Below are 115,343 nucleotides of genomic sequence, written 5' to 3'. Positions count from 1 at the left end.
TGGCTGTATCGAGATGAACCACTGGATTATCAGCAAAGAGATAACGATCGGCATTGAATTCAAAGTCATCGCTGGTTTCATTGAACAACATCAGCTTGGTGTTTTCCAGATGCTGCCACATGGCCAGCTTAGCTGCATGCGGGTCTTTGCGAATCAAAGCCTTGAGAATTTGATCGTGATCGTCGCACCAGTTATCAACGGTCCGCGAGTCGATATGATCGTGCAATTTTTTCCAGTAGGGATTATGCACGCGCTGGGTCCACATTTTTTCTACGATGGCGGCCAGAGCGGTATTTTGCGTCGCCAGAGCCACCTGAACATGGAACTGGAGATCCCATTCCGAATCGCGAAAGCATTTCTCTTTGCGCGCTTTTTCCTGGATTTCCATCAGCTTCATGATGTCCTGCTTGGTCACCTGAGTGGCGGCAAACTCGGCAATATTGCTTTCTATCAGCTGACGGGCCTGCAAGAGCTCAAAAGGGCCATAATTGGCGAACTCCAGCGAATCGTCGGTAATTTGCTGGTGTTTAGGATGGTTAGAGATAACGTGAATGCCGGAACCTTTACGCACTTCAACGTAGCCTTCTACTTCCAGCATAATGATGGCTTCGCGAACCACGGTGCGACTCACGCTTTTTTCGTCAGCGATAAACCGCTCTGCGGGTAGCTTATCGCCTACAAGGTAGACACCTTGTTCAATGCGCGTCTTAAGCTCAGCGGCAAGCTGCTGGTACAAGCGACGCGATTCAATGATTTCCATATTCGCTCCCGGGAGATGGCGACAATATTGGATTTGTTATACCACTTTTAGGCGTTTGTCACCACAAGAAGAGACGAAAAAGCCGCCTTATCAAGGCGGCCTGGGGGGATAAATCAACCCGCGTCTATCTAGCTTTGGGTGGCTGGATTGGCTGTTTCCAGCGGCGGACTGTCGTCATTCGCTGATTTATTTTTCAGCACGGTCCAGATAACCACCGCGCCGAGGACATCGAAGATTGCCAGTACGGCGAACAGCGGGCTAAAGCCGATCGTGTCCGCCAGAGCGCCAACCACGAGGGCAAACATAGTGCTCGCCAGCCATGCGGCCATACCGGTCATACCGTTGGCCGTTGCGACTTCGTTACGACCAAATACGTCGGAAGAGAGGGTGATTAACGCACCGGACAGCGCCTGGTGAGCGAAACCGCCGACGCACAGCAGGGCGATAGCGACGAACGGGCTGGTAAACAGACCGATCATCCCCGGGCCAATCATCAGCACCGCGCCCATGGTTACCACCATTTTACGCGAAACGATCAGGTTCACGCCAAACCAGCGCTGGAACAGCGGCGGCAGATAACCACCAATGATGCAGCCGAGGTCGGCGAACAGCATCGGCATCCAGGCAAACATGGCGATCTCTTTCAGGTTAAAGCCGTAGACTTTAAACATGAATAGCGGGATCCACGCGTTGAAGGTACCCCATGCCGGCTCGGCAAGGAAACGCGGCAGGGCGATACCCCAGAACTGACGGTTACGCAGAATCTGCCACGGCGACATTTTCTTGCCGTTATTGGTCTGATGCTGAGATTCCTGGCCACCAATAATGTAATCGCGTTCTTCTTCGGTTAATTTTTTCTGATCGCGCGGGTGTTTGTAGAAAACCAGCCATGCCATTGCCCAGACAAAGCTCAGAACGCCGGAGATGATAAACGCCATCTGCCAGCTGTGCATGACGATAGCCCACACCACCAGCGGCGGAGCAATCATCGCGCCGATGGAAGAGCCGACGTTAAAGTAGCCCACGGCGATAGAACGCTCTTTTGCCGGAAACCATTCCGAGCTGGCTTTCAGACCCGCAGGGATCATTGCTGCTTCAGCGGCGCCGACCGCACCGCGCGCCAGCGCCAGGCCGCCCCAGCTTCCTGCGAGCGCCGTCGAGCCGCAGAAGACAGCCCAGGCGATAGCGAAAAACGCATAGCCGATCTTGGTGCCCAGAACGTCCAGTACGTAGCCGGCTACCGGCTGCATAACGGTATAGGCAGCGGAATAGGCAGCGATGATATAGGAGTACTGTTGAGTGGAGATGTGTAACTCTTCCATCAAAGTCGGCGCAGCGGCAGCGACAGTGTTACGCGTCAGGTACCCCAGCACGGTGCCCAGAGTCACCAGTGCGATCATATACCAACGTAACCCTTTAATTTTACGCATGTAAACCTCATCGTTTATTTTATATCCGCAGCGGGTGCGGTTATTTTCCAGCCCTGTTACTGAGGCGGAGACGGTGAAACGGGGGGGCACAAGAGAGGAAACCTCATATGTCCCGAACCTTGCCATCAATTGTTGTATCTGATTCGGTGTCCATACCGGTAAATCCGACCTGATAATGCGTCGGTAAAACATTCCGTCGGTTTATATGTTTTGACGGCAGCAAGATAACTTGTCATACAACTTCAAAAGTTGAGTGACGTCACAAAAGTAGGAAAGTTTATGTGGGCATTTGTTCTTGCTGGAAACGCCAGAGCTGGCGCGCTCTGGCGGGCTGTTTAATCCTTTCAGAGTACTTTTTTTGTCGACGTTTATTGATCTAACTCACGAAAAATACTTCGGTCAGTGGAAATTGGTGTGATAACTTTGTCAGCATTATAGTCAATCATCTGATGGGCTCCCCAGGGGGCGAAGAGGACACGAAAATGACACCGTTTATGACCGAAGATTTTCTGCTTGATACCGAGTTTTCCCGCCGCCTGTACCACGATTACGCGAAAGACCAACCGATTTTCGACTACCATTGCCACCTTCCGCCGCAGCAAATCGCGGAAAACTACCGCTTTAAGAATTTGTATGACATCTGGCTGAAAGGCGATCACTATAAGTGGCGTGCGATGCGTACTAACGGGGTGGCCGAGCGTTTATGCACAGGAGATGCCTCCGATCGCGAGAAATTCGACGCCTGGGCGGCTACCGTGCCGCATACCATCGGAAATCCGTTATACCACTGGACGCATCTTGAACTGCGTCGTCCTTTTGGTATTACAGGTAAGGTCCTCTCTCCGGCCACGGCGGACGAGATCTGGAATCAATGTAACGATTTGCTGGCGCAGGACAGCTTCTCGGCTCGCGGCATCATGCAGCAGATGAACGTGAAAATGGCCGGTACTACCGACGATCCTGTCGATTCGCTGGAACATCACGCTTCCGTCGCTAAAGACAGCTCTTTCACCGTCAAAGTGCTGCCAAGCTGGCGCCCGGACAAAGCCTTCAATATCGAACAGGCGACCTTCAACGACTACATGGCGAAGCTGGGTGAAGTGTCTGACACCGATATCCACCGCTTTGCCGACCTGCAGTCCGCGCTGATCAAACGTCTGGATCACTTCGCCGCTCACGGCTGTAAAGTTTCCGATCACGCGCTGGACGTGGTGCTGTTTGCGGAAGCCAACGACAGCGAACTGGATAGCATCCTGGCGCGTCGTCTGGCCGGTGAAGCGCTCAGCGAACATGAAGTTGCGCAGTTCAAAACCGCTGTGCTGGTGTTCCTCGGCGCGGAATATGCCCGCCGCGGCTGGGTACAGCAGTATCACATTGGCGCGCTGCGTAACAACAACCTGCGTCAGTTCAAACTGTTAGGGCCGGATGTTGGTTTTGACTCCATCAACGACCGTCCGATGGCGGAAGAGCTGTCCAGGCTGCTCAGCAAGCAGAACGAAGAGAATCTGCTGCCGAAAACCATCCTCTACTGCCTGAATCCGCGCGATAACGAAGTGCTGGGTACCATGATCGGTAACTTCCAGGGCGAAGGTATGCCGGGCAAGATGCAGTTCGGTTCCGGCTGGTGGTTTAACGATCAGAAAGACGGTATGGAGCGTCAGATGACCCAACTGGCGCAGCTTGGTCTGCTGAGCCGCTTTGTCGGTATGCTGACCGACAGCCGCAGCTTCCTCTCCTACACCCGCCATGAATACTTCCGTCGCATTCTGTGCCAGATGATTGGCCGTTGGGTCGAAGCGGGAGAGGCCCCGGCGGATATTCAGCTGCTGGGCGAGATGGTGAAAAACATTTGCTTTAACAATGCGCGTGACTACTTCGCCATTGAACTGAACTAAGACCAGAGGTCGGTTGATATGCAATACATTAAAATCCATTCGCAGGATAACGTCGCGGTAGCGTTGGCGGATATGGCGGCAGGCACGGTAGTCACCATTGATGGCGATACGGTCACGTTGGCTCAGGATATCGCGCGCGGACATAAGTTTGCGCTGCGCGCCATTGCGAAGGGAGACAACGTCATTAAGTATGGTCTGCCGATAGGACATGCGCTGGCGGATATTGCGCCGGGGGAACATATTCACTCCCACAATACGCGCACTAACTTAAGCGACCTCGACGCGTATAGCTATCAACCCGATCTTATCGAACCCGCCGCCCAGCCGGCGGATCGCGATATCGAGATTTACCGTCGGGCTAACGGCGAAGTCGGGGTGCGCAACGAGCTGTGGATCCTGCCGACCGTCGGCTGCGTCAACGCCATGGCCCGCCAGATGCAGAACCGTTTTCTGAAAGAGACTAACGATGCGGAGGGTATCGACGGCGTTCATCTCTTCAGCCATACCTACGGCTGTTCGCAGCTTGGGGACGATCATATTAACACCCGCACCATGCTGCAAAATATGGTGCGTCACCCGAACGCGGGGGCGGTGCTGGTTGTGGGGCTGGGCTGCGAAAACAATCAGGTTGATGCCTTCCGCGAAACGCTGGGCGAGTATGATCCCGACCGCGTTCACTTTATGATCTGCCAGCACCAGGACGACGAAGTGGAGGCGGGGCTGGAGCATCTGCGTCAGCTGTACGAGGTTATGCGTCACGACAAGCGCGAGCCGGGTAAACTGAGCGAGCTGAAGTTTGGCCTTGAGTGCGGCGGCTCTGACGGTCTGTCCGGCATCACCGCTAACCCGATGCTGGGCCGCTTCTCGGATTATCTGATTGCCAACGGCGGCACCACCGTGCTGACCGAAGTGCCGGAAATGTTCGGTGCCGAGCAGCTACTGATGAGCCACTGCCGCGACGAAGAGACCTTTGGCAAGCTGGTTACAATGGTCAATGATTTCAAACAGTACTTTATCGCTCATGACCAGCCGATTTATGAGAACCCATCGCCGGGCAACAAAGCGGGCGGCATCACTACGCTTGAGGATAAGTCGCTGGGCTGCACGCAAAAAGCGGGCTCAAGCCAGGTGGTCGATGTTTTGCGCTACGGCGAGCGGTTGAAAGTGCACGGCCTTAACCTGCTGAGCGCGCCGGGCAACGATGCGGTAGCCACCAGCGCCCTGGCCGGTGCCGGTTGCCATATGGTGCTCTTCAGCACCGGCCGCGGCACGCCTTACGGCGGTTTCGTGCCGACGGTAAAAATTGCCACCAACAGCGAGCTGGCGGCGAAGAAAAAACACTGGATCGACTTCGATGCCGGTCAGCTGATTCATGGCAAAGCGATGCCGCAGCTGCTGGAAGAGTTTGTCGATACCATTGTCGCGTTTGCTAATGGTAAGCAGACCTGCAACGAGCGTAATGATTTCCGCGAACTGGCGATATTCAAAAGCGGCGTCACTCTCTAATGACTCGTTATCTTTCACGCCGTGATTGCGGTGTGAAATCTTTTGAGTAATAAAAGGGCGGTATTCCGGAAGCGGCGTTTCAGAGTATGATGCGCCGTTTTGTTTTATAAGGACTTTTCATGACCGCGTATTGGCTTGCCCAGGGCGTTGGCGTCATCGCCTTTCTGATCGGTATTACGACCTTTTTCAATCGCGATGAGCGACGCTTTAAACTGCAGCTGGCGGTCTATAGCGCCACCATTGGCGTACATTTCTTTTTGATGGGGGCCTGGCCGGCGGGAATGAGCGCCGAGCTCAATACCGTCAGAACCCTTGTTTCAATGCGCACCCGCAGGCTGTGGGTGATGACGGTGTTTATTCTGCTCACGCTGGTGCTGGGGCTGGCGAAACTGCAGCACGCTATGGAACTGTTGCCGATTATTGGCACCCTGGCCAGCACCTGGGCGCTCTTTCGCTGCTCGGGATTAACCGTCCGCTACGTCATGTGGTGCGCGACCGCCTGCTGGGTGATCCACAACTTCTGGCTGGGCTCGATTGGCGGCACCCTGATTGAAGGCAGCTTTTTGCTGATGAACGGCCTGAACATCATCCGCTTCCGGCGGATGCAAAAGCGCGGTATAGATCCGTTCAGAGTGGAAAAGGCGGTACAGGAAGAGAGCCCCTCCGCGCGTTAGCGGAGGGGAAGGGCGAGCTTAGTTACGCACGGCGTTCCTGGCAATCTGTTCGTCTTCCGCGATACAGGCCGCGGCAGTAAACAGAACATCGGTAGAGGAGTTCAGCGCGGTTTCGCAGGAATCCTGCAATACCCCGATAATAAAGCCGACGGCAACAACCTGCATGGCAACATCGTTTGGAATACCAAACATATTACAGGCCAGCGGGATCAGCAGCAGCGAACCGCCCGCCACGCCGGAAGCGCCGCAGGCGCACAGCGAAGCCACGACGCTCAGCAGCAGCGCGGTCGGCAGGTCCACCGGGACATTCAGAGTATGTACTGCCGCCAGAGTGAGCACCGTAATAGTAATCGCTGCCCCGGCCATATTGATGGTGGCGCCCAGCGGTATGGAAACGGAATAAGTATCGCGATCCAGGTTTAGCTTTTCACTCAGCGCCATATTCACCGGAATGTTGGCGGCGGAGCTGCGGGTGAAAAAGGCGTAAACTCCGCTTTCGCGCAGGCAGAGCAGCACCAGCGGATACGGATTACGGCGGATTTTCCAGAACACCAGCAGCGGGTTAATGACCAGCGCCACCAGCAGCATGCAGCCAACCAGCACCAGCAGCAGCTGGGCGTAGCCCCACAGGGTCTCAAAGCCGGTGGTCGCCAGCGTTGAGGCAACCAGGCCGAAGATACCCAGCGGCGCAAAGCGAATCACTACCTTAACGATAAAGGTCACCGCGTGGGACATATCGTTAATCAGATTTTTAGTGGTTTCATTCCCGTGGCGCAGCGCGAATCCTAAACCGACGGCCCATACCAGAATCCCGATATAGTTGGCGTTCAGCAGCGCGTCGATCGGGTTAGAGACCATGCTCATCAACAGCCCGCGCAGGACTTCGACGATCCCTGACGGCGGGGTGATGCTATCTGCCGCGGCGTTCAGATGCAGCGTTGACGGAAAGATAAAGCTAAACAGTACCGCGGTTAACGCGGCGGCAAACGTTCCCAGCAGATAAAGGAACAGAATTGGACGAATGCTGGTTTTTTGTCCCTTCTGATGGTTGGCGATGGAGGCCATAACCAGCATCAGTACCAGCACCGGCGCTACCGCTTTCAGCGCGCCGACGAACAGGGTACCCAGCAGCCCAACCGCTACGGCGGCCGGCTTTGAGACCGTCGCCAGCAGTACGCCGAGTACCAGACCGACTAAAATTTGTTTGACCAGGCTGCCCTGTGCCAGCCGCCTTAGCAGGGTCGATCGGGGTGATTGTGTTGCCATGCTTCATTCCTTCCTGTGATGTTGCAGTTCGTCCCGGCGACGTATTCTTTGTAACGTTTATGTCCGGATGTAAATAGATGTTTGCCTGGTTGAGTATACGGAAAGAACGCTATTGGGGAAGGGTAAAATGCTGTTTGTCGCTCTGATGACTTATTTTTTAACTAGATTTTAACTATTTTGTGACATGAGTAAGAATAAGACGCGGAAAACGTTGCTGGCCGGGTGAAATTGGCTTCCACCCGACCATGCAGGCTTATTGCAGCTGTTTTTTCCTGTCGTGCTGCTTGTTAACCCAGGCGTTGATAAGCAGCGTGAGAACCAGAATACCGCCGACTACGCCCAGCGACACGCCGATTGGAATATGGTAGAAGTCGACAATCAGCATCTTGATGCCGATAAACACCAGTATCACCGACAGACCATACTTCAGCATGGAGAAGCGCTCTGCGACGCCCGCAAGCAGGAAATACATCGCGCGCAGGCCGAGAATCGCGAACAGGTTTGAGGTCAGCACGATAAACGGATCGGTGGTGACGGCGAAGATGGCCGGAATGCTATCAACGGCAAAGATAACATCGCTCAGCTCGACCAGGATCAGCACCATCAGAAGCGGCGTGGCGTACAGCACGCCGTTTTTACGCAGAAAGAAATGTTCGCCGTCAATCTTATCGGTCATGCGCAGATGACTACGGATCCAGCGTACCAGCGGCTTATCGCCGATCCCGGAATCGTCCTCTTTCGCCAGCGCCATTTTCACCCCGGTAAACAGCAGGAAGGCGCCGAAGACGTAGAGCAGCCACTCGAACTGAGAAATCAACCAGCTGCCGGCGAAGATCATTATCGTACGCAGCACGATTGCGCCCAGTACGCCATAGACCAGAACTCTGCGCTGTAGCGCAGGCGGTACGGCAAAGTAGCTGAACAGCATTAGCCAGACGAAGACGTTATCCACGGCCAGCGCTTTTTCAATCAGATAGCCGGTGAGGAACGCCAGCGCTTGCGGGTCGGCCACGGCGCGACCTTCGGTCTGCACCAGATACCACCAGAAAGCGGCGTTAAACAGAAGTGAGAGGGTAACCCAGAGAATTGACCAGCCAGCGGCTTGCTTCATGGTCATGCTATGTGCACCACGCCGTCCTTGCAGCAGCAGATCGATAGTCAGCATGATGACCACGACCACTGCGAATCCGCCCCATAACAACGGTGTGCCGACAGTATTCATTACGATATTCCTTACATAAAAACAAAACGGCTGACGTCGGAAGACGGCAGCCGCTGCGCTTTTATGCATAGACCTCGCCTTCCGGCAAGGTCTCACTTACAACAAGAATCTGTTGCCCGGCGACCGGATGCGGTTTTTCACACATCGTAATGACGATCGGCCGGCAAGGAAGTTACTCCCCTTTGCGCGTAACAAAGTATTACAGGTTATAAATGGCGTCAATGGAGTTTGACGTACCATTTACACAGCTTTACGCCACCGGCTGACTATCCGCCGGGAAGACCACGCCGGTCTGGCGACGAATTTCGCTTAGCAGCTTCGCCGTGATGCGGCTCACTTCCAGACCCGGATGAGCCACCTCGTTGCCTTCCACCAGACGAGCGAACTCTTCCGCTTCATAGAGCATGGTATTGATATGCTGCGGCTGGGTAAGATCCTGCGACTTGCCGCCGCGCGGGACCAGGCAGACCTTCTGGCACTCAGAGATTTTCTCAATCACCAGCGCGCCGGCTTCACCCTGGATTTCGCTCGGGATTGCCGAATCGCTTACCTTCGAGTGGTGCAGGGTGACATCAAAATCACCGTAGCTCAGGACGACCGTGCCCTGGCCATCGACACCGCTCTCCAGCAGGCTGGCGCTGGCGTGTACCGCGCGAGGCTCGCCCCACAGCGCAACTGCGGAGGCCAGGCAGTAAAAGCCGATATCCATGATCGAACCGTTAGAGAAGGCCGGGTTGAAGGTATTTGGATTCTCACCGTCGAGATAGCGTTGATAGCGGGAAGAGTACTGGCAGTAATTAATAAAAGCCTTACGTAGTCTGCCGATTTTATCGAGCGATTCTTTTATCAGTAAAAAGTTGGGCAGGCTGGCGGTTTTGAACGCTTCGAAGAGCACCACGTTATTGTCCCGCGCGACCTTGATAGCGGCTTCCACTTCCTGCAGGTTTGAGGCCAGCGGCTTTTCGCAAATGACATGCTTTTTGTGGCTCAGAAACAGGCGGGTTTGTGGGAAGTGCAGTGAGTTAGGGCTGGCGATATAAACCGCGTCAACATCCGGGCTTTGCGCTAAATCGTCCAGCGAGGTGAACAGATGTTCGACGGGATAATCGCTGGCGAAGGACTGGGCTTGCTCAAGGCTGCGGGAGTAAATGGCGGTAAGTTTATATTTACCGGTTTCATGGGCGGCATCGACAAACTGTTTGGTTATCCAGTTTGTGCCAACAACTGCGAAACGTATCATAAACGTTGACGAACTCCATAAAAGGGACCTTTCGTCACTGTAACACGCCATCATGACAAAACCAGTGCGCTATGGCGCAGAACGCTCTAACGAAAGCTGGGTCAGCCACAGGCGGGTATCAAACTCCAGCTGATGGTACTGCGGCTCCATATGGCAGCACAGCTGGTAGAACGCCTTGTTGTGATCTTTTTCCTTCAGGTGCGCCAGCTCGTGCACCACGATCATCCGCAAAAAATCCTCCGGCGCATCGCGAAAGACGGTGGCGACGCGAATTTCGGCTTTGGCCTTCAGCTTACCTCCCTGCACTCTGGAGATAGCGGTATGCAGGCCGAGCGCGTTGTTCAGCACGTGGATCTTACTGTCGTACATCACTTTATTTATAGGCGCTGCTCCGCGCAGATAGCGGGTTTTCAGATCCTGGGTGTACTGGTACAGCGCTTTATCGTTGTTGATATCATGGCCTTGCGGATAGCGTTTTTTCAGCACTTCACCGAGGCGGTTCTGTTCGATCAACGCGGTGACCTGCGCCAGCAGGGATTCAGGGTAGCCCTGGAGATAGGTTAATGTGCTCATGTGGCCTGTTTGCGTAATTAAGCGACAACAGCCGCGAATTCTAGCATCCCGCGCGGGCGGGATGCCAGAAAGGCTGCGTTACTCGATGATCGCATCTTCAAGCGCGCGATAGCTGAAGAAATCAAACAGCGCCTCTTTCCGATGCAGCATGCTATCCACGCAGGCCATGCCGACAAACGCGCCGGTAAACTCGCCGTAGCGGCTGTATTCATCGGAAAAACGTGATGTCTCGTAGACCGCGCCGATGTTTTGGTATTTTTCGCCATCGACGGACCATGAGCACTGTACCTCCCGGCCGTTAATGGCCATCGCGAGGTAGATTTCTCCTTCCGCGAGGCGGATTTTATGCGGGTCGTCGTGGCGCTCGCCGTTATCCATATAAATAATTGCCAGCTGCGCAGCGCCAGAGGCGTCATCCCATGTTTTGTGTAAAAACAGATAGTTCATGTTGTCGTAATAGAGCGCCAGACCGGCGCTGTGCTGATAAATCTCCGGGCTAAAATCCATCTTCGTAGTCATGGTGGCGTATACCGAGGTGAGCTTTTTCGCCAGCAGACTAACTTTATTGAGCGAGCTCAGCGACTCCTGGCCGCGTAGGGCAAGGTAGCCCGCTTTACGCTGCAGGCTGGCAAAGCGCTGAAAACGGATCCTTGGAGCATAAAAGGCGTTATCCAGCGTTTGCCCGTTAAAATCATCTGTATCCGCTTTCGCCGGAAAAGGATGCGCAGGCAGGTTCGATTCTTCAACCTGATGCTGAGCGAGGTTGCCTCCCGCGGCCAGGCGCAGCCAGCCATCGTCGCTCCAGATCATCTTTTGAATCGCCGTTTCACGGCCCAGCGGGCAGCGTAGCTCTTGGCGAAACGGCCTGCTGCAAAGATGGGTTAGCCAGACTTCGCCGGTTGGAGTTTCGACATAGCTACCGTGCCCGGCTTTTTGCAGGTAGGTTTGCGGATTGAAATAGTGCGGCTTGAGATGGCCTGCATCTTTGCGCTCGTTAAAGTTTTCCGGCCAGGAGGTGACGATCGGGTTCAGCGGATCGCCTTGATAAGGTCCGGTGACCTCCGTTGCGCGCGCCATAGTGACCGCATGGCCGTAGCCGGTGCCGCCTTCGGCGACCATCAGATAGTAATAGTCGCCGCGTCGCGTCAGATGCGGCGCTTCGATACAGCCGCGATCGGTACCGCCGTGCCAGATCCGCTGCGGATAACCGATAACGCTTTGCGCTTGCGGCGAATATTCCACCAGGCAAATGGCGCCAGGCTTTTCGTAACCTTCGCGAGTTTCCCACTCCAGAGAGACGATCCATTTTTTGCCATCATCGTCGTGTAAAATTGACGCGTCGAATCCGGCGGAATGGAGATAAATAGGCTCGCTCCAGGGACCGGTTATTTCCCCGGCGGTAATAAGATAATTATCAACGTCAAAATAACGCGAATTCATAGAGTTCATCACGCCATAAATAACGTAAAATAGTTTTTCTTCTTCGCACCAGGTCAGGCTTGGTGCCCAAATACCTTTGGCGGAGGGCAGCTTTTTTAAATCCGGGTTATTATCATCGGTAAGCACGTGGGTAAGTAATTGCCAATGCTTAAGATCCCTGGAGTGATAAATCGGCAGGCCGGGGAACCATTCAAAGGATGATACAGCCACATAATAATCATCGCCGCGGCGACATATACTGGGATCAGGATTAAAACCTTTAAACACAGGATTCTGAATCATCGTATTTACCCTTAATGCGCAAAATATAGCGATAATTGTAAATAGACGACAGCCCGGGAGATATATAGATTGTTTCTGTTTATATAATAAACGTCTACTTATCCGGTGATGTTGCTCACAAAAAAGAGTTATTTGTCCGCCCGACTGCCCACGGCTGCGGTGCTTCTGACTTTGTGCCGGAAGGACTGCGGGGTATCGTTCATCATCTCTTTAAACTTTAGGCAGAAGTAGGCGCTGTCGGTGAAGCCGGCGCTTTGCGAGATATCGCTGATCTTCAGGTCGGTATTGGTCAGCAGATTGATAGCGATATTGAGTTTGCGCAGCAGCATAAATTTCTTGAAGCTGATTCCAAAGGCGGATTTAAAGGTGCGGGAAAACCAGGATTTTGACCACCGGCAGCGGCGGGCGGCTTCTTCGGTCGTCATTTCAAAATTTTCATTTTCATCAATAGATTGAAGCAGTTCAATCAGTTCGCTGAGGTAGCGATGGTTGGTTCGTTCGGTAATGGGGACAGAATCTTTCAGACTATTAAAAGCATGCAGCAGCACGCTTTGCATCAGGGAACGGAATAGCGAATCGGAGAAGTCGCTGAACTCGCCGCACCAGCTCAGCAGCAGCTCCAGACGCTCGGCTTCCTCGCCGGAGAGGTACGCGACTGCGCCGCAGTGGGCCGCGGGTAGCGACAGGTCGTATCCCTCAAGCCACTCTTTTTCGAATTGCATAAGATAACGCTTGTGGCTGGCGGCGGCTGGTAGCGTCATTTCATGAATCAGTAAGGCAGGAACAAATACCAGCGTATTGTTTTTTATTGTAAATTTTTCATCACCAATCGAATAGCTGCCCCCTGATTCCCTGAACCACATCAGTTCGTCCATCATATGAAAATGGGGAATTACGTTTATTCCATTGAAATCATTTATGTTATCTACCCGTAGCGTAAACTGCTCACCGGCGCCTACGGGGATTTTTTCGAAAACGGGAGATTGGTCACTCATCGGGTACACTCTTCTTATATTTAACAGGATGATTTATACATAACCTGATCCGCCTTCGCAATAACTTACAGAGGACAAATATTAACGATTTTTCTGGCGGAGGCGCGATGAATACAGCCCGTATAAGTACAAAAGAAAAATTCAGCTATGGGTTAGGTGATACCGGCTGTAATTTAGTCTGGCAAACGGTGATGCTGTTTATGGCCTGGTTTTATACCGACGTATTTGGTTTAAGCCCGGCGCACATGGGAACGATGTTCCTTGCGGTAAGGGTATTAGATGCGGTGACCGATGTATTAATGGGAGCGGTCGCGGACCGCACGCGGACTAAATACGGACAATTCCGTCCCTATATTTTATGGTTCGCTATTCCTTTCGGCGTTCTTTGCTGCTTAACGTTTTACACGCCGGATTTTGGTTATACCGGTAAGCTTATTTATGCCTATGTTTCTTATACATTGTTATCTCTGGTGTATACGGCGATTAACGTTCCGTATTGCGCGATGATCAACAACATTTCTAACGACTCCCGCGAGCGCGTTTCGCTCCAGTCGTGGCGCTTTGCGCTCAGTACGCTCGGCGGTTTGATTGTCTCGCTCACCGCGCTGCCGCTGGTGGCGTGGCTGGGTCAGGGCAATGTGCAAAACGGCTATTTTTACACCATGATTGTGATGGGATGCCTGAGCATTATCCTCTTCTTTATCTGCTTCGGCCTGACGAAAGAGCGTTACACCACGGATATTGCGGTTAATACCCAAAGCAGCATTCTTGATGACCTGAAAACCCTGCTCTCCAATAAGGACTGGCGCATTCTGTTTGTGCTCAACGTTGTTAACCTGATTGCGGTGTTGTTTAAAGGCGGCACGACTCTCTATTACGTCAACAATATTATGGGGCGGGCGGATCTGGGCAGCCTGCTGCTGACCACCACTCTGGCCTCCGGCGTGCTGGGGGCGATGCTATCTCCGTTTATCTTTAAAAATATCGATAAGGTGAAAGGCTTTAAAATATCGATGGCTCTGGAAGCGGTGCTGCTGATCGGCATGTACTTTGTTCCGGCGGGCAACGTGGGCGCTATCTTTGCGCTGGTGATTATCATCAATATTATTCAGCTAGCCGCCACGCCGCTGCAGTGGAGCATGCTGTCCGATATTATCGATGCGGAAGAAAAACGCAGCGGTAAAAAACTCAGCGGGATCGTGTTTTCAACTAACCTTTTTGCTATCAAGTTGGGGATTGCTATCGGCGGCGCGCTGGTGGGCTATATGCTGGCATGGGGCGACTACGTTGGCGGCGCAGCGCAACAAACCGAATCTGCGCTGGAGATGATCAAGCTGCTTTTCACCGTCTTCCCCGGCATTCTGGTGGCGCTGCTGGTGGTTATCATGAGCAAGTACAGCCTGGATGATAAGCGCCTGTCCCGCCTGGCGCAGAACGATCTTCCTGCATAATGGGCTATCGTCCGGCAGATAGAGATAATCGGCGCATCTCTATTCTACTGGGCGAGGTTTGCGTATAAACTCGCGGGTTTTAGAGTTCCGGAGGCACAGAGGCGATGAGCCAGGTAGAGTTAAACGGTGAGTTATTCACATTAGAGCGATTCCCACCCAATGCTGAAGAGGAAGCGCTTCAGGCGTGGGAAGCGGCGGATGAATATCTGCTGCAACAGGTGAATGACGTCGACGGCCTGACGCTCATTTTCAATGACAGCTTCGGCGCGCTGGGCTGTGCGCTGGCGGAACGCAATCCGCTCAGCATCAACGATTCCTACGTGTCTAAGCTGGCGACCCGCTACAACCTGCGAATGAACGGCATCGATGAAGAGAGCGTACGTTTTCAGGATTCCCTGAGCGAGTTGCCTGCGGCTCCGGCGCTGGTATTGATTAAAATACCCAAACAGCTGGCGCTGCTGGAGCAGCAGCTGCGCGCTTTGCGCGAGGTTGTCACCCCGGAAACCCGCATTATCGCAGCCGCGAAAGCGCGCGATGTGCATAATTCCACGTTGGCGCTATTTGAAAAGATCCTCGGTACCACCACCACATCGCTGGCATGGAAAAAGGCGCGGCTGATTTTCTGTACCTTTACCGCGCCTGAAGTGGCCGATGCGCCGCAAACTTACAGCTGGCAGCTGGACGGTACGCCGTGGGCGATCCACAACCACGCCAACGTCTTCGCCCGCAGCGGCCTGGATATTGGCGCGCGTTTCTTCCTGGAACATCTGCCGAAAAATATTGAAGGCGAGATCGCCGATCTCGGCTGCGGCAACGGCGTGATTGGCCTGCAAGCGCTGGCTTTAAACCCCGACGCCCGGGTGATGTTTACCGATGAGTCCTATATGGCGGTCGCTTCCAGCCGGCTGAACGTTGAAATTAATATGCCGGATGACCTCGAGCGCTGCGAGTTTGTGGTGAATAACGCGCTGTCCGATATTGAGCCGGACCGCTTCGCCGCTATCCTCTGCAACCCGCCGTTCCATCAGCAGCACGCTATCACCGATCATATTGCCTGGCAGATGTTCAACGATGCCCGCCGCAGCCTGAAGTACGGCGGCGAGCTGTATGTTGTCGGCAACCGCCACCTCGATTATTTCCGCAAGCTGAAGCGCGCGTTCGGTAACTGCACGACGATCGCCACCAATAATAAATTTGTGGTGTTGAAAGCGACGAAGGTGCGTAAACAGCGCTGAGCGTTATCGGCTTCCCCGGTTTCCCCGGCTCGCGGCTGACGCCTTAGCCGGGCTACCGGCTGATGCCTTAGTCGGGCTACCTGCTGACGCCTTAGCCGGGCTACTGGCTGACGCCTTAGCCGTGCTACCGGCTGATGCCTTAGTCGGGCTACCTGCCGGGTTTCCTTTCCCTAAATCGACAGCGCCAGCCTGGTGCCCTGAGCGATTGCCCGCCGGGCGTCCAGCTCCATCGCCATGTCGCAGCCGCCAATCAAATGCACCGTTTTACCCGCCTCCTGCAGCGGATCGGCCAGCTCACGGCGGGGATCCTGACCGGCGCAAATAATCACATGATCGACGTTAAGCACCTGAGATTCGCCGCCGATCGTCACATGTAAACCTTCATCATCGATCCGCTCATAGCTGACGCCGGGGATCATTTTGACGCCGCGGGCCAGCAGGGTAGCGCGATGGATCCAGCCGGTAGTTTTCCCCAGGCCATCGCCGGGTTTGCTGGTTTTACGCTGCAGCATCACTATCTGGCGCTGGCTTTTAGCCAGCTGTATCCCTTCCGGGCGTAGCCCGCCAGCGGTCTGCAGGCTGGTATCAATCCCCCATTCGGCGCAAAACTCGCCAATATTCTGGCTGGTGGCGACGCCGGACTGGCTGAGGTACATGGCGGTATCAAAGCCGATCCCGCCGCAGCCGATAATCGCCACCTTCTCGCCGACCAGCGCTTTATCGCGCAGGACATCGAGATAGCTCAGCACTTTGGGATGATCGATCCCCGCGATATCGGGCATTCGCGGGGCTATCCCGGTGGCGAGGACGATCTCATCAAATGCCCGCAGATCCTCGGCCGTGACGTGGGTATTCAGACGCAGATCGACAGCGTGAAGATCGAGCATTTTGCGATAGTAGCGCAGGGTTTCGTAGAACTCCTCTTTGCCGGGGATCCGTTTGGCGATATTAAACTGGCCGCCAATCTCGCGATGACCATCAAACAGGGTCACTTGATGTCCGCGCGAGGCGGCGTTAACGGCAAAGGCCAGCCCGGCAGGACCGGCGCCGACTACCGCCAGCCGCTTCGGCGTGGTCGCGGGCGTTATCGGCATCAGGGTTTCATGGCAGGCGCGCGGGTTGACCAGGCACGAGGTGATCTTGCCAACGAAGATCCGATCGAGGCAGGCCTGGTTGCAGCCGATGCAGGTATTGATCTCATCCGCCCGTCCGCTCTGCGCTTTGGAGAGAAATTCGCTGTCGGCGAGAAAAGGGCGAGCCATCGATACCATATCGGCGTCTCCGCGGGCCAGGATCGCTTCCGCGACTTCTGGATCGTTAATCCGGTTGGTGGTGACCAGCGGGATCGACACCGCGCCCTTCAGCTTGCGGGTGACCCAGCTAAACGCGCCGCGCGGCACCGGTGTGGCGATGGTGGGGATGCGCGCTTCGTGCCAGCCGATGCCGGTATTGATAATCGTTGCCCCTGCGGCCTCAATGGCTTTTGCCAGCGCGGTGACTTCCGCGAGCGTGCTGCCGCCGCTGACCAGGTCGAGCATCGACAGGCGGTAGATGATAATAAAGTCGCTGCCCGCGCGTTCCCGCACGGCTCTGACCACTTCAATGGCAAAACGCATACGCCGGGCGTAGTCGCCGCCCCACTGGTCATCGCGCAGGTTGGTGCGCGCGGCAAGAAATTCGTTAATCAGATAGCCTTCGGAGCCCATCACTTCGACGCCGTCGTACCCCGCCTCCCGCGCCAGCTGGGCACAGTGGGCAAAATCATCAACCAACTGCAGAATCTCTTCGTGGCTCAGTTCGTGAGGCGTAAAGGGGTTGATTGGCGCCTGCAGCGCGGAAGGGGCCACCAGCTTCGGCTGGTAGCTGTAGCGCCCGGTATGCAGGATCTGCAGGGCGATTTTGCCGCCTTCTTCGTGCACCGCGTCGGTAATATGGCGATGGTGGGAGAGGTGGCTGGCATCGTTCAGCACTGCGCCGCCCGCCATGGTGACGCCGGAGGGCGCGGGGGCAATCCCGCCGGTAACGATTAGCGCTACCCCGTGGCGGGCACGCTCGGCGTAAAAGGCCGCCAGCCGCTGCGCGCCGTCCGGGAGCTCCTCCAGGCCAGTGTGCATTGAGCCCATCAACACGCGGTTTTTGAGCGTTGTGAACCCCAGCTCAAGCGGGGCGAAAAGCGACGGGTAGCGGCTCATAATGGCTTCCAGTGTAAAATTATTGTTATGTGGTCGGATGAGTTACTAATTTAGCCGTCGCGGGCAAAAAGGGAAAAGGGGAGTGCGGCGATTGTGATGGGATTCAAAGAATGGCGCAGGAAGACTCCCCTCACCCCGACCCTCTCCCGAGGGGAGAGGGAGAAAGGCGAACTTTGCCTGGTGTTCTGGTCTAAAAAGCGGTGCCGAACGGTCCCCTCTCCCCTGCGGGGAGAGGGTTAGGGTGAGGGGGTAACAGGTGCACGCCGCACCAGCCCCGGCGCCTGCCACATCGACGTCGTCAACCCGCTATCTACCAGACCGAGCTGTTCGGCGTACACCGACTGCCATTTGGCCATCATCTCCTGATACAGCTCGCGATGCGCTGGATTGGGCGTAAATTCCCGATGCCAGCTCACCAGCTTCTCGCCCGTCGCCGCCATATCATTGTACAGTCCGGCGCCGGTTCCGGCGGCAATTGCGCAGCCGAGCGCCGTCGCCTCGCGGACCTCCGGCACCCGCACCGGCAGGCCGGTGACATCGCTGAGGATCTGGCTCCACAGCGCCCCTTTCGAGCCGCCGCCGGCGAAGACCAGGCCGTCAAACTGCACGCCGGAAAACTGTGAAATCTGCGCCAGGTTGCAGGCGGAGACAATCGCTGCGTTCTCTTCCAGCGCGCGGAAAAGCGTGGCCTTATTGCATTTTTCCGGGTCAATGGAGAGGTTAATAAACGATGGCGCGGCGTGGTACCACTGCTTAAAGTGCATGGCATCGGAGAAGATCGGCATCACCCCATGGGAACCTGCCGGTACGCGGCTGGCCATCTCTTCGAGCAGGCTGTAGGCGTCGACGCCGAGGCGCTCGGCAATCAGCTTCTCTTCCGCACAGAAAGCATCGCGGAACCAGCGCATGGTCAGGCCGGTGAAGAAACTGATGGACTCAGCCTGCGCCATACCGGGAATGACGTGCGGGTTAACGCGAATATTCATCTCCGGATCAGTACGGACTTCCGGCAGGTTAACTACCTGCTGCCAGAAGGTGCCGCCGAGTACAGCCGTCTGTCCGGCGCGCACTACGCCGAGGCCCAGGCAGCCGAGCTGAACGTCGCCGCCGCCCATCACCACCGGGGTGCCAGCGCGCAGCCCGCTCTGCTGCGCCGCTGCGTTGGTTACCGCGCCCAGCAGGGTACCGGTCTCTTTCACCGGCGAGAGAATATCGGCCCGCAGCCCGGCCATATCCAGTAGCGCCGGGCGCCAGTCGCGGCTGAACAGGTCGAGCATGCCGGTGGTTCCGGCGTTAGAAGGGTCAACCGCCAGCTCGCCGGAGAGCTTCGCCGCCAGCCAGTCGCTGATCATGGTGATGGTCGCCGCTTTGCGATAGATGTCCGGGCGATGGTGGGCCAGCCACAGCAGACGCGGCATGGCGCTCAGCGCCAGGGTTTGCCCGGACACGCCGTACACTTCGGATTCAAAACGGTCGTCGTGGATCTCTTTGAGCTCCGCCACCTCGCGGCTGGCGCGAGCGTCAACGTTGGCGCAGGCCCAGATGGCCTCGCCGTTGCGGTCGTAAAGCACGATGCCTTCGCGCATTGAACAGCAGGCGACGGACTGAACATCCGCCGCAGAGAGATGGGCGGCAGCCAGCGCCTGGCGGATGCACTGGCAGGCCAGCTGCCAGTTGACGCTGAGATCGAATTCCATCGAGCCGGGGACATTGTCCACGCTCAGGTGTTTCCATTCGGCCTGGCCGACCGCAATCTGGCGACCGTTGAGATCGAAAATCACCGCCCGGATGCTGCCGGTACCGGCATCTAACGCTAACAGGTAACTCATGACATGCGCCTCGCTTGTGTTGCGCGGCGCAGGGCCGTTATGAGGCCAGCGTCAGCACCGCGCGTGCTGTTGTCTCTTCCGTTACCAGGCCATTAATCCGCTTGCCGATAAGGGCCGCGTAAATCGCCTGCGCTTTTTCTTCTCCCCCGGCGACGCCAACGATGGTTGGCAGCTGCGCCAGTTCATCAAGGGTGACGCCGAGCAGTTCCCGATGGATCTCCAGCCCTTCGACCGGTTTGCCGTCGGCCTGCAGGAAATACCCTAAAATGTCGCCCACCGCGCCTTTGCGGGCGAACATCAGCTGTTCGCCTTCGCTGATATAGCCGGATCGCAGGATGGTAGCGTCGCGACGCTGGTCAATGGCGCCGATACCTACCACCGCCGCATCTGCCGCCGTGGCGGCGAGGATCACGTCGCGTACGCTCGATTCCCGGCGCAGGATCTCCGCCACATCCGCCGATGACACCCTCAGCGGCGCGGGGATCATGCTGACGCTACAGGCGGCATCCAGCTGGCCAATGCCGGTCATATACGGGCCTACGCCGCCGGAAAGCGTCACCAGCCGCACCTGCTGCGAGCCAATAAAGCCGCTCAGATGCTGCAGGCAGCTCATGGTGGCTTCGCCAAAGCCCACCGCCAGCAGCTGTCCCGGCTCCAGCACGCCCATTAACGATTGCGCCGCGCCAATCCCCAGGCGGGTGTTCATCGGCGGGGTATTCAGCGCCGGCAGCACGCGGGCGATTTTCAGGCCGAAGCGCTGCTGGAGCTCGGTTTCCAGCGCCAGACAGCCCTCATAGCGCGAATTAATCTGGACGCGGATCACCCCCGACTGGCGGCCCTTCTCCAGCAGGCGGGAAATTTTCAGCCGCGGTAGCCCTAAACGCTCGCCAATGTCGTTCTGGGTTAAGCCATCGTGGTAGTAACACCACGCCACCCGCGCCACCAGCTCCTCCTCGGCTAACGCCAGCCCGGCGTAGCGGCTCTCTTCCGTAATGCGTTTCTCGCTCATAAAGTGAACTCTTATAAAAATTTAGATCATATGTTCGTTATTGCGCGGCCGGAAAATGTGAGCCGACTGGCAAAACCGATCTTTCATCGCTCGCTGGTTTTATTCAAACGATCTAAAGCATAAAACTGTGATCGTTGCACGGTTGTAAATATAGTTCACCGTCTACGCTTTTGAACATTATTAATTTAAAAAATCATTTGTTCAAATCGAGGCGCGATGATGAAGCCACTGCTTGAAGCTCGCCAAATCTGCAAACAGTTCTCCGGCGTGACCGTACTGAAGCAAATTGATTTCACGCTGCTTTCCGGCCAGGTGCACGCGCTGATGGGCGGCAACGGCGCCGGAAAATCGACGCTGATGAAGATTATCGCCGGAGTAGAAACGCCCGACAGCGGTGAGCTTATCCTCGGCGGACGCGCGTTTGCGCGCCTCACTCCCGCTCAGGCCCACCAGCAGGGGGTGTATCTGGTACCGCAGGAGCCGATGTTATTCCCCAACCTGACGGTGCGGGAAAACATTTTATTCCGTCTGCCGAAACGGACGGATAACGAGGCTCGCCTGCAGGAAAAGCTTCAGCAGCTTAGCTGCCAGCTTAACCTCGAGGCGGCGGCCAGCACCCTGGAAGTGGCCGATCAGCAAATGGTGGAGATCCTGCGCGGGCTGATGCGCGACGCGCAGATCCTGATCCTTGATGAACCCACCGCCTCATTGACGCCGGGTGAAACCGAGCGCCTGTTTCGCCAGATCCGCTCTTTACAGGCCCTCGGCGTCGGCATCGTGTTTATCTCGCACAAACTGCCGGAGATCCGCCAGCTCGCCAGCCACGTCTCGGTGATGCGCGATGGCGCGGTGGTGCTGAGCGGGGAAACCGCGCATTACGGCGACAACCAGCTGATTGGCGCAATGACGCCCGTCAGTCGCGATCGAGCCCTGAGCGACACGCAAAAGCTGTGGCTGGCGCTGCCGGGCAATCGGCGCACTCAGGCGCAGGATTTTCCGGTGCTGCGGGTCGAAGATCTGACCGGGGAGGGCTTTATCGATCTCAACCTCGAGATCCGCGCCGGGGAGATCGTCGGCCTCGCCGGGCTGGTCGGATCCGGGCGTACCGAATTTGCCGAAACGCTCTACGGTCTGCGGCCGGCTCGCGCAGGGCGGGTGTGGCTGGAAAACCGCGATATCAGCCGCGACAGCACGCGCGCCAGGCTGGCCAGTGGGCTGGTCTATCTGCCGGAGGACAGACAGGTTTCCGGTCTGTTTCTTGATGCACCGGTGCGCTGGAACACGGTGATGTTTAACCAGCCGTCGCTGTGGCAGCAGAACCGGCGCGAAGCGGCGGTGGTGGAGCGCTATCACCGGGCGCTGGGGATCAAAATGGCCGATGGCGATCGCCCGGTGCGCACGCTCTCCGGCGGTAACCAGCAGAAGGTACTGCTGGCGCGCTGCCTGGAGGCTAACCCGCTGCTGCTGATCGTCGATGAACCCACGCGTGGGGTGGACGTTTCCGCCCGCGCCGACATCTATCAGCTGCTGAAAAGCGTCGCCGCGCAGAACGTGGCGGTATTGATGATCTCCAGCGATCTCGACGAGTTCGTTGGTCTTGCCGATCGGGTGCTGGTAATGCATCAGGGCAGGCAGAGCGGCGAGCTGGCGCAGCAGGCGGTCAGCGTTGACCGGATGATGACCCTGGCCTTCGGAGGGCAGGCATGAAAACGTTATTAAAGAATCGCGAACTGAGCGCCTTTCTCGCCATCGTGGTGCTGTTTGCCGGGCTGGTGGCGCTCAACCCGGCTTATTTCAGCTTACAAACCCTGGGCATGATTTTCGCCAGCTCGCAAATCCTTTGCCTGCTGGCGCTGGGGGCAACCCTGGTGATGTTGACCCGCAATATTGACGTTTCGGTGGGCTCCACCGTTGGCCTGAGCGCTATCGCGACAGGCGTGGCGCTCAATAGCGGCTATAGCCTGATGACCGCCATCGCCTTCGCGCTGGCGATCGGCGCGCTGGCCGGCGCCTTTAACGGCCTGCTGGTGGTGGGGCTGCGCATCCCGGCGATTGTCGCCACCCTTGGCACCCTCGGGCTTTATCGCGGGGTGATGCTGCTGTGGACCGGCGGTAAATGGATTGAAGGACTGCCGAACAGCCTGAAAGCGCTGTCGGAACCGGCATTCATCGGCATTTCTTCGCTGGGCTGGCTGGTGCTGGCGCTACTGCTGGCGGGCGGCTGGATACTGTCGCGCACCGCCTCTGGACGTGATTTTTACGCCGTTGGCGATAACCTCGCCGCTGCCCGCCAGCTCGGGGTGGCGGTGAACCGCACGCGGATGCTGGCATTCACCCTTAACGGCATGCTGGCGGCCTGCGCCGGGATTGTGTTCGCCGCGCAGATTGGCTTTGTGCCCAATCAGACCGGCAGCGGCCTGGAGATGAAAGCCATCGCCGCCTGCGTGCTCGGCGGGATCTCGCTGCTCGGTGGTACCGGTACGCTAATTGGCGCTTTCCTCGGCGCGTTCTTTCTGACCCAAATCGACACCGTACTGGTGCTGTTCCGTCTCCCGGCCTGGTGGAACGACTTTATTGCCGGCCTGGTGCTGCTCGGCGTACTGGTGCTCGACGGGCGGCTGCGTCAGGCGCTGGCCCGCCATCAGCGGGCGCTGAAGTACAGCCGCTTTCAGCCCGGTAATAAAGGGGGCAAGCGCGTGGCCCCATTTCCCGAACGAAAAAACAAAGAGGTGGCGTAAATGAAGCTCAACTGGGAAAGCGCGCTGCTGGCGTTGCTGGTGCTGGAGATCCTGCTGTTCGGCGCGCTGAATCCGCGCATGCTGGATCTCAATATGCTGCTGTTCAGCACCAGTGACTTTATCTGTATTGGCATCGTGGCACTGCCGCTGACGCTGGTGATCATCAGCGGCGGGATTGATATTTCGCTCGGTTCGACCATCGGCCTGTGCGCCATTGCGCTGGGGGTGATGATGCAGGCGGGCTGGCCGATGAGCCTTGCAATCCCGCTGACGCTGCTGCTCGGCCTGCTGTGCGGGCTGCTGAACGCGGCGCTGATCCACTACACCGGCATAAGCCCGCTGGTGATTACGCTTGGCACCCTGTACCTCTACGGCGGCGGCGCGCTGCTGCTTTCGGGCATGGCCGGGGCGACCGGCTACGAAGGCATCGGCGGATTCCCGGATAGCTTTACCGCCTTCGCCAACCTGACCCTGTTCGGCCTGCCGATCCCGCTGGTGCTGTTCGCGGTTATCACCTTTTTCTTCTGGCTGCTGGCCCACCGCGGGCGCTTTGGGCGGCATCTTTTTCTGCTCGGGCAGAACCCGCGCGCCGCGCGCTATGCCGCGCTTTCCGTGAACGGTATGCCGTATGTGCTGTATGGCCTGGTGGGCGTGGCGTCGGCGGTGGCGGCGCTGGTGATGGTCTCCTATTTCGGCTCGGCGCGCTCGGATTTAGGCCGCGACCTGCTGATGCCGGCGCTGACTGCAGCGGTGCTCGGCGGGGCCAATATCTACGGCGGTTCCGGCTCGATCGTCGGCACGGCGCTGGCCGCGCTGCTGGTGGGCTATTTACAACAAGGTTTGCAAATGGTCGGCATCCCCAACCAGGTGTCGAGCGCGCTGTCAGGGGCGCTGTTGGTTGTGGTGGTGATGGGGCGTTCGCTGAGTCTGCACCGTGAATGGGTGCGGATGACCTGGCGACGTCTTTTCTCGCGTAAAACAATCGGAGCATAAAATGAAAACAAAACTGATCGTGCTGGCGATGGCGCTGGGTGTGGCATCGGCCCAGGCGGCGGACCGCATCGCCTTTATTCCTAAGCTGGTTGGCGTCGGCTTCTTTACCAGCGGCGGCAACGGCGCGAAAGAGGCGGGCAAAGCGCTCGGCGTGGACGTTACCTACGACGGCCCGACCGAACCGAGCGTCTCCGGCCAGGTGCAGCTGATCAACAACTTCGTCAACCAGGGCTACAACGCGATTATCGTCTCCGCCGTGTCGCCGGACGGCCTGTGCCCGGCGCTGAAGCGGGCGATGCAGCGCGGTGTCAAGGTTCTGACCTGGGACTCCGACACCAAACCAGAGTGCCGCAGCATCTATATCAACCAGGGGACGCCGCAGCAGCTCGGCGGCCTGCTGGTGGAGATGGCGGAAAAGCAGGTGACGAAGCCCACCGCCAAAGTGGCATTTTTCTACTCCAGCCCGACGGTCACCGATCAGAACCAGTGGGTGAAAGAGGCGAAAGCCAAAATCGAAAAAGAGCATCCGCAGTGGGAGGTGGTGACCACCCAGTTTGGCTATAACGACGCCACTAAATCACTGCAAACTGCCGAGGGGATCTTAAAAGCCTATCCGGATCTCGACGCCATTATCGCCCCGGACGCCAACGCGCTTCCGGCCGCCGCCCAGGCGGCAGAGAACCTCAAACGCCAGGGGGTGGCGATTGTCGGCTTCAGTACCCCGAACGTGATGCGCCCCTACGTGGAGCGCGATACGGTCAAAGCCTTCGGCCTGTGGGATGTGGTACAGCAGGGCAAGATCGCGGTTAACGTCGCCGATCGTCTGCTGAAAAAGGGCGATCTTAACGTCGGCGACAGCGTTGAGGTGAAAGATCTCGGCACTCTGAAAGTCGAGCCCAACAGCGTGCAGGGTTATCAGTATGAAGCGAAAGGCAACGGCATCGTGCTGCTGCCGGAGCGGGTGGTATTCACCAAAGAGAATATTAATAACTACGATTTCTGATGGAGGATGAGATGGCTGATTTAGACGATATCAAAGAGGGGAAAGACTTCGGCTTAGACCGTCCGCAGCAGAACACGCTCTATACGCTGAAGGGCTGCGGTTCGCTGGACTGGGGCATGCAGTCGCGGCTGGCGCGCATCTTTAACCCACAGAGCAACCGTACGGTGATGCTGGCGTTCGACCACGGCTATTTTCAGGGGCCGACTACCGGCCTGGAGCGTATCGATCTCTCTATCGCGCCGCTGTTTGCAGAAACTGATGTGCTGATGTGCACCCGCGGCGTACTGCGCAGTCAGGTGCCGGCGGCGACCAACAAACCGGTGGTGCTGCGCGCTTCCGGCGGTAACTCGATCCTCAGCGAGCTTTCTAACGAGTGCGTGGCGGTGGCGATGGAAGACGCGCTGCGCCTGAACGTCTGCGCGGTGGCGGCGCAGGTCTATATCGGCAGCGAACATGAGCATCAGTCGATCAACAACATTATCAAACTAGTGGATGCCGGAAACCGCTACGGGATGCCGGTGCTGGCGGTAACCGGCGTCGGCAAAGAGATGACCCGCGACGCGCGTTATTTCTCGCTGGCCAGCCGCATCGCCGCCGAAATGGGGGCGCAGTTTGTGAAAACCTATTTTGTTGAGGAGGGCTTTGAGAAAGTCACCGCCAGCTGCCCGGTGCCGATCGTCATCGCCGGGGGCAAAAAGCTGCCGGAGCATGAGGCGCTGGAGATGTGCTGGCGGGCGATCGACCAGGGCGCATCCGGCGTCGATATGGGACGCAATATCTTCCAGTCCAGCGCGCCGCGCGCGATGCTCAAGGCGGTGAAAAAAGTGGTGCACGAGAATCTGAGCGCCCGCGAGGCGTATCAGTTCTGGCAGGAGGAAAAACAGGGAGAGCTGAAATGAACGTGACGCTGGTGGAAATCAATATCAAACCGGAACGGGTCGACGAGTTTCTTGAAGTGTTCCGCGCCAACCACGAAGGGGCGCTGCAGGAGCCGGGCAACCTGCGCTTTGACGTATTGCAGGACCCGGAGGTGAAGACGCGTTTTTTTATCTACGAAGCCTATAAAGATGATGAGGCGGTACTGGCGCATAAGAAAACCCCGCACTATCTGGCCTGCGTGGCGAAGCTCGAGGAGCTAATGTCGCAGCCGCGGCAGAAGCGCAGCTTTATCGGCCTGCTGCCGGAGGTGTGAGGCTGCCCCCTCACGCTAACCTTTTGTCTGGGATAGCGTGAGGGGACAGATATGGCGGATATAAGGGAGAGTCACTACGCCTCTTCCACCGAAACCCGCAGCGCCGCCAGCGCCAGGCGGGCCGCTTTTAGTACCTGTTCACACTGCTCAGGTGTCAGCGTCAGCGGCGGTTCAATGCGGATCGTCCTTGCGTTGTTCAGCGTTCCGGCCACCAGCACCCGCTGGCGGAACATCTCGCTGGCAAAGTCATAGCCGATTTCGTTATCGACAAACTCAATCGCCATCAGCATGCCTTTGCCGCGCACGTCATTTACCAGATCCGGATATTCGCGGGCCAGCTGACGGAAGCCGTCCAGCAGCATGTCGCCTTTCTGCTCCGCCTGTGCGGGTAAGTTCTGCGTTAACAGCACGTTGATGGTCGCCAGCGCCGCCGCGCAGGCCAGCGGATTACCGCCAAACGTGGTGGTGTGCAGGAATGGGTTGTCGAACAGTACTGAAAATACCTCTTCGGTGGCGACCGTTGCGCCAATTGGCATCACCCCGCCCCCCAGCGCTTTGGCCAGGCACAAAATATCCGGCTGAACGTTTTCGTGCTCGCAGGCGAACATCTTGCCGGTGCGCCCCATGCCGGTTTGTACTTCATCGAGGATCAGCAGGGCGCCAAACTCGTCGCACAGCTTGCGTACCGCAGGCAGATAGCCCGGAGGCGGCAGAATTACCCCACCTTCGCCCTGGATGGGCTCAAGGATCACCGCCGCGACGTCATCGCCGGTTTTTTTGCACTCGCTCAGCAGCGTGCGCATGGCGTTAATATCGCCAAACGGCACATGGCGAAACCCTGGCAACAGCGGCATAAACGGCTTGCGGAAGGTGGATTTCGCGGTGGCCGACAGTGCGCCCAGGGATTTACCGTGAAACGCGCCGCTGGTGGCGACAAAGGTAAACTTGCCGCGCGGCGACTGGTAGGCCTTCGCCAGCTTTAACGCCGCCTCTACCGACTCGGTACCGCTGTTGCTAAAGAAGCTGTATTTCAGTTTGCCCGGCGTTAAGGCCGCCAGGGTTTTAGCCAGCATGGCCCGCAGCGGGTCCAGCAGTTCCTGACTATGAAGGGGTTGTTTAGCGAGCTGATTTTCGACGGCGGAAACGACAACTGGATTACGGTGCCCTACATTAAAAATCCCAAACCCACCCAGGCAGTCGATAAACTCCTGTCCCTGAGTGTCGACAAGCGTATTTAATCCCCCCGCTTGCCACTCTACGGCTCCGTAATCCCCGCCAGCAGTGACCGATTTTCGATACGCTAAAAAACCCGGATTCACATGCTCTTTAAAGTATTCTCTAACCTCCTGATTAAGTGATTTCATCTCCTCATGATCGAGCGTTCGCTTCTCAATGAGATTCAGTGCGTGCGCGCTGCAGGCCAGAGCCGATGCGCTGGAAGGTAACCTGTTCAAAATGTGCTCCTGGGCGGGGCGTATCACATGATACTGAATTAAGTATTGCAGGGATTACGCCACTTCGGCGCGGGCCAGGAAAATCAGGATAAACGCAACGTGAATGCGTGATTGAACAAAATTTAATCTCACGGCGCTTTTATTGGCATGTTTTACTCCTGAGAAGATAAAACGGTACGGGAAGAGGCTTCCGCCGCGCGCTTCGCGGCGGTGCAGGCTGCCCTGCGATGGGGCAGAGAATCAGTCGAGCTGGGAGATCTCCATCGCCGCACGGTCAATTATGCCGACGATCTGCTTTAGCTGAGCTTCGGTAATTTCCTGCTGATTAACCTTTAAATCCAGTACCGCTTTGAAGTTTTCCAGCGCGCGCTTCATCTGCGGGTTTTTACGCAGTTCACAGCCCACCATACGCGCCTGCAGTCTGGCCTGAATATGTTCCAGCTGTTCCTGGTTTTCCGCGTGCAGCTGGCTGCCCTCGGCGGTAATAGCGATTTTTTTGCGGCCGTTTTCGTCAGCGACGCTGATTAAACCCTGATCCTGGAGCAGATCGAGCGTCGGATAAATGACGCCGGGGCTTGGGCTGTAGTTACCCTGGGTCATGGTTTCTATCTCTTTGATAAGCTCATAACCGTGGCTGGCATTGCGGGTGAGGATATCCAGAATGACCAGTCGCAGCTCGCCGTGGCCAAAGAAGCGCTGTCGACGCCCGCCGCCTCTGCGGCCATGTTCGTCGTGGCGCCCGCGCGACCCATCGCCTTCTTCGTGATGATGTCTCATAGTGAGTTCCTTTTTTATTTTGATATATCTAATTTATATCTAAATTAATGGCTTTGGGCAATGTTGATTTTTTATGTTATTGATAATAAATAATTTATTTTATCATTTTGACTTATCTGGCGTTTAATTTTGGCTATATCAAAAAATACTTGCATTCTTATTTAATAGCAATCATTATCATTTGAAATGGTTTTAGATATATCTATTTAGTGTTTCAAGGCGATGAAAAATGACGACGACAAATCCTCTTAAATATCCCCAGCGCGTTCGTAACGAGCTGCGTTTCCGTGAGTTAACCGTATTGCGCGTTGAGCGTGTCGGTAGCGCTTTCCAGCGTATTGTACTGGGCGGTGAGGCGCTGGACGGCTTTGTTTCCCGGGGTTTTGATGACCACACCAAGCTCTTTTTCCCCACGGCGGGCACGACGTTCACTCCACCGGAAGTGACGGAAGAGGGCATTAACTGGGGCGAAGGCGTGCGTCCGGCGACCCGCGACTATACGCCGCTGTACGACGCCGACCGTCATGAGCTGGCGTACGACTTTTTTATTCACGACGGCGGTGTTGCCAGCAGCTGGGCGCTGGCGGCGAAAGCAGGCGATAAACTGGTGATTGGCGGTCCGCGCGGCTCGCTGGTAGTGCCGGAAGATTACGCCTGGCAGCTGTACGTGGGTGATGAATCAGGAATGCCCGCGCTGCGCCGCCGCTTGCTCGGATTACAACAGCTTCCGACGCGTCCGCAGGTGACGGCAATTGTGACTATTGGCGATGCGTCTTATAAAGATTATCTGGCGGATATTAACGGCTTTAATATCGAGTGGATCGTAGGGCATAACTCATCCGCCGTGGCCGAGCGCCTGGCGCGGATTGAGGTTCCGGGGGAAGATTATTTTATCTGGGTGACCGGAGAAGGCGCGGTAGTAAAATCGCTGCTGGCGCGTTTTGAAGGTGAAGAGATTGACCCGCAGCTGGTGCGTTCGCAGGCCTACTGGCACAGTAAGTAAAGGCTGAGAAACCCCGGGTTGCGGCTGACGCCTGACCCGGGCTACCAGACCTGCAGACAGCGGTGAACCTGTAGCCCGGGCAAGGCGCGTCAAGCGCCGCCCCCGGGAGCAGGGCACAGAGCGGGCGAATTTCCCGGAGGCGATACTGGCGCATCTGTCCGGGCTACCAGACCTGCAGACGGCGGTGAACCTGTAGCCCGGGCAAGGCGCGTTAAGCGCCGCCCCCGGGAGCAGAGCGCAGAGGGGGCGAATTTCCCGGAGGCGATGCTGGCGCATCTGTCCGGGCTACCAGACTTGCAGACGGCGATGAACCTGTAGCCCGGGCAAGGCGCGTCAAGCGCCGCCCCCGGGAGCAGAGCGCAGAGCGGGCGAATTTCCCGGAGGCGATGCTGCGCATCTGTCCGGTCTACCAGACCTGCAGACGGTGGTGAACCTGTAGCCCGGGCAAGGCGCGTTAAGCGCCGCCCCCGGGAGCAGGGGCGGTGTCAGAGAGACTATTTCTGCGCCAGCGCTTTAAACACCATGGCCACCGCGTGGGCGCCGGGGTCCATATTGCCGCGCAGGCTATCGCTGTTCAGGTACGATGCGCGCCCGGCACCTGCTTTGCTGGCGTGAAGCGTCCGATCCGCACCCGCCTGTGCCGCCGCGAAAGCGGCCTGCAGATTTTCCGGTTCGGCCAGCATTGCCGCCAGGGCCGGCTGCAGGGCGTCAATCATGGTTCGGTCGCCTTCGTCGGCACCGCCGTAAAACTTCATCTGCGCCAGACCGGCGTTTAGCGCTTCGGCGACGCTTGCTCCCTGTTCCAGCTTCTGCCCGGCGGCGGTAAAGAAAATCGACATCAGCACGCCGCTGGAACCGCCCATCACGACGGTCAGACGCTCGCCAATCAGCGCAAATAGCGTAGCGAGGTTAGCCAGCGGCAGCTGGCGACGCTGTAATAAATCGGCGATGTCGCGCGCGCCGGCGGCAAAGGTGGAGCCGGTATCGCCGTCGCCGACTTTGGCATCCAGCGCGTTAAGGTTCGCTTCCAGATCGGATAGCGTACCGGTCACCCGCTCAACGTAGTCCGCCACCACGCTATTTTCCGAAGGTTCAAACTCCACGCGGCTGCTGCGCAGCGATGACGGCATCACGCTGACTGCGCGCGGCTGCACCGGTGTCTGCCAGCCGGCGGTTTCTACCGTGGAGAGCAGCGCTTTCTCAATACTCTCTTCCAGTACGATGGCGGTGAGGGAGAAGCCTTTCATATCCAGCGCGGTGACCAGCGACGCCGGGCCAATCAGCCAGTCAATACGTTGATGCAGCGGAGTATGCGCCAGCTCGCGGGTCAGAATCGCCATTTCGGCAACCGACACGCCGCCGAGATTATTGATCATTACCGCCAGGCGGCCGGTTTCCGGCAGGGCGGCGCTGAGCTTCTCTACCATCAGCTTAACGATTTCCGCACTGTTCTGGGTGTTGATGACCGAAGCGCCCGGTTCACCGTGGATCCCCATGCCCAGCTCGGCCTGGTCCGGATGCTGGCGCGGGGCCGCTTCCGCATCCTGCGGCAGATGACAGCTGGCAAGGGCCAGCCCGAGGCTGAAAGTATGTCCGGCGGCATACTGCGCTTCGCGCAGCACGGTCGCCAGATTGTGTCCGCGTTCGGCAAAGTAGCCGGCCACCTTATGCACCAGACTCGTCCCGGCAATGCCGCGAGGGTGTTTGTTATCCGGCAGAGAAATATCATCGCCAACGATCAGCATTTCGACGTTATAGCCCATGCGGCGCGCCTTCTCCGCTGCCAGGCCGAAGTTCAGGCGATCGCCGGTATAGTTCTTGACGATCAGCAGACAGCCCGCGTCGCCGGTCACCGCCTGGATGGCGGTCAGCACCGCATCGACGCTCGGCGAGGCAAACAGATCGCCGCAGACGGCGGCGGTCAGCATGCCTTTACCGACGAAGCCCGCGTGGGCCGGTTCGTGGCCGGAGCCGCCGCCGGAGATCACCGCCACGTTATTTTTGTCGAGATCGCGGCGCACCACCACGCGAATGGCGGGATCGCTCTCGAGCCGCGCCAGGTTATTCCACGGGCTGGCGATAATGGTTCCTTCAATCACTTCATTCACAAGGTTGGCGCGCTGATTAAAAAAGAATTGAGACATAACGGATCCTGAAAGTTAAGCGAGTTCCCGGAGGAGACAGCCTCCGGGAAGTGAAGGTTAGAACAGGCTAGCCGCGAGTCACGCGTTTGCCGGGGATATCAAGAGCGACGCTCTCGCCGTTTTGCAGGCTGGTCAGGACATCGCGCTGCTGACAAAGCAGCGCAATGCCTGCCTGACGGGCGATAATGGCGCTGTGAGAAAGCTCGCTGCCGTCCTGCAGGCAGATCCCTTTCACCTGACCTGCGTCGAGCTGCAGAACGGTAGAAGGAAAGATATCGTCGGCCACGAGGATCGAAGGGCCGTCAAACTGCGGTAGCACTTCGTTGCTCCCGTTAAGGTGACGCAGCGTGCGGTGCAAAATATCGTCAATATCAATATAGCGCGCCTGCAGGTAAGCATCGTCGAGATGGCGATATTGCTGGCTTAAATCGGTCAGCACCTGATGCCATGCCCACGCCGCATTACACTGCTCGTCGTGTACGATATCGCACGCCACTGCATATAAATCAGGGTCATCAAGCAGGGTATGATGTCCGGAGAAGATGGCCGCGATATCGGCGGAATACTTCTCTTCCGCAAGACTGGCCAGCGCGTTAAGGTCTTCCAGCGTCTGGTCGATGGCCCGTTTCAGACGCAGCTGCTGCTGACCGATATTGGCGTTTTTTTCCCGCGTAACCTTGTCCTGAGGTTGCGGGTAGAGCACGACCTTACCCTGAACCCGATCGCCGCTGGTGGGCTGAAGCGCGGGCGCCGCCTGCGCTTGCTCGCCGAAGTTCTGCGCCGCCAGAGCCTGGAAGGCCGCCAGCGCGGCGTCGGCGTCAGGGCCGCGGGCCAGCAGTCTTAAAGTATCGTTTTGGCGTACCTGCAGCAGGGCGATTTGGTTGATGCTGTCCGGCGTCACGCATTTCCCCTCTTTCTCCAGCACCAGGTCGGCATTGAATCCGGCCAGCGCGGCGACCAGCTTTGACGCCGGGCGTACGTGCAGGCCGTTGTGGTTTTGAATTACCACGGAAACCGAGCGCGCGTCGCCGTCGTCGGCCAGCGCGGCGGTATCCGGAGCGCGTTGCGGTTGCGATGGTAACCCCAGCTGTACACGCTTTGCCTCCAGCGCATTCATGGCGTCGTCGATCACCTTGTCGATGCCGGCTCCAGCGGCGGCGCTCACTGTTGCTGCCAGAGTGCCTTCAACCAGCGGCGCCGCGCAAAGCCTGACCTTTGCCGCAATCGCCGGATCGAGCAGATCCAGCGCGGTTTCGGCGCTCAGCAGGGCGCTGCCGATATCCATCATCACCAGCACATGATCGGCGTCAGCGACGGATTCGATGGCTTCCATAACCTTAAGTGGATCGGTGCCGATCGGGCTGGTGGGATCGTCAATCCCGGCGGCGATCGCCAGCTTGCAGCCATCGTTCATTAACATCTGCCGGGCCAGTTCTCCGACACCTTCGCCCAGACGGGCGCTATGAGAAACAATAACCAGGTTTACCATCGCATTTTCCTTACTCTTTAGCCGCTGCGGCCAGCATCTGAACCATAAACATCACTGAGGTTGCCCCCGGATCCTGGTGCCCGATGCTGCGTTCACCCAGGTAGCTAGCCCGCCCTTTGCGAGCCTGCATGGCGATAGTGGCGTGGACGGCGGCTTGCGCCCGTTCGCAGGCAGCGTCAAGGGCGGCCGGTAATGACAGGTGCTGTTCGCTGGACTGACGCAGCGACTCCACTACCGGCAGCCAGACGTCGCACATGGTTTTATCACCCGGCTCGGCTTTGCCGCGATTTACCACGCCATCCGCGCCTTCGCGAATAGTTTCATAAAGCTCTTCCAGGGTCAGGCTCTGATGGGCCTGAGTCACCTGGGCGGCGCGAATAAAGAAAGTGCCAAACAGCGGGCCGCTGGCTCCGCCGACGTTGGAGAGCAGCGTCATACCGGTATTCTTAAGAATGAAGCCAATGTCTTTATCGGCAATCGACGGCAGCTTTTCTACTACTTTGCTAAAACCACGATGCATATTCAGGCCGTGGTCGGCATCGCCGATTTCCCGATCCAGACCGGTCAAAAAATCGCTCTCTTTCGTGAAGATATCGCCGCAGCGATAGAGCCAGTCTACGATTTGCGTTCTGCTTAATGACATGTCGTGCTCCTTATTTTCCCCAGTTCAGCGCCGGGGTGTGAACCGGGGCGTCCCATAATGCCAGGGTCTCGTCATCGGCTTTTAACAGGGTGATGGAAAAACCGACCATATCCAGAGAGGTACAGTAGCTGCCAATAAGATTGCGCTCGATGACGATGCCGGTTTCCTCGCAGCGCTGCGTCAGACGGTTATAGACGCCGTAGAGTTCGGACAGCGGCGTGGCGCCGAGGTTGTTGACCAGCGCGATAACCCGATCGCCTTTTTGCAGCGCCTGTTTGCTCTGTGTGACCTCCTGCCACGCGCCTTTCACGTTGTCCCAGTGGCGCAGCGTGCGGCTATAGGCGCCGTTTTCCAGCAGGGTATCGAACATTTCGTCAACGGTGCGATCGAGGGAGGTGAAGCGGCGGCGGTCGATGCCCGGTTCGCCGTGAATGCCGACGCCGAACTCCATCTCATCGTCCCGCAGTTCGAACGAAGGCTGGCCGGCGGCCGGGACGGTACAGGCCCCAAGCGCGATGCCGATAGAGTGGCCGAGGTTGTTAAGCTTGCGCCCCAGTTCAGCGCAGGCTGCCAGCGAGTCGCCGCGTTCGGCGGCCGCGCCCACCAGTTTTTCAATCAGTACGGTATTGGCTACCCCGCGCCGTCCGGCGGTGTAGAGACTGTCTTTCACCGCCACGTCGTCATCGACTACCACAGTAGTGACCTTGACGCCGCTTTCGTGCAGCAGTTCGGCGGCGGTTTCGAAGTTAAGAATATCGCCGGTATAGTTTTTGATAATCAGCAGTACGCCTTCGCCGCCGTCGATCGTCATGGCGCACTCAAACATTTTATCCGGCGTCGGGGAGGTGAAAATTTCCCCCGGACAGGCCCCGGAAAGCATGCCGTGGCCAATATAGCCGCAGTGCATTGGTTCATGACCGCTACCGCCGCCGGAAAGCAGCGCCACTTTCCCGGCCACCGGCGCATCGGCGCGGGTGACGTAGACCGGGTCATGATGCAGCGTCAGTTCAGGGTGCGCTTTTGCCAGGCCCGCCAGTTGTTCACTCAGGACATCTTCGACACGGTTAATCAGTTTTTTCATTGTTTATTCTCCGTCGGAGTTTCGATGCGGCCTCTCTGCTGACGGAGGCGGTCATCGTGTAGGGGTACCGCCTGACGATATGCGATGTCCGGCGATGTAGTGATTCTGGCTGAGTTAACGGAAAAAAAAATCGTCATAAAACGAGTTTCATTACGAAACGTGATTGTTGAATTTTGTTTCGTAATGGAACGTTTTTGGCGAAGGAAATGGAAAAATGCGAGCTAAGGCAATTTTTTAAACCCGCTTCAGATGTCTGCAAGGGATGGCCAGAGAGAAATTTTGTCCTGTCTTGCTGGTTGTAGTGGTGAAAAACGCGGTCAATCCCCCGTCCGGAATGCTTTTTTTACGCTGAACGAGCGGATCGAGATCGCAATCCCGCCATTTCATATAAATTTATGTTCCAATATGAAACGATAAAATACGCGCCTTGTTTCATATCGGGACAAAAAGGGGAAAGATTTTTTTGCCCGCAGCTCGCCCTACAGTGATGGCATCGCTCAGGTAACACTTCCATTCCCGCTCTTAATACGAGGCCGGAAGAGGAGATACCGGAGCTCATCGTGTCAATACATGCACTTATTTGAGGGTGAACGGAATGCTAAAAGTTATTCAATCTCCAGCCAAATATCTCCAGGGACCAGATGCATCCACTCTGTTTGGGCAATACGCTAAAAACCTGGCGGAGAGCTTTTTTGTGATTGCTGATGACTTCGTAATGAAGCTGGCGGGAGAGAAAGTGCTGGAAGGTTTGCACAGCCATAACATCAGCTGCCATGCGGAGCGCTTCAACGGCGAGTGCAGCCACGCTGAGATCAATCGCCTGATCGCCATTCTGAAGCAGCACGGCTGCCGCGGCGTGGTGGGCATCGGCGGCGGCAAGACGCTTGATACTGCGAAAGCGATCGGCTATTACCAGAAGCTGCCGGTGGTGGTGATCCCCACGATAGCCTCCACCGATGCGCCAACCAGCGCGCTGTCGGTTATCTATACCGAGGCCGGTGAATTTGAAGAGTATCTGATCTATCCGAAAAATCCGGACATGGTGGTGATGGATACGGCGATTATCGCCAAAGCGCCGGTGCGCCTGCTGGTCGCCGGGATGGGCGATGCGCTTTCAACCTGGTTTGAGGCTAAGGCCTGCTATGACGCCAGAGCGACCAGCATGGCCGGTTGGGCAGTCGACGGCGGCGGCGCTGAGCCTGGCTCGTCTGTGCTATGATACGCTGCTGGCGGAAGGCGAAAAGGCCCGCCTTGCCGCTCAGGCCGGAGTGGTGACCGATGCGCTCGAACGCATTGTCGAAGCGAATACCTACCTTAGCGGAATCGGCTTTGAAAGCAGCGGCCTGGCCGCCGCGCACGCCATTCACAACGGTTTCACCATCCTCGAAGAGTGCCACCACCTGTACCACGGGGAGAAAGTGGCGTTTGGTACCCTGGCGCAGCTGGTGCTGCAAAATAGCCCGATGGAAGAGATCGAAACGGTGCTGAACTTCTGCCATACCGTGGGACTGCCGGTTACGCTGGCGCAAATGGGCGTCAAAGAGGGCATCGACGAGAAAATTCAGGCAGTCGCAAAAGCGACCTGTGCCGAAGGCGAAACCATCCATAACATGCCGTTCCCGGTAAGCGCGCAGAGCGTGCATGCGGCGATTCTGACTGCCGACCTGCTTGGACAGCAGTGGCTGGCGCGCTAATTTAGCGTCGGTCTGCCTCGACTCGTAAACGAGAAGCGGCATTTTATCCCCCTCTGGCGGTTGCCGCCGGAGGGGGTGTCGTTTTATGCAACAGCGGAAATGGATATGACTGCGCAGACTCAGAGCTTTCCCCTGGTGATAACCCAGTCGTGGCATCGTTGCAGCAAGTTTATGCAGCGAGAAACCTGGCAGACGCCGCATCAGGCGCAAGGGCTGACCTTTGAATCGATTTGTCGCCGTAAGACGGCGCTGCTGACGATTGGCCAGGCGGCGCTGGAAGATGCCTGGGAGTATATGGATAATCGTCCCTGCGCGTTGTTTATCCTTGATGAGTCCGCCTGTATTCTCAGCCGCTGCGGCGATCCGCAGACCCTTGACCAGCTGGCGGCGCTGGGGTTTCGTGACGGCAGCTACTGCGCGGAAAGCATTATCGGCAGCTGCGCGCTCTCGCTGGCCTCCATGCTCGGACAGCCGGTCAAAACGACGGGCGAGGAGCATTTTAAACATGCGCTGCACGGATGGTCGTTTAGCTCCACGCCGGTGTTTGATAACCATGGGCGTCTGTTCGGTTCCATTTCGCTGTGCTGCCTGACGGAAGAACAGGCCTCGCCTGACCTCTCCCTGACCCTGGCTATCGCGCGGGAAGTGGGCAATTCGCTGCTTACCGATAGCCTGCTGGCCGAGTCGAATCGCCATCTTAACCAGATGTACGGCCTGCTGGAGAGCATGGATGATGGGGTGATGGCATGGAACGAGCAGGGCGTTTTGCAGTTTCTTAACGTGCAGGCCGCGACGCTGTTGCATCTTGATGCCCAGGCCAGCCAGGGTAAAAATATTAATGAACTGGTCACGCTCCCGACCCTGCTGCGCCGGGCGATAAAACACGCGCGTGGGCTGAACCATGTGGAAGTCACCTTCGAGAGCCAGCATCAGTTTGTCGACGCCGTTATCACCCTCAAGCCGATCGTTGAAGAGCAGGGCAACAGTTTTATTCTGCTGCTGCATCCGGTCGAGCAGATGCGTCAGCTGATGACCAGCCAGCTTGGTAAAGTGAGCCATACCTTTGAGCAAATGTCGGTGGACGACCCGGAAACCCGGCGGCTGATTCACTTTGGCCGACAGGCGGCGCGCGGCGCTTTTCCGGTGCTGCTGTGCGGTGAGGAAGGTGTGGGCAAAGAGCTGCTCAGCCAGGCGATTCATAATGAGAGCGAGAGGGGCGGTGGGCCTTATATCGCGGTTAACTGCCAGCTATATGCCGACAGCGCCCTGGGCCTGGATTTTATGGGCAGCGCGCCGACGGACGATGAAAATGGTCGTCTTAGCCGTCTTGAGCTGGCTAACGGCGGAACGTTGTTTCTGGAGAAAATTGAATATCTGGCGCCGGAGCTACAATCCGCGCTGCTGCAGGTGATCAAGCAGGGGGTATTAACCCGCCTTGACGCGCGTCGACTGATCCCGGTGGACGTTAAGGTGATCGCTACCACTACCGTCGATCTTGCCAACCTGGTGGAACAAAACCGTTTTAGCCGCCAGCTGTACTACGCGCTGCACTCTTTTGAAATCGTTATTCCGCCGCTGCGGGCGCGGCGTAATAGTATTCCTGCGCTGGTCAACAATCGTCTTAAGAGTCTGGAGAAGCGTTTTTCCTCGCGGTTGAAGATGGATGACGATGCGCTGGCGCAGCTGGTGGCCTACTCCTGGCCGGGTAATGATTTTGAGCTGAACAGCGTTATCGAGAATATCGCCATTAGCAGCGAGAACGGCCATATCCGCCTGAGTAATTTGCCGGAATATCTGTTTGTCGAGCGGCCCGGCGCCGATGCCGGATCGTCGCTGCTACCCGCCAGCCTGACTTTCAGCGCCATTGAGAAAGAGGCGATTATCCATGCCGCCCGCGTTACCAGCGGTCGGGTGCAGGAGATGGCGCAGCTGCTGAATATTGGTCGCACCACGCTGTGGCGCAAAATGAAGCAATACGATATCGACGCCGGTCAGTTTAAGCGCGGACGTATAGAGTAGTTTTCTGGGTTACCGGTTCGTAATAATTGAGCAGAAAATCACCACGCAAGCGTTTAGCTACGCTCTGAATCAAATAAAGGCAATGTTCTCTTTGATATCCCGGCGATGATGGGTCCATAGTGTAAACATGTTCATTACGTGGTTAATTTTAAGGATAAGAGCATGCCAACAGCAATCGATAAAGCCCTGGATTTTATTGGTGGTATGAACACCTCGTTACCGGTGCCGAATACTATGGATGAAAGTACCGCGAAGGGAATCTTGAAGTATTTGCATGAATTAGGCGTACCGGCCAGCGCTGCGGACGTTACGGCTCGCGGTGAAAAGGAGGGCTGGAATGCCGGGTTCACGCAAAAAGTCGCCGGATGGGCAGACAAAATTGCCTCAGGCAACCGTATCATTATCAAAAATCCAGAATACTTCTCTTCTTATATGCGGGAACAGCTGCAGGCGCTGGTCTGAGCCGAACGTTCCACAAAATCATCCTGAACTGCGATATCTTGCGGATAGCGTATAAAACAAAAGGAGCTGCGATTTCTCGCAACTCCTTGTTTTGTCTGGTGGCCCCTGCTGGACTTGAACCAGCGACCAAGCGATTATGAGTCGCCTGCTCTAACCACTGAGCTAAGGGGCCGTGGCGAGGGATTATAAAGTAACTGTTGCCCGCAATCCAGCCTAAAACGCACGCTTGCTGTTTTTATAAACAATGTATTTTCAATCCTTTATAATTACATTTTAGGTATTGAGCTGGGGAAAGCATGATCAACGATATTCTGGCACCGAACCTGCGGGTGGTTTTTTGTGGTATCAATCCGGGGAAGTCTTCCGCCCATACCGGTTTTCACTTTGCCCATCCGGGTAATCGCTTCTGGAAGGTGATTCACCAGGCCGGGTTTACCGACCGTCTTCTGAAGCCTGAAGAGGAACTTCAACTTCTGGATACCCGCTGCGGAATAACCATGTTAGTTGAGCGTCCGACTGTGCAGGCGAGCGAGGTAGAACTGCTTGAGCTTCGTGACGGAGGCAGGGAGCTGATACGGAAAATGGAAGAGTATCAGCCGCGTGCGCTGGCTATCCTTGGTAAGCAGGCTTTTGAGAAAGCGTTTCAGGTGCGCGGGGCGCGATGGGGTAAGCAGCAGGTAACTATTGGCGCAACCGAGGTATGGGTATTGCCAAATCCCAGCGGACTCAACCGGGCGACGCTGGATAAACTGGTAGAGGCCTACCGGGAGCTTGATGAAGCGCTGGCATCGCGAGGGCTTTGATTAATCGCAGGTGATTTCATGCGGTTAAACATTCTGATAGTGCGACATATTTTCGCCGTCATCGTCATCGTCAACGTCACCGGCGTGGGATGATTACTTGTGACGGCTGGCTTAAGCCTGAGGTTTTTGCCAGCCGTGCTCGTAAGCGCCTGCCATTTTGTGCTGAAGATAAAATTTCGCTATCCTCAACAACTTATATGGTGCTACCCGTAAAGTATCTGTTATCGGCAGCTACTTTTTGCTCGCCTGCCATTATTTGTGAAGATAATCCCGGTAGACTTTCGCCCGGGACCTTGTCTTTTACTCATTATCTATTGCTCTCTTTCTCTATTATCGACAATAAAGCTTCAAAAGCGAAATTGAGAAAGAGAGTTCGATCTTTATCAAGGTGCTGTAAAAAACAGGTTTCTTTAGGTGAGGATTTTTCCACCAGTCCGCTCAGACATAGCCAGAACAACATCATAATATCCGCGACAGGAGCGTTGAGTTCGATCTCCTTTTTTTCAACGGCGGCAGTGAAGCGGGTTGCGATAAGATGATTTATCTTTTCGGCAGTGATGCGGATGTTTACCGCGATTTTGCTATCTTCAGTTTTTTTCTCAGAGCCTGTGATGTTTCCCGTTATCCCCGGGAAATAGGCTGATTCTGTGTCGTGCAGAGTAAGCAGCGCGTGACAGAGCTGCAGAAAAAACTCGCGAAATGAACTTTGTTGACTGGCTATTTGTATTATTTTTTGATGGAAATGCGTTATTGCCTCGAAAATAAGATGGTCGAGAATATGCTGCTTATTTTCAAAGTAGGTATAAAGCGTTGTTTTACTGAAACCTACGGAATACGCAATATCTTCCATAGTCGTTCCTTCTATGCCACGGCTTAGAAATAACGCATTAGATGAGGTCAGAATTGCCATTCTATTAAAATCTGCCAGCTGAATTTTATGCTTGCCTCTCATATTATTTCCCTATGGTTTACGTTCCATTTTGTGTAGTGAATTTTATCTGTAAACCATTAGTACAAATGTAAAACTGTGAGTCCAGATGTTTATCTTTTGCTTAATAAATAATAAGGTTCTGACGCTGAATATATATTAAAAATATCTCGATATAGTGTTGGATATTTATTAGGTGAATAGTTTTATGCAGATATAAAAAAAGCCAGTCAGATGACTGGCTTCTTGAGGGAAGTGACGATAATTAATCGTCGAGGAAGCTACGCAGTACTTCAGAGCGGCTCGGGTGGCGCAGTTTACGCAGCGCCTTCGCTTCGATCTGACGGATACGTTCGCGGGTTACGTCGAACTGTTTACCTACTTCTTCCAGCGTATGGTCGGTGTTCATGTCGATACCGAAACGCATACGCAGAACTTTCGCTTCACGGGCGGTCAGGCCAGCCAGAACGTCGTGAGTGGCGGCGCGCAGGCTCTCGGTGGTGGCAGAGTCCAGCGGCAGCTCGAGGGTGTTATCCTCGATGAAATCACCCAGATGCGAATCTTCATCGTCGCCAATTGGCGTTTCCATGGAGATCGGCTCTTTGGCGATTTTCAGCACCTTACGAATTTTATCTTCCGGCATCAGCATACGTTCGGCCAGCTCTTCCGGCGTCGGCTCGCGCCCCATCTCCTGCAGCATCTGGCGGGAAATACGGTTGAGCTTGTTGATGGTCTCAATCATATGCACCGGAATACGGATGGTGCGCGCCTGGTCTGCGATAGAGCGGGTGATTGCCTGACGGATCCACCAGGTTGCATAGGTGGAGAACTTGTAGCCGCGGCGGTATTCAAACTTATCAACTGCTTTCATCAGACCGATGTTGCCTTCCTGGATCAGGTCAAGGAACTGCAGACCGCGGTTGGTGTATTTCTTGGCGATTGAGATAACCAGACGCAGGTTCGCTTCAACCATCTCTTTCTTCGCACGGCGGGCTTTCGCTTCACCGATGGACATACGACGGTTGATATCTTTTACCTGCTCGATGGTCAGGCCGGTTTCTTGTTCAATCTGCTGCAGTTTCATCAGACTGCGCTGAACGTCTTCTTTCACGTCAAGCAGCTTCTCTGACCACGGCTTGTTCATGGCGATGGCCGCGTTGAACCAGGTTTCGCTGGTTTCGTTGCCGGTGAACAGAGTGATGAAGTTTTTCTTCGGCATTTTGCACTGTTCAACGCACAGCTTCATGATGATACGTTCTTGAGTACGAACGCGATCCATCATGACACGCATGCTGTTAACCAGGTAATCGAACTGCTTCGGCACCAGACGGAACTGTTTGAACACTTCAGACAGCTTGAGGATCTCTTCCTGCGCTGCGGCGTGGCTACGACCTTTCGCTTTGATGGTATCGCGGGTCAGTTCGTACTGCGTACGCAGCTCGGCGAATTTCTCGCGCGCCAGCTCAGGGTCGATGCTGTTGTCGTCATCGCTGCTGTCGTCGTCTTCTTCTTCATCTTCGTCTTCGTCGTCATCCATCTCTTCCTGAGAGAGTTCAGAACCGACGTGAGTCGCCGTTGGCGCCAGGTCTTCTTCGGCGTTCGGGTCAACAAAGCCGGTGATCAGATCGGACAGACGCGCTTCTTCCGCTTCAACGCGATCGTACTGCTCCAGCAGATAGGTGATCGCTTCCGGGTACTCAGCAACCGAGCACTGTACCTGGTTAATACCGTCTTCGATACGTTTAGCGATGTCGATTTCGCCTTCGCGCGTCAGCAGTTCAACGGTACCCATTTCACGCATGTACATGCGTACCGGGTCGGTTGTGCGGCCAATTTCAGACTCAACGCTGGAGAGAACCTGCGCGGCGGCTTCTTCCGCATCTTCGTCGGTATTGTTGTTTGTTTCAGCAAGCAAGAGATCATCGGCATCCGGTGCTTCTTCCATCACCTGAATGCCCATGTCGTTGATCATTTGGATGATGTCTTCGATCTGGTCGGAGTCGACGATATCTTCCGGCAGATGGTCATTGACCTCGGCATAGGTCAGATAGCCTTGCTCCTTACCACGTTGGACAAGAAGCTTCAGCTGTGACTGCGGGTTTTGCTCCATAAGACGGTATCCACACTTAATTCGTTTGATTGGTGTAGGCAGACGAACTGCCAACATTTAAAGCGAGGGCGTACTTATATTATTGCCGCTGCGCCTCGGGCGGCTGTCGGGGGCTTCCCGAACGATATTCGGCACTTAAGCCGTTAAATACTTCATCCTTCAAGTTATCTCTGCGTTAACTTCGTTCTGTTATCGCCTGGTACAACTTGAAGGATTTTGTCTTTCAGTTTATTTCTTCGCCAGTTCCTGGCTGATAGTCCAGAGTTCCCGGCGTTCCTCACTGCTTAAACCGTGTGTGCGGTCGCGAGCTATCAACTCTTCTTGCCGCAGTTCCAGCAGTGAATCAAACATATGGTTGAGCGAGTCGGTGAAGGTTTTTTCAGCAATATCCTTATCTGCTATATCGTCCCACATCGACAGTTTTTCAAGGGTTGCGGCTTCATTTGTGCCGCGATACTGCTCTAAAAGCTGCCCGGTGGTCAGTCCAGGCTGCGACAAACAGGTTTTAACCAGTTCGTTGAATAAACCAAGCCCCGGAATTTTTCGCGGGTCCAGACCTTCTAAGGGCGGCACCAGCGGGGCCAGGTCCGGATTTTGTACCAGTAGCCCTATAAGTATACGCATGGTAGTGCGTTTTAGCTGCGGAGCAGGGCGCTGGATGCCATTTTCAGACTGTTTTGGCATTAAACGTTCAAGCTGCGCATCGTCTAAAATCCCCAGTTTGTTACCCAGCTCCTGACGCAGATAAATGCGCAGCGTTTCTCCCGGCACCTGGGTGATCAGCGGCAGAGCCAGCGTGCTCAGCTGCGCGCGTCCGTCCGGCGTGCTCAAATCAACCTGCGGTAGCAGGCTATTGAACAAAAACGTCGAGAGCGGCTGAGCCTGCTCCATCCTCGCTTCAAACGCGGCTTTCCCTTCTTTACGTACCAGCGTATCCGGGTCTTCGCCATCCGGCAGAAACATAAAGCGCAGCTGACGCCCGTCGGTCATATACGGCAGCGCCGTTTCCAGCGCGCGCCAGGCGGCATCGCGGCCTGCCCGGTCGCCGTCGTAACAGCAAACCACCTGATTGGTGACCCGAAACAACAGCTGAATATGGTCCGCGGTTGTCGATGTCCCCAGCGATGCAACGGCATAGTTAATGCCGAACTGCGCCAGTGCCACCACGTCCATATAACCTTCGACCACCAGCAGGCGAGACGGTTCAGCGTTGTCCTGCTGCGCTTCATAAAGACCGTACAGCTGGCGGCCTTTATGGAAAATATCGGTTTCCGGTGAGTTAAGGTACTTCGGCAGGGCATCGCCCAGCACGCGGCCACCAAAACCAATCACCCGGCCTCGCTTATCGCGGATGGGGAACATCACCCGTTCGCGGAAGCGGTCGTAGCTGCGTCCCTGATCGTTAGTGACCAGCATGCCTGCATCAATAAGCGATTGACGATTTTCCTGATTACCGCCAAAACGTTTTAAGACGTTGTCCCAACCGGGAGGGGCATAACCAATCGCAAAGCGCGTAATTACCTCGCTGCTTAAACCGCGTTTTGCCAGGTACTGGCGCGCGGAATCGGCGGCGGGTTGCATCAGAGACTGTTGATAAAACGCGTTCAGACCATCCATCAGCTGATAAAGATTTTGCCGCTGATGGCGCTCAATCTGGCTGGGTCCGCTACCTGCTTCGTACGGCACTTCAAGATTATGCATGGCAGCCAGCTCTTCGACGGTTTCCACGAACTCGAGCTTGTCGTAGTTCATCAGGAAGTCGATAGCGTTGCCGTGCGCTCCGCAGCCAAAGCAGTGGTAAAACTGTTTTTCACCGTTGACGGTGAAAGAGGGGGTTTTTTCGTTATGGAACGGACAACACGCGTGAAAATTTTTGCCCTGCTTTTTCAGCTTTACCCGCGCGTCGATCAGATCGACGATATCGGTACGCGCCAGCAGGTCATTGATAAATACTCGTGGAATTCGTCCAGCCATATGCCCCTGTTTTTTGATGACTCATATACACAAAATCATTCAGGATGCATCAAGGCGGCAAGGGAGCGAATCCTCAGGAGCGTACATCAGTACGTGACTGGGGTGAGCGACTGCAGCCAACACAGAGGCAGCTTGAATGATGACGTGTATAAACGAAAATAAGCCGCGCATTCCTTTCGGAAGCACGGCCTTACAACTACAACTCGGTCTGAATTGAGAGCCTGGCTCCCAACAGATTAGTACAGACGAGTGCGGCGTGCGTTTTCGCGAGCCAGTTTCTTCGCGTGACGTTTCACTGCGGAAGCTTTAGCGCGTTTACGTTCGGTAGTCGGTTTTTCATAGAACTCACGACGACGAACTTCCGCCAGAACACCTGCTTTTTCGCATGAACGTTTGAAGCGACGCAGCGCTACGTCGAACGGCTCGTTTTCACGTACTTTAATTACCGGCATGTAACTCTCACCTTTGATAAATTCGGTTTGCCGCTGGCATCAGCGCCAGCTTATTTCAAAATGGTGCGGAATTTTACTGCAATTGCTGCTGCTTTGTAAAGCACCGACGCGATTTTTGAAAGGGACTTTTATAAGGACAGGGAGTATACACGAAGTGAACGCCAGGGGTGAGGAAAGTTTTATACCCGTCGTCTTTCAGCCCGCAGGGGCGTTGGCTTTTGAGTTACTCGTCTCATCCATGAGACTCGCCCTTATGGGCCGTCGTTCCACGACGTTCAAATCTGTTCCTGACAGATTTGTCGCTTACCCCAGTCACGTACTTTCCGTACGCTCCGGGGGATGCGCTGCGTCGTCGCCTTCCTGCGACCTGAAATTCTTAGGGTATACATCAACCGGCATTGGTCCTAAACTGCGCGGTATTGAAATGAGGTAAAACTAGCCATGCGTGTACTGGGAATTGAAACATCCTGCGATGAAACCGGCATCGCCATTTATGACGACGAAAAAGGTCTGTTAGCCAACCAGCTGTATAGTCAGGTGAAATTGCATGCTGACTACGGCGGCGTGGTGCCTGAACTGGCCTCGCGCGACCACGTGCGTAAAACCGTACCCCTGATTCAGGCGGCGCTTAAGGAAGCAGGGCTGACGGCAAAGGATATCGATGCCGTTGCCTATACGGCGGGTCCAGGCCTGGTTGGCGCGCTGCTGGTCGGCGCGACGGTCGGTCGCTCGCTGGCGTTCGCCTGGAACGTTCCTGCAATCCCGGTACACCATATGGAAGGGCATCTGCTGGCGCCGATGCTGGAAGATAATCCGCCGCAGTATCCGTTTGTCGCGTTGCTGGTATCCGGCGGCCATACCCAGCTGATTAGCGTCACCGGTATTGGCCAGTATGAGCTGCTGGGAGAGTCGATTGACGACGCTGCGGGGGAAGCCTTCGATAAGACGGCTAAACTGCTGGGTCTGGATTACCCCGGTGGCCCGATGCTGTCAAAAATGGCCTCTCAGGGCACCGAAGGGCGCTTTGTTTTTCCGCGCCCGATGACCGACCGTCCCGGGCTGGATTTTAGCTTCTCTGGTCTCAAGACCTTTGCCGCGAACACCATCCGCAGCAACGGCGATGACGATCAGACCCGCGCCGATATCGCCCGCGCGTTCGAAGACGCGGTCGTGGATACGCTGATGATCAAGTGCCGCCGTGCGCTGGAGCAAACCGGCTTTAAACGGCTGGTGATGGCGGGAGGCGTTAGCGCTAACCGTACGCTGCGCGCGAAGCTGGCGGAAATGATGAAAAAGCGCGGCGGGGAAGTCTTCTACGCCCGTCCTGAATTCTGTACCGATAACGGCGCGATGATTGCCTATGCGGGGATGGTTCGTCTGCGTTCGGGGGCAAAAGCGGAGCTGGGCGTCACCGTTCGTCCGCGCTGGCCGCTGGCTGAGCTTCCGGCGGCATAATTTCTGCGGTTTCACAGGCCGACGTCCTGTCGGCCTGCCTTCTCGACTTATTCCATACTCTTACACAGCGAGCAAATCGCCCCCTGATGCTTATGCGAATGCATCACGTCAGGACGTTCGTACTCTTCCCGGCAGCTCAGGCAGCGGTAAACGGTGATCGACGCATTACCCTGCGCATCGTAGCGCGGCTCGGCGATACCGTCATCGTGCTGTTTAATGTAATAGCGCCCGCGGGTGGCGATTCCCATGACCGGCGTCATGACCAAAGCCACCGCCAGCGCGATCGGCGGCGAGAACGGCGCCAGGGTGTCGCCTAACAGGCCAAAGAAGGCGCTAATGGAGAGTCCGGCCGCGAGGGCAAAAGAGACTACGCCTACCGGGTTGACGTTGTAGATCATCCCGCGGCGGTATTCCGGCTGCGCCGGGGCCAGCTTCAGCACCCCTTTATTGACGGTGATATCGGTGGCGACCACCACCACCCAGGCGATGGCAAAGTTGGAATAGAAGCCGAGGATCCACGCCAGAGCGCTGAACATGTCGCCTTCCATCAGGGCGAGAGCGATAGTCAGGTTGACGATGACGAAAATAATTCGCCCCGGGTAGCGTTTGGTAGTGCGCGTCCAGGCGCTGGTCCACGCCAGCGAACCGGAATAGGCGTTAGTGACGTTAATTTTAATCTGCGAGATAACCACCAGCACCACGGCGAGGATGAGCGCCAGCCAGCCGGGGACGAGGTTATCGAAGACGCTGACGAACTGCTGTACCGGTTCGGTATTGTGCACCGCCGGGAAGTGGGTTAGCAGATAGAAGCCGAGAAAAGCGCCGATAATCTGCTTAATCGCACCCAATACCACCCAGCCCGGGCCGGCAGAGAATACCGCCAGCCACCAGCTTTTACTGTTTTCCGCGGTCTTCGGCGGCATAAAGCGCAGGTAGTCGATCTGCTCGCCAATCTGCATGATCAGCGACAGGCATACTCCCGCGCCGAGCATAATGGCGGTTAAATCTACCGTTGCGGCGTGGTTTTTACCGGCGAAGCTCATAAAGCCGTCTACCAGATCCGGGTCTTTGGCGATAAGCCAGACCACCGGAACCACCATCAGGATCAGCCACAGCGGCGTCGTCCAGACCTGAAGGCGAGTCAGCGCTTTCATGCCGTAGACCACCAGCGGCAATACCATCAGGGTGGCGATGAGGTAGCCCATCCACAGCGGGATCCCTAAGCCCACCAGCAGCCCCTGGGCCATAATCGAGCCTTCGAGGGCGAAAAAGATAAAGGTAAATCCGGCAAAGATAATGCTGGTGATCACCGAGCCAAAGTAGCCGAAACCGGCGCTGCGGGTGATTAAGTCGAGGTCGATGTTATAGCGCGCGGCGGTTATCGCCAGCGGGATACCGGTGAGAAAAATGACCAGCGCCGCCAGCAGGATGGCATAAATCGCGTTAGTGGTGCCCCAGGCCATGCCGATGCTGGCGCCGATAGAAAAGTCGGCGAGGTAGGCGATGCCGCCTAATGCCGTCACCGCGACAACCCCAGGACCCCAGCGGCGAAAGCTCAGCGGGGCATAGCGAAGAGTATAGTCTTCCAGCGTCTCTTTTGAGCCGGAGGCGCTGGATTGCGCAGGTAAATCAGTTTTTATATCCAGTGATGACATCGTCATTCCTTAATAGTCAGGCATGACTGGAATTAGCAAACCTTATGCCACATCGCAGGGCAGGTGCTTTCAGGGCTTCGGAGAGAGGATGACTAAAGAGAGGGCAGGAGATGCACCATCCCGACATCTGTGCGCCGGGATGGTGCAGGGGCTACTTGCTGAGCATGCCCTTGTCTTCGATAAAAGCGATGATATTTTGCAGGCCGTCGCCGCTTTTCAGGTTGGTGAAGCTCCACGGACGTTCGCCGCGCATGCGTAGGGTATCGCGCTCCATCACCTCAAGGGAGGCGCCCACGTAGGGTGCAAGATCGGTTTTGTTGATCACCAGGAAGTCAGATTTGGTGATCCCCGGCCCGCCTTTGCGCGGGATCTTTTCCCCTTCCGCCACGTCGATGACGTAGATGGTGAGATCCGCCAGCTCCGGGCTGAAAGTGGCGCTCAGATTATCGCCGCCGCTTTCCACAAAGATCAGATCGAGATTGCCAAATTTTTCGCTCAGCGCTTCCACAGCGGCCAGGTTCATCGATGCGTCTTCGCGAATGGCGGTATGCGGGCAGCCGCCGGTTTCGACGCCGACAATTCGCTCAGGCTCCAGAGCTCCAGCCTCGGTAAGAATGCGCTGATCTTCTTTGGTGTAGATGTCGTTGGTGACTACCGCCAGCTGCCAGGTGTCGCGCATGGCTTTGCAGAGGGCTTCCAGCAGTGCGGTTTTTCCGGAGCCGACCGGGCCGCCGACGCCAACGCGCAGCGGTTGTTTAATCGTGTTCATACCTTCTCCTAAGAACGGAATAATCGGGAATACTGGGTTTCGTGCCGCGCTGAAGCGATAGCCGCAAGCGGCGTCGCCGAACCGATGGCGTCGTCCGGGGTCGCCAGGGCGCTGTCCATGTCCGCCGCATAGCGGTCGCACAGGCGCAGAATCAACTGCTGTGCTGCCTGCTGGCCGAAGGGCACCAGCTTGACGCCCGCCATCACCGCGCTTTCAATCCAGCTATAGCCAAGGCTCAGGGCCAGCTCAGGAATGGCTATCTGCCAGCGTACGCCAAGCCACGCCATGCCGGTTAACTGGCTTTGCTGGCACAGCCTGCGCCACTCGGGCGGGCAGTCCGGCTGCCAGTCAGCCAGCAGCCGGGTGAAGGCCGCGCCGCGATTGCGTTCTTCATCGCGCAGCTCACGGGTTTCCCGACAGGCGAGCAGATAAGCCGTCCAGCGCTGCGCTGAGGCCAGATCGCCCGCTTCGCAGGCCCGGTAGAGCCGGGCAAACAGCGGCAGGTCGACGGTAAAAAAGCTCTGCTCCATCTGCCGCAGCTGCCAGCGCTCAAAGGCGGCGGTATCCGGGACCCAGCCCGCCTCCACCGCCCACTCCAGCCCCTGGGACCAGCTGTAGCCGCCAACCGGGAGGCTGCTGCTGGCAAGCTGCATCAGGCGCAGACGTTTTTCCGGCGTCGGCATTTAGTGACTGTGCTCATGATGGTGGTGATGATGATGATGGCCGTGCGACTCGCTGGCGTAGGCGCCGGCTTCCGGTTCAAACGGCAGATGCGCGAAATCCACGGCCAGGCCAAACTGGCGCAGCATATTGTCCAGTACGTGGTCATGATGGTAGCGCAGTTCGCCGGGCATGATTTGTAGCGGCACGTGGCGGTTGCCGAGGTGATAGCAGGCTTTCGCCAGCACAAAAGGGTCATCGCAGCGCACCACCGAAACGGCCTCATCGGCGGCGATGACCTCGACAAACTCGCTGCCGTTTTCGTTGCTGAGAATATCACCGCCGCGCAGCAGCAGGCCGCGAGGCAGCAGCAGGCCCGCCTGGCGGCCATCGTTGAGGGTGACTTTAATACGGCTTTTTACCCGTACGTCAATCGGCAGGGTAACGCTGGCCGTGGCCTGCGCTGGGGTCTCTACCCGCTGGGTCAAATAAAGCATTTGCGCTCCTTAAAACAGGAAATAACGTTGCGCCATCGGTAACACGTCCGCCGGTTCGCTGGTTATCAGTTCGCCGTCGATGCGCACCTCGTAGGTTTGTGAATCCACGGTGATATTGGGCAACAGGCCGTTGTGGTGCATATCGGCTTTTTGTACCGTGCGGCAGCCTTTCACCACCGCCGTCGCGCTGTGCAGGTTCAGCCGTTCAGCGACACCGTTTTCCGCCGCCGCCTGCGACAGGAAGGTTAAACGGCAGCGGTGACGAGCGCTGCCCAGCGCGCCGAACATCGGCCGATAGTGCACCGGCTGCGGCGTCGGGATAGATGCGTTGATGTCGCCCATCGGCGCCATGGCGATCATGCCGCCTTTGACGATCGTCGCCGGTTTGACGCCGAAGAACGCCGGGGACCACAGCACCAGATCCGCCAGTTTCCCCACTTCAATCGAGCCGACTTCGTGGGCGATACCGTGGGTCAGCGCTGGATTAATAGTGTATTTGGCGATATAGCGCTTCACGCGGAAGTTATCGTTATCGCCGCTCTCTTCCGCCAGCGGGCCGCGCTGAACTTTCATCCGGTGCGCCACCTGCCAGGTACGTAACACCACTTCGCCGACGCGACCCATGGCCTGCGAATCGGACGAGGTAAGGGAGAAGGCGCCCAGGTCGTGCAGGACGTCTTCCGCGGCGATGGTTTCCCGCCGAATGCGCGATTCGGCAAACGCCACGTCCTCGGCGATATCCGGGTCGAGATGATGGCAAACCATCAGCATGTCCAGATGTTCGTCAATGGTGTTGACGGTGTATGGCAGCGTCGGATTGGTCGATGAGGGCAGAATATTGGGGTGCGCGCAGGCGGTAATAATGTCCGGCGCATGGCCGCCGCCCGCGCCTTCGGTATGGAAAGTATGGATAGTGCGTCCGCCGATGGCCGCCAGGGTATCCTCAACGAAGCCGGACTCATTGAGGGTGTCGCTGTGCAACGCGACCTGCACGTCCATTTCGTCGGCCACGGTCAGCGCGCAGTTGATTGCCGCCGGAGTCGCGCCCCAGTCTTCGTGAATTTTCAGGCCGATAACCCCGGTCGCGACCTGCTCACGCAGCGCATCCGGATTTGAGCCATTGCCTTTACCCAGCAGGCCGACATTGACCGGCAGGCTGTCCGCAGCCTGGAGCATCCGCGAGATGTACCACGGCCCAGGCGTACAGGTTGTGGCGTTAGTTCCCGCCGCTGGACCAGTCCCCCCGCCAATCATGGTAGTGACGCCGGAGACCAGCGCTTCTTCCGCCTGCTGTGGGCAGATCCAGTGAATATGCGTATCGACGCCGCCGGCGGTGACGATCTTGCCTTCCGCGGCAATAATTTCCGTGGCCGCGCCGATCGGGATCGTGACGTTGGGTTGAATGTCCGGGTTGCCGGCTTTGCCGATCGCGAAGATCCTTCCATCTTTGACGCCGATATCGGCTTTGACGATCCCCCAGTAATCGACGATCAGGGCATTAGTCAGTACCAGATCCACGCACCCGGCGGAAAGCATCTGCCCCTGTCCCATACCGTCGCGGATCACTTTACCGCCGCCGAATTTGACCTCTTCGCCGTAGGTGGTTAAGTCATCTTCGACCTCGATCCACAGCTCGGTGTCCGCCAGGCGAACTTTATCGCCGGTGGTGGGGCCGAACATGTCGGCATAGGCCTGACGTGAAATCTCACTCATCATTTGCCTCCAGCTCACCCATTATTTCGCCGCGAAAACCGTGCACTACGCGGGCTCCGGCCAGCGCTACCAGTTCCACCTCGCGCTTTTGGCCCGGCTCGAAGCGCACTGCGGTTCCGGCGGCGATATTCAGGCGATAGCCCGTCGCTTGCTGGCGATCGAACTTCAGCGCCGGGTTGACCTCGGCGAAGTGATAATGGGAACCGACCTGAATCGGCCGGTCGCCGTGATTTTCAACGATAATGCAGCAGGTAGCCCGGCCGACGTTAAGCGCTATCTGGCCCGGTTTAACCTGATATTCTCCTGGGATCATCGCGCTACCTCAGATTATCGGGTTATGGACGGTAACCAGCTTCGAGCCGTCGGGAAAGGTGGCTTCGACCTGGATATCGGGGATCATTTCCGGCACGCCTTCCATGACCTGCTCGCGGCTGAGGACGTGGCGCCCTTCTTCCATTAGCTCTGCGACGCTTCTGCCATCGCGTGCGCCTTCCATAATAAAGGCGCTAATCAGGGCCACGGATTCGGGATAGTTCAGCTTCAGCCCGCGGGCCAGGCGACGCTCCGCCACCAGCGCGGCGGTAAACAGCAACAGCTTGTCTTTTTCTCTGGGTGTCAGTTCCATAGCGTTCTCTTAAGTCAACCAGATTCGGGGAGTTAGCGGAGTTTTGCCGGTCAGATGCGGGCGCATAAACTGCCAGATATCACGCATTACCCGCTGGCAAAGCAGATTGTCATCACTTAAAAAGCGTACCGTCAGCAAGCCGTCGGTGAGCGTGGCGCCGGCGTAGTTTGCCAGCGGCGTAAGCTTTTCGCGTACGCCTTCCAGTAGCGTTTCGTTCGCCGGGTAGAACAGCATCGTTCCCACCCACGGCTGCTGCGCGACGCAGGCCAGCTCTCCATCGGCCAGGCTCAGGCGCTCAATCAGCAGCGGAGAGCCGTCGATCCACACTTCCAGCCGATTGGTGAGCGCGCCGTGGCTAAAGGATTCGCCGATGACCGGACGGCCAAGACACAGCAGGTCCCAGGCCAGCAGCGTGCTGGAGGAGGTGAGGTGAAACACGGTGTGCAAAGCGGCGTTGGCGCCGGGAAAGAAGATCGCATCCTGCGGCAGCCACTCGAGCGTCGAGTTTTCGGCCAGCGTCATGGTTTGTTGAAGCCGCGCCTGCGCGCCGCTGCTGCGATAAAACTTGCTGGCGCCGGGCATGGTGATCAGAGTATGGCAACCAGGCTCAATCGTGGCGCTGATGGCCAGTTCATCGCCGCCGACGATACCGCCGGGCGGATGAAGCAGATAGAGGTGGCAGATCCCTTCTTCGGGATAAAACGGGCGCTGAACGGTGAGGGGACCGACATGACGACGAGAGGCGAGCGTGGTTTTCCCGCCGAGAAGCTGGAACTGCAGGTCCAGCGTGGCCTGCCAGCCTTTTTTATTCTGTGGTAACACGGTGCCGTGCAATGTCGCGCCCCTGCAAAATCAAGATAAAACAGCAGCGAAGAGTATTGATCGGGGGGGGATCATCCCGGTCATATGAAAAGCTTATGCCCGTCATACTTCGAGCAGCGGCTGCGTGAGCGCAGCCGAATTACCTGGGGCTCAATTGACGCCTTGTCACGAAGTTGCGTCGAAGCAAAGGTTATTTCTGCTCCGGCGTTTTGTTCTTCTTTTTGAAACGAGTCCAGATACGGGTTTCCTGGCGCCGCCACAGACGCTGAATGTTGTCGTGATGGCGTAGCAGAATCAGGCATGAAAGCATCGATACCGGGAAAGTATACTGCGGTTTGAACCACCAGACATAAAATGGCGCAATCAGCGCGCTGACGATCGCCCCCAGCGAGGAGTAGCCGCTGAGCAGAATAGTGAGCAGCCAGGTCCCGGCCATCACGCCGGTAAGATCCCAGCCAATAGGCGCAATCGCGCCGAAGGCAGTAGCCACGCCTTTACCGCCGCGAAAATGAAAGAACACAGGCCAGATATGGCCGACGCAGGCGGCAATCGCCACCAGACCGAGCCAGAACGGCGTCAGGCCTAATGCCCATGCCCCCCACACCGGCAGCATGCCTTTCAGGACGTCAAAAATAAGTACCGCTACGGCTGCGCCCTTACCGCCAATTCGCAGGACGTTAGTCGCCCCTGGATTGCCGGAACCGCTGTCTCGGGGGTCAGGAAGGCCAGCGAGACGGCAAACAAGAATGGCGCTGGAGATTGAGCCGCAGAGGTAGGCGAGGATAACCAGTCCTGGCGCGATTGCACTCATCAGCTGTTCCATTTTGAAAGTGTCGTTTGATCCCCTGCGCACTGGCTTGCCCGGACGCATAGCCTCGCTATGTTCCTGGAGCCTTGCCACGTCGCTGTCTTCCGGCAACGCAAATTATTTAGGGGATGTCTTTGCATCTGTGGATAATACGCATAATTGGCCGGAAGTGGTATCCGGTTTAGCCAAAAAGCAGGCAGGTCGTGATGGATATTGTATTTATAGAGCAACTTTCGGTAATCACCACTATTGGGGTTTACGACTGGGAACAAACCATTGAACAGAAGCTGGTGTTCGATATCGAAATGGCGTGGGATAACCGCAAAGCGGCAGCCAGCGATGATGTCAGCGATTGTCTCAGCTATGCCGATATCAGCGAGCTGGTTATCAACCACGTCGAGGGCGGGCGCTTTGCGTTGGTAGAGCGCGTGGCGGAAGAAATTGCCGACCTGCTGCTGGAAAATTTTCAATCTCCATGGGTTCGTATTAAAGTCAGCAAGCCTGGCGCAGTAGCCCGGGCGGCCAACGTTGGCGTCATTATTGAACGTGGCCTTAATCTGAAACAAAACTTTTCAGGTCATACTCGTTAAACAAATTGCGTTTATACCGGTCATAGAATCCGGCTATCAGGTTATTTTTCTTGCCGTATTGTCCCTGGCAGCGCTCGAAATCTTTGCGTACAACCTGTACGCTCCCGTTTCTGCGCGCTGCCTGAGGCCAAATAATTACGCCTGCTAGCGCAGTTCTTCGTATCTGGTTTTTTTCATTTTACTTTTAAAGGGTTTAATTGGATGAGCGATATACACTCGCTGCTGGTGGCGGCAATATTGGGTGTGGTGGAAGGTTTAACAGAATTTTTACCTGTTTCCAGTACTGGCCATATGATTATTGTCGGGCATCTGCTGGGTTTTGAAGGCGATACCGCAAATACTTTTGAAGTAGTGATTCAGCTGGGTTCGATTCTCGCGGTTGTGGTGATGTTCTGGCGCCGCCTGTTCGGTCTTATTGGTATTCATTTTGGTAAAAAACCTGTTCATGAAGGCGAAGGCAGCGGCCGTCTGTCGCTTATCCATATTCTTTTAGGAATGATCCCGGCGGTGGTGCTGGGGCTGATTTTCCACGACTCCATCAAGTCTCTGTTCAATCCGATAAACGTGATGTATGCGCTGATTGTGGGCGGCGTGCTGCTGATCGCGGCGGAAGTGCTGAAGCCAAAACAGCCGCGCGCGGTGGGCATAGATGATATGACCTATCGTCAGGCGTTCGTGATTGGCTGCTTCCAGTGCCTGGCGCTGTGGCCGGGATTCTCGCGCTCCGGGGCAACAATTTCCGGTGGGATGCTGATGGGCGTGAGCCGCTATGCGGCCTCTGAGTTCTCTTTCCTGCTGGCGGTGCCGATGATGATGGGCGCAACCGTGCTGGATATGTACAAGAGCATTGGGTTCCTGAGCGCCAGCGATATTCCGATGTTTGCCGTCGGTTTTGTCACGGCGTTTATCGTTGCGCTGATTGCGATTAAAACCTTCCTGCAGCTGATTAAACGTATTTCGTTTATCCCGTTCGCCATTTACCGTTTTATCGTGGCGGCAGCGGTTTACGTGGTCTTCTTCTAAGCGGCCGGCCCTCAGTCCTGTGGCTGAGGGCAACGCTTTTCTTTCCACTCTGCGACGGCCTGAATCCGCCGACGCGTCAGCTCTTCACGAATCTCAATTCCCTGAAAACCTTCCGCAACAACCTCTTTTGTTGAGACCGCCCGGGCCACATCCCAGGCTTCCAGCAGCAGGCGTCCCTGAGGGTAATCGCGGGCTTCGAAGCCGGTACGTCCGCGCACGTCGGCTTCGCTGGTTAAGGCAATTTGCCTGACCCGCTGTGGCTTGCGCCAGGCATCGATATTATCGAACAGCTTAACCAGCGTTTTGGGCTGCAGCATGGGTAGGGTGTGGATCAGATCGTGAAATTCAGCGACCAGTTTTGCCAGGTCGCGGAGATCGTTTGGTACCCGCAGCCGGTTGCAAAGCTGTTCGACCAGCTTTACGCCTGCCGGACCGTGGCCATGGTGACGCGGCCAGAGCTCCTTCGGCGTCAATCCTTTCCCCAGGTCGTGACATAGCGTCGCGAAACGCACGTCGACTTCCGGTGAAAGCATCGCTGCCATGGTGACGGTCATCAGAGTGTGCAGCCCGGTATCAATTTCCGGATGCCATTTTGCCGGAGCCGGTACGCCATAAAGAGCGTCGACTTCCGGGAATAGCACCTTGAGCGCACGGCAGTCGCGTAAGGTCTGGAAGAAAACCTGCGGGTTGCGGGTGGTAAGGGCGCTTTCCGTCTCTTTCCACACCCGCTCGGGCGTAAGGTGCGCAAGCTCACCGGCATCGGTCATCGTGCGCATCAGCGTCATGGTTTCATCGGCGATGCGGAATCCCAGATGCGCGTAGCGGGCGGCAAACCGCGCCACGCGCAGAACGCGTAACGGGTCTTCGCTGAAGGCGGGCGAAACGTGGCGCAGCAGACGCTGGCGTAAATCGGCCTGGCCGCCGTAGGGATCGATAATCTCACCATCGGCGTCCTGGGCCAGCGCGTTGATGGTCAAATCGCGACGCAGCAGATCTTGTTCAAGAGTGACGTCGGCAGCGGCATAGCAGGTAAAGCCGGTATAGCCGGCCCCGGATTTTCGCTCGGTACGCGCCAGGGCATACTCTTCGCGGCTTTGCGGATGAAGGAACACGGGAAAATCGCGGCCTACCTGCTGGTAGCCCGCGTCGAGAAGCTGCTGAGGCGTGGCACCCACCACAACCCAATCTTTATCCTTAACCGGTAGTCTTAATAACGCATCCCGCACTGCACCACCGACCAGATAAACCTTCACGCCTTACTCTCCCGTCTTCATTTTCTTACGATGATACGTAAGTCTGGCAGAGAAGACGAATTAGTTCATCCAACGGTCTTTGCGTTTACGGCTCGGCACCAGGTGCGGCAGCACCAGACCGAGAATCAGGCCGACGCCAAGCACGCCGCCGCCGTACATAAACCACTGCATGATAATGGTGCGCTGTTTGTCATCAAGCTGCAGATTAGCGGCATTGACCTTCTTCTGTGCGACAACCAGCTCGTTTTTCAGCTTTTGGTTCTCTTCTTTCAGGCCGTTGATGACGGCATCGCTACCAGCAACCTTCTTCTGCATGTCCGCCGTGCGCTGGTTCCAGGTGGTATCTATGTTGTTCAGTTTATCGGTCAGGGTTTTGACCTGGTTTTCCAGATCCGGTACGCGGGTGCGCAGGCTGGGCTCGTTGCTCAGCTCTTTCAGTGGGATCCAGGCAGTACGGCCGCTGCTGTCGCGTACCTGAGCATAGCTCGTGCTGTCGTTGGTCTGCAGCACGGCGACTTCTTCCCCGGCGTTGATGGTTCCGACAAGGCGATAGTTATCACCCGGACCGCTGCGAACCCAGGTATTCAGTTCATCTGAAACGTAACGCTTTTCTTCCGCGTGAACCGCCGTGGCGGCGCTCAGCGCCAGCAAAGTCAATGTAATAAGGCGTAATTTTGGCATCAGGTCATCGTTTGGTCATAAAAAGTTGAACGATAGTAGTGGCATCGCCGAAGCGACGCAAAGTTTTCCGCCACAATCGGAATCATCCAGGAGGTGGCCCGGCAAAATGCGCATTGCATGGCGATTCGCCGCAAAATACTATCTACTGACAAGAAATATCGTTGTTAGTTCGCCGCAATTTCCCGGCACAGCATATAAGCGGAAGAATTCAGTCATGGCTCAAGAAATCGAATTAAAGTTTATCGTCGCTCAGGATGGGGTTGACGCGCTGCGTCAGCACCTCAATACGCTTGAGGCAAAGCATACGCCCGCAGGTCAATTGCTGAATATCTACTACGAAACGGCGGATAACTGGCTGCGCCGCCACGATATGGGGCTGCGCATTCGCGGCGACCAGGGGCGCTATGAAATGACGCTGAAAATCGCCGGCCGCGCGGTGGGCGGCCTGCATCAGCGTCCGGAATATAACATCCCGCTGGAAACCGCGGAGCTGGCGCTGGATAAACTGCCGGCCGAAGTCTGGCCGCAGGATGAACTGCCGGCGGAACTTGCGCAGAACGTACAGCCGCTTTTCAGCACTGATTTTGAGCGTGAAAAGTGGATGGTGAAGGAGGGCGGCAGCGAAATTGAAATCGCTCTCGACCGCGGCGAAGTCAAAGCCGGCGAGCATAGTCAGCCGATTTGTGAACTGGAGCTGGAGCTCTTGTCCGGTAATACGCAGGACATTCTCACTCTTGCCCGTCGCCTGCTGGACACCGGCGTGCTGCGCCAGGGAAGCCTGAGCAAAGCGGCGCGTGGTTACCATCTGGCGCAGGGCAATGAAGAGCGCCAGCTGACGGCGCTATCCATTCTCCGCGTGGTGCCGAAGGCCAGCGTCGAACAGGGGCTGGAAGCGGCGCTGGAAAGCGCGCTGGCGCACTGGCTATATCACGATGAAGTCCTCAATTGCGGCAATCTGAAGGCGAAAGCGGAGATTCTGCACGCCATCGCCCGCGTACGGCACGCGCTGGTATTGTTTGGCGGCATTGTCCCGCGTAAGGCAACCACGCTGCTGCGGGAGCGTTTGAGCGAAGCCGAGGCAGCGCTGGCGGAGGCCGAAACGGCCCAGGCGGCGCTTTTCAGCGTGGCGACGGTCAGAGCTAAGCTGGCGCTCACCGAGCTGCTGGTAAACCGCGGCTGGCGCCCTTTCCTGAGCGCAGCGGGGGAGCAGAAAATTGTCGGATCGTTTAAACGCTTCGCGGATATTCAGCTCTCCAGAGCGGCGGCGGAACTGAAAAACGCCTTCCGCCAGGCATCCCCTGACGGTTATGCCGATCAGCTTCCGCGTCTGACTCGTGAAATTGACACCGTACAGCTGCTATCCGGAGCCTATATCGACGCGGCCGGACCGTGGCTGGAAAACTGGCAGGAAATCCGCCGGGCGATTGCGCACAACGACAGCAGCGTCATTGAATATTTTCGTCGTCAGGCGCTGGCAGCGGAGCCGTTCTGGCTGCATAGTGGAAAACGATAATTACAGGCCAGGGAGCCCCTAAGATGCCGCTTTCTTCGCAATTACAGCAGCACTGGCAGACGGTCAAAGATCGGCTGCCAGCGGATTTTCCCGTATCAACGTTGAGCGATCGGGCGCAATCGGTGATGACTTTCAGCGATTTCGTCGAACAGAGTCTCATCGCTCAGCCGCACTGGCTGGCAGAACTTGAAACCTCCCCTCCTGAGGCGCTGGAGTGGCGTCACTACGCCGACTGGCTGCAGGTTTGCCTGGCAGAGGTCAATGATGAAGCTGCGCTGATGCGCGAGCTGCGTCAGTTCCGCCGCAGGATTATGGTGCGTATCGCCTGGGCTCAGGCGCTATCGTTGATCGGCGAAGAGAGTAGTTTGCAGCAGCTAAGCGCATTAGCGGAGACGTTAATCGTTGCCGCACGCGACTGGCTTTATGCCGCCTGCTGTCGCGAATGGGGCACCCCGTGTAATGCTGAAGGTTCACCGCAGCCGCTGCTGATCCTCGGGATGGGCAAGCTCGGCGGCGGCGAGCTGAACTTCTCCTCCGACATCGATCTGATTTTCGCCTGGCCTGAGCACGGCTCCACGCGCGGTGGACGTCGCGAGCTGGATAACGCGCAGTTTTTTACTCGTCTCGGGCAGCGCCTGATTAAGGTACTGGATCAGCCCACTCAGGATGGATTTGTGTATCGCGTAGATATGCGTCTGCGTCCGTTTGGCGACAGCGGCCCGCTGGTGCTGAGTTTTGCCGCGCTGGAGGATTACTACCAGGAGCAGGGGCGAGACTGGGAACGTTACGCGATGGTGAAGGCGAGAATTATGGGCGATAACGATGACGCCTATGCCAGCGAGCTGCGCGCCATGCTGCGGCCGTTTGTCTTCCGCCGCTACATTGATTTCAGCGTGATTCAGTCCCTGCGTAACATGAAGGGTATGATTGCCCGTGAAGTGCGCCGCCGGGGACTGAAGGACAACATCAAACTCGGCGCGGGCGGTATCCGCGAAATTGAATTCATCGTCCAGGTCTTTCAGCTGATTCGTGGCGGTCGCGAGCCGATGCTGCAGCAGCGGGCCCTGCTGCCGACGCTGGCCGCTATCGAAGAGCTGCACCTGCTGCCGGAAGGCGATGCGCAGAGGCTGCGCGAAGCCTATCTGTTTTTACGTCGCCTGGAAAACCTGCTGCAAAGCATCAACGATGAGCAGACGCAAACCCTGCCGCAGGATGAGCTTAATCGTTCCCGGCTGGCATGGGGGATGGGCGTTGCCGACTGGGATACGCTCAGCGCCAGGCTGGCGGAGCAGATGGCCGACGTGCGGCGCGTCTTTAATGAATTAATTGGCGACGATGAAACCCAGTCGCCGGATGAACAGCTTGAAGAGTACTGGCGCGAACTGTGGCAGGACGCGCTACAGGAGGACGATACCAGTCCGGCGTTGGCGCATCTTGCTGATAGCGATCGCCGCAGCGTACTGGCGCTGATCGCTGATTTTCGTAAAGAGCTTGACCGGCGCACTATTGGCCCGCGCGGTCGTCAGGTACTCGATCAGCTCATGCCGCATCTGCTGAGCGAAATTTGCTCGCGCGTGGATGCTCCGGTGCCGCTGGCGCGCATCACGCCGCTACTAACCGGGATTGTCACCCGCACAACCTATCTTGAGCTGCTGAGTGAATTCCCCGGCGCGTTAAAGCACCTGATCAGCCTGTGCGCCGCATCGCCGATGGTCGCCAACCAGCTGGCCCGTCACCCGCTGCTGCTGGATGAGCTGCTGGATCCGAATACGCTCTATCAGCCGACGGCTACCGACGCCTACCGCGATGAGCTACGGCAGTATCTGCTGCGCGTACCGGAAGATGATGAAGAGCAGCAGCTGGAGGCGCTGCGCCAGTTTAAGCAGGCGCAGCTGCTGCATATCGCGGCGGCCGATATTGCCGGGACGCTGCCGGTGATGAAAGTGAGCGATCACTTAACCTGGCTGGCTGAGGCGATGATTGACGCGGTGGTCCAGCAGGCATGGCTGCAGATGGTGGCCCGCTACGGGCAGCCGACGCACCTGCACGATCGCCAGGGGCGCGGTTTTGCGGTGGTCGGCTACGGCAAGCTGGGGGGGTGGGAGCTGGGCTACAGTTCTGACCTCGACCTGGTGTTCCTGCACGATTGCCCGATGGAGGTAATGACCGACGGCGAGCGCGAAATCGACGGCCGCCAGTTTTATCTGCGTCTGGCGCAGCGCATCATGCATCTTTTCAGTACCCGTACATCTTCAGGCATTCTGTACGAAGTGGACGCTCGCTTACGCCCCTCTGGCGCAGCGGGGATGCTGGTCACTACCGCCGATTCCTTTGCTGATTATCAACAGAATGAGGCCTGGACATGGGAGCATCAGGCGCTGGTGCGCGCTCGCGTAGTGTATGGCGATCCAGAGCTACAGGCGCGCTTTGATACCATTCGTCGGGATATTCTCACCACCCCGCGGGAAGGTGAAAAACTGCAGACCGAAGTGCGGGAAATGCGGGAAAAAATGCGCGCCCACCTTGGTAATAAGCATGCCGATCGCTTTGATATTAAAGCCGATGCGGGGGGGATCACGGATATTGAATTTATTACTCAGTATCTGGTCCTACGCTATGCCAGTGATAAACCGAAGCTCACGCGTTGGTCCGATAATGTGCGAATTCTGGAACTGCTGGCGCAGAACGACATTATGGATGAGGCAGAGGCGAGAGCGTTAACCCATGCTTACACAACGCTACGCGATGCGCTACATCATCTGGCCCTGCAGGAGCAGCCGGGGAACGTGGCGCCGGACGCCTTTAGCCTTGAGCGTGAACAGGTCAGCGCCAGCTGGCAGAAATGGTTGATGGCTTAACTAAAAAAGCGGGTGTGCTATTATCGCGCGCAAAGTTTGCGTCTCGCAGGAGAAAGTAATGAAAGTAACGCTGCCAGAGTTTGAACGAGCAGGAGTGTTGGTGGTTGGCGATGTGATGCTTGACCGCTACTGGTATGGCCCCACCAGCCGTATTTCGCCGGAAGCGCCGGTGCCGGTGGTGAAGGTAGAAAATATCGAAGAACGCCCTGGCGGTGCAGCGAACGTGGCGATGAACATCGCTTCACTCGGTGCGACCTCTCGCCTGGTTGGCCTGACCGGGATTGACGATGCTGCCCGTGCGCTGAGTAAAGCGCTGGCTGACGTCAATGTGAAGTGTGACTTCGTATCCGTCCCGACGCATCCGACGATTACCAAACTGCGCGTACTGTCGCGCAACCAGCAGCTGATTCGCCTCGATTTTGAAGAGGGTTTCTCTGGCGTCGACCCGCAGCCGATGCACGAGCGTATTCAGCAGGCGCTGAGTTCCATCGGCGCGCTGGTGCTGTCTGATTACGCCAAGGGCGCGCTGACCAGCGTTCAGACCATGATCAAGCTGGCTCGCGATGCGGGCGTTCCGGTGCTTATCGACCCGAAAGGCACGGATTTTGAACGCTATCGTGGCGCGACTCTGTTGACGCCAAACCTCTCCGAGTTCGAGGCGGTAGCGGGCAAGTGTAAGGATGAAGAAGAGATCGTTGAGCGCGGGATGAAAATCATCGCCGATTTTGAACTGTCCGCGCTGCTGGTGACCCGCTCCGAGCAGGGCATGACGCTGCTGCAGCCGGGCAAGCCGCCGCTGCATATGCCTACTCAGGCGCAGGAGGTTTATGACGTTACCGGCGCAGGCGATACGGTTATTGGCGTGCTGGCGGCGACGCTGGCGTCCGGCAATACGCTGGAAGAAGCCTGCTACTTTGCCAACGCGGCGGCTGGCGTGGTGGTCGGTAAACTCGGAACCTCAACCGTTTCACCTATCGAACTGGAGAACGCGGTACGCGGGCGCTCTGAGACCGGTTTTGGCGTGATGAGCGAAGAAGAGCTGAAGCAGGCGGTAGCCGCGGCGCGCAAGCGCGGCGAGAAAGTAGTGATGACCAATGGCGTGTTCGACATTTTGCATGCGGGCCATGTTTCTTATCTGGCGAACGCGCGTAAGCTGGGCGATCGACTGATTGTTGCGGTGAACAGCGATGCTTCAACTAAGCGTCTGAAAGGCGAGACTCGTCCGGTCAACCCGCTGGAGCAGCGGATGATCGTGCTGGGCGCGCTGGAAGCCGTTGACTGGGTGGTTTCTTTTGAAGAGGATACCCCGCAGCGCCTGATCGCCGGGATTCTGCCGGATCTGCTGGTAAAAGGTGGCGACTATAAGCCGGAACAGATTGCCGGTAGCGAAGAGGTGTGGGCAAACGGCGGCGAGGTGCTGGTGCTTAACTTCGAAGATGGCTGTTCGACAACCAACATCATCAAGAAGATCCAAAAAGATAGCGAGCAGTAATGTTTTCGCTTCAGGCGTTAGCGACTGTGTATCCGGAATTGCCCTGCCAAATGAAGCGTAACCGGCGTTAATGCTGCAAAGTAGTACAAAAGAGGCCCGCGGTCGCATAATCGTGGGCCTCTTTTATTTAATGACGGCATAAATGATTTTGCTCAATAAAGCATCCTTTTAGGCGCATTTTTCGTACAAAAAAAGCTAAGGTAATAATAAATACTGAAGCTAGTAAAAAGCATATGACCAATCAGAACATCAACGGCTGAAGGAGTATGCGTATGAAGAATAACGATATGTATTTGATGAAGAATTTTGATTTTCTGGCTCAGAGTTTCGCCAGAATGAACGCACAAGGTCAGCCAGTCGATCTTCAGGCCATTGTAGGAAATATGGATGAAGAACATCGTGAGTGGTTTTGTCAACGATATGAACTTTATCGCCGGCAGGCAAATAAAGTCACAACACCAGAAGCGGAGCTGGAGCACTAATATACATATCGCAGCGCTAATACGACAACGGGCCTTACGGCCCGTTGCTTGTTTTTACTGCTTTTCTTCGGCGTCTGGAGCCACCGGCGCGATCGCCGAGCGGCTTTCCAGCTCGCTCAGACGCTGTTCCAGAAGCGCCAGTTTTTCGCGAGTGCGCAGCAGCACTTGCGTCTGTACATCGAACTCTTCTCGACTCACCAGGTCCAGGCGAGTTAACTGCGACTGGAGCACCTGACGAATTTTTTTCTCTACGTCTTCCCCCAGATCGCGGAGCCCTTTCGGCATTGATTCATGAACCTGACGGGCGATTTGTTCAATTTTTTTCGGGTCAATCATGGTGAGTTCCTGCTCTGGTCGGTTATCTGCTCATTGTAGTGCGATCGTCGGTGCCTATAAACCATAAATGTTTGAAGCTTATGCATTGCCGACGATAGTCAATAGCGTTATAGTGACTTTGCTTATTCTCAGGGCGGGGCGAAATTCCCCACCGGCGGTAAATCAACCATAGCGTTGAAAGCCCGCGAGCGCTTTCTGTTAATGCAGAAAGGTCAGCAGATCCGGTGTAATTCCGGGGCCGACGGTTAGAGTCCGGATGGGAGAGAGTAACGGCTCAGTCGGGTTTCCGCCCGCTTGCGTTGACTTTTGCCGCTAAACCGGCACTCCTAAGACTGCCCTGATTCTGGTAACCATACAATTAATGAGGTTTTATTACCATGAATCAGACGCTACTTTCCTCTTTTGGTACCGCTTTTGAACGTGTGGAACGTGCTTTAGATGCACTGCGCGAAGGCCGCGGTGTGATGGTGCTTGACGATGAAGATCGTGAAAATGAAGGCGATATGATTTTCGCCGCCGAAACTATGACCGTTGAGCAGATGGCGCTGACCATTCGCCACGGCAGCGGCATTGTTTGCCTGTGCCTGACGGAAGATCGTCGTAAGCAGCTCGACCTGCCAATGATGGTTGAGAACAACACCAGCGCCTACGGTACCGGTTTTACCGTGACCATCGAAGCCGCCGAAGGCGTGACCACCGGCGTTTCCGCCGCTGACCGCGTTACCACCGTTCGCGCGGCAATTGCCGATGGCGCGAAGCCGTCAGATCTGAACCGTCCTGGCCACGTTTTCCCACTGCGCGCGCAGCCGGGCGGCGTTCTGACCCGTGGTGGCCATACCGAAGCAACCATCGACCTGGTTACGCTGGCTGGTCTCAAACCGGCAGGCGTACTGTGCGAGCTGACCAACGACGATGGTACTATGGCGCGGGCGCCGCAGTGCATTGAATTTGCTAAACAGCACAATATGGAAGTGGTCACGATTGAAGATTTAGTGGCTTATCGTCGTGAACACGAGCGTAAAGCGAGCTAATCTGGCTTATCTGCTTAACAAGGCCCACGTCATGTGGGCCTTGTTGTTTTTACCTTTAGCCAATTCCAACCGTTTGTAAAACAACGAGGCTTAATCCCATTACCGACATCCCGCACAGCACGCCGTAGCTTGGGTTGCTTTGTGGATCGAGCTCTTTTGCCAGCGGCATAAGCTCATCTATAGACAGCGCAATCATAATACCGGCGACCGTTGCCATGATTGCTGCCATCAGCACCGGAGAGACCAAACTACCAAGGATCAGCCACGCCAGCACGCCGCCGAAGATTTCCGCCAGGCCGGAGAGTCCCGCCCAGAACACCGCTTTACTCCTGGACCCCGTGGCGGCATATACCGGTCCGGCTACCGCCAGCCCTTCCGGGATATTATGTAAAGCAACGGCTAAGGCAACCCCCATCCCCAGCTCCAGGTTATTGCTGGCCGTCACGAAGGTCGCAATGCCTTCGGGGAAGTTATGCAGACTGATGCCTAATGTCAGCAGTATCGCCGTACGTTTCAGGTTACGCGGGCGGGAAATACCTGGCGTCATCAGATCCTGCGGATGCGCGTGAGGCAACATGCGGTCAAGGGCAAAATAGCCCAGAAGACCGATGATAAACATGCCATAGCCGAGTAAAGGCGACATTCCTTCGGTTGCCAGCGCAGCCGGCAGCATCTCCATTAATGAAATCAGCAACATGATCCCGGCGGCGAAGCCCAGAGAGAACCCCAACAAGCGGTTCGAGGGTTTTTGCCCGATAACGCCAAAAATGGCCCCAATAAAGGTGGCACTCCCTGCCAGCAGGGTCAAAATTATGGGGGATGACATCACTTACCTCTTTGTGAAAATGATTCTCATTAATGATATCTCTATTAGTTGATGACCGCGAGAGAGGAGATTCACTCTTTACCGCCCCTTACATTCAAATTTTCTGACGATCATCATCATTCTTATCTGAGTTTAACCTGAATGGAAAGAGCGTAATGTAAATGCATAAACACTCTTAATAAAGGATATCACTATGTCCCTTACCCGTATGCCCGCGCTGTTTCTAGGTCACGGTAGTCCGATGAACGTGCTGGAAGATAACATCTATACTCGCGCCTGGCGGCATCTGGGCGAGACTCTGCCACGGCCTAAAGCCATTGTGGTGATATCCGCGCACTGGTTCACACGCGGTACCGGAGTCACCGCGATGGAAGCGCCGAAAACGATTCATGATTTTGGCGGGTTTCCGCAGGCGCTATACGATACCCACTATCCGGCGCCGGGTTCACCAGAACTGGCCAGGCGTTTGGTTGAGCTGCTGGCGCCGGTGCCGGTGACGCTGGATAAAGAAGCCTGGGGCTTTGACCACGGCTCGTGGGGCGTATTGATTAAAATGTATCCCGACGCCGATATTCCGATGGTGCAGCTGAGTATCGACAGTACTAAACCCGCGGCATGGCACTTCGAAATGGGGCGTAAGCTGGCTCAGCTGCGTGATGAAGGGATTATGCTGGTCGCAAGCGGCAACGTAGTGCATAACCTGCGTACCGCGCGCTGGCACGGTGAGAATACGCCATATCCCTGGGCTGAGTCGTTTAATGAATACGTGAAAGCGAATATGAACTGGAAAGGCCCCGTGGCTGAGCATCCGCTGGTGAATTACCTGTCGCATGAAGGTGGAGCACTGTCTAACCCGACGGCCGATCACTTCCTGCCGTTGCTGTACGTGCTGGGGGCCTGGGATGGTGAAGAACCGATAACTATTCCGGTGGAAGGAATAGAAATGGGGTCGTTGAGCATGCTGTCGGTGGTGATTGGCGCCTGAAAATAGTTAAACCCCGGCCGTAAAGGATACTGCCGGGGTTAGATGTTACTCGACGAAAATGTGCGGATAAAAACGCGACAGATCCTGGGTTATCATCGCCCGGTCTTCACGAATACCGATTCCCGCAGGCTGGTCGTTAATCAGCCAGCTGCCGATAAGGGTGTAGCTGTCACCAAACTTCGGCAACGGATAGAACTCCTGTACGATAGTACCTTCTTCACCGTACGGACCCTCCACCGCCTCCAGCACTTTGCCGTTTTCGACAATAGAGATGTTAGCCCCTTCGCGGGAGAAGATGGGTTTGATAACGTATTTTTCCATCTCCGGGTGCGCATCTTCGCTGAAGTAAGCGGCCAGCAGATTCGGATGGTTCGGGAACATCTCCCACAGCAGCGGCAGTAGCGCTTTGTTGGAGATTATGCTCTTCCAGGCCGGTTCCAGCCAGCGCACGCCAGCATCTTCCAGCTTGGTAGAGAAAACCTCCCGCAGCATGTACTCCCACGGATAGAGCTTGAACAGATTACCAATCACCTGATCCTGCAGATCGGTAAACTGACCTTTTTCGCCAAGGCCGATATCTTCGATGTACAGGAACTCGGTTGCCACGCCCGCTTCTGCTGCACAATCCTGCAAATATTGCACGGTACCGCGATCTTCAACGGTGTCGCGGCAGCAGGCCATATGCAGCAGCTGGAAGCCAAACTGTTCGCGCAGCTCGCCGAAGCGATCGATCAGCTTCTCCTGCAGGCTATTGAACTGATCGCTGCCCGCAGGCAGCTGACCGGCGTTCAGCTGATCTTCCATCCAGAGCCACTGGAAAAAGGCCGCTTCATAGAGAGACGTCGGCGTATCGGCGTTATTTTCCAGCAGTTTTGGTTCTCCCACGCCGTCCCATGCGAGATCGAGACGCGAGTACAGCGATGGCTGGTTGGTTTTCCAGGACTGGCGCACGAACCCCCAGGTATGTTTGGGAATACGAAATTTGGCCATTAAATCGTCGCTGGCGATGACTTTCTCAACCGCCTGCAGACACATCTGATGCAGCTCGGCAGTGACGTCTTCGAGCTTCTCAACCTGCGCCAGCGTCAGTTTGTAATAGGCTTCTTCGCTCCAGTACGGTTCACCGTACATGGTGTGAAAGTTAAAGCCATACTCTGTCGCTTTTTCCCGCCAGTCCGGACGCTCGGTAATGCTGATTCTTTCCATGTTGCTTAGCCGCCCATCGAGCGTGAAGAAGAGGAGCTCGCAGAGCTGCGCTGCATGGTGGATTGTTTCGCGACCGAATCACCGAATCCGCCGCGCGTCACGGTGCTGGTGGTCGCCGGTTTTGGCGCCATCGCGGTTTTCGGCACGTTCATGGTACGGCCCGGCTGCGCTGCGCCGTAGCTCTTACCACCAGCGTCGGTATATTTACCATAGGCCGGGCTGGCCGGATTTTTTGAACTGAACAGCGGCTGCTGGGCGCCCATTCCGCCGCCCATCATGCGACCCATCATGTAGCCGGCCATCAGCGGCATCCAGAAGCTACCGCTGCTTTGCGCCTGGGCCTGATTTTCCGGAGCCATGCCTGCCTGAGCCGGCGTCTGCTGACACTGACCTTCACCAAATTCGGCTACGCAATCTTCACGCGTGGCATATTTCGGTGCGGTACGTTCTGCTTCTTTGAGTGCGTTGTTATAGGCAGTGGTGCACTCAGCTGATTTGCTCGGATTGGCGGCAGAGCAGTCATCGGCGTTTTGATACAGAGAAACCGTCTCATCGCTTTGTTCACAACCGGCCAGCATAAATACCGCCGTGACGGCAAGCGCAACGGGAGTTAAATGGCGCGCGCTCCAGCTTTTGCGAAAGGAGGCGTGATTGATATTTTTTGTCCGTTTCATGATTGTCTTTCCTGGACCCAGTGGTATGCGTTTTGTTAACGCTCAGGATAGAGGATGAGTGGTGGAAAATGAAGCGAATAGGGGCGGAAAGCGGGAGATCTTTACGTTGCCTTACGTTTAACGCTTCGCTTACCCGGGCGGATAAGCGAAGCGTGGACTACGTAAGCTGATTACTGACGGAACGGATTGCTGCCGCTAGTGCTGCGTACGGATGCCGGTTTTGCCGCGGCGGTATTGCTATAACCGTCTGCGCTGGCGTCCTGTTGCGGATTCTCTGGCGCTACGCTATCCGGCGAAGTCGGGATAGGTTTGCCCAGCGTATTATTCAGCGCTACCAGATCCTGCTCATTCAGCGTGCCGAGAGCAGATTTGATGTTCAGTTCGTTGATCAGGTAGTTATAACGTGCGTTGGAGAGCTGCTGTTTGGCGTTATACAGCGTCGTGGTCGCATCCAGCACATCAACGATGGTACGGGTACCCACCGAATAACCGGCTTCCATCGCATCTAATGAACTTTGCGCGGAAACCACGGCCTGTTTGTAGGCGTTGATACTGCTGATAGACGCGTTGACGTTGTTAAAAGATGAACGAACGGTCTGTACGACGCTACGATGTGCGCTTTCCAGCTGTTCGCTGGCGCCCACAAAGTTGTACTGAGCTTGTTTAACCTGCGAGTTAACCATCCCGCCCTGATACAGCGGCAGGGAGAAGCTCAGGCCGATTTTATTCTGCCCGACGTCAGCATCCTGTGAAATGCTCTTTGAGCCGCTGTAGCGGTTATTAGAGACGCCACTGGAAGCGTTCAAATTTAGCGTCGGCAGATGACCATCCTGCGCCTGGCGAATTTGCTCGCGCGCCAGGTCCTGGCTCAGACGGGCCTGCAGCAGCGACAGGTTGCGGTTTTCCGCTTCTTTCAGCAGCGCGTTAACGGCTGACGGCTTGTTGGTTTTAAAACCATCAACGTTTAGAGAGGCCAGCTCCGGATAGTAGTTGCCGGTCACCTGACGCAGCTCTTCAACCGCGTTGTCGAGGTCGTTGCGCGCGGTAACTTCATTCGCCAGCACGGCATCATATTGTGAACGGGCGTTCTGCACGTCGGTGATGGCAACCAGACCAACGTTAAAGCGCTGGGTTGTCTGATCTAACTGGCGGTAAATAGCCTGTTTCTGCGCTTCGGTATAGGAGAGCGTATCGATAGCGGCCAGCACTTTAAAGTAAGCGGTTGCGGTGTTCAGAATTAGCGTTTGCTGGTCAGTCTGGTAAGTGACGTCCTGGATACCGGCCGTTTTTTCCTGCAGCGTCAGCGAGCGCCACTTCGACATATCGAACAGAACCTGCGTTAACTGCAGCGAGCCGCTGGTAACATTGGAATTCTGGTCTTTGTAATCACGAAAGCCGCTGGTATAGGTATAATCAGCACCCAGACCGAGCTGTGGCAGTAATGGGCTACGCGCTTCGTTGATCTTCTCGAATGCGGCATCACGATCGGCTGCTGATTTACGCAGATCAGGGTTGCTGATACGCGCCTGCTGATAAACCTGTAGCAGGTTTTCTGCCTGGCTCATGGCGCTGAAGCCAGTCAGGCCCAGGCCGATAAGGATGGGAAAGAGTTTCTTCATTTGCATTCCTTGTTGTGAAGCATTTAGCGCTACTCAAATTCTAAAAATAATCACTGATTGTATAGAGTCTGTTACCGTAAAAAGTTGGCGTTATGTGCCATGGGGCGGTAATTTGCACCAATCTAGCATACAAGCCATAAAACGGTAGCCACACCGCCTATAAATTCATAACTTCATGTTCTACAGGATATCGAAATGAGCGACGTCAATCAGCAGGGGATTACCTTCTCTAAAAACGATGTAGAAATTATTGCACGCGAAAAGCTTTATCGTGGTTTTTTTTCGCTCGATTTATATCGTTTTCGCCATCGCTTGTTTAACGGCGGCATGAGCGGTGAAGTGACCCGCGAAATTTTTGAGCGTGGGCACGCCGCAGTCCTGCTACCCTTTGACCCGATACGTGATGAAGTTGTGCTCGTCGAGCAGATCCGTATTGCGGCGTATGATACCAGCCCGAGCCCGTGGCTGCTCGAAATGGTCGCCGGAATGATTGAGGAAGGGGAGTCTCCCGAAGATGTCGCCCGTCGTGAAGCAGTAGAAGAAGCCGGGCTTGAGGTTGGCCGGGTTAAACCGGTTCTGAGCTACCTGGCCAGCCCCGGCGGTACCAGCGAAAGGTTGTCTATTATGGTGGGGGAGGTCGATGCAACGACGGCAAAAGGAATTCATGGACTGGCCGACGAAAATGAGGATATTCGCGTTCATGTGGTCAGCCGTGAACAGGCTTACCAGTGGGTAGAAGAGGGGAAAATCGACAACGCAGCCTCTGTCATCGCGCTGCAATGGCTGCAGCTGCATTATCACAATTTACGCAATGAGTGGACAAAATGAAGCGTTATACACCTGACTTCCCTGAAATGATGCGCCTGTGTGAAACGAACTTTGCCCAGCTGCGCCGCCTGCTGCCGCGAACGGATGAGGCGGGAGAAAAGGTGAGTTACCAGGTGGGCAACGCGCAATACCGATTAACCATCGTTGAGTCGACCCGCTACACTACATTGGTGACGATTGAACAGACTGCCCCGTCGGTGAGTTACTGGAGCCTGCCGTCGATGACCGTCCGGCTCTATCACGATGCAATGGTCGCTGAAGTGTGTTCAAGTCAGCAGATCTTTCGCTTCAAAGCGCGGTATGATTATCCTAATAAAAAGTTGCATCAACGCGACGAAAAGCATCAAATTAACCAGTTTTTGGCCGATTGGCTGCGATACTGTTTAGCACATGGAGCGATGGCGATTCCGGTTTGTTAGCGTCGTGAAACCTAAGGACACCATTTGGAAAGCCTGTTAAACCTACCTTTGGCTGGTGAGGCCAGAGTCAGGATATTACAAATTACCGATACTCACCTGTTTGCTGAAAAACACGAAACGCTGTTAGGCATCAATACCTGGGAAAGCTATCAGGCTGTACTGGATGCTATCCACGCTTCACAGCGAGAATGCGACCTGATTGTTGCCACCGGCGATTTGGCGCAAGATCACTCTACCGCGGCCTATCAGCACTTTGCTGAAGGCATCGCGAGTTTTGCTGCACCCTGCGTCTGGCTACCGGGCAATCATGATTTTCAACCGGCGATGTACAGCACGCTGCAGGAGTCAGGCATTTCCCCCGCTAAACGCGTTCTGCTGGGCGACCATTGGCAAATATTACTGATGGATAGCCAGGTATTCGGCGTTCCGCACGGTGAGCTGAGCGAATTCCAGCTGGAATGGCTTGAGCAGAAGCTGGCGGAAGTCCCGGAGCGCTATACGCTGCTGCTGTTGCATCATCATCCTCTACCGTCTGGCTGTAGCTGGCTGGATCAGCATAGCCTGCGCAATGCCGGAGAGCTTGATTGCGCGCTGGCCGCCTTTCCCCGCGTTAAGCATCTGCTGTGCGGCCATATTCATCAGGAGCTTGACCTTGACTGGAACGGACGGCGCATGATGGCAACGCCATCTACCTGCGTCCAGTTTAAGCCGCACTGCGCTAATTTCACGCTGGATACCGTTTCTCCCGGCTGGCGCTGGCTGGAGCTGCATCCTGACGGTACATTGACCACTGAAGTTTGCCGCCTTGAAGGCGTGAAATTTCACCCGGATATCGCTTCAGAAGGATACTGATGTCTACGCTTCTTTATCTGCATGGTTTTAACAGCTCGCCGCGGTCGGCAAAAGCGACGGCGCTAAAAGAGTGGCTGGCGCAGACTTATCCCGAAATCTCTATGGTGATACCAGAGCTCCCGGTTTATCCCGCGCAAGCGGCAGAATATCTGGAGGCTATCGTGCTGGAGCGTGGCGGAGAGCCGCTGGGCGTTGTCGGGTCTTCGTTGGGAGGATATTACGCCACCTGGCTATCCCAGTGTTTTATGCTGCCCGCAGTGGTAGTGAACCCTGCGGTGCGCCCGTTTGAGCTATTGAACAATTTTCTTGGCCCTAATGAGAATCCATACACGGGGCAGCAATATGTGCTAGAGTCTCGCCATATTTACGATCTCAAAGTCATGCAAATTGACCCGCTGGAAGCGCCGGATTTAATCTGGTTATTGCAGCAAACGGGTGATGAAGTGCTTGATTACCGCCAGGCCGTTGATTATTTCGCCTCCTGCCGACAAACGGTAGAGGAGGGCGGTAATCACGCATTTGTTGGCTTTGAAGATCATTTCACTCAGATTATCGATTTTCTGGGCCTGCGCTAAGCGGTTCGGAACGACCTACGAATACACACCATGACGCAATCTTCATATAACGCTGATGCCATTGAGGTACTCACCGGGCTAGAGCCGGTTCGCCGCCGTCCGGGAATGTACACGGATACCACACGACCAAACCATCTTGGTCAGGAAGTTATTGATAACAGCGTGGATGAGGCCCTGGCCGGTCACGCGAAGCGGGTGGAGGTCATTCTCCATGCCGATCAGTCGCTGGAAGTTATCGACGATGGACGCGGAATGCCGGTGGATATCCATCCTGAAGAAGGGGTACCGGCAGTTGAGCTGATTCTTTGCCGCCTGCACGCGGGGGGGAAATTCTCCAACAAGAACTATCAGTTCTCCGGCGGTCTGCATGGGGTGGGGATTTCCGTGGTCAATGCCCTGTCGAAGCGCGTCGAAGTCAACGTGCGCCGCGACGGCCAGGTCTATAGCATCGCCTTTGAAAACGGCGATAAAGTAGAAGATCTCCACGTCACCGGCACCTGCGGTAAGCGCAATACCGGTACCAGCGTGCACTTCTGGCCGGATGAAAGCTTCTTTGATAGCCCGCGTTTTTCCGTCTCGCGTCTTTCGCATTTATTAAAAGCCAAGGCCGTTCTTTGCCCGGGCGTAGAAATTGTTTTCCGCGATCTGGTCAACGATAGCGAGCAGCGCTGGTGCTACGCCGATGGTCTGAACGACTATCTCAGCGAAGCGGTTAACGGGTTGCCGCTGCTGCCGGAAAAACCCTTCGTCGGCAATTTCTCCGGCGATACCGAAGCGGTCGACTGGGCGCTGTTGTGGCTGCCGGAGGGCGGTGAGCTGCTGACGGAAAGCTACGTTAACCTGATCCCCACCATGCAGGGCGGAACCCACGTTAACGGCCTGCGTCAGGGGCTGCTGGACGCGATGCGCGAGTTCTGTGAATACCGCAATATTTTGCCGCGCGGCGTGAAGCTGTCGGCGGAAGATATCTGGGAGCGCTGCGCCTACGTGCTTTCCGTGAAGATGCAGGATCCGCAGTTTGCCGGGCAGACTAAAGAGCGTCTCTCTTCACGCCAGTGCGCCGCGTTTGTTTCCGGGGTGGTTAAAGATGCGTTCAGCCTGTGGTTAAACCAGAACGTTCAGTCGGCAGAGCTGCTGGCGGAAATGGCGATTTCCAGCGCCCAGCGTCGCCTGCGCGCGGCGAAAAAAGTGGTGCGCAAAAAGCTCACCAGCGGCCCTGCGCTGCCCGGCAAGCTGGCGGACTGCACCGCCCAGGATTTGAACCGAACTGAACTGTTCCTCGTCGAAGGGGATTCAGCAGGCGGTTCTGCCAAGCAGGCGCGGGATCGCGAATATCAGGCGATCATGCCGCTGAAAGGTAAAATCCTTAACACCTGGGAAGTCTCTTCCGATGAAGTGCTGGCGTCCCAGGAAGTGCATGATATTTCGGTCGCCATCGGCATCGATCCGGATAGCGATGACCTGAGCCAGCTGCGCTACGGTAAGATTTGTATTCTGGCGGATGCTGACTCCGATGGTCTGCACATCGCTACGCTGTTGTGCGCGCTATTTGTCAGACACTTCCGTAATCTGGTCAAACACGGCCACGTGTACGTGGCGCTGCCGCCTCTGTACCGTATCGACCTCGGTAAAGAGGTTTACTACGCGCTTACGGAAGAAGAGAAAACCGGCGTTCTGGAGCAGCTTAAACGTAAGAAAGGTAAGCCTAACGTACAGCGCTTTAAAGGTCTGGGTGAGATGAACCCGATGCAGCTGCGCGAGACTACTCTGGATCCGAATACCCGCCGTCTGGTACAGCTGATTATCAACGATGAAGATGAGCAGCAGACGAACGCGATGATGGATATGCTGTTAGCGAAGAAGCGTTCCGAAGATCGGCGCAACTGGCTGCAGGAGAAGGGCGATCTGGCCGAGCTGGATGGATAATGATAAAAAATCGGCCGGGAAACCGGCCGATTGATTTGGCTCGCTTAAATTCCTGATTCTAGGATACGAATGTTCATTTCCAGCACGTCGCCTTTAACAGCTTCGCCGTAGGCTTTCATGTGCGGAGTTTGCAGGTGCGCCTCAAGATGCGCGACGCTTTCCCACTGCTCGACCATCACGATGGAATCCGGTGAGGTGGTCTGAAAACTGACGCCAGCGGCGTGATCTACCAGCGGCGCGTAGCCGTGGCAACCCTCTTCCTGGAGTACGGTCGGGGTAATTTTTGCGAACTGATCCAGCACCGCCTGACGATGATGTTGGCCCGGACGAGTGCGAATTTCAGCGATCACTGTCAACATGGTTAACTCAACTCCTTCTGTATATTCTCATCATACTTCAAGCCGCCGCTATGTGAGCCGCGCTTGTCGTCTTTTCATAACTCAATACAGTTAACCAAAAATTTCCGCCAGATGCTTGCGATATTCTGCCATATAACGTGGAACATCAGGCATTTTGATCACATCGTTGGCGATGAAGGTAGGCAGGGCGGTCATCCCAAGAAACTGATTGGCTTTATGGAACGGCAGGTAAACGCCATCGACGCCGGCGCCGTGGAAAAACTGCTCTTTATCGGTGAAGGCCTCCATCGGCGCGTTCCAGGTCAGAGACAGCATATATTTTTTGCCCTGAATCAGGCCGCCGGAACCATATTTCTTACTGGCATCGGAGCGAGTACGACCATCGCTGGCATACAGAGAGCCGTGACCTTCGGTGAAGACGTCATCGATGTACTTTTTCACCGTCCACGGCGCACCCATCCACCACCCCGGCATCTGCCAGATAACCACGTCAGCCCAGAGAAAATTCTGCACTTCTTCTTTGACATCGTATTCGCTTTCGGCGCGGACGATCTTAACATCATGTCCGGCGTCGCGCAGATAACCATCCGCGACCTCGGTCAGGGTGTCGTTCAGCTGGCCGTTGGAGTGGGCGAATTTTTTCGCACCGTTGATAATCAGAATGTTGCTCATTTTTTATCCTCAACTTTTCAATTTTGTGGTTAATTTTACCCCGATGGGCAGAACGGTAAAATGAGCAAAATGTGCAAAGTCTTTTGCTTTTTTAGCAATAATAGGCGCTACCAGCGAATGCGCGCTTCGAATCCGCCGTCCCGGGCGTTACCGAAGCTGGCCGTCATTCCGTGCAGCGCGGCGATACGTTTGACGATAGATAACCCAAGGCCGCTGCCGGGTTGCTCCTGTCCGGGCGGCCGATAAAAGCGCTCGCCGATACGCGCCAGGGCTTCGGCGCTGATGCCCGGGCCGTTGTCGCGCACGCGAAATTCATGAGCTTCAAGGGTGATATCGACCTGACTTCCGGCAGCGCTATAGCGTACGGCGTTATCTAACAGATTGCGTACCAGCAGACTCAGCAGCAGCGGCTGGCCGATGCGCGTGATGTTATCCGCGTTCAGGTGCAGGCGTAGCTCAACGCCGGCCTGCCGGGCAGGGTGATACATCTCCATCACCGCCGACTGTAGCAGGTCAGTAAGGGCGATAGTCTGGACATCATCCAACTGGGCCAGAGAGTCCAGTCGCGACAGGGTAAGTAGCTGATCGACCAGACGGGTTGCACGGTCGATACCCTGATGAAGCTGTTCCAGCGCCTTATCCAGCCCTTGCGGATCGTCTAACGATAGCTGGGCGACTTCAGTCTGCACCTTCAGCGCCGCCAGCGGGCTACGTAGCTCGTGGGCGGCATCGGACGTGAAGCGACGCTCGCGGATCATGGCATTGTGCGTCCGGGTAAAAAGCTGATTTAGCGCGTCGACCAGCGGACGGACTTCATTGGGCACGTTGTCGTTATTTAGCGTTTCGGCCGAGTCTGGCGCCCGGGCGCGCAGCGTGTTGGCGAGCTTTTTCAGCGGCGCCAGCTCGCGGCTTAACAGCACGATAAGCAGCAAAAACATCAGCGGGAGCGCGGCCAGCCAGGGGGTGAGCTGGGAGGTAACGATATCAAGCGCCATCTCACGGCGGTAATCCCACTCCTGGCCGACGACGATTCGATGGCGGCCGTCGCGGGTGGTCAGCCACAGGAAACGCCACTCGTCGTCATCTCCGCGCAGATAGCCGTCGCTGAACCCCTCCCGATGGTTGCCCCACAGGATATCCTGGCCATTTTCACCATCGTTAAGCACCATTTTGCCGTCGGTGGTGAAGATGGCGAACGCCAGCGCGTCGTCGTCGAGATGGCCGTGCTTGACCTTTTTCTTCGCCCGTACCTGCGGAGCGAGAGTATGAAGCTCGTCAAAATTCATTGCGCTAAGGCGGCGGGCGAACAGCAGCTGTTGGGTATCGAATAGCTTATCCAGCTTGTCGGTGGTTTGCTGCCAGGCAATAAAACTGGCTATGCCCCAGGCGGCGCTGGTCAGCAGCAGGAAAAAGAGCGTCAGGCGGACGCGCAGGCTCAATCTGCCTTGACGTTTCATGCATCCCCCAGGGTATAGCCGATACCATGTACGGTACGAATGAAACCGCTGCCGAGCTTACGGCGCAGATGATGGACGTGCACTTCTATCGCATTGCTGGAGACATCGTCGTCCCAGTTATAGAGCTTTTCTTCAATCAGCTTGCGCGGCAGTACCCGCCCGGCGTTGCGCATCAGCAGCTCCAGCAGGGCGAACTCCCTGGGCTTGAGCGGTAAGTTTTCGCCGTTCAGTGTGGTAGTGAGCCGGCCAGGATCGAGAACGACATTGCCGTGCCGCAGTTCGCTGCTGCTCTGACCGTGGGCGCGGCGCATCAGCGCTTCCAGACGGGCGGCGACCTCAATCAACGCGAAAGGTTTGCAGAGATAATCATCGGCGCCGAGCCGTAGTCCTTCAACGCGCTGGCTGAGCGCGTCGCGGGCGGTGAGGATCAGTACTGGTTCATGGCGGCCTTTGTCGCGCCATTCGCGCAAAATGTCCAGCCCATCGATACCGGGGAGGGTCAGATCCAGAATAACGGCATCATAGGGGGCATTGTACAGCGCGGCTTTTCCTTCCTCGCCGCGGGTAAACCAGTCGACGCTGAAGCCTAGTTTAGCCAGCCCGGTTTTAATACCGTCACCGATCAGTTTGTCGTCTTCCACCAGTAAAATGCGCATTCTTCTGCTCCTGTGTCCCCCGCCTATGCCAGCAGTAAAGCGCGTTGCGGCGCGTGCTGTACAGTAATAAAATTTATTTTTACCGCTTAAGAAGTTGTTAAGTTTTGCCCGGTGTAATAGTGACGATACAAACACAAAGGGAGAACACATCATGAAGAAAATCGCCGCAATGACCGCTATCATCGCCTTAGTTTCTATGCCGGTCCTGGCCGCCGAGCAGGGCGGATTTTCCGGCCCAGGCTCCACGCAAACCAGCCAGACGACCACGCAAAACGGCGGGTTTATTGGCCCTAACGGTAGCGTAACAACGGTTGCGAATGCGAAAACCCTGCGTGACGATACCTGGGTGACCCTGCGTGGTAAAATCGTGGAGCGGATTTCCGACGATCTCTACAAATTCCAGGACAGCTCCGGCATCGTGAACGTGGATATCGATCACAAGCGCTGGAACGGCGTGACCGTAACCCCGCAGGATACGGTAGAGATTCAGGGGGAGGTCGATAAAGACTGGAACTCAGTGGAAATCGACGTAAAACAGATTCGTAAAATCACCCCCTAATTTGCGATTCACCTTCAGCCATAACTGAAGGATGCTCACGGAATTCCTCAACCGGCCTAACGCCCTGTGACTCAGGGCGTTAGATAGGTTATTATCGCCGGTAGTTTTGCCGTCCGAACGGCCGGTACGCAGATTGAGGATTCACGATTAATGAGCGATATGGCAGAGCGCCTTGCGCTGCATGAATTTACGGAAAACGCTTACCTGAACTACTCCATGTACGTCATCATGGACAGGGCGCTGCCGTTTATTGGCGATGGCCTGAAGCCGGTCCAGCGTCGCATCGTCTATGCGATGTCGGAACTGGGGCTGAACGCCAGCGCGAAGTTCAAAAAGTCCGCCCGTACCGTCGGCGACGTGTTGGGGAAATATCATCCGCACGGCGACAGCGCGTGCTATGAAGCGATGGTACTGATGGCCCAGCCATTCTCCTACCGCTATCCGCTGGTCGATGGCCAGGGGAACTGGGGGGCGCCTGACGATCCTAAATCTTTCGCCGCGATGCGTTATACCGAATCCCGTTTGTCGAAGTATGCGGAGCTGCTGCTGAGCGAACTGGGACAAGGCACCGTGGACTGGGTACCAAACTTCGATGGCACCATGCAGGAGCCGAAGATGCTGCCTGCCCGCCTGCCGAATATTCTGCTCAACGGCACCACCGGTATTGCCGTCGGGATGGCGACGGATATTCCGCCGCACAACCTGCGCGAAGTGGCCCGGGCGGCTATCACCCTGATCGAGAAACCACAAACGTCGCTGGACGATCTGCTGGATATCGTCCAGGGGCCGGATTACCCGACCGAAGCGGAAATTATCACTCCCCGCGCCGAGATCCGTAAAATCTACCAGAATGGCCGCGGCTCGGTGCGTATGCGCGCGGTATGGACGAAAGAAGACGGCGCGGTGGTGATTAGCGCGTTGCCGCATCAGGTTTCCGGCGCTCGCGTACTGGAGCAGATCGCCGCCCAGATGCGCAATAAAAAGCTGCCGATGGTTGATGACCTGCGCGACGAGTCGGATCACGAGAACCCGACCCGCCTGGTGATCGTCCCGCGCTCTAACCGCGTCGATATGGAACAGGTGATGAACCACCTGTTCGCGACGACCGATCTGGAAAAGAGCTATCGAATCAACCTGAATATGATCGGGCTCGATAATCGTCCGGCGGTTAAAAACCTGCTCGAAATCCTCACTGAATGGCTGACTTTCCGCCGCGATACCGTGCGTCGCCGTCTTAACTATCGTCTGGAAAAAGTCCTTAAGCGTCTGCATATTCTTGAAGGCCTGCTGGTGGCGTTCCTGAATATCGATGAAGTTATTGAAATCATTCGCCATGAAGATGAGCCTAAACCGGCTCTGATGTCGCGTTTTGGCATCAGTGAAACCCAGGCGGAAGCGATTCTGGAGTTAAAACTGCGCCATCTCGCCAGACTGGAAGAGATGAAGATTCGCGGTGAACAGGACGAGCTGGAAAAAGAACGTGACCATCTGCAGGCTATCCTGGCCTCTGAACGCAAGATGAATAACCTGCTGAAGAAAGAGCTGCAGGCCGATGCCGATGCTTTTGGCGACGACCGCCGTTCGCCGCTGCGCGAGCGCGAAGAAGCGAAAGCGATGAGCGAGCACGATATGCTGCCGTCCGAGCCGGTTACCATCGTTCTTTCACAGAGCGGCTGGGTGCGTAGCGCCAAAGGCCATGATATCGACGCGCCGGGGCTGAACTATAAAGCAGGCGATAGTTTTAAAGCGGCGGTCAAAGGGAAGAGCAATCAGCCGGTGGTCTTTATTGACACCACCGGGCGCAGCTATGCGATAGACCCGATTACTCTGCCGTCCGCGCGCGGACAGGGCGAACCGCTTACCGGTAAGCTGACGCTGCCGCCGGGCGCGACGGTTGAACATATGCTGATGGAAGCAGACGATCAAAAACTGCTGCTGGCCTCCGACGCGGGCTACGGATTTATTTGTACTTTCAACGATCTGGTCGCGCGCAACCGCGCCGGTAAGACGCTGATCAGTCTTCCGGATAACGCACACGTGATGCCGCCGCTGGTGATTGAGGACGAGTCAGATATGCTGCTGGCCATTACCGCCGCCGGGCGTATGCTGATGTTCCCGGTTAGCGATCTGCCGCAGCTATCGAAAGGGAAAGGCAATAAGATTATCAATATTCCATCGGCGGAAGCGGCTTCTGGCCAGGATGGCCTGGCGCATCTGTTTGTCCTGCCTCCGCAAAGTACGCTGACCATTCATGTCGGCAAGCGGAAAATCAAACTACGCCCGGAAGAGCTGCAAAAAGTTACCGGAGAGCGCGGTCGCCGCGGTTCTCTGATGCGCGGCTTGCAGAAAATTGACCGGGTAGAGATTGATTCGCCGCGTCGCGCCTCTGCGGGCGACAGCGAAGAGTAAGATGGACCTCCCTCGCTGTCAGGCGGGGGAGGTTAATATTCACCGCAAAAACGTTGTTTATTCAGGCATTGCGATTAACAAAGACAACGCGCATGCAACTTGAAGTATGACGGGTATAATTCTAAGCGGTTTGGGTTTTAGAGGTAGCTATGCTATTTATTTTTCGAGTAATTATCGTTGTCATCTACTGTATTCTGGTCTGCATCTTCGGCTGTATCTATTGTCTGTTCAGTCCACGTAATCCTAAGCACGTCGCCACCTTCGGACACCTTTTTGGCAAACTGGCGCCGGTGTTCGGCCTGAAAGTCGAGCTGCGTAAGCCTGCGGATGCGGAAAACTACGGCAACGCTATCTACATTGCTAACCACCAGAATAACTATGATATGGTGACGGCCTCGAACATCGTCCAGCCGCCCACCGTTACCGTGGGTAAAAAGAGCCTTGCGTGGATCCCCTTTTTTGGCCAGCTCTACTGGTTGACGGGTAACCTGCTGATTGACCGCAACAATCGGGCAAAAGCGCACGGCACCATCGCAGAAGTCGTAAACGCGTTTAATAAGCGCAAAATCTCTTTTTGGATGTTTCCGGAAGGAACCCGCAGCCGGGGCCGCGGTTTGCTGCCTTTCAAAACCGGTGCTTTTCATGCGGCAATTGCGGCTGGCGTACCAATTATTCCGGTGTGCGTGTCTAATACATCGAATAAAATTAATCTTAATCGCCTGAACAACGGTCTGGTGATTGTAGAAATGCTGCCGCCGGTAGACACCAGCCAGTACGGGAAAGAGGGCGTTCGTGCGCTGGCGACGCACTGTCGCGAGCTGATGTCCGCTAAAATTGCCGAGCTGGACAAAGAAGTTGCCGAGCGCGAAGCGGCCGAAAAGAAATAACACAGGAAGCGCCGCGAACAGCGCGCGTATTGCTGGCGGGAAACGAATTCCCTTGTTGATTAGTCAGTATCTCATGGAGTTAATATGTCACTCAGTCGGCGTCAGTTCATTAAGGCTTCAGGCGTAGCGCTATGCGCGGGCGCCGCGCCGCTGAAGGTTCAGGCCGCTGGCCAGCAGCCTGCGCTGCCAATCCCTCCTCTGCTGGAGTCCCGTCGTGGGCAGCCGCTGTTTTTGACCCTACAGCGTGCGCACTGGTCGTTTACGCAGGGAACCCGCGCATCGGTATGGGGGATTAACGGCCGCTATATGGGGCCAACCATTCGCGTCTGGAACGGCGACGACGTGAAGCTCATCTACAGCAACCGCCTGGCCGAAAACGTTGCGATGACTATCCGTGGTCTGCAGGTTCCCGGTCCGCTGATTGGCGGCGCGGCGCGGATGATGTCCGCCAACGCCGACTGGGCGCCGGTGCTGCCTATCCGTCAAAGCGCGGCGACATTATGGTATCAGGCCAACACGCCCAACCGTATGGCGAAACAGGTATATAACGGCCTTGCCGGAATGTGGCTGGTGGAAGACGAGATCAGCAAGAATCTACCGATCCCCAACCACTACGGTGTGGATGATTTCCCGGTGATTATTCAGGACAAACGTCTGGATAACTTCGGTACGCCTGAATACAGCGAGCCCGGTAGCGGCGGCTTTGTTGGCGATACGCTGCTGGTGAACGGCGTTCAGGGGCCTTTTGTTGAAGTCTCGCGCGGCTGGGTACGCCTGCGCTTGCTTAACGCTTCAAACTCCCGCCGCTATCAGCTGCAGATGAGCGACGGTCGATTGCTGCACGTGATCTCCGGCGATCAGGGGCTGCTTCCGGCACCGGTTTCGCTAAAGCAGCTGTCGCTGGCGCCGGGCGAGCGGCGAGAAATTCTGGTCGATATGACCAACGGCGACGAGGTGTCGATAACCTGCGGGGAAGCGGCAAGCATAGTCGATCGTATTCGCGGCTTCTTCGAACCGTCGAGCATCCTGATCTCTACGCTTGTTCTGACTTTGCGTCCGACGGGCCTGCTGCCGCTGGTGACCGACAGCCTGCCGGTGCGCCTGTTGCCAACGGAGATTCTGGCCGGCGCGCCGATTCGCAGCCGGGATATTACCCTCGGTGACGACCCTGGGATTAACGGCCAGCTGTGGGATCCGCAGCGCATCGATATTACGGCGCAGCAGGGAACCTGGGAGCGCTGGACGGTACGCGCCGACCGGCCGCAGTCGTTCCATATTGAAGGCGTCATGTTCCAGGTGCGCAACGTTAACGGCTCTGCGCCGTTCCCGGAAGATCGCGGCTGGAAGGATACCGTATGGATCGATGGGCAGGTTGAACTTTTGGTCTATTATAACCAGCCCTCCTGGCCGCACTTCCCGTTCCAGTACCTGAGCCAGACGCTGGAGCTTGCCGATCGTGGTTCAATCGGCCAGATTCTGGTAAACCCGGCACCGTAATTTCTGCCGTCCCGGCCCAATAGCGGCCGGGTTCAGAAAAAACCTCCTTCATTTCTTCCCGCGTTCCGGCTTATAATCGCCGCCCTTTTTGATTATTTTTTTATCATTTCCCCGGAAGCAATATGAGCGCAATATCCCTGATCCAACCGGATCGTGACCTTTTCTCCTGGCCGCAGTACTGGGCCGCCTGTTTTGGCCCCGCGCCGTTCCTGCCGATGTCGCGAGAAGAGATGGACCAACTTGGCTGGGATAGCTGCGACATTATTCTGGTTACCGGCGACGCTTATGTCGATCACCCGAGCTTTGGTATGGCGATTTGCGGACGCATGCTGGAATCCCAGGGCTTCCGCGTGGGCATTATTTCCCAGCCGGACTGGAACAACAAAGATGACTTTATGCGTCTGGGCAAACCGAACCTGTTCTTCGGCGTAACCGCCGGCAACATGGACTCAATGATCAACCGATATACAGCCGATCGCAAGCTACGTCATGACGATGCCTACACCGCGGGCAACGTGGCCGGCAAACGCCCGGATCGCGCGACGCTGGTTTATACCCAACGCTGTAAAGAAGCGTGGAAAGATGTCCCGGTGATCCTCGGGGGTATCGAAGCCAGCCTGCGCCGTACCGCGCATTATGATTACTGGTCGGATACCGTACGTCGTTCGGTTCTGGTGGATTCGAAAGCAGATATGCTGATGTTTGGCAACGGCGAGCGTCCGCTGGTGGAAGTGGCGCACCGTCTGGCCGCCGGTGAGCATATCGGGGAAATTCGCGATGTGCGCAACACCGCCATCATGGTGAAAGAAGCGCTGCCGGGCTGGAGCGGAGTGGATTCCACGCGTCTGGATACGCCGGGCAAAATCGACCCGATTCCGCACCCGTATGGCGAAGATCTACCGTGCGCCGATAACAAAACCGTCGTCCCGCCAAAGCAGGAAGCGAAGCGCGTCACCGTGCAGCCGCCGCGTCCAAAGCCGTGGGAAAAAACCTATGTTCTGTTACCTTCCTTTGAGAAAGTTAAAGGCGACAAGGTTCTCTACGCGCATGCTTCGCGCATTCTGCACCACGAAACCAACCCCGGCTGCGCCCGCGCGCTGATGCAGAAGCACGGCGAGCGTTATATCTGGATTAACCCGCCAGCTATTCCGCTTTCCACCGAAGAGATGGACAGCGTGTTTGCTCTGCCTTATAAGCGCGTCCCGCATCCGTCATACGGCGATGCCCGCATTCCGGCGTATGAGATGATTCGTTTCTCCATCAATATTATGCGCGGCTGTTTTGGCGGCTGTTCGTTCTGCTCTATTACCGAGCATGAGGGACGCATTATTCAGAGCCGCTCTGAAGATTCGATCATTAATGAAATCGAAGCTATTCGCGATACGGTTCCCGGCTTCACCGGAATTATCTCCGATCTTGGCGGCCCAACGGCCAACATGTATATGCTGCGCTGCAAGTCGCCGCGCGCCGAGCAGACCTGCCGTCGACTGTCATGCGTCTATCCGGATATCTGCCCGCATATGGACACGAACCATGAGCCGACGATTAACCTCTACCGCCGCGCCCGCGATCTTAAAGGCATCAAAAAGATTCTGATCGCTTCCGGCGTACGCTATGACATTGCCGTGGAAGACCCGCGCTACATTAAGGAGCTGGCTACTCACCACGTTGGCGGTTATCTGAAGATTGCCCCGGAGCATACGGAAGAGGGGCCGCTGTCGAAGATGATGAAGCCGGGAATGGGCAGCTACGACCGCTTCAAGCAGCTTTTCGATACCTATTCGAAGCAGGCGGGGAAAGAGCAGTACCTGATCCCATACTTTATTTCCGCTCATCCAGGGACGCGTGATGAAGATATGGTGAATCTGGCGCTGTGGCTCAAGCGGCATCGTTTCCGTCTGGATCAGGTGCAGAACTTCTATCCATCGCCGCTGGCGAACTCGACCACTATGTATTACACCGGCAAGAACCCGCTGGGTAAGATTGGCTATAAGAGTGAGGATGTGGTGGTACCGAAGGGCGATAAACAGCGTCGCCTGCATAAGGCATTACTGCGCTATCACGATCCGGCTAACTGGCCGCTGATCCGCCAGGCGCTGGAAACGATGGGCAAAAAGCACCTGATTGGTTCGCGCCGCGACTGCCTGGTACCGGCGCCGACGCTGGATGAAATGCGTGAAGCCCGCCGCCAGAACCGCAATACCCGACCGGCGTTGACCAAGCATACGCCAATTGTGCATCAGCGATCGAACGGTGGGGCGACGGCGAAGAAGCCCGCAAAACGCGGCAAGTCCGCCAGTTGATAAGTCTGCGGTATTGCCCGGCGGCGCTAGCGTCTGCCGGGCTTACAAAACATCTCCAGGCCGGATAAGCGCCAGCGCTATCCGGCTTTTTTACGGTTTAGCCGCCAAACTGATCCGGGTCTGGCCCCAGGCGTTTGTTCTGGTCCAGTTTAGTGATTTCACTTAATTCATCTTTATCAAGACGGAAGTCCCAGACGTTGAAGTTCTCGGCAATACGCGACGGCGTGACCGATTTCGGGATCACTACCAGGCCGCTATCGAGGTGCCAGCGAATGACGATCTGCGCCGGCGTTTTACCGTATTTATCCGCCAGCTGGTGGATAATTTTCTGATCGAATACGCCTTCGCCGCCCTGAGCCAGCGGACTCCAGGACTCGGTCTGGATTTTGTGCGTCGCATTCCAGGCATGAAGCTGGCGCTGCTGGAGCAGAGGATGAAGCTCAATCTGGTTAATTACCGGAGCGACGCCGGTTTCATCGATGATTTTCTGCAGGTGTGGGACCTGGAAGTTACATACGCCGATGCTTTTTGCCAGCCCCTGTTGCTGTAGCTCGATCAAACTTTTCCATGCGTCAACGTAGTGGTTTGATGCCGGAACCGGCCAGTGAATGAGATATAAATCGACATAGTCGAGTTTCAGCTTTTTAAGGCTTTCCTGCAGCGCTTCATGGGGATGCTTTTGATCGTCATTCCATAGTTTCGTGGTGATGAATAGCTCATCGCGGGCGACGCCTGCGCTACTTAACGCGTTGCCAACGCCGGTTTCATTCTGGTAAATGGCGGCGGTGTCAAACGAGCGATAACCGACTTCCAGCGCCTTATGAATGGCGGAGACGACTTCCTCGTTGCCTGCTTTCCACACGCCGAGTCCCAGCTGCGGCATCAGGTTGCCGTCGTGTAGTTTAATAACGGTTGGATGTGTCATGCCTTCCTCCTGTTAATGAACTCAGCGGCATTTATTCCGCTGAGGGGTAGCATTAAGTCTGGACGAAATAGCTAAAAACGGTAGTTAAACTCCTCTCCTTTGCATGAGTTTACGCGGCGGAGAGGGCGTTGATTAGCGTGCAGCCTCGTAAATACGGCGGCTGACGTCCAGCGTAATATCCTGGTTTTCACCTAATTGGGTCATACCGTGTTCTTCCAGTTTCGCCAGCAGCGCCGGGATGGAGCTACCATCCAGACCGTAGGCGGAAAGGCGAGTCGGAACGCCCATCTGTTCGAAGAAATTACGCGTTGCAGCGATGGCGGCATCAATACGCTGCTCTTCGGAACCTTCGGTGATGTTCCAGACGCGAGCGGCGTACTGCAGCAGTTTGGCGCGTTTAGTATCGCGCTTTTCATTCCACAGGGCCGGCAGGACGATAGCCAGCGTTTGGGCATGATCGAGCCCGTGCATGGCGGTCAGCTCGTGGCCCAGCATATGGGTCGCCCAGTCCTGCGGTACGCCTGCGCCAATCAGGCCGTTCAGCGCCTGGGTAGCCGCCCACATAATGTTGGCGCGCACGTCGTAGTTTTCCGGCTCTTTTAGCGCTTTTGGACCCTCTTCCACCAGCGTCAGCAGAATGCCTTCGGCGAAACGGTCCTGGATTTTGCCGTCGACCGGATAAGTGACGTACTGCTCAACGGTATGGACAAACGCGTCAACAACGCCGTTAGCAACCTGACGCGGCGGTAGAGTGTAGGTGTAAACCGGATCAAGGATGGCGAATACCGGTTGTACATAAGGAGACATAAACGCGCGTTTGTCACCGGTGGTTTTACGGGAAATCACTGCGCCTTTGTTGGATTCGGAGCCGGTTGCAGGCAGGGTCAGCACGGATCCCATCGGGATGGCGCTGGTAATTTTACTGCCGTAGGTTTCGAGGATTTCCCACGGATCGACATCAGCCGCATAGTGCGCCGCTGCGGCAATAAATTTGGTGCCGTCGAGAACGGAACCGCCGCCGACCGCCAGCAGGAAAGTGATCTTTTCATCACGCGCGATTTTCACCGCGTTCATCAGCGTTTCGTAGGATGGGTTTGGCTCGATGCCGCCAAATTCCAGAACGTCAACGCCGTTTAGCGCGCTCAGAACCTGATCAAGCACGCCGGTTTTCTTCACGCTACCGCCGCCGTAGGTGACCAGCACGCGTGCATCCGCCGGGATTTGATCGCGCAGATTTTCAATCGCGCCTTTACCGAACAGAATGCGGGTTGGGGTATGTAGGTCGAAATTATTCATGGCTGGTGTCCTCAAATGGATAAACCGTCAGCAGAGACGATAACTCTGCCAGATGACGAATATTGTGTTCCCGCAGACCTTCCCTCTCAATGCACATTTCTGCCGATGTCTTGCCCATTTCTCTTTAAAGCTGGAGAAATCTTCCTGAAGTGCGCACAATGCAGAGGTAAAAAAACGTTCGGAGAAGCACGATAAATGAGCCGCGCTGAGATATGTCAGCTATTAACAGATAAGGTTAGGAAGCTGATAAATAAAGAAGAAATGCTTAGGGGACTGCTGCCGGATATACGTCTTTTGTATGGTACGCAGCCGGGGACGCGCACGCCGGTCATGTATCAGCCGGGAATCATTTTTCTCTTTTCCGGGCATAAAATTGGCTATATTAACGAGCGTACCTTTCGCTATGACACAAATAAATATCTGCTGCTGACGGTTCCGCTGCCGTTTGAATGCGAAACCTTTGCCACCCCGGAAGTGCCGCTGGCGGGCATTCGTCTTAATGTCGATATTCTGCAGCTGCAAGAGCTGCTGATGGATATCGGGGAAGATGAGCAGTTTCAGCCTTCTATCGCATCCAGTGGGATCAACTCAGCGGTGCTCTCCGAAGAGATTCTCTGCGCGGCTGAGCGCCTGCTGGACGTAATGGAACGCCCGCTGGACGCGCGCATTCTGGGCAAACAGATTATTCGCGAAATCCTCTACCACGTTCTGACCGGCCCGTGTGGAGGAGCTCTACTGGCGCTGGTAAGCCGCCAGACCCACTTCAGCCTGATTAGCCGCGTGCTGAAGCGTATCGAAAGCCAGTACACTGAAAACCTCAGCATCGATCAGCTGGCGGCTGAGGCCAATATGAGCGTCTCGGCGTTCCATCATAACTTTAAATCGGTCACCAGCACCTCGCCGCTGCAGTACCTCAAAACCTACCGCCTGCATAAAGCGCGTATGCTGATGATCCACGATGGCATGAAGGCCAGTGCGGCGGCGATGCAGGTAGGGTATGAAAGCGCGTCGCAGTTCAGCCGCGAGTTCAAGCGCTACTTCGGTATGACGCCGGGAGAAGACGCGGCGCGCATCAGGACGATTCAGGGGATGTGATAAACGGTTGCAGAGCGGCGCATCTGCGCCGTTCTGGCTAACGATCAGGCGTTACAGTATTTCTTTTTAATCACCACGATAACCGTACCGAGCAGCCCGGCAATCAGCAGCGCGATGGGCAGAATCATCAGGCAGGTCATGACCTGATCTTCATGGCGCTTTACGAAAGGGATCATGCTCAGGGCATAGCCGAGGCCGGTAACTACCCCCACCCACAGCAGCGCGCTCAGCCAGTTGAAGAACTGGAAACGGCGATTTGGCAGCCCGGAAATACCCGCCATGGTAGGCAGAAGGGTGCGTACAAACGCGAGGAAACGCCCGGCGAGCAGGGCCAGCAGACCATGTTTGTCAAACATGCAGGTTGCCCGCTGGTGGTACTTGTACGGCAGGTGCCCAAGCCAGCGCTTTACGGTGACGGTATTACCCAGCCAGCGCCCCTGAATATAGCTCAGCCAGCAGCCGAGGCTGGCCGCAGCGGTTAAAATGGCTAACGTGGGTACAAAGTCCATCACGCCTTTGGCGATGAGCGCCCCGGCGAGCAGCAGCAGGCTATCGCCCGGTAAAAACGAGGCGGGCAGCAGACCGTTTTCCAGAAACAGGGTTGCGAACATGACCAGATATACAACGCCCACAACGTGGGGGTTTGCCAACGCGGCAAAATCATGCTGCCACAGAGCGGCGACAATTTCTTGAATGACAACCATGGACTTTCCTAAGTGGTACCGTGTTTTTATGTAGTGTACTCCTGAAGAGCCCCGGGCACCTTGATCCCGGGCGCAACTAAAGCGGCCGTTTTTCGAAAAAACGTCCGCTATTGTTGCCACTGACTGTCACTTTACACGATACGCGCGAAGCCCGCCGCTAAATCATCCAGCAGATCGGTAACATTTTCTAAGCCAATATGAACGCGAATCAGGGTACCGCTGAAATCGACTTCGGCATCAGGACGGATAGCGGCAATATGTTCCGGCTGGTTGGCTAAAATAAGCGATTCAAAGCCGCCCCAGGAGTAGGCCATGCTGAATAAGCTGAAGTGGTCGAGGTAGGCGGATAGCTCGTCGTCGGTCAGGCGTTTATTCAGCACAAAAGAGAACAGGCCGCTGCTGCCGGTGAAGTCGCGCTTCCAGAACTCATGGCCTTTGCTGCCGGGCAGAGCGGGGTGATTAACGCGCGCAACCTGCGGGTGCTGCGCCAGCCATTCGGCAATCTGCAGGCTGCTTTCATGGTGCTGACGCAGGCGGACGGCCAGGGTGCGCAGGCCGCGGCTGGTCATATAGGCGGTATCGGCATCCACCATTTGTCCCATCAGATAGGCATTTTCACGCAGCTGAGCCCAGCAGCGCTCATTGGATACCGCGGTGCCAACCATCGCGTCGGAATGACCAATCAGGTATTTGGTTCCCGCCTGAATGGAGATATCGATACCGAAATCAAGCGCTTTAAACAGCACGCCTGCGGCCCAGGTGTTGTCGATCATGATGATAGCTTCCGGCGCGATGCTGCGTACCGCCGCGACTATCGCCGGAACATCGTGGACTTCCATAGTGATGGAGCCGGGAGATTCGAGGAACACCACGCGGGTATTTGGCTGCACCAGACGGGCGATATCGCTGCCGATCAGCGGATCGAACCAACCGGTGGTGACGCCGAGTTTAGCGAGAATTTTAGTGCAGAAATCCTGGGTAGGTTCGTAGGCGGTGTTGGTGACCAGAATATGATCGCCCTGCTCGACAAACGCCAGAATAGTATTAGCGACCGCCGCTGCGCCGCAGGGGAAAAGAGCGCAGCCAGCGCCACCCTCCAGCTCGCACATCGCTTCCTGGAGAGAGAAGTGGGTGAGGGTACCGCGACGACCGTAGAACAGCTCGCCTTTGGCCCGGTTGCGGGTGGCGTGTTTTTTTGCTTCTACGGTGTCGAAAACCAGCGATGAGGCGCGCTGAATGACGCTGTTTACCGAGCCCTGAGTGTATTTTTTGCTGCGCCCGGCGTGAACCAGCGCAGTATCAAGATGTTTATCAGCCATGTTCAGATAACCTGTTTTTATACGTCTGGACGTCTAAACTAACATGAATCCCCCTTGATGTACCGGGTAGCCGCAGATACAGGAAAAAATTTTATCAACGTTGGGACAGGCAACTTTTTTACTGCGTAAGCGCAAAGAAAATAAACGTGATTTGCTGCACAGTGTAAATACTAATGAGAACCACTATCAATTCGATGTCGTTTTGATATTATTATGTGCAGATTTTGTGATTTACGTCCTGGAGATACAGTGTGGGTAATAATTTGATGCAGGCGGATCTCTCCGTTTGGGGTATGTATCATCATGCCGATATTGTCGTGAAGGTGGTGATGATCGGCCTGATTCTGGCGTCGGTAGTCACATGGGCTATCTTTTTCGGCAAAGGTGCAGAGATCCTGGCCAGCAAGCGTCGCCTCAAGCGCGAACAGCAGCTGGTTGCAGAAGCACGCTCTCTCGACCAGGCCAGCGATATCGCTAACGCTTTCGAGGCGAAAAGCCTGACCTCCCAACTGATCAACGAGGCGCAGAACGAGCTGGAGCTGTCCGCAGGTTCTGAAGATAACGAAGGCATTAAAGAGCGTACCGGTTTCCGCCTTGAGCGGCGCGTGGCGGCCGTGGGTCGTTACATGGGACGCGGCAACGGTTATCTGGCGACTATCGGCGCGATTTCCCCGTTCGTTGGTCTGTTTGGTACCGTCTGGGGCATCATGAACAGCTTTATCGGTATTGCCCAGACTCAGACCACTAACCTGGCGGTCGTGGCGCCGGGTATCGCGGAAGCGCTGCTGGCTACGGCAATTGGCCTGTTCGCCGCGATTCCTGCGGTGGTTATCTACAACATCTTCGCTCGTATGATTGCCAGCTATAAAGCTTCCCTTGGCGATGTCGCCGCCCAGGTATTGTTGCTGCAAAGCCGTGACCTGGACCTCAGCGCCAGCGGCGTGAAGCCGGTACGTACCGCCCAGAAACTACGCGTAGGTTGATGCTCTATGGCAATGCATTTTAACGAAAATCTTGATGATAACGGTGAGATGCACGACATCAACGTGACGCCGTTTATCGACGTTATGCTGGTGCTGTTGATTATCTTTATGGTGGCGGCGCCGCTGGCCACCGTTGACGTGAAGGTTAATCTTCCAGCGTCTTCCAGCCAGCCGCAGCCGCGTCCGGAAAAGCCGATCTATCTGTCGGTGAAGGCGGATAAAACCATGTTCCTCGGTAACGACCCCATTACCGAAGAGAACATGATTACGTCGCTGGAGGCCCTGACTGAAGGTAAAAAAGATACCACCGTCTTCTTCCGCGCGGATAAAACCGTGGACTATGAAACGATGATGAAAGTCATGGATACCCTGCATCAGGCAGGCTATCTGAAGATTGGTCTGGTAGGCGAAGAAACGGCAAAAGCGAAGTAACGCCCCCAGTACATCTCCCCAGGCTGGCCATGTGCCAGCCTTTTTTACGCCCTTCTGCCGAGTCGTCCTGTTGGTAAGCTGTTGCTATAACGTTACTCTGTTGCGGTATAATGGCGGCCGTTTATGTTAACTGACAGGATCTTATGGAACGCTTTCTGGAAAATGCTATGTACGCCTCGCGCTGGCTGCTGGCGCCGGTTTATTTTGGCCTTTCGCTCGGTTTGATTGCGCTGACGATCAAATTTTTTCAGGAGATCTTCCACATACTGCCGCATATTTTTAGCGTCAGCGAGTCGGATATGATTCTGACCCTGCTGTCGCTGGTGGATATGACCCTGGTGGGCGGTCTGCTGGTAATGGTGATGTTCTCCGGTTATGAAAATTTTGTCTCGCAGCTGGACATCAACGAAGGGAAAGAGAAGCTCAGCTGGCTGGGTAAAATGGACGCCACGTCGCTGAAAAATAAGGTTGCCGCCTCCATCGTGGCGATCTCTTCCATTCACCTGCTGCGGGTGTTTATGGATGCGAAAAACGTCCCGGATAATAAGCTGATGTGGTACGTCATTATCCACCTGACGTTTGTCCTGTCAGCCTTTGTGATGGGCTATCTCGATCGTCTGACTAAGGGCAAGCATTGATAATGTGACTTACCCGGCCTGGCCACGACCTCCCCGGATTGCGCTACGCTTATCCGGGCTACATTGTTGCACTGGCCTGTAGCCCCGGCGGGCCATAGCGCAGCCGGGGAGAAACATGGATTTATGCCTGGCGTTTGTCTTCGGTTTGCGTCTCAAAGTCGCTGGCCGCATGGCGCTCGTGAAGCTGTTCATTGAGCGGGCCGAAGGTGCGGTTAACCATACGTCCCCGCCGGACGGCAGGACGATTGCCAATATCCTGCGCCCAACGCAGGACGTTTTTATAGCTACCGGCATCAAGGAATTCGGCGGCATTGTAAACATTCCCCAGCACCACGTTGCCGTACCACGGCCAGATGGCCATATCGGCGATGGTATACTCCTCTCCGGCGACAAAACGACCGCGGGCAAGCTGCTTATCCAGCACATCAAGCTGACGTTTGGCTTCCATCGTAAAGCGGTCGATGGCGTATTCAATTTTGACCGGCGCATAGTTGTAGAAGTGGCCAAAGCCGCCGCCCAGGAAGGGGGCCGCGCCCTGCAGCCAGAACAGCCAGTTGAGCGTTTCGGTGCGGCCTGCCGGATCTTTGGGCAGGAAGAAGCCGAACTTCTCCGCCAGATAGAGCAGGATGCTGCCGGATTCGAAAACCCGGGTCGGCGGCGTGGTAGAGTGGTCGCGGAGCGCCGGGATTTTCGAGTTCGGGTTAACCTCGACAAAGCCGCTGGAGAACTGATCGCCTTCGCCGATGCGAATCAGCCAGGCGTCATATTCCGCTCCGCTGACGCCCAGCGCCAACAGCTCCTCCAGCATAATGGTGACTTTCTGTCCATTGGGCGTCCCCAGCGAATAGAGCTGCAGCGGGTGCTCACCCACCGGCAGCTCCTGCTCATGCGTTGCGCCGGAGACGGGACGATTGATATTGGCGAATGCGCCGCCGTTGTTTTGCTTCCATTCCCACACTTTAGGTGGTTGGTAGTTATTCTCTGACATGCTGATTTGCCTTTTTAGTGAGGTGTTGAGGGAGTGTAGCAGGCGCTGACGCGCGGAGCCCGTAGGCGCTACGGACCCCGACGCTGCCGCCGTATTAAGCCAGAATACGCGCGGCCCATACGCTGATGTCGTCGCCGCTGCCGAGATCCGCCTGTACCAGGCCGTTAACCATAAAAGTCGGCGACACGTGAATGCCGTTCTGGCGGGCGTACTTGCTATGCCATTTGATTTCGTTTTGCAGCTCCGGACGGGCAAACGCCGCGGCCAGCGAGACGCGGCTATAGCGTTCGAGACGCTCAATAATCTGCTGCGGCGTCGCGTTCATGTTCGGCCCGCTGCAGTGGTCGGTAAACTCAAACTCTTCGCGGTGGTCGGCGACGGCTTTAAGCACTTTGTGCGCCTGTTCGCGGCCGTGCGGCAGAGTGGAGGCGGCGAGGATGCAGCGAACGATGACGCCGGAAAACAGATGCCAGGGTTGAGACTGAAGACGAATTTTGATCGTCACGTTATCTGCGCCAACTTCATCCAGCAGGTCATCAAGCTTATTGAAGGCGCGAACGGAATAAGGGCAGGTGGGCTCAAGGAATACCTCAAAGGTGCGTGGGCCATGTCCCCAGACCAGCGGTTGGGCGGTCAGATGCGAAGGTGTGCTCATTATCGACTCCTGATTATTTTTTTATCTCAAATAACGATATCACTTTTGCCTGGCGGCGCAGGCTTATTTTCCTTAAGGGCACGATTAGCGAATCGAATGAGTGGTATCATCATTCCACCTCTGTCTGGTAAGTGCCTGCGGCAGGATAAGAAGAGGGAGTTTTGTTTCGCCAACTGCCCGGGCTGCATTAATTTGAGGTCAGGCTAAATGAGCAAAGGTTCGACAAGCAGTGACGCCCCGTTTGGTACACTATTAGGCTACGCACCGGGCGGCGTGGCGATTTATTCTTCGAATTACAGTAGCTTAAATCCGCAAGATTATCCGGATGACGCCACGTTCCGCAGCTATATCGGTAATGAGTATATGGGGCACAAATGGCAGTGCGTGGAGTTCGCACGCCGCTTTCTGTTCCTCACCTACGGTTTTGTTTTCACCGATGTCGGCATGGCCTACGAAATCTTCTCCCTGCGTTTTTTACGCGAGGTGGTCAATGACAATATCCTGCCGCTGCAGGCGTTCGCCAACGGCTCCCGTCGTCCACCGATCGCCGGCTCTCTGCTCATCTGGCAGAAAGGCGGTGAGTTTAAGCATACGGGCCACGTGGCGGTAATCACTCAGCTGGTAGGGAATAAGGTCAGGATCGCCGAACAGAACGTGATTCACTCGCCGCTGCCGCAGGGCCAGCAGTGGACCCGCGAACTGACGCTGGAAGTGAAAAACGGCATCTACACGATTAAAGACACCTTTGCCGATACCGAAATACTTGGCTGGATGATCCAAACCGCCGATACCGAGCATAGCCTGCCGCAGCCGGTGCTGCCGGGTGAAGCGATGGCTATCAAAGGCGCTCGACTGCCGAATAAAGGCCAGTTCCGCGGCAACTGGCTTAACGAGAAAGATTCGCTGCAAAAAGCCTATGTGGAAGCCAACGGTCACGTTATTAACAAAGACCCTTACCAGTATTTCACCATTAGCGAAAGCGCCGAGCAGGAGCTGATCAAAGCGACCAACGAACTGCATCTGATGTACCTTCACGCCACCGATAAGGTTATGAAGGATGACAGCCTGCTGGCGCTGTTCGATATTCCGAAAATACTCTGGCCGCGTCTGCGCCTCTCGTGGCAGCGCCGTCGCCATCATATGATTACCGGTCGTATGGATTTCTGTATGGATGAACGCGGGCTGAAGGTGTATGAATACAACGCCGACTCCGCGTCCTGCCATACCGAAGGCGGATTGATCCTTGAGCAGTGGATGAAACAGGGCTACTTCGGTACCGGCCACAACCCGGCGGAAAACCTGCTGGATGAGCTTGCCGGAGCGTGGAAGCACAGCCGGGCGCGTCCTTTCGTGCACATCATGCAGGACAAGGATCTGGAGGAGAACTATCACGCGCAGTTTATCCAGCGTTCGCTGACGCAGGCCGGTTTCGAAAGCAAAATTCTCTACGGCCTTGATGAGCTGCGCTGGGATGCCGCCGGGCAGCTGATCGATGCTGACGGGCGCCTGGTCAACTGCGTCTGGAAAACCTGGGCCTGGGAAACCGCCATTGAGCAGGTGCGGGAAGTCAGCGCCGATGAGTACGCGGCGGTGCCGATCCGTACCGGGCATCCTGATAACGAGGTGCGGTTGATTGACGTCCTGCTGCGCCCGGAAGTCTTAGTGTTTGAGCCGCTATGGACGGTTATCCCCGGCAACAAGGCGATTTTGCCGGTGCTGTGGTCGCTGTTCCCGAATCATCGCTATCTCCTGGATACCGATTTTGTGGTCAACGAGCAGCTTGCGGAAAGCGGCTATGCGGTTAAGCCTATCTCAGGCCGCTGCGGCAGCAACATTGACCTGATTGGCCCGCAGGATGAAGTGCTGGATAAAACCAGCGGCCAGTTTTTTGACCGTAAAAATATCTACCAGCAGCTATGGTGCCTGCCGAAAGTGGATGGCAAATACATTCAGGTTTGCACCTTCACGGTTGGCGGAAACTATGGCGGAACCTGCCTGCGCGGCGATGATTCTCTGGTGGTCAAAAAAGAGAGCGATATCGAGCCGTTAATCGTGCTAAAAGACACAGATAGCCGTTAAGGTTAACCCCGGATGGCGGCGGTTCTCTCCACCTGCGGCATTTGTAGCCCGGGCAAGGCGCATCGCGCCGCCCCCGGGAGAAGGCCGCAGGATGCTGAAGAATATCCCGGAGGCGATGCTGCGCATCTGTCCGGGCTACTGAACATACGAACCTGTAGCCCCAGCATTTGTAGCCCGGGCAAGGCGCATCGCGCCGCCCCCGGGGGAAGGCCGCAGGATGCTGAAGAATATCCCGGAGGCGATGCTGCGCATCGGTCCGGGCTACTGAACATACGAACCCGTAGCCCCAGTGAGCATAGAGCGACCCGGGGAATAAACGGTAAAAAATAGATAAAACATCACAACAACAAGACAGAAAAGGAAAATAGTATGCACGATCGGCGACTCGCCGCCCGCGCGGGTGAACTCAAGCCCTCCGCCGTCCGCGAACTCCTCAAGCACAGTAAACTGCCCGGCGTTATCTCTCTGGGCGGCGGCATTCCGGCCCCGGAGCTTTTTGATACCGAAGGCCTGAATCTGGCGGTGCAGCAGGTGATGAATGGACGCTTTAACGATGCGTTCCAGTACGGTTTGACCGAAGGTTATCCGCCGCTGCGTCAGGCCGTTAGCGAACTGTGTCAGGCGCGCGGCGTTGCCTGTACGGCAGGCCATGTCTATATCACTTCCGGTTCGCAGCAGTCGCTGGATATCGTCGCCCGTACGCTGCTCGATCCGGGCGATGCGATTGTCGTTGAACGTCCGACCTATCTGGCGGCGCTGCAGGTTTTCCAGCTAGCGCAGGCTAATATTCTCAGCGTTGATACCGATGATGACGGTATGCTGGTGGAGCAGCTGGCCGATCTTCTGGCAACCACGCGCGTGAAAGCCGTTTATCTGGTGCCGACGTTTGGCAATCCCGGTGGGAAAACCCTGAGCGAAGCGCGCCGTCGTCGTCTGGTTGAGCTGGCGAAAAAGCATGATTTTGTCATTATCGAAGACGATCCGTACGGTGAAATCAGCTTTACCGATGAAGTGCGCCGCCCGCTGTATCAGCATGCGGTCGAGCTGGGCTGCGAAGATCAGGTGGTTTACACCTCCACCTTCTCTAAGATCCTCGCGCCGGGCATGCGTATTGGCTGGATCGTGATGCCGGACTGGCTGGCGCAGCAGACGGTGATTGTCAAACAGGCGGCGGATCTGCATACCAATATGCTGTCGCAGGTGATTACCGCGGAATATCTGAGCATGAACCGCCTGGAAAGCCAGATTGCTCTGATCCGCGAAGATTATCATAAGAAGTGCGTGGCGCTGGCCGATGCGCTGGAAGCCCGTCTTGGGGAGCATCTGGAGTTCAGCCGTCCTAAAGGCGGTATGTTCCTGTGGGCCCGCTTCCGCTATCCGTTCGATACCATGGAGTGGCTGAAGAAAACGCTGGAAAACGGTGTCGTCTATGTGCCTGGTGAAGCGTTCTATAACGATAATCCTGATACTCGTACGCTGCGTCTCTCCTACTCTACGGTGTCGGCGGAAGGTCTGCTGACCGCCGTCGAACGCCTGGCGAAGTCGCTGTAATCGGCTTTTGCTTCGCGCCGCCTGACGGCGCGAAGTTTCCTGATACAGTTCGAATCAGGTGGATAGAGATTGAATCACCCGTAATCGCTGATTACGGGCGAAAGAAACTCAGGGGAGGAATTCCGGCGGGTATTCGCCAGCTCTGACCTTAATCCTGGTCAGCAATGCGATCGTCAAGCCAGATCAGCATCAATGAGGAGAGAAAAGCGACGGCGATGGTGCCAATAGCTAACAGCATAAGAAGTGCCTCAGGGGTTTTTATTATTTTTCTGCTTTTACCGATGAGCGTTTATTGCTATCCGTGATGGTGACTTTTGTCATTGATTGGGATGCTGCGAGGGTGAAGAAATCATCGGCGTCAATATCAAAATTGAGAACGATTTCTCTGTATTTCCCACAGTTCATTAACTCTTTTGCTTCTTTCATACTACTGGCAGTAATAGTAGGCATCAGGTTCATCTCGTTTAAAAACTGAGAAGCAAAATAAGAGCTTGTCGATATCAGATCAACTACTTTTTGTGATACTGCCAACCATCCGCCAGATTGATGAGTGCCCGCCGAGCAATCGAATGAAACTTTTACCTTTCCCGCCAGCATTTCACTACGATCCCATTCCGATAGCGAATGAGAAATCTCTTCACGCTTCTGAAGGTAATCGCCGGCCGCCAGCAACGACGGCCAGCTGCGTTTTTTAAAATGCGTAGGCCACGCTTACGTTGCCGCTGTAGCCATGGCTGTTGCCGCCGCTGGCGATTTCCGCCTGCCCGCCAAGGCTCAGGCTCAGCGCCCCGCGCGTCATCCCCATACTGGCTCCGGCGTTAAGTATATCGCGGCTGTTGAAGGCCGAGTTCTGACTGATTTCATATTGATAAACCTTTGCGCCGGTGCGTATTGAGGGGCCGCTGAAGCTATGTTCGTAGCTGATATTTACCGCCGGACTAAAGGTCCAGCTACCGCTGTTCTGCGGGTTAAAGGCGAGACTGATATTGGCCACGCCGCTGGCGTTATTTTCGCTGACGCGGTCGACATTCAGCGCCAGTTCGCTCCCGCTCTCATCAAAGGCGTCCATACGCAGATGGGTTAGGCGGGTGCCGACGGAGTATTCGACGCTGGCAAAATCGAACGGGCTCACGTAACCCAGACGCAGCGTACCGCCAACCAGCTGACCATGAGTATCGCCGGTGGCGCTACCCAGACCGCCATTCATTCGCCGCGTACTGCTATAGTCGATCCAGCCAGCATTGAGATCGCCCGCTGCAAAGAGGCCGTGATTTAGATCCTTGAAGGCATAGCGGCCGCCAATTCCCAGCACAGTAGTATTGGCATCCGCCTCGGCATTCGCGCTGCCCAATGAGCCCCAGCTATATCCGAGAGTGCCGTAGCCGCTAAACTGCGAGTTTACCCGCTGGGTATAGCCCAGCAGCGTTCCGGTGGTATGTTCATTGCTGCTGGCGGCGCGGGCGGAGCCATCAGTGCCAAGATAGCTATTTAGTCCGGTCAGCCACAGTTTTCCTTCGCCATCCCTCAGCTGGCGGCTGTCGGTATTCGGTGTCAGCGCTCGGTCCAGACGCGAACCGCTGCGCAGCAGATAGCTGGCAGCGTCAGCGTAAATCTGTCCGCCGACCTGCGACTCTGCGCCGCCCAGCGTTCCAGCATCAATAGCCGATTGAAGGTAGTTGTTATAGTCGGTGTAACGGCCCGATAGCGCGCTGTTTTGCAGGGCGTTAAGCAGTGACGCTCCCTGCGCTGCATTTCCTCTAAGCGTACTTTGTCCCGGAAGCTGACCGTATTGCACCATTTTGCCGCGCAGGACGTACAGCGTCTCCTGCGACAGGCCGAGCCCCTGCTTCAGATAGTTATCCACCGAGCCGTACTGGCGAGTTATTTCATCCAGCCCGGCCTGCAGATAGCTGGCGTCGACGCCAAGCAGCGGTGCGTAAATTGCGGCCATGCTCGGCGGCATCATTGCCAGAGTCGCCTCAACCCGCTGACGGGTGTAGTCATTGGTAGCGAGGTAGTTTTCCATAATGGTTGCGTTATCGACACCAGCAATGCTTAACAGCATGGCGGCAGTCCAGCCTGTACGGTCCTTGCCCGCCGTGCAGTGGAAGAGCGCTGCGCCGTCGGTGCTGGCAAGGTCGTTAAACAGGGTGGTGAACTGCGCGCGCATGCCCGCGTCGCTAACGAAGGAGACGTTGGCCTGCTGCATCATCGCTTTTGCTTGCGCGGCGCTACTGACGGTAATCGAGGTGATATTGCTGCCCGAAGCGGCGTTACCGATGATATCAATGTTGGTATATTTCGCTCCGTCGGGCATGACGTCGGGGCTGCTGGCGATTTCGCTGGCGGTGCGCAAATCATAAACGTTGCCGATCCCGAGGGTGCTGAGCGTGGTCCGATCCGTAGGGGAGAGCGCCAGCGCATTTGAACGATAAAAAACGCCGGTACGCATGGTGCCGTCGTGGCTGGTAGTATAAATCGACGTGGTGCCAGCAATATCGCGGAAATTATCCATCGTGGCGAGTCGGGGAGTATTTATTGGCGCGGCGTATAAAGTGCCGGAGATAGCGGTTGCCACCAGAGACAGAGTAACGGGAATATAGCGAATCAAAGTCAGCCTCGATATTTATAGTTCATAATTCATTGTTTAATAAGGCTTCAGAATATAGGAGAGGATTGTGACAAAATTATTTCCAGAAAGATTATTTTTAAAATAAAGAGAGGGGATTAAACATGACTCTTGATGATGTAAAGCCGGCAAATCTTAAAAAATAATAATGATTAGACATGAAAATCTTTAACATCCCGCTGTGGCAGCAGGATGTCATTTATATCGTTCTTAAACAGGTATTCTGTGCCGCGCTACTTCTTAGGGCTAGCGCTGTTTTTCGCTCATCAGCTGGCGGCAGCGCTGCTGGTCCTGACTGATGCTTCGTTGTTCCTCTGGCGTGAGCTGCTGCCAGGTGTCCAGCATACGTTGGCCCAGAGCGGGAACGAAATGGGTTTTATGCAGCGCATAGTCCGAATTGCCCCCTTCAATGATATTTTCCATATCGCGGAGAAAGACGCGGCTATCCTGGTGGTCGATAACGCAAAAAACGGATCGGTAGTACGCTTCGTCCTCAGCGGAATAGTGCGGTGTGAACCACCAGATAAGCAGAGCTATAAGCGCAAAAAGCGGGGCAATAAAAGCGAGTTTCTTCGACATAAGTGCTTCAAAAAGGCAAATTGAATGGGCAGTGTAACCGCTGAAGAAACAGGATGTAAGAGCCGTAGCGGACAGCAGGCATCATCCAGCCCGCGACGACTTTATCAGCAGCCGATTTTACAGGTCCGTCTTTTAATACTTTCCACGCTGCAGCGATAGACTTCGGCTACCCAGGCGGCGCGCACTGTTCCCGCCAGCCCATCGTTCTGGTCTCGCATCTCAGTTTGTCGCACACCACGCGGACCGCCCTTAACTGACGCTTTTCTTACAAGGGATGCGGTTGACCTGACGAGAGCACCGACGCTACCGGTAAGATAACTGGCTGGCGCGGGTTATTTAAGTCAGGCTACGGCACATCGCCATCATCTTGCCGGGACAGGGGCCAATTCCTGGCCGGCCTGAACAGCATAATCCTCTGCAATAGAATTCGGTTATTTGCAGAATATTCAACAACACGACTTTCAGTCGTGGCTTCCGAAAGCTATCGCCCTGTCTGACGCTGGCCGCAAATGCACTAATATTTCCCCATTCCTCATTGAACAATCAGATGCGGCGGTAATTTCTGAGTCTTTAGCCGGGATTGCTGGCCTGGCGGGATATAAAACAAGCTGTATCAGGATAAATTAAGCGTAATCCTCGGGAAAATAATTCGCGTCATCAGTAGAGGGCGCCCTGCCGCCACCGTTCTGCGCTCCGATGATATTCCTGTTTAAGGCTGAAACAGGGCATTTTGCGCCAACAAGCCAAATTTATTTGCCTGAAGCTGCGTAAAGCGGTGGCCTGAGGGCGCAAATCCACGTTGCCGATCAATTTTTGCTGGATTCCACTTTTTCGGTTTCATGATGCTCAACACGATATCTTCCCCGAAAGGGGCAGATCTGGACGTTAAATACGGAGAAAGTTCCGATCAATGATAATGAAATGTTGTGTGTTGTTTGATTGGTTGTGAATCCTTGTGCAGTGTTGTTCAGGATAAATATCATTAAAAAAGAATGTAATGCGGTTTTTAGTGCTGATACTGTGATTTTTGTGTTATTTTTATCTTGTTAAAAACAAAAATATTGGTGTTTTGTTCTAAAATATGTCCGATTGTTTCCGCCTGTATGGATTTATATTCTAATTAGCGTTTTGTATTTGGAATATTAGGTCGATTTTTTTATTGTTATTATTTCTCATTTTACTTTTTATATTTCGATGTCCAATAATGCACCCCGCCAGTACAGATGAGCTTAAGTTTTTCTTGTTTTGTAGTGGTAATTAGCTAACTAAGAATTATATCTTTATGATTTTCATTCTCATAAAGGTAGGCTTCTTATCAGTTAAATAAAATATGTGTTTGTCATGTGTGTTTAATAGTCGTTTATTATTATCAGGATATAATTTATATGAAAGCCACTAAAATTGCGTCTGCTCTCTTTCTTACTCTGGGTATGGTTACCGGGGCTGCGCAGGCTGCCGACCAGGGAAGCGGACGCGTAATTTTCACTGGTTCAATTATCGATGCGCCGTGCTCAGTAAACCCAGATCATAAAGAGCAAGAAGTTGATTTAGGACAAATTGCTTCGGTACAGCTGGAAAACAATGGTGTTTCCACTCCACGTAATTTTCAAATTGAACTGGAGAACTGTGCTCTTAACACCAGTGAGGATGGTGACGGCAATGTCATCACGATTGCACCATCCGTGTCAGTGAAGTTTGGTGGTTCACCGGCTGTTCCGGATGATAATACCTGGTTTGGTATTACTGGTACCGCTTCTGGCGCCGGTGTAGTTATTACTGATGGTTCTGGTACTAAGATTCCTGTAAATGGTTCTACCGTAGCCCGCGACCTTATTGAAGGTAACAACACGCTGGCTTTCTCTGCGTACCTGCAGGGTCTGGGTGGCACGATTACCACTGGTGAATTCCAGTCTATCGCTGATTTCACCTTAAGCTACGAATAAGTTCGCTGGCTTACTGAAAATATCTCCGGGCAATAATGCCCGGAGTTTCAGGCGACAGGATATGTTATGCGCACTAGTTTCTGCCTTTCCTTAATCTTGCTGTTCACCGCTTTTTGCTCTTCGGCGAGTAACTACCGGCCAGAGGTGGGACGGGTACTGGTTAATGGCCAGATTCAAACCGCGGCATGCAGCATTCATATGGATGACGTCTGGCAAGAGGTTGATTTCGGCTCATTGCCGATGCGCTATGAAAACGGAATATTTATCGCTACCCGTAAAGTAAAAATTGGTCTGGTAAACTGCCAACCGGTTAAAGAGGATAGCGAACAATGGCGCAGTGTAACGGTAATCTTTGACGGCGAGCCGGCAGAGAACGGAGCAGATTTATTCGCTATCAACAGCCAGGATGCGGGAATAGCGCTCGCGATAATCGACGATCGCGGCAATCTTGCAAAGCCCGGAGAAACATTATCTGACGTTAATCTGGAATCAAAGAAAAACCAAATAGGATATTGGCTTTCGGTGATCTCAATGAAGCAATCAGCGATTGCAGGAGAATGGTCGGGAGGCGTTCGTTTTATTGTGTCATATCTTTGATACAAGATCGTATTATTTGTTTATTTTACTGTTGCTTAACGTGATTCAGTTAAATTCTTGTTACCCTTTTTTTAAAAGATAATGATAATGAACAGGTCAGTATTACTGCGCCGTCGTAGGCTGGTTATTTGTATTTTGACAGCACTACAAGGTCTGTCTTTACAGGTTTACGCCATGGAATTTAATACTGATATCCTGGATGCGGAAGACCGAAAAAATATTGATCTATCAAGGTTTTCACAGGCTGGTTATATTATGCCGGGAACCTATAGCCTTTCACTGAAATTAAATGAGAGCGTTATTTCCCAGCAGGAAATTATTTTTGAAGAAGTACCGTCGCTGAATCCTGAAGCGAAAGGAGAAGTTCGCGCCTGCCTGTCACGGGAACAGGTAGCGTTACTCGGTTTGACCGAGGAGGCGCTGGAAAAAATCGTATTTAATAGTCAGGGGACCTGTGCAGATTTTTCTGCTCTGGAAGGAGTGGTACTGCGCGGAGATTTATCTGAGTCGATTTTGCAGGTATCAGTACCGCAAATCTGGCTGGAATACCAGGATGCTTCCTGGCTACCGCCCTCCCGATGGGAAAATGGGATCCCTGGCGTCATGCTGGATTACAGCATTAATGCAGGAATAAGTAAGCATCACCGGAATGGTGAGTCACAAAGCGTTAGCGGTAGCGGCACTTTGGGGGCTAATGCCGGGCCGTGGCGGTTGCGTGGTGACTGGCAGGGAAGTCATAACAGTAATGTTGACAACGGTCAGCAGAGTTTTGACTGGAGCAGAATTTACGCTTTCCGGGCCCTGCCGTCACTGATGGCGAAGCTGACGTTAGGTGAAGACTATCTGATCTCCGATTTGTTTGATTCATGGCGTTATACCGGCATGTCGCTGATCAGTGATGAAACCCAGCTGCCGCCAAAGCTTCGCGGCTATGCACCTGAAGTTTCAGGGATAGCGCGTACTAACGCAAAGGTGACCGTCAGCCAGCAGGGACGAGTCCTGTATGAAACAACGGTATCGCCAGGCCCATTTCGTATCCAGGAATTGAGCAGCTCGGTAAACGGTCAGCTGGATGTCAGAGTTGAAGAGCAGGATGGAAGCGTGCAGACCTTTCAGGTCACTACCGCCACCATACCTTACCTCACTCGCCCTGGACAGGTGCGTTACAAACTGGCCGCCGGACGGCCTTCTGATTATAACCATCATATAGAGGGGCCCGTTTTTAGTACCGGGGAGTTCTCCTGGGGGGTAGCCAATAGCTGGTCCTTGTACGGTGGCGGCATTTTTTCATCAGACTACAACAGCCTTGCGGTGGGCGTAGGTCGGGACCTGTATCAATTTGGCGCGCTGTCGGGCGATATCACTCAGTCGTTTGCCCGCATGCCTGACGGTGAACATCCCCAGGGACGTTCCTATCGATTGAGTTACTCCAAACGTTTTGAGGAGATTAATAGCGATATCACTTTTGCCGGTTATCGCTTTTCTGAAAGAGAGTATCTCAGCATGGCGGAATATCTGGATGCTCGCTATCGCAACGGCGTGATGGGCCACAGCAAGGAGCTGTATACGGTAACGGCCAGTAAGAGTTTCAGTGATATACGTTTATCCACTTATCTCAGCTGGTCACATCAGACGTACTGGGATCGTCAGAATAGCGATCGCTACAGTCTGTCTCTCAGTCGTTACTTTGATCTGGGGGACTGGAGAAATATGGCCGCGACGCTATCTGCCAGCCGCAATGATTACAACGGCCGGCGGGATAATACTGCCTGGTTGAGTCTCAGCATACCGTTAGGCAAAGGTACCGCCAGCTACAACGGCAACTGGAGTAATCAGCGCTATTCGCAAACGGCCAGCTGGTACCAGCGTCTGGAGAATGATGACAGCTATCGACTGAGCGCCGGAACGCGCAGCGGTGGAGATGAAGGCGCCACTCAGGCCAGCGGGTCATATATTCACAATGGCGCCTTGATGGACGCGACCGCCAGTTTTAGCTGGGCACAAAACAGCTATACCGCAGCTAACTTATCGCTTAACGGCGGTATGACGGCTACGGCGAAGGGGGCGGCGTTACATGGCGGAAGTAGCCGGGGAGGGACTCGAATGTTAGTCAGCACCGATGGTGTGTCTGACGTACCTGTTGGTCGTAACGGACGTAGCAATATGTTTGGCGTAGCCGTTGAGTCCTCACTGGCAAGCTATTACCGGACGACAACGGAAATTGATGTGAACCGACTGCCGGATGATGTGGAAACCTCCGGTTCGCCGGTAGCAGAAGCCGCCTTAACGGAAGGGGCGATAGGATTCAGGCATTTTGATGTCCTGAAAGGCGCAAAAATCACCGCCGTCCTCGCACAAGCCGATGGAAGCCATCCGCCGTTTGGCGCCAGTATTCGTGATGCGAAAGAACGTGAATTAGGAATGGTCAGCGACGGGGGACTTGCCTGGATATCAGGGGCCAACCCGGGAAATAAACTGACCGTATTCTGGGGAGGGAAAGCGCAGTGTCAGGTGCGATTACCTCAATCATTAACAGGCCAGCAGCTGCTGTTGCCCTGTAATGACATTACCGAGAATTAATGAAAAGACTAGTAGGTTTGATGAAGAAGATGAGTAAACAAAACAGAACATTGCTGATTACCCTGATGTTATCTGTGGTAGCGGGAGTTCTGTCTATAGGACAGGCTTCAGGCGCAATAGCACTGGATCGCACCCGGGCTATATTCCCGGGCTCGGAAAAGAGTATTTCTTTAAATATTTCTAACGTTAGCAATCAGAAACCCTATCTGGCTCAGGCCTGGCTGGAAGATGAAAAAGGGAAAAAGCTGACGGATATTTTAACCGTAACCCCGGCGCTACAGCGGCTGGAGCCAGGAGGCAAAAGCGTCATCCGTATCAGCGCGCTGCCGACTGCCGCTTCGTTACCCCAGGATCGCGAGAGCTTATTTTACTTCAGCGTGCGGGAAATCCCGCCGAAAAGCGAACGGTCGAACGTTCTGCAAGTTGCGCTGCAAACGCGGATTAAGCTGTTTTATCGCCCCGCAGGGATCCTGCCTGAGCGCTACAGCCGACAGGATGACAAGCTGATTCTGCATAAAGTCAGCGGGGGGTATCGGATTGAGAACCCAACGCCGTTTTATATGACCGTACTGGGGATTAGCGGTGGCCCAACACAGTCCGTTGCTAAAGATTTTAAAAGCGTAATGATTGCGCCAAAGTCGAGTGAAATAGTAAGAACATCAAATTTTTCAAAGCCATATGTTGTCACTGTTAATGATTTCGGAGGAAAGCCGGGGCTGTCGTTCAATTGCAGCGGCGATATCTGCCGGGCGGCAGTGGATGAGCGTAGATAAGTAGCGTCAGGCAGCTTTTGATGGAGGAGTTCAAGTGAAAAAAGGCCCACGACGTTTACGCCGTACATTTCCCGATGTTTTGAAAGTGATTTTGCCAGGTATTGCGTTATGTCTGTGTTCTCTTGAATTAAAAGCCGCCAGCGATGTGGAATTTAGCGGAACGCTGGTGGCAGCACCCTGCGTGGTTGCTACCGATTCAGAAGAGCAAACGGTGAATTTCGGAAGTATTGCCGCAAAAGCGTTTTTTAACAATGACCGTTCGAATCCTGAATCATTTCAGATTCGACTGGAAGAGTGCGACCTCTCAATGGGGAGCCAGGTTGTTGTGACCTTCAACGGAGTCGAAGATGCCGACCAGCCCGGAACGTTTACCGTCGAGGGAGCAGCAAAAGGTATTGCTGTGGTTCTGGAGGACAGTAAAGGCCGGGCAATCTTACCCAATGAATCATTGGCGTCCGTTGAGATATCCGCAGGAGAAACGGTACTGGAGTACAGAGCGCAAATAAAGGCGCTGGCAGCCGGGCGGGTAAAGGAAGGCGATTTTACTTCTAACGTTACTTTCATGCTGGAATATGAATAGGAAAGGCAGGAACAGGAGTTCACATGAACCAGATTTACATGCCGCATAAATTGGAGAGAAGTTCAGCAGTGAAATATTCTTCCGGCAAGCACAGCCCGGCAGAGGTTATTGAGGGAATTCGGCTACAGCCTTTGATCGATCTCAAAACGAATACTCAGGTAGGCAGCGAAGTGCTGACCTATTTTCATGACAATGTTGATGTTGTTGACTTTTTTCGTAGCCTGACCCCCGCGCAGTACCTGTCGCTTTTTTTCTGGCAGGCCAATGTATTGAGTCATGAAAAAATTCGCGGTCTGTTTTTTATAAATCTGCCGGTATGCGTGCTTTCCGATAAGGCCAGCATTGAGCGATTACTGGACAGCCTGTTCTCAGCGCGCGTCGCTATTGAGATTCAGGATCCTGAGAGATTAGGCGATATGTCACTCGCCGCACGTCATCGGCTGGTGGCGGGCATCATGAGGCTACAGGAGGCAGGCTGGTCCATCTGGATGGACGATGTCACCAGCGAGCTGGTCGATACGGTTAATGCACTGAATGTGCAGTTTGCTGGTGTGAAAACGGACCGGGAAGAATTACTGCTGCGCCATAAGGATCCTCAGGCGTTGACGGGATTAATTAATAAGATTCGCCCCCAGGGCGTGCCGGTTCTGGTTGAGGGGATAGAAAACGATGATGACCGTCTTCATGCCATCAATAGCGGAGCCACGCTGGGACAAGGCTTTTTATGGCCGGAGCGAATCATCAATGAAACTTGCCCTGATGATGTCTTTCTTGCGCCGGTAACGGAGGACGTACATCCTCCACAAGGGAAAGGACGGGGTAAAAAGCAGGATTGGAAACACGCGCTGATAAGGCATCTTCAATTATTGTCGGAGACCTCTTCTGGTCAATCCTGGCTTACTACCAGGGAGCTGGCGGAGGATCTGGGAATAAGTATTTACACCATGCGTCAGCGATTGATGATTTTAGTGCAGGAGGGTCATGCCATCTGCATGAAGACAGGAAAAGGACGAAATAATATCCTTCACTGGCGAGCAACATGATAGTTAAAGAACGCGTTATCGCGCCTTCAGGGCTTAAAGTAAATGTATTCTCACCCAATTATTTTTTTCGCCAGGGCGTCATTGAATGGGTGAAGCAGATGCCAGCCGCCCACAGCAGCAAGGGTGCTCAGGAAATAAGTGTTTTGCATTTTGCGGATAATTTTTATCAACTGGAATGGAGTCGACGTCCAAAATTGCCCGCCGGAAAAGTAGTGATAGTCGTTAATACTCGGCAACTTTCGGAGTTAAGCGGCATATTTTACGGCGATCGCGTGTCAATCATCAGCGATAACTCTTCGATGCTGGCGTTAAGCGAGGCGATAAATCAGTTACAGGACTGTGATGATGAACCTCAAGCCGCGAATGAGGATATATTACTGACTTTTGGCGAGCTAGCATTTATGTGGGGCTATCTTCAGAGAGGTCATGTTGGCGGAAACGCCAAACAAAACAGTCGCTACAAGCGTAACGTCATGAAGAAGTTAGGTGTACAAACGGAAGTCGGTCTATTGACGAAGTTTCAACTACTTTATTTGCTTGATATGACCTCTCGACAAAAAAAGATTCGGATAAGGAGTAATAAACGCAGCACCGGAGTGCGTGAATCCTTAGCCCTTTCACTGTTACCGGAAACGCTGAAGAAAAGACGCCCCAGACAACGGATCATGCAATGAAACAGAAAATAAGATATTTTCTCTTCAGAAGCGCTGCACTTATTTTAAGTAGTGCGGTTCTTACCCCAACTTATGGAGCCTTAACATTAGACCGATCCAGAATCGTTTTTAATGAAGGCAATAACTCTATTAGTATTAATGTTGCAAACCGCAGCCAGAAAGAGCCCTATTTAGCGCAAGGCTGGATGGAAAATGAACGAGGGGAAAAAATTAAGGGGCCGCTGATCGTACTGCCTCCGTTACAGAGGATTGAGGCTGACGGAAAGACGATGATACGAATCCAGGCGCTACCTGATACGAAAGAATTGCCCGAGGATCGTGAAAGCGTCTTTTATTTGAATTTACGAGAGATTCCCCCTAAGGGAAATAAACCCAATGTGCTTACTCTGGTGATGCAGACAACGATAAAAGTATTCTGGCGGCCAAAGGCCCTGGTCGTTGAACCGTCTGTCTCTGTTTTACCCGGTAGAGATAAATTGAGTTTAGAAAAGAACAGTAATAGCTTAAGGATAAAAAACCCAACGCCTTATTATTACTCTTTCGTTGATTTTTTGCCTGATGGTAAAAATAAGGACGTGGCGGAATTTGTGGCCACCATGGTGGCACCATTTTCTACTGCTGATTTGAATATTGACGCCAAAACTGTTGGTATCTCGCCAAAGCTTATTTATGTCAATGACTATGGCACGATGAAGTCGCTAAGCTTTAAATGTAACAATAATAGCTGTCTAAGTACTGGAAAGGACTGATGCCAGCACGCTGACGTTAAGCTAAGTTTACTGTAGGAAGTCAAGTAATGGTATGGGACAGGCAACTCTGGATTCTTTTTCTCGCTATTCTGTTGGCTATTATTTCACCGCGGATTTTTGCCGCAAATAATGGTGATATAACTGTTGTTAATGTCTCCGGTGTGATTTTAGATACGCCTGCGTGTTCAATAAATAACGATCGGACAATCAAAGTTTCCTTTGGCTATGTCGCGGTAAACAAGGTCGACTCCGGTGAGTTTCGCCAACCAATCCCCTATGACATCAGCTGTGAGCAGGGAGATGTGTCCGGAGTTGCGCTAAAGCTGAGCCTGACGGGGATATCTGCCGATTTTGATAGTGATGATGCGACGCTCGTTTCTGCTGAACAGTCCGACCTTGGCATTAAAATCTATCAAAATGGTGTGCCTTTTAAAATAAATGAGCCCCTGGATATTAGTATTAATAGTATTCCCAGCCTGGAAGCCGTATTGGTACAACGAGCTGGTGCAAACCTTGAAAAAGGGGATTTTAGCGCCACGGCAACTTTAAAAGCAGTTTACCAGTAGCTGCGTGTGAACATATAGTCGGATTGATGTATGGGTAAATTTATTTTTAGTAGAAAACGAATTTTATGGTTGCTCTCAATCATGATGTTGACTCTGAGTTCCCCTTATGCAAAAGCTGTGCTGACCTATTCATGGCCAATGCCGGCATATATTGTTGGTTTTTATGTGCAGAGTAATGGTGGAGATATCTGGTATAACCCTCGAGGTGCGTTTATTTCCCAGACGTTTACCGCCTGGGACTGGGATGAAAAGACAACCGTCAAAGAAGCTTTTGCCAGCCGGGGTATCACCGTCGGCGCAGATGTTTATTATGGCCCGTATCATATATGGGACGACGATTATTTTATTGGCGAGGGTATGCTGCGCTATTTTGACTCATCACGATCGTTTAAAGTATTTGCAGAAACCGTTAATTCACAGTTTGGTGGTTCCTGGGCCATCACACATTATAGTAATGTAGGTAAAAGAAGTTTTGTCTGCTTTGGTTTTGGCGTGAATACACCCAGAACGGGTTCGGGGTCGTGGACAACAATTAAATCAACCCTATGGGATGGCTTGCCTAATAGTACGCCCGGCGATCCGGAGTGCGTTGGATATTCGGGTAACGTTTCGCAGTGGTGTGCAATGGAGACGGCCAATATTGATTTCGATTTTGGCACGATGAATAAAAGTGAAGCAACGACAAAAGTGTTAACGAAGCCCGTAGATGTGTCATGTACTGCCGATGTTAAGTTTAAACTTAGCTTAGTTGAAGGTGATGAGATTCCATTATCAAATGGAATGTCGGCCAATCTTTCGCTGGATGACAAGCCGTTGGGCACAACTTTACAGGGTTCTAGCGGTATCAATCATTATCAGCTTTCGGTACAGCTCTCCGGAGAGCCAGACAGCGCAGGGAGTTTTAACGGCAGCGGTATTATCAGCGTTCGCTATCCCTAGCGATGACAGGTATTAATTTGTTCGAGCCTGTTTATTAACGTAATAGCGAATATTCAGCAGTGAAGCTCTACCCTAAATAATTCGTGTTGCAGGACAAAACGGTTAACCGTTTTGAATAGCGCTTGCGCTGGCTCCAAAGGGGCGAGTGCGCAGCCAGTGCCCACGCAACCTGAAGTATGACGGGAATAACTATATCGAATTCTGACGCTAAAGATATTTATAGAAGGAGAAAACAATATGGCATTCGTAAAAACCAAAGATGGCGTGAACATTTATTACAAAGACTGGGGTGCTGAAGATCGGCAGCCGATTGTGTTTCACCACGGCTGGCCTTTGAGCGCCGATGACTGGGATAACCAGATGTTGTTTTTCCTGGCGCAAGGATATCGCGTCATCGCCATCGACCGCCGCGGTCATGGTCGTTCAGATCAGGTTAGTGAAGGGCACGATATGGACCACTACGCTGCCGACGTTACGGCGGTGGTAGAAAGTCTGGATCTGCATAATGCGGTTCACGTAGGGCACTCCACCGGCGGTGGTCAGGTTGCGCGCTATGTTGCCAGATACGGTCAGCCGCAGGGAAGGGTTGCTAAGGCGGTACTTATCAGCTCCGTACCTCCTCTGATGGTTAAAACGGTCAACAATCCGGGAGGCACGCCAGTTGAAGTTTTCGATGGCTTCCGTAAGGCGCTAGCCGCTAATCGCTCTCAGTTTTACCTTGATGTCGCCAGCGGGCCTTTCTATGGATTTAATCGTGAAGGCGCTGAGGTTTCGCAGGGCACGATTGAGAACTGGTGGCGTCAGGGAATGACTGGAAGCGCCAAAGCCCATTATGAGGGTATTAAAGCATTTTCAGAAACCGACCAGACGGAGGATTTAAGAGCCATCACGGTACCGGTACTGGTTATGCAGGGCGATGACGACCAGGTTGTTCCTTATAAAAATGCCGCCCTTATGCAGCATGAATTACTGGTTAACAGCGTGCTGAAAATTTATCCGGGTTTGCCGCACGGGATGCATACCTCTCACGCTGAGATGATTAATGCCGATTTACTGGCATTTATCCGCGCATAATAAAAATCGTTCAACTAAAGAACTGAGGGCTGGTCCCTCAGTTCTTTTATGAAACGACGTTTTTTATTTGCGGGTTAATAGATGCGGCCGAATAAGGCGATTCGTAATAACCTTTCTGCTCCAATAAATAACTTTATATTTGGAAACCATTTCCTGAAATATCATGGTCAATTAATCATGCGCCGGGGAATTCGATTTTTACGACTCAGTTAACAGATCGAGAACATAATTTATACTTTCAGGACATATGCATGTAATGATTCGCTGGTAACCAGTTACAAGGAAGCCAGTATGAATAAAAACGACATGACTCCTTTACCCACCAATACCCATGAGTGGTTTTTCAATCGGAACAATATCATTATCCTTCTCGATATTGTTCTCTTTATTGTTCTCTACAATACGCTCCCCTATGAACCCAAAGTGGTCATGGGTCTTAGTATGCTCGCTTTTATCGCCGTGTTATGGCTGACAGAAGCGCTACACGTTACCGTTACGGCAATAATAGTTCCGGTAATGGCCGTGCTGCTGGGGGTCTTTAATACTCAGGCTGCATTAAATAGTTTCGCAAACTCAACGATATTCCTGTTCCTGGGAGGGTTTGCTCTGGCTGCTGCAATGCACGTGCAGGGGCTTGATAAAGTCATTGCCGACAAGGTGTTGGCGATGGCGCGGGGAAAAATGAGCCTCGCAGTCTTTATGTTATTTGGTGTTACAGCTGCGCTCTCTATGTGGATCAGTAATACCGCGACGGCCGCCATGATGATGCCGTTAGTTCTGGGCATCTTGAGCAAAGTTAATAGCAAAAGTAGCCACTCGACGTATGTTTTTGTCCTGCTCGGCATTGCATACAGTGCCAGTATTGGCGGGATGGCGACAATCGTCGGCAGTCCGCCGAATGCCATTGCCGCCGCTGAGGTTGGACTCTCTTTCATTGACTGGATGAAGTTTGGCTTCCCGGCAATGCTTATATTGCTTCCCACCGCAATCGCTATCCTCTACGTTGTCTTCAGACCGGACCT

The 115,343-nt window shown here is 55.1% G+C and carries 102 protein-coding genes, 1 tRNA gene, 3 pseudogenes and 1 riboswitch (2 of these 107 cut by a window edge); of the genes and pseudogenes, 55 read left to right on the top strand and 51 right to left on the bottom strand.

Going from position 1 to position 115,343, the window contains the following annotated elements:
* Window positions 1–760, bottom strand: the 5' portion of a protein-coding gene (gene exuR / locus GJ746_RS22200) for a transcriptional regulator ExuR (RefSeq protein ID WP_154682133.1). It extends 17 nt beyond the left edge of the window; the window shows 760 of its 777 coding nt (coding positions 1–760); the start codon lies at window positions 758–760; its stop codon lies off the left edge, out of view.
* A 128-nt stretch (window positions 761–888) separates the two neighbouring features.
* A complete protein-coding gene (locus GJ746_RS22195; RefSeq protein ID WP_154682132.1) occupies window positions 889–2,190 on the bottom strand; it encodes an MFS transporter in 1,302 nt (433 codons plus the stop codon).
* A gap of 482 nt (window positions 2,191–2,672) precedes the next feature.
* Here GJ746_RS22195 and uxaC point away from each other — a divergent pair, with 482 nt between their 5' ends.
* The 3 genes from uxaC to GJ746_RS22180 all read left to right on the top strand — a co-directional run bounded on the left by uxaC (window position 2,673) and on the right by GJ746_RS22180 (window position 6,265).
* Window positions 2,673–4,085 (top strand): glucuronate isomerase, encoded by a 1,413-nt coding sequence (gene uxaC, locus GJ746_RS22190; protein ID WP_154682131.1) that lies wholly within the window; start codon window positions 2,673–2,675, stop codon window positions 4,083–4,085.
* An 18-nt stretch (window positions 4,086–4,103) separates the two neighbouring features.
* Window positions 4,104–5,591, top strand: a complete 1,488-nt coding sequence (locus GJ746_RS22185; RefSeq protein WP_154682130.1) for a UxaA family hydrolase — start codon at window positions 4,104–4,106, stop codon at window positions 5,589–5,591.
* A 119-nt stretch (window positions 5,592–5,710) separates the two neighbouring features.
* Complete coding sequence (locus tag GJ746_RS22180) at window positions 5,711–6,265, top strand: YgjV family protein (RefSeq protein WP_154682129.1); 555 nt, start codon at window positions 5,711–5,713, stop codon at window positions 6,263–6,265.
* 18 nt (window positions 6,266–6,283) lie between these two features.
* Here the strand turns inward: GJ746_RS22180 and sstT are convergent, their stop codons facing one another.
* The 6 genes from sstT to GJ746_RS22150 all read right to left on the bottom strand — a co-directional run bounded on the left by sstT (window position 6,284) and on the right by GJ746_RS22150 (window position 13,283).
* Entirely contained in the window at window positions 6,284–7,531 is a 1,248-nt protein-coding gene (sstT, locus tag GJ746_RS22175; RefSeq protein WP_154682128.1) for a serine/threonine transporter SstT, read from the bottom strand.
* A gap of 253 nt (window positions 7,532–7,784) precedes the next feature.
* Window positions 7,785–8,753: a TerC family protein gene (locus tag GJ746_RS22170; RefSeq protein WP_154682127.1), complete on the bottom strand. Its 969-nt coding sequence runs from the start codon at window positions 8,751–8,753 to the stop codon at window positions 7,785–7,787.
* Between the two features lie 250 nt (window positions 8,754–9,003).
* On the bottom strand, window positions 9,004–9,993 hold the full coding sequence (locus GJ746_RS22165; protein ID WP_154682126.1) for a Gfo/Idh/MocA family protein: 990 nt from the start codon (window positions 9,991–9,993) through the stop codon (window positions 9,004–9,006).
* 69 nt (window positions 9,994–10,062) lie between these two features.
* Window positions 10,063–10,566 (bottom strand): M48 family metallopeptidase, encoded by a 504-nt coding sequence (locus GJ746_RS22160; RefSeq protein ID WP_154682125.1) that lies wholly within the window; start codon window positions 10,564–10,566, stop codon window positions 10,063–10,065.
* A 78-nt stretch (window positions 10,567–10,644) separates the two neighbouring features.
* Complete coding sequence (locus tag GJ746_RS22155) at window positions 10,645–12,288, bottom strand: glycoside hydrolase family 43 protein (protein WP_154682124.1); 1,644 nt, start codon at window positions 12,286–12,288, stop codon at window positions 10,645–10,647.
* Between the two features lie 128 nt (window positions 12,289–12,416).
* Window positions 12,417–13,283, bottom strand: coding sequence for a helix-turn-helix domain-containing protein (locus GJ746_RS22150; RefSeq protein WP_154682123.1), 867 nt, complete (start codon window positions 13,281–13,283; stop codon window positions 12,417–12,419).
* A 107-nt stretch (window positions 13,284–13,390) separates the two neighbouring features.
* Here GJ746_RS22150 and GJ746_RS22145 point away from each other — a divergent pair, with 107 nt between their 5' ends.
* Together GJ746_RS22145 and rlmG are read left to right on the top strand one after the other, a co-directional pair.
* Window positions 13,391–14,734 carry a glycoside-pentoside-hexuronide (GPH):cation symporter gene (locus tag GJ746_RS22145; RefSeq protein WP_154682122.1) on the top strand — a complete coding sequence of 448 codons (1,344 nt, stop codon included), beginning with the start codon at window positions 13,391–13,393 and terminating at the stop codon, window positions 14,732–14,734.
* 104 nt (window positions 14,735–14,838) lie between these two features.
* Complete coding sequence (gene rlmG / locus GJ746_RS22140) at window positions 14,839–15,969, top strand: 23S rRNA (guanine(1835)-N(2))-methyltransferase RlmG (RefSeq protein WP_154682121.1); 1,131 nt, start codon at window positions 14,839–14,841, stop codon at window positions 15,967–15,969.
* A gap of 170 nt (window positions 15,970–16,139) precedes the next feature.
* Here rlmG and GJ746_RS22135 read toward each other — a convergent pair whose 3' ends face one another.
* The 3 genes from GJ746_RS22135 to lsrR form a co-directional block, all read right to left on the bottom strand.
* A complete protein-coding gene (locus GJ746_RS22135; RefSeq protein ID WP_154682120.1) occupies window positions 16,140–18,161 on the bottom strand; it encodes an NADPH-dependent 2,4-dienoyl-CoA reductase in 2,022 nt (673 codons plus the stop codon).
* Between the two features lie 236 nt (window positions 18,162–18,397).
* Window positions 18,398–19,990, bottom strand: coding sequence for an autoinducer-2 kinase (gene lsrK / locus GJ746_RS22130; RefSeq protein WP_154682119.1), 1,593 nt, complete (start codon window positions 19,988–19,990; stop codon window positions 18,398–18,400).
* 37 nt (window positions 19,991–20,027) lie between these two features.
* Window positions 20,028–20,999, bottom strand: a complete 972-nt coding sequence (gene lsrR / locus GJ746_RS22125; protein ID WP_154682118.1) for a transcriptional regulator LsrR — start codon at window positions 20,997–20,999, stop codon at window positions 20,028–20,030.
* A gap of 219 nt (window positions 21,000–21,218) precedes the next feature.
* Between lsrR and lsrA the strand changes: the two genes are divergently transcribed.
* Genes lsrA through lsrG form a run of 6 tightly spaced genes read left to right on the top strand, consistent with a single transcriptional unit; the run spans window position 21,219 to window position 26,925 of the window.
* Window positions 21,219–22,706, top strand: coding sequence for an autoinducer 2 ABC transporter ATP-binding protein LsrA (gene lsrA, locus GJ746_RS22120; RefSeq protein ID WP_154682802.1), 1,488 nt, complete (start codon window positions 21,219–21,221; stop codon window positions 22,704–22,706).
* Window positions 22,703–23,737 (top strand): autoinducer 2 ABC transporter permease LsrC, encoded by a 1,035-nt coding sequence (gene lsrC / locus GJ746_RS22115; protein WP_154682117.1) that lies wholly within the window; start codon window positions 22,703–22,705, stop codon window positions 23,735–23,737. Before lsrA ends, lsrC begins: the two co-directional genes overlap by 4 nt.
* Window positions 23,738–24,730 (top strand): autoinducer 2 ABC transporter permease LsrD, encoded by a 993-nt coding sequence (gene lsrD, locus GJ746_RS22110; protein WP_154682116.1) that lies wholly within the window; start codon window positions 23,738–23,740, stop codon window positions 24,728–24,730.
* A gap of 1 nt (window position 24,731) precedes the next feature.
* Window positions 24,732–25,733: an autoinducer 2 ABC transporter substrate-binding protein LsrB gene (gene lsrB / locus GJ746_RS22105; RefSeq protein ID WP_154682115.1), complete on the top strand. Its 1,002-nt coding sequence runs from the start codon at window positions 24,732–24,734 to the stop codon at window positions 25,731–25,733.
* An 11-nt stretch (window positions 25,734–25,744) separates the two neighbouring features.
* Window positions 25,745–26,632 carry a 3-hydroxy-5-phosphonooxypentane-2,4-dione thiolase gene (gene lsrF / locus GJ746_RS22100; protein WP_154682114.1) on the top strand — a complete coding sequence of 296 codons (888 nt, stop codon included), beginning with the start codon at window positions 25,745–25,747 and terminating at the stop codon, window positions 26,630–26,632.
* On the top strand, window positions 26,629–26,925 hold the full coding sequence (gene lsrG / locus GJ746_RS22095; protein WP_154682113.1) for a (4S)-4-hydroxy-5-phosphonooxypentane-2,3-dione isomerase: 297 nt from the start codon (window positions 26,629–26,631) through the stop codon (window positions 26,923–26,925). Before lsrF ends, lsrG begins: the two co-directional genes overlap by 4 nt.
* 74 nt (window positions 26,926–26,999) lie before the next feature.
* Here the strand turns inward: lsrG and ygjG are convergent, their stop codons facing one another.
* Window positions 27,000–28,379, bottom strand: coding sequence for a putrescine aminotransferase (gene ygjG, locus GJ746_RS22090; protein WP_004854393.1), 1,380 nt, complete (start codon window positions 28,377–28,379; stop codon window positions 27,000–27,002).
* Between the two features lie 240 nt (window positions 28,380–28,619).
* Window positions 28,620–29,156 carry a PadR family transcriptional regulator gene (locus GJ746_RS22085; protein ID WP_154682112.1) on the bottom strand — a complete coding sequence of 179 codons (537 nt, stop codon included), beginning with the start codon at window positions 29,154–29,156 and terminating at the stop codon, window positions 28,620–28,622.
* A gap of 229 nt (window positions 29,157–29,385) precedes the next feature.
* Here GJ746_RS22085 and GJ746_RS22080 point away from each other — a divergent pair, with 229 nt between their 5' ends.
* Window positions 29,386–30,159 (top strand): siderophore-interacting protein, encoded by a 774-nt coding sequence (locus GJ746_RS22080; protein WP_154682111.1) that lies wholly within the window; start codon window positions 29,386–29,388, stop codon window positions 30,157–30,159.
* Between the two features lie 494 nt (window positions 30,160–30,653).
* Here GJ746_RS22080 and GJ746_RS22075 read toward each other — a convergent pair whose 3' ends face one another.
* The 4 genes from GJ746_RS22075 to dhaK form a co-directional block, all read right to left on the bottom strand.
* On the bottom strand, window positions 30,654–32,303 hold the full coding sequence (locus GJ746_RS22075; protein WP_154682110.1) for a glycerone kinase: 1,650 nt from the start codon (window positions 32,301–32,303) through the stop codon (window positions 30,654–30,656).
* 67 nt (window positions 32,304–32,370) lie between these two features.
* The gene (gene dhaM, locus GJ746_RS22070) at window positions 32,371–33,792 is read right to left on the bottom strand and encodes a dihydroxyacetone kinase phosphoryl donor subunit DhaM (protein WP_154682109.1); all 1,422 of its coding nucleotides are present in this window, start codon (window positions 33,790–33,792) and stop codon (window positions 32,371–32,373) included.
* Window positions 33,793–33,802: 10 nt separating this feature from the next.
* Window positions 33,803–34,435, bottom strand: a complete 633-nt coding sequence (gene dhaL / locus GJ746_RS22065) for a dihydroxyacetone kinase subunit DhaL (RefSeq protein WP_154682108.1) — start codon at window positions 34,433–34,435, stop codon at window positions 33,803–33,805.
* Between the two features lie 10 nt (window positions 34,436–34,445).
* Window positions 34,446–35,516 (bottom strand): dihydroxyacetone kinase subunit DhaK, encoded by a 1,071-nt coding sequence (gene dhaK / locus GJ746_RS22060; protein ID WP_154682107.1) that lies wholly within the window; start codon window positions 35,514–35,516, stop codon window positions 34,446–34,448.
* A 595-nt stretch (window positions 35,517–36,111) separates the two neighbouring features.
* On the opposite strand from dhaK, the pseudogene GJ746_RS22055 reads away from it, so the two are divergent.
* From GJ746_RS22055 to GJ746_RS22045, 3 genes and pseudogenes are all read left to right on the top strand, one after another.
* A pseudogene (locus tag GJ746_RS22055) lies at window positions 36,112–37,210 on the top strand (glycerol dehydrogenase).
* A gap of 105 nt (window positions 37,211–37,315) precedes the next feature.
* Window positions 37,316–39,229 (top strand): dihydroxyacetone kinase operon transcriptional regulator DhaR, encoded by a 1,914-nt coding sequence (dhaR, locus tag GJ746_RS22050; RefSeq protein ID WP_154682106.1) that lies wholly within the window; start codon window positions 37,316–37,318, stop codon window positions 39,227–39,229.
* A gap of 138 nt (window positions 39,230–39,367) precedes the next feature.
* Window positions 39,368–39,691, top strand: coding sequence for a DUF1889 family protein (locus tag GJ746_RS22045; RefSeq protein WP_154682105.1), 324 nt, complete (start codon window positions 39,368–39,370; stop codon window positions 39,689–39,691).
* 96 nt (window positions 39,692–39,787) lie between these two features.
* Here GJ746_RS22045 and GJ746_RS22040 read toward each other — a convergent pair.
* Window positions 39,788–39,863: transfer RNA gene (locus tag GJ746_RS22040), tRNA-Ile, on the bottom strand.
* A 124-nt stretch (window positions 39,864–39,987) separates the two neighbouring features.
* Here GJ746_RS22040 and mug point away from each other — a divergent pair.
* A complete protein-coding gene (mug, locus tag GJ746_RS22035) occupies window positions 39,988–40,494 on the top strand; it encodes a G/U mismatch-specific DNA glycosylase (RefSeq protein WP_154682104.1) in 507 nt (168 codons plus the stop codon).
* A 307-nt stretch (window positions 40,495–40,801) separates the two neighbouring features.
* On the opposite strand, the gene GJ746_RS22030 is transcribed toward mug, so the two are convergent.
* The 4 genes from GJ746_RS22030 to rpsU all read right to left on the bottom strand — a co-directional run bounded on the left by GJ746_RS22030 (window position 40,802) and on the right by rpsU (window position 45,958).
* Window positions 40,802–41,404, bottom strand: a complete 603-nt coding sequence (locus tag GJ746_RS22030) for a TetR/AcrR family transcriptional regulator (protein ID WP_227852828.1) — start codon at window positions 41,402–41,404, stop codon at window positions 40,802–40,804.
* Window positions 41,405–41,687: 283 nt separating this feature from the next.
* Entirely contained in the window at window positions 41,688–43,532 is a 1,845-nt protein-coding gene (gene rpoD, locus GJ746_RS22025; protein WP_154682102.1) for an RNA polymerase sigma factor RpoD, read from the bottom strand.
* A gap of 228 nt (window positions 43,533–43,760) precedes the next feature.
* Window positions 43,761–45,506, bottom strand: coding sequence for a DNA primase (gene dnaG, locus GJ746_RS22020; protein ID WP_154682101.1), 1,746 nt, complete (start codon window positions 45,504–45,506; stop codon window positions 43,761–43,763).
* Window positions 45,507–45,742: 236 nt separating this feature from the next.
* Window positions 45,743–45,958 carry a 30S ribosomal protein S21 gene (gene rpsU / locus GJ746_RS22015; RefSeq protein WP_001144069.1) on the bottom strand — a complete coding sequence of 72 codons (216 nt, stop codon included), beginning with the start codon at window positions 45,956–45,958 and terminating at the stop codon, window positions 45,743–45,745.
* A gap of 441 nt (window positions 45,959–46,399) precedes the next feature.
* Between rpsU and tsaD the strand changes: the two genes are divergently transcribed.
* A complete protein-coding gene (tsaD, locus tag GJ746_RS22010; protein ID WP_032729227.1) occupies window positions 46,400–47,413 on the top strand; it encodes a tRNA (adenosine(37)-N6)-threonylcarbamoyltransferase complex transferase subunit TsaD in 1,014 nt (337 codons plus the stop codon).
* 47 nt (window positions 47,414–47,460) lie between these two features.
* On the opposite strand, the gene GJ746_RS22005 is transcribed toward tsaD, so the two are convergent.
* From GJ746_RS22005 to GJ746_RS21970, 8 genes are all read right to left on the bottom strand, one after another.
* Window positions 47,461–49,068 carry a purine-cytosine permease family protein gene (locus GJ746_RS22005; protein ID WP_154682100.1) on the bottom strand — a complete coding sequence of 536 codons (1,608 nt, stop codon included), beginning with the start codon at window positions 49,066–49,068 and terminating at the stop codon, window positions 47,461–47,463.
* 151 nt (window positions 49,069–49,219) lie between these two features.
* Window positions 49,220–49,837 carry an urease accessory protein UreG gene (gene ureG / locus GJ746_RS22000; protein WP_154682099.1) on the bottom strand — a complete coding sequence of 206 codons (618 nt, stop codon included), beginning with the start codon at window positions 49,835–49,837 and terminating at the stop codon, window positions 49,220–49,222.
* An 8-nt stretch (window positions 49,838–49,845) separates the two neighbouring features.
* Entirely contained in the window at window positions 49,846–50,520 is a 675-nt protein-coding gene (locus GJ746_RS21995) for an urease accessory protein UreF (RefSeq protein WP_154682098.1), read from the bottom strand.
* Entirely contained in the window at window positions 50,521–50,994 is a 474-nt protein-coding gene (ureE, locus tag GJ746_RS21990) for an urease accessory protein UreE (RefSeq protein WP_154682097.1), read from the bottom strand.
* A gap of 9 nt (window positions 50,995–51,003) precedes the next feature.
* Window positions 51,004–52,707 carry an urease subunit alpha gene (gene ureC, locus GJ746_RS21985; RefSeq protein WP_154682801.1) on the bottom strand — a complete coding sequence of 568 codons (1,704 nt, stop codon included), beginning with the start codon at window positions 52,705–52,707 and terminating at the stop codon, window positions 51,004–51,006.
* A complete protein-coding gene (locus GJ746_RS21980; protein WP_004105889.1) occupies window positions 52,700–53,020 on the bottom strand; it encodes an urease subunit beta in 321 nt (106 codons plus the stop codon). The genes ureC and GJ746_RS21980 overlap by 8 nt, the downstream gene beginning before the upstream one ends.
* A gap of 9 nt (window positions 53,021–53,029) precedes the next feature.
* Entirely contained in the window at window positions 53,030–53,332 is a 303-nt protein-coding gene (locus GJ746_RS21975; protein WP_004105887.1) for an urease subunit gamma, read from the bottom strand.
* Window positions 53,333–53,341: 9 nt separating this feature from the next.
* Window positions 53,342–54,166 (bottom strand): urease accessory protein UreD, encoded by an 825-nt coding sequence (locus tag GJ746_RS21970; protein ID WP_154682096.1) that lies wholly within the window; start codon window positions 54,164–54,166, stop codon window positions 53,342–53,344.
* On the opposite strand from GJ746_RS21970, the pseudogene GJ746_RS25470 reads away from it, so the two are divergent.
* Window positions 54,156–54,239 (top strand): annotated as a pseudogene (locus GJ746_RS25470) (short-chain dehydrogenase); the annotation flags it as partial. The gene GJ746_RS21970 and the pseudogene GJ746_RS25470 sit on opposite strands and share 11 nt — an antisense overlap.
* A gap of 105 nt (window positions 54,240–54,344) precedes the next feature.
* On the opposite strand, the gene plsY reads toward GJ746_RS25470, so the two are convergent.
* Window positions 54,345–54,965 carry a glycerol-3-phosphate 1-O-acyltransferase PlsY gene (gene plsY / locus GJ746_RS21965; protein ID WP_154682095.1) on the bottom strand — a complete coding sequence of 207 codons (621 nt, stop codon included), beginning with the start codon at window positions 54,963–54,965 and terminating at the stop codon, window positions 54,345–54,347.
* A gap of 203 nt (window positions 54,966–55,168) precedes the next feature.
* Between plsY and folB the strand changes: the two genes are divergently transcribed.
* Both folB and bacA read left to right on the top strand, forming a co-directional pair.
* The gene (gene folB, locus GJ746_RS21960) at window positions 55,169–55,552 is read left to right on the top strand and encodes a bifunctional dihydroneopterin aldolase/7,8-dihydroneopterin epimerase (RefSeq protein WP_154682094.1); all 384 of its coding nucleotides are present in this window, start codon (window positions 55,169–55,171) and stop codon (window positions 55,550–55,552) included.
* Window positions 55,553–55,753: 201 nt separating this feature from the next.
* On the top strand, window positions 55,754–56,575 hold the full coding sequence (bacA, locus tag GJ746_RS21955; RefSeq protein ID WP_154682093.1) for an undecaprenyl-diphosphate phosphatase: 822 nt from the start codon (window positions 55,754–55,756) through the stop codon (window positions 56,573–56,575).
* An 11-nt stretch (window positions 56,576–56,586) separates the two neighbouring features.
* Here bacA and GJ746_RS21950 read toward each other — a convergent pair whose 3' ends face one another.
* On the bottom strand, window positions 56,587–57,828 hold the full coding sequence (locus tag GJ746_RS21950; RefSeq protein WP_154682092.1) for a multifunctional CCA addition/repair protein: 1,242 nt from the start codon (window positions 57,826–57,828) through the stop codon (window positions 56,587–56,589).
* Window positions 57,829–57,888: 60 nt separating this feature from the next.
* Complete coding sequence (locus GJ746_RS21945; RefSeq protein ID WP_154682091.1) at window positions 57,889–58,509, bottom strand: TIGR04211 family SH3 domain-containing protein; 621 nt, start codon at window positions 58,507–58,509, stop codon at window positions 57,889–57,891.
* 214 nt (window positions 58,510–58,723) lie between these two features.
* On the opposite strand from GJ746_RS21945, the gene GJ746_RS21940 reads away from it, so the two are divergent.
* From GJ746_RS21940 to glgS, 4 genes are all read left to right on the top strand, one after another.
* Window positions 58,724–60,022, top strand: a complete 1,299-nt coding sequence (locus GJ746_RS21940) for an inorganic triphosphatase (protein ID WP_154682090.1) — start codon at window positions 58,724–58,726, stop codon at window positions 60,020–60,022.
* Window positions 60,023–60,045: 23 nt separating this feature from the next.
* The gene (gene glnE / locus GJ746_RS21935; protein ID WP_154682089.1) at window positions 60,046–62,880 is read left to right on the top strand and encodes a bifunctional [glutamate--ammonia ligase]-adenylyl-L-tyrosine phosphorylase/[glutamate--ammonia-ligase] adenylyltransferase; all 2,835 of its coding nucleotides are present in this window, start codon (window positions 60,046–60,048) and stop codon (window positions 62,878–62,880) included.
* A 58-nt stretch (window positions 62,881–62,938) separates the two neighbouring features.
* A complete protein-coding gene (hldE, locus tag GJ746_RS21930; protein ID WP_154682088.1) occupies window positions 62,939–64,372 on the top strand; it encodes a bifunctional D-glycero-beta-D-manno-heptose-7-phosphate kinase/D-glycero-beta-D-manno-heptose 1-phosphate adenylyltransferase HldE in 1,434 nt (477 codons plus the stop codon).
* Between the two features lie 272 nt (window positions 64,373–64,644).
* The gene (gene glgS / locus GJ746_RS21925) at window positions 64,645–64,854 is read left to right on the top strand and encodes a cell surface composition regulator GlgS (RefSeq protein WP_154682087.1); all 210 of its coding nucleotides are present in this window, start codon (window positions 64,645–64,647) and stop codon (window positions 64,852–64,854) included.
* A 54-nt stretch (window positions 64,855–64,908) separates the two neighbouring features.
* Here the strand turns inward: glgS and ubiK are convergent, their stop codons facing one another.
* Window positions 64,909–65,190: a ubiquinone biosynthesis accessory factor UbiK gene (ubiK, locus tag GJ746_RS21920; RefSeq protein ID WP_154682086.1), complete on the bottom strand. Its 282-nt coding sequence runs from the start codon at window positions 65,188–65,190 to the stop codon at window positions 64,909–64,911.
* Between the two features lie 120 nt (window positions 65,191–65,310).
* Window positions 65,311–65,462: riboswitch (FMN riboswitch) on the top strand.
* Between the two features lie 105 nt (window positions 65,463–65,567).
* Here ubiK and ribB point away from each other — a divergent pair.
* Window positions 65,568–66,221, top strand: coding sequence for a 3,4-dihydroxy-2-butanone-4-phosphate synthase (gene ribB / locus GJ746_RS21915; protein WP_154682085.1), 654 nt, complete (start codon window positions 65,568–65,570; stop codon window positions 66,219–66,221).
* Window positions 66,222–66,276: 55 nt separating this feature from the next.
* Here the strand turns inward: ribB and zupT are convergent, their stop codons facing one another.
* On the bottom strand, window positions 66,277–67,047 hold the full coding sequence (gene zupT / locus GJ746_RS21910) for a zinc transporter ZupT (protein WP_154682084.1): 771 nt from the start codon (window positions 67,045–67,047) through the stop codon (window positions 66,277–66,279).
* Window positions 67,048–67,240: 193 nt separating this feature from the next.
* Here zupT and ygiD point away from each other — a divergent pair, with 193 nt between their 5' ends.
* Window positions 67,241–68,032, top strand: a complete 792-nt coding sequence (gene ygiD, locus GJ746_RS21905) for a 4,5-DOPA dioxygenase extradiol (protein WP_154682083.1) — start codon at window positions 67,241–67,243, stop codon at window positions 68,030–68,032.
* Window positions 68,033–68,077: 45 nt separating this feature from the next.
* Here ygiD and GJ746_RS21900 read toward each other — a convergent pair whose 3' ends face one another.
* The 3 genes from GJ746_RS21900 to tolC all read right to left on the bottom strand — a co-directional run bounded on the left by GJ746_RS21900 (window position 68,078) and on the right by tolC (window position 71,531).
* The gene (locus GJ746_RS21900) at window positions 68,078–69,238 is read right to left on the bottom strand and encodes a glutathionylspermidine synthase family protein (protein ID WP_154682082.1); all 1,161 of its coding nucleotides are present in this window, start codon (window positions 69,236–69,238) and stop codon (window positions 68,078–68,080) included.
* Between the two features lie 5 nt (window positions 69,239–69,243).
* The gene (locus tag GJ746_RS21895; protein ID WP_142466770.1) at window positions 69,244–69,912 is read right to left on the bottom strand and encodes a DUF1190 family protein; all 669 of its coding nucleotides are present in this window, start codon (window positions 69,910–69,912) and stop codon (window positions 69,244–69,246) included.
* A 170-nt stretch (window positions 69,913–70,082) separates the two neighbouring features.
* The gene (gene tolC / locus GJ746_RS21890; protein ID WP_154682081.1) at window positions 70,083–71,531 is read right to left on the bottom strand and encodes an outer membrane channel protein TolC; all 1,449 of its coding nucleotides are present in this window, start codon (window positions 71,529–71,531) and stop codon (window positions 70,083–70,085) included.
* A 195-nt stretch (window positions 71,532–71,726) separates the two neighbouring features.
* Here tolC and nudF point away from each other — a divergent pair, with 195 nt between their 5' ends.
* The 5 genes from nudF to parE are packed head-to-tail and all read left to right on the top strand — an operon-like array spanning window position 71,727 to window position 76,131.
* Window positions 71,727–72,359 carry an ADP-ribose diphosphatase gene (gene nudF / locus GJ746_RS21885; protein ID WP_154682080.1) on the top strand — a complete coding sequence of 211 codons (633 nt, stop codon included), beginning with the start codon at window positions 71,727–71,729 and terminating at the stop codon, window positions 72,357–72,359.
* A complete protein-coding gene (locus tag GJ746_RS21880) occupies window positions 72,356–72,778 on the top strand; it encodes a DUF1249 family protein (protein WP_154682079.1) in 423 nt (140 codons plus the stop codon). The genes nudF and GJ746_RS21880 overlap by 4 nt, the downstream gene beginning before the upstream one ends.
* Window positions 72,779–72,802: 24 nt before the next feature.
* The gene (gene cpdA, locus GJ746_RS21875) at window positions 72,803–73,630 is read left to right on the top strand and encodes a 3',5'-cyclic-AMP phosphodiesterase (protein WP_154682078.1); all 828 of its coding nucleotides are present in this window, start codon (window positions 72,803–72,805) and stop codon (window positions 73,628–73,630) included.
* Window positions 73,630–74,205: an esterase YqiA gene (gene yqiA, locus GJ746_RS21870; RefSeq protein WP_154682077.1), complete on the top strand. Its 576-nt coding sequence runs from the start codon at window positions 73,630–73,632 to the stop codon at window positions 74,203–74,205. Before cpdA ends, yqiA begins: the two co-directional genes overlap by 1 nt.
* Before the next feature lie 30 nt (window positions 74,206–74,235).
* Window positions 74,236–76,131 carry a DNA topoisomerase IV subunit B gene (parE, locus tag GJ746_RS21865; protein WP_154682076.1) on the top strand — a complete coding sequence of 632 codons (1,896 nt, stop codon included), beginning with the start codon at window positions 74,236–74,238 and terminating at the stop codon, window positions 76,129–76,131.
* A gap of 44 nt (window positions 76,132–76,175) precedes the next feature.
* Here the strand turns inward: parE and GJ746_RS21860 are convergent, their stop codons facing one another.
* The 4 genes from GJ746_RS21860 to qseB all read right to left on the bottom strand — a co-directional run bounded on the left by GJ746_RS21860 (window position 76,176) and on the right by qseB (window position 79,275).
* Window positions 76,176–76,490: a putative quinol monooxygenase gene (locus GJ746_RS21860; protein ID WP_004105848.1), complete on the bottom strand. Its 315-nt coding sequence runs from the start codon at window positions 76,488–76,490 to the stop codon at window positions 76,176–76,178.
* Window positions 76,491–76,580: 90 nt separating this feature from the next.
* Window positions 76,581–77,162, bottom strand: coding sequence for an NAD(P)H-dependent oxidoreductase (locus GJ746_RS21855; protein ID WP_154682075.1), 582 nt, complete (start codon window positions 77,160–77,162; stop codon window positions 76,581–76,583).
* Between the two features lie 107 nt (window positions 77,163–77,269).
* A complete protein-coding gene (gene qseC / locus GJ746_RS21850; protein WP_154682074.1) occupies window positions 77,270–78,619 on the bottom strand; it encodes a quorum sensing histidine kinase QseC in 1,350 nt (449 codons plus the stop codon).
* Window positions 78,616–79,275: a quorum sensing response regulator transcription factor QseB gene (gene qseB, locus GJ746_RS21845; RefSeq protein ID WP_154682073.1), complete on the bottom strand. Its 660-nt coding sequence runs from the start codon at window positions 79,273–79,275 to the stop codon at window positions 78,616–78,618. Before qseB ends, qseC begins: the two co-directional genes overlap by 4 nt.
* Window positions 79,276–79,426: 151 nt before the next feature.
* Between qseB and GJ746_RS21840 the strand changes: the two genes are divergently transcribed.
* From GJ746_RS21840 to GJ746_RS21820, 5 genes and pseudogenes are all read left to right on the top strand, one after another.
* Window positions 79,427–79,834: a YgiW/YdeI family stress tolerance OB fold protein gene (locus tag GJ746_RS21840; RefSeq protein WP_154682072.1), complete on the top strand. Its 408-nt coding sequence runs from the start codon at window positions 79,427–79,429 to the stop codon at window positions 79,832–79,834.
* Window positions 79,835–79,984: 150 nt separating this feature from the next.
* Window positions 79,985–82,243: a DNA topoisomerase IV subunit A gene (gene parC, locus GJ746_RS21835; RefSeq protein WP_154682071.1), complete on the top strand. Its 2,259-nt coding sequence runs from the start codon at window positions 79,985–79,987 to the stop codon at window positions 82,241–82,243.
* A 149-nt stretch (window positions 82,244–82,392) separates the two neighbouring features.
* On the top strand, window positions 82,393–83,130 hold the full coding sequence (plsC, locus tag GJ746_RS21830; protein ID WP_154682070.1) for a 1-acylglycerol-3-phosphate O-acyltransferase: 738 nt from the start codon (window positions 82,393–82,395) through the stop codon (window positions 83,128–83,130).
* 84 nt (window positions 83,131–83,214) lie between these two features.
* Window positions 83,215–84,627, top strand: coding sequence for a cell division protein FtsP (gene ftsP, locus GJ746_RS21825; RefSeq protein ID WP_154682069.1), 1,413 nt, complete (start codon window positions 83,215–83,217; stop codon window positions 84,625–84,627).
* 50 nt (window positions 84,628–84,677) lie between these two features.
* A pseudogene (locus GJ746_RS21820) lies at window positions 84,678–86,906 on the top strand (YgiQ family radical SAM protein); the annotation flags it as partial.
* Window positions 86,907–87,027: 121 nt separating this feature from the next.
* On the opposite strand, the gene dkgA reads toward GJ746_RS21820, so the two are convergent.
* Window positions 87,028–87,855, bottom strand: coding sequence for a 2,5-didehydrogluconate reductase DkgA (gene dkgA, locus GJ746_RS21815; RefSeq protein ID WP_154682067.1), 828 nt, complete (start codon window positions 87,853–87,855; stop codon window positions 87,028–87,030).
* 132 nt (window positions 87,856–87,987) lie between these two features.
* The gene (yqhD, locus tag GJ746_RS21810) at window positions 87,988–89,151 is read right to left on the bottom strand and encodes an alcohol dehydrogenase (RefSeq protein WP_154682066.1); all 1,164 of its coding nucleotides are present in this window, start codon (window positions 89,149–89,151) and stop codon (window positions 87,988–87,990) included.
* A 195-nt stretch (window positions 89,152–89,346) separates the two neighbouring features.
* Between yqhD and GJ746_RS21805 the strand changes: the two genes are divergently transcribed.
* Complete coding sequence (locus tag GJ746_RS21805; protein ID WP_154682065.1) at window positions 89,347–90,246, top strand: AraC family transcriptional regulator; 900 nt, start codon at window positions 89,347–89,349, stop codon at window positions 90,244–90,246.
* Between the two features lie 44 nt (window positions 90,247–90,290).
* Here the strand turns inward: GJ746_RS21805 and yghB are convergent, their stop codons facing one another.
* Together yghB and metC are read right to left on the bottom strand one after the other, a co-directional pair.
* On the bottom strand, window positions 90,291–90,950 hold the full coding sequence (gene yghB, locus GJ746_RS21800) for a DedA family general envelope maintenance protein YghB (protein ID WP_154682064.1): 660 nt from the start codon (window positions 90,948–90,950) through the stop codon (window positions 90,291–90,293).
* A 131-nt stretch (window positions 90,951–91,081) separates the two neighbouring features.
* Window positions 91,082–92,269, bottom strand: a complete 1,188-nt coding sequence (metC, locus tag GJ746_RS21795; RefSeq protein WP_154682063.1) for a cystathionine beta-lyase — start codon at window positions 92,267–92,269, stop codon at window positions 91,082–91,084.
* Window positions 92,270–92,520: 251 nt separating this feature from the next.
* On the opposite strand from metC, the gene exbB reads away from it, so the two are divergent.
* The 3 genes from exbB to GJ746_RS21780 all read left to right on the top strand — a co-directional run bounded on the left by exbB (window position 92,521) and on the right by GJ746_RS21780 (window position 94,322).
* Window positions 92,521–93,252: a tol-pal system-associated acyl-CoA thioesterase gene (gene exbB / locus GJ746_RS21790; RefSeq protein WP_004125237.1), complete on the top strand. Its 732-nt coding sequence runs from the start codon at window positions 92,521–92,523 to the stop codon at window positions 93,250–93,252.
* 6 nt (window positions 93,253–93,258) lie between these two features.
* Entirely contained in the window at window positions 93,259–93,684 is a 426-nt protein-coding gene (gene exbD / locus GJ746_RS21785) for a TonB system transport protein ExbD (RefSeq protein ID WP_154682062.1), read from the top strand.
* 143 nt (window positions 93,685–93,827) lie between these two features.
* Window positions 93,828–94,322 (top strand): TIGR00645 family protein, encoded by a 495-nt coding sequence (locus tag GJ746_RS21780; RefSeq protein ID WP_154682061.1) that lies wholly within the window; start codon window positions 93,828–93,830, stop codon window positions 94,320–94,322.
* 121 nt (window positions 94,323–94,443) lie between these two features.
* Here GJ746_RS21780 and yghU read toward each other — a convergent pair whose 3' ends face one another.
* Both yghU and GJ746_RS21770 read right to left on the bottom strand, forming a co-directional pair.
* Complete coding sequence (gene yghU, locus GJ746_RS21775; RefSeq protein ID WP_154682060.1) at window positions 94,444–95,310, bottom strand: glutathione-dependent disulfide-bond oxidoreductase; 867 nt, start codon at window positions 95,308–95,310, stop codon at window positions 94,444–94,446.
* Between the two features lie 94 nt (window positions 95,311–95,404).
* Window positions 95,405–95,965: a DsbA family protein gene (locus GJ746_RS21770; protein WP_154682059.1), complete on the bottom strand. Its 561-nt coding sequence runs from the start codon at window positions 95,963–95,965 to the stop codon at window positions 95,405–95,407.
* Between GJ746_RS21770 and GJ746_RS25550 the strand changes: the two genes are divergently transcribed.
* The 3 genes from GJ746_RS25550 to GJ746_RS21760 all read left to right on the top strand — a co-directional run bounded on the left by GJ746_RS25550 (window position 95,956) and on the right by GJ746_RS21760 (window position 99,595).
* Window positions 95,956–96,096 (top strand): hypothetical protein, encoded by a 141-nt coding sequence (locus tag GJ746_RS25550; protein ID WP_319932143.1) that lies wholly within the window; start codon window positions 95,956–95,958, stop codon window positions 96,094–96,096. The genes GJ746_RS21770 and GJ746_RS25550 overlap by 10 nt on opposite strands.
* 76 nt (window positions 96,097–96,172) lie before the next feature.
* Window positions 96,173–98,044 carry a bifunctional glutathionylspermidine amidase/synthase gene (gss, locus tag GJ746_RS21765; protein WP_154682058.1) on the top strand — a complete coding sequence of 624 codons (1,872 nt, stop codon included), beginning with the start codon at window positions 96,173–96,175 and terminating at the stop codon, window positions 98,042–98,044.
* 369 nt (window positions 98,045–98,413) lie between these two features.
* Entirely contained in the window at window positions 98,414–99,595 is a 1,182-nt protein-coding gene (locus tag GJ746_RS21760; RefSeq protein ID WP_154682057.1) for a PLP-dependent aminotransferase family protein, read from the top strand.
* Between the two features lie 261 nt (window positions 99,596–99,856).
* Here the strand turns inward: GJ746_RS21760 and GJ746_RS21755 are convergent, their stop codons facing one another.
* From GJ746_RS21755 to GJ746_RS21745, 3 genes are all read right to left on the bottom strand, one after another.
* Window positions 99,857–100,045 (bottom strand): hypothetical protein, encoded by a 189-nt coding sequence (locus tag GJ746_RS21755; RefSeq protein WP_154682800.1) that lies wholly within the window; start codon window positions 100,043–100,045, stop codon window positions 99,857–99,859.
* 241 nt (window positions 100,046–100,286) lie between these two features.
* A complete protein-coding gene (locus GJ746_RS21750; RefSeq protein WP_154682056.1) occupies window positions 100,287–102,206 on the bottom strand; it encodes a tyrosine-protein phosphatase in 1,920 nt (639 codons plus the stop codon).
* Between the two features lie 264 nt (window positions 102,207–102,470).
* Window positions 102,471–102,803, bottom strand: coding sequence for a hypothetical protein (locus GJ746_RS21745; protein WP_154682055.1), 333 nt, complete (start codon window positions 102,801–102,803; stop codon window positions 102,471–102,473).
* Between the two features lie 1,385 nt (window positions 102,804–104,188).
* Between GJ746_RS21745 and GJ746_RS21735 the strand changes: the two genes are divergently transcribed.
* The 12 genes from GJ746_RS21735 to GJ746_RS21680 all read left to right on the top strand — a co-directional run.
* Window positions 104,189–104,746, top strand: coding sequence for a fimbrial protein (locus GJ746_RS21735; RefSeq protein ID WP_154682053.1), 558 nt, complete (start codon window positions 104,189–104,191; stop codon window positions 104,744–104,746).
* A 198-nt stretch (window positions 104,747–104,944) separates the two neighbouring features.
* Window positions 104,945–105,343, top strand: a complete 399-nt coding sequence (locus tag GJ746_RS21730) for a fimbrial protein (RefSeq protein ID WP_154682052.1) — start codon at window positions 104,945–104,947, stop codon at window positions 105,341–105,343.
* A gap of 81 nt (window positions 105,344–105,424) precedes the next feature.
* Window positions 105,425–107,923, top strand: a complete 2,499-nt coding sequence (locus GJ746_RS21725; RefSeq protein WP_413773421.1) for a fimbria/pilus outer membrane usher protein — start codon at window positions 105,425–105,427, stop codon at window positions 107,921–107,923.
* A complete protein-coding gene (locus tag GJ746_RS21720; protein ID WP_227852720.1) occupies window positions 107,923–108,696 on the top strand; it encodes a fimbria/pilus periplasmic chaperone in 774 nt (257 codons plus the stop codon). Before GJ746_RS21725 ends, GJ746_RS21720 begins: the two co-directional genes overlap by 1 nt.
* A gap of 34 nt (window positions 108,697–108,730) precedes the next feature.
* Entirely contained in the window at window positions 108,731–109,276 is a 546-nt protein-coding gene (locus GJ746_RS21715) for a fimbrial protein (protein WP_154682050.1), read from the top strand.
* A 23-nt stretch (window positions 109,277–109,299) separates the two neighbouring features.
* On the top strand, window positions 109,300–110,319 hold the full coding sequence (locus GJ746_RS21710) for an EAL domain-containing protein (RefSeq protein WP_154682049.1): 1,020 nt from the start codon (window positions 109,300–109,302) through the stop codon (window positions 110,317–110,319).
* Window positions 110,316–110,993, top strand: a complete 678-nt coding sequence (locus tag GJ746_RS21705) for a hypothetical protein (protein WP_154682048.1) — start codon at window positions 110,316–110,318, stop codon at window positions 110,991–110,993. The genes GJ746_RS21710 and GJ746_RS21705 overlap by 4 nt, the downstream gene beginning before the upstream one ends.
* Window positions 110,990–111,742 carry a molecular chaperone gene (locus GJ746_RS21700; RefSeq protein ID WP_154682047.1) on the top strand — a complete coding sequence of 251 codons (753 nt, stop codon included), beginning with the start codon at window positions 110,990–110,992 and terminating at the stop codon, window positions 111,740–111,742. Before GJ746_RS21705 ends, GJ746_RS21700 begins: the two co-directional genes overlap by 4 nt.
* 47 nt (window positions 111,743–111,789) lie before the next feature.
* On the top strand, window positions 111,790–112,308 hold the full coding sequence (locus GJ746_RS21695) for a fimbrial protein (RefSeq protein ID WP_154682046.1): 519 nt from the start codon (window positions 111,790–111,792) through the stop codon (window positions 112,306–112,308).
* A gap of 30 nt (window positions 112,309–112,338) precedes the next feature.
* Window positions 112,339–113,247, top strand: a complete 909-nt coding sequence (locus GJ746_RS21690; protein ID WP_154682045.1) for a hypothetical protein — start codon at window positions 112,339–112,341, stop codon at window positions 113,245–113,247.
* Between the two features lie 237 nt (window positions 113,248–113,484).
* Window positions 113,485–114,321: an alpha/beta fold hydrolase gene (locus GJ746_RS21685; protein ID WP_154682044.1), complete on the top strand. Its 837-nt coding sequence runs from the start codon at window positions 113,485–113,487 to the stop codon at window positions 114,319–114,321.
* Window positions 114,322–114,612: 291 nt separating this feature from the next.
* Window positions 114,613–115,343, top strand: partial view of an SLC13 family permease gene (locus GJ746_RS21680; RefSeq protein WP_154682043.1) — the 5' portion only. Its footprint extends 658 nt past the window's final position; the window shows 731 of its 1,389 coding nt (coding positions 1–731); its start codon is at window positions 114,613–114,615; its stop codon lies beyond the right edge, outside the window.

The organism is Klebsiella oxytoca (assembly GCF_009707385.1).
Lineage (GTDB): Bacteria > Pseudomonadota > Gammaproteobacteria > Enterobacterales > Enterobacteriaceae > Klebsiella > Klebsiella oxytoca_C.
The sequence above is the reverse complement of the archived record's forward strand: the minus strand, read 5'-3'. Positions and strand labels throughout refer to the sequence as shown.

Coding starts and splice junctions, on each gene's coding strand:
- GJ746_RS21735 (WP_154682053.1), top strand. CDS start 104,189: ATGAAAGCCACTAAAATTGCGTCTGCTCTCTTTCTTACTCTGGGTATG.
- GJ746_RS21770 (WP_154682059.1), bottom strand. CDS start 95,965: ATGAGCACACCTTCGCATCTGACCGCCCAACCGCTGGTCTGGGGACAT.
- glgS (WP_154682087.1), top strand. CDS start 64,645: ATGAAGAATAACGATATGTATTTGATGAAGAATTTTGATTTTCTGGCT.
- gss (WP_154682058.1), top strand. CDS start 96,173: ATGAGCAAAGGTTCGACAAGCAGTGACGCCCCGTTTGGTACACTATTA.
- GJ746_RS22160 (WP_154682125.1), bottom strand. CDS start 10,566: ATGAGCACATTAACCTATCTCCAGGGCTACCCTGAATCCCTGCTGGCG.
- GJ746_RS22180 (WP_154682129.1), top strand. CDS start 5,711: ATGACCGCGTATTGGCTTGCCCAGGGCGTTGGCGTCATCGCCTTTCTG.
- GJ746_RS22005 (WP_154682100.1), bottom strand. CDS start 49,068: ATGTCATCACTGGATATAAAAACTGATTTACCTGCGCAATCCAGCGCC.
- yqiA (WP_154682077.1), top strand. CDS start 73,630: ATGTCTACGCTTCTTTATCTGCATGGTTTTAACAGCTCGCCGCGGTCG.
- GJ746_RS22085 (WP_154682112.1), bottom strand. CDS start 29,156: ATGAGACATCATCACGAAGAAGGCGATGGGTCGCGCGGGCGCCACGAC.
- GJ746_RS21745 (WP_154682055.1), bottom strand. CDS start 102,803: ATGTCGAAGAAACTCGCTTTTATTGCCCCGCTTTTTGCGCTTATAGCT.
- GJ746_RS22075 (WP_154682110.1), bottom strand. CDS start 32,303: ATGTCTCAATTCTTTTTTAATCAGCGCGCCAACCTTGTGAATGAAGTG.
- yghU (WP_154682060.1), bottom strand. CDS start 95,310: ATGTCAGAGAATAACTACCAACCACCTAAAGTGTGGGAATGGAAGCAA.
- GJ746_RS22155 (WP_154682124.1), bottom strand. CDS start 12,288: ATGATTCAGAATCCTGTGTTTAAAGGTTTTAATCCTGATCCCAGTATA.
- parC (WP_154682071.1), top strand. CDS start 79,985: ATGAGCGATATGGCAGAGCGCCTTGCGCTGCATGAATTTACGGAAAAC.
- GJ746_RS21840 (WP_154682072.1), top strand. CDS start 79,427: ATGAAGAAAATCGCCGCAATGACCGCTATCATCGCCTTAGTTTCTATG.
- metC (WP_154682063.1), bottom strand. CDS start 92,269: ATGGCTGATAAACATCTTGATACTGCGCTGGTTCACGCCGGGCGCAGC.
- GJ746_RS22145 (WP_154682122.1), top strand. CDS start 13,391: ATGAATACAGCCCGTATAAGTACAAAAGAAAAATTCAGCTATGGGTTA.
- ftsP (WP_154682069.1), top strand. CDS start 83,215: ATGTCACTCAGTCGGCGTCAGTTCATTAAGGCTTCAGGCGTAGCGCTA.
- lsrD (WP_154682116.1), top strand. CDS start 23,738: ATGAAGCTCAACTGGGAAAGCGCGCTGCTGGCGTTGCTGGTGCTGGAG.
- GJ746_RS22195 (WP_154682132.1), bottom strand. CDS start 2,190: ATGCGTAAAATTAAAGGGTTACGTTGGTATATGATCGCACTGGTGACT.
- tolC (WP_154682081.1), bottom strand. CDS start 71,531: ATGAAGAAACTCTTTCCCATCCTTATCGGCCTGGGCCTGACTGGCTTC.
- GJ746_RS21880 (WP_154682079.1), top strand. CDS start 72,356: ATGAAGCGTTATACACCTGACTTCCCTGAAATGATGCGCCTGTGTGAA.
- GJ746_RS21695 (WP_154682046.1), top strand. CDS start 111,790: ATGGTATGGGACAGGCAACTCTGGATTCTTTTTCTCGCTATTCTGTTG.
- lsrK (WP_154682119.1), bottom strand. CDS start 19,990: ATGAGTTACCTGTTAGCGTTAGATGCCGGTACCGGCAGCATCCGGGCG.
- GJ746_RS21685 (WP_154682044.1), top strand. CDS start 113,485: ATGGCATTCGTAAAAACCAAAGATGGCGTGAACATTTATTACAAAGAC.
- GJ746_RS21780 (WP_154682061.1), top strand. CDS start 93,828: ATGGAACGCTTTCTGGAAAATGCTATGTACGCCTCGCGCTGGCTGCTG.
- dhaK (WP_154682107.1), bottom strand. CDS start 35,516: ATGAAAAAACTGATTAACCGTGTCGAAGATGTCCTGAGTGAACAACTG.
- ygiD (WP_154682083.1), top strand. CDS start 67,241: ATGTCCCTTACCCGTATGCCCGCGCTGTTTCTAGGTCACGGTAGTCCG.
- plsC (WP_154682070.1), top strand. CDS start 82,393: ATGCTATTTATTTTTCGAGTAATTATCGTTGTCATCTACTGTATTCTG.
- dhaL (WP_154682108.1), bottom strand. CDS start 34,435: ATGTCATTAAGCAGAACGCAAATCGTAGACTGGCTCTATCGCTGCGGC.
- GJ746_RS22080 (WP_154682111.1), top strand. CDS start 29,386: ATGACGACGACAAATCCTCTTAAATATCCCCAGCGCGTTCGTAACGAG.
- hldE (WP_154682088.1), top strand. CDS start 62,939: ATGAAAGTAACGCTGCCAGAGTTTGAACGAGCAGGAGTGTTGGTGGTT.
- qseB (WP_154682073.1), bottom strand. CDS start 79,275: ATGCGCATTTTACTGGTGGAAGACGACAAACTGATCGGTGACGGTATT.
- GJ746_RS21900 (WP_154682082.1), bottom strand. CDS start 69,238: ATGGAAAGAATCAGCATTACCGAGCGTCCGGACTGGCGGGAAAAAGCG.
- dkgA (WP_154682067.1), bottom strand. CDS start 87,855: ATGACACATCCAACCGTTATTAAACTACACGACGGCAACCTGATGCCG.
- nudF (WP_154682080.1), top strand. CDS start 71,727: ATGAGCGACGTCAATCAGCAGGGGATTACCTTCTCTAAAAACGATGTA.
- GJ746_RS22030 (WP_227852828.1), bottom strand. CDS start 41,404: ATGGCAATTCTGACCTCATCTAATGCGTTATTTCTAAGCCGTGGCATA.
- GJ746_RS21995 (WP_154682098.1), bottom strand. CDS start 50,520: ATGCCGACGCCGGAAAAACGTCTGCGCCTGATGCAGCTTGCCAGCAGC.
- bacA (WP_154682093.1), top strand. CDS start 55,754: ATGAGCGATATACACTCGCTGCTGGTGGCGGCAATATTGGGTGTGGTG.
- yqhD (WP_154682066.1), bottom strand. CDS start 89,151: ATGAATAATTTCGACCTACATACCCCAACCCGCATTCTGTTCGGTAAA.
- GJ746_RS22185 (WP_154682130.1), top strand. CDS start 4,104: ATGCAATACATTAAAATCCATTCGCAGGATAACGTCGCGGTAGCGTTG.
- glnE (WP_154682089.1), top strand. CDS start 60,046: ATGCCGCTTTCTTCGCAATTACAGCAGCACTGGCAGACGGTCAAAGAT.
- GJ746_RS21705 (WP_154682048.1), top strand. CDS start 110,316: ATGATAGTTAAAGAACGCGTTATCGCGCCTTCAGGGCTTAAAGTAAAT.
- dhaM (WP_154682109.1), bottom strand. CDS start 33,792: ATGGTAAACCTGGTTATTGTTTCTCATAGCGCCCGTCTGGGCGAAGGT.
- dnaG (WP_154682101.1), bottom strand. CDS start 45,506: ATGGCTGGACGAATTCCACGAGTATTTATCAATGACCTGCTGGCGCGT.
- GJ746_RS21860 (WP_004105848.1), bottom strand. CDS start 76,490: ATGTTGACAGTGATCGCTGAAATTCGCACTCGTCCGGGCCAACATCAT.
- yghB (WP_154682064.1), bottom strand. CDS start 90,950: ATGGTTGTCATTCAAGAAATTGTCGCCGCTCTGTGGCAGCATGATTTT.
- GJ746_RS21975 (WP_004105887.1), bottom strand. CDS start 53,332: ATGGAACTGACACCCAGAGAAAAAGACAAGCTGTTGCTGTTTACCGCC.
- GJ746_RS21895 (WP_142466770.1), bottom strand. CDS start 69,912: ATGAAACGGACAAAAAATATCAATCACGCCTCCTTTCGCAAAAGCTGG.
- GJ746_RS22150 (WP_154682123.1), bottom strand. CDS start 13,283: ATGAGTGACCAATCTCCCGTTTTCGAAAAAATCCCCGTAGGCGCCGGT.
- tsaD (WP_032729227.1), top strand. CDS start 46,400: ATGCGTGTACTGGGAATTGAAACATCCTGCGATGAAACCGGCATCGCC.
- lsrF (WP_154682114.1), top strand. CDS start 25,745: ATGGCTGATTTAGACGATATCAAAGAGGGGAAAGACTTCGGCTTAGAC.
- mug (WP_154682104.1), top strand. CDS start 39,988: ATGATCAACGATATTCTGGCACCGAACCTGCGGGTGGTTTTTTGTGGT.
- rpsU (WP_001144069.1), bottom strand. CDS start 45,958: ATGCCGGTAATTAAAGTACGTGAAAACGAGCCGTTCGACGTAGCGCTG.
- GJ746_RS21980 (WP_004105889.1), bottom strand. CDS start 53,020: ATGATCCCAGGAGAATATCAGGTTAAACCGGGCCAGATAGCGCTTAAC.
- parE (WP_154682076.1), top strand. CDS start 74,236: ATGACGCAATCTTCATATAACGCTGATGCCATTGAGGTACTCACCGGG.
- GJ746_RS21805 (WP_154682065.1), top strand. CDS start 89,347: ATGAGCCGCGCTGAGATATGTCAGCTATTAACAGATAAGGTTAGGAAG.
- ribB (WP_154682085.1), top strand. CDS start 65,568: ATGAATCAGACGCTACTTTCCTCTTTTGGTACCGCTTTTGAACGTGTG.
- GJ746_RS21945 (WP_154682091.1), bottom strand. CDS start 58,509: ATGCCAAAATTACGCCTTATTACATTGACTTTGCTGGCGCTGAGCGCC.
- plsY (WP_154682095.1), bottom strand. CDS start 54,965: ATGAGTGCAATCGCGCCAGGACTGGTTATCCTCGCCTACCTCTGCGGC.
- GJ746_RS21710 (WP_154682049.1), top strand. CDS start 109,300: ATGAACCAGATTTACATGCCGCATAAATTGGAGAGAAGTTCAGCAGTG.
- ureC (WP_154682801.1), bottom strand. CDS start 52,707: ATGAGTGAGATTTCACGTCAGGCCTATGCCGACATGTTCGGCCCCACC.
- uxaC (WP_154682131.1), top strand. CDS start 2,673: ATGACACCGTTTATGACCGAAGATTTTCTGCTTGATACCGAGTTTTCC.
- lsrG (WP_154682113.1), top strand. CDS start 26,629: ATGAACGTGACGCTGGTGGAAATCAATATCAAACCGGAACGGGTCGAC.
- GJ746_RS21760 (WP_154682057.1), top strand. CDS start 98,414: ATGCACGATCGGCGACTCGCCGCCCGCGCGGGTGAACTCAAGCCCTCC.
- GJ746_RS21940 (WP_154682090.1), top strand. CDS start 58,724: ATGGCTCAAGAAATCGAATTAAAGTTTATCGTCGCTCAGGATGGGGTT.
- folB (WP_154682094.1), top strand. CDS start 55,169: ATGGATATTGTATTTATAGAGCAACTTTCGGTAATCACCACTATTGGG.
- rlmG (WP_154682121.1), top strand. CDS start 14,839: ATGAGCCAGGTAGAGTTAAACGGTGAGTTATTCACATTAGAGCGATTC.
- ubiK (WP_154682086.1), bottom strand. CDS start 65,190: ATGATTGACCCGAAAAAAATTGAACAAATCGCCCGTCAGGTTCATGAA.
- GJ746_RS21725 (WP_413773421.1), top strand. CDS start 105,425: ATGATAATGAACAGGTCAGTATTACTGCGCCGTCGTAGGCTGGTTATT.
- lsrR (WP_154682118.1), bottom strand. CDS start 20,999: ATGAGCGAGAAACGCATTACGGAAGAGAGCCGCTACGCCGGGCTGGCG.
- GJ746_RS21690 (WP_154682045.1), top strand. CDS start 112,339: ATGGGTAAATTTATTTTTAGTAGAAAACGAATTTTATGGTTGCTCTCA.
- ureE (WP_154682097.1), bottom strand. CDS start 50,994: ATGCTTTATTTGACCCAGCGGGTAGAGACCCCAGCGCAGGCCACGGCC.
- GJ746_RS21730 (WP_154682052.1), top strand. CDS start 104,945: ATGGATGACGTCTGGCAAGAGGTTGATTTCGGCTCATTGCCGATGCGC.
- GJ746_RS22135 (WP_154682120.1), bottom strand. CDS start 18,161: ATGAGCCGCTACCCGTCGCTTTTCGCCCCGCTTGAGCTGGGGTTCACA.
- GJ746_RS21700 (WP_154682047.1), top strand. CDS start 110,990: ATGAAACAGAAAATAAGATATTTTCTCTTCAGAAGCGCTGCACTTATT.
- GJ746_RS21855 (WP_154682075.1), bottom strand. CDS start 77,162: ATGAGCAACATTCTGATTATCAACGGTGCGAAAAAATTCGCCCACTCC.
- ureG (WP_154682099.1), bottom strand. CDS start 49,837: ATGAACACGATTAAACAACCGCTGCGCGTTGGCGTCGGCGGCCCGGTC.
- GJ746_RS22170 (WP_154682127.1), bottom strand. CDS start 8,753: ATGAATACTGTCGGCACACCGTTGTTATGGGGCGGATTCGCAGTGGTC.
- rpoD (WP_154682102.1), bottom strand. CDS start 43,532: ATGGAGCAAAACCCGCAGTCACAGCTGAAGCTTCTTGTCCAACGTGGT.
- lsrB (WP_154682115.1), top strand. CDS start 24,732: ATGAAAACAAAACTGATCGTGCTGGCGATGGCGCTGGGTGTGGCATCG.
- exbD (WP_154682062.1), top strand. CDS start 93,259: ATGGCAATGCATTTTAACGAAAATCTTGATGATAACGGTGAGATGCAC.
- lsrA (WP_154682802.1), top strand. CDS start 21,219: ATGAAGCCACTGCTTGAAGCTCGCCAAATCTGCAAACAGTTCTCCGGC.
- lsrC (WP_154682117.1), top strand. CDS start 22,703: ATGAAAACGTTATTAAAGAATCGCGAACTGAGCGCCTTTCTCGCCATC.
- qseC (WP_154682074.1), bottom strand. CDS start 78,619: ATGAAACGTCAAGGCAGATTGAGCCTGCGCGTCCGCCTGACGCTCTTT.
- zupT (WP_154682084.1), bottom strand. CDS start 67,047: ATGTCATCCCCCATAATTTTGACCCTGCTGGCAGGGAGTGCCACCTTT.
- dhaR (WP_154682106.1), top strand. CDS start 37,316: ATGACTGCGCAGACTCAGAGCTTTCCCCTGGTGATAACCCAGTCGTGG.
- sstT (WP_154682128.1), bottom strand. CDS start 7,531: ATGGCAACACAATCACCCCGATCGACCCTGCTAAGGCGGCTGGCACAG.
- GJ746_RS21755 (WP_154682800.1), bottom strand. CDS start 100,045: ATGCCTACTATTACTGCCAGTAGTATGAAAGAAGCAAAAGAGTTAATG.
- GJ746_RS21720 (WP_227852720.1), top strand. CDS start 107,923: ATGAAAAGACTAGTAGGTTTGATGAAGAAGATGAGTAAACAAAACAGA.
- GJ746_RS22165 (WP_154682126.1), bottom strand. CDS start 9,993: ATGATACGTTTCGCAGTTGTTGGCACAAACTGGATAACCAAACAGTTT.